The following is a 94,613-nucleotide window of genomic DNA, read 5'->3' on the forward strand; positions in this document are numbered from 1 at the left end:
CTGGGCGAGACCTTCGTGCCGGTGCGCGTGCGCCTGACGCTGGCCCTGCTGCTGGCGCTAATCCTGCTTCCCGTCGTGGGCTCGACCGTGCCGGTGATCCCCGGCGATATGAGCGGCGTCGGCTTCGCGGTGATCAAGGAGACCGCCATCGGCCTGATCATCGGCGCGATCCTGCGGTTCTTCATGTCCTCCCTGGCCGCGGCCGGCGAGATCATCTCGATCCAGACCACCCTGGGGTTCGCCCAGACCGCCAACCCGACCCAGGCGGCCCCGTCCACGACGATCGGCACCTTCCTGGGCCTGCTGGGCCTGGTGCTGATCATGAGCACCAATCTGCACCACATGTTCCTGTCGGCGATCGTGCGCTCCTACACGATCTTCCCGTTCACGCGGACGATCCCGGTGGCCGACGCCAACACCCTGGCGATCCAGACGGTGTCGAAGTCCTTCGCGCTCGGGCTACAGCTCGCCGCGCCGGTGGTGGCCTTCTCGCTGATCTTCAACGTCGCGGTCGGGCTGGTCGGGCGCGTCATGCCGCAGTTCCAGATCTTCTTCGTGGCCTCGCCGCTGATGGTCCTGCTGGGCCTGTCGATCTTCGCCACGAGCCTGGGGTTGATGGGGATGGTGTGGCTCGACCACTACCGCGACCTGATCGCGATGTTCGGCTAGTCCCATGAGCGACGCGCCATGAGCGACACGAACGACGCCACCTCGAAAACAGAAGAGCCGACACCGCGCAAACTCCAGCAGGCGCGCGAGCGCGGCGAGGTGGTCAAGACGCCGGACCTGCCCACCATGGCCTCGCTGGCCGCGGCGGCGACCGTCGTGGCCCTGGGCGGCGGCTATCTCTCGCGCAACCTGGTGACCGCGCTGACGCCCTTCCTGGCCTCGCCGGACGCCATGAGTCTTGAGGGCCACGGCGGGATGCAGATCATGCGCGCCGCGCTGATGGCGGCGGTCCCGGCGGTCGGCGCGGTGATCCTGGCGGCCTGCGCCGCCGGCGTCGCCGGAAATCTCGTCCAGACCGGTTTCGTGTTCAGCCCTGAGCGATTGGCCTTCGACCCGCAGAAGTTCTCGCCGGTGGCGGGCTTCAAGCGGATCTTCGGCATCGACGGCTTCGTGCAGTTCCTGAAGTCGCTGCTGAAGGTCTTTCTGACCGGGCTCCTGGCCTGGTGGGTGCTCAACCCGCACCTGAAGGAGATGGAGAACCTGGCCAGCGTGGACCCGATCGCCATGCTGGGCTTCGCCGCCGACATCCTGCGCCGGCTCGTCTTCGCGGTGGCGGTGTTCCTGACGGTGGTCGCCGGCGGCGACTGGTTCTGGCAACGCCAGCGGTTCATGAACAAGATGAAGATGACCAAGGAGGAGCTGAAGGAGGACTTCAAGCAGTCCGAAGGCGACCCTCACATCAAGGCCAAGCAGAGGCAGATGCGTAACGCGCGCGCCAAGCGCCGGATGATGGCCGAGGTGGCCAAGGCCACGGTGGTGGTCATGAACCCGACCCACTACGCCGTGGCGCTGAAGTACGACGCCAGCGAGACGCCCGCGCCGATGTGCGTCGCCAAGGGCCTGGACAGCCTGGCCCTGAAGATCAGGGAGATCGCCGAGGCCGCCGGCGTGCCGGTGATCGAGGACCCGCCCCTGGCCCGCGCCCTCTATGCCGCGGTAGACATCGACGAGATCATCCCGCCGGCCCACTATGAGGCCGTCGCCAAGATCATCGGCTTCATCCTGAGCGCCGGGCGCAAGGTGGCCGCGCGGTCGCTGCGCGGCGGCGGCCTGTAACGCGACCCTGCCTGTGAGAGAATGCACGTGACCGATTCGCTGGGCGCCATCGCCCGAGGCCCCTCGCGGGCTCAGCAGGAGGCGCCGTCGCTGGCCATGGCCGAGCCGCAGGTCCGCAAAGGCCGCAAGGGCTGGTTCGAGCCGTTGACCGTCGCCGCCGTGGTCTTCTTCCTCATGGCCGTGGCCTTCGCCGCGGCGCCGGCGATGAATGCAGGCCCCACGACGCTCGCGGGCCTGCTGCTGCTGATCGGCCTGGCCGGCGTGGCCTGCCTGGGCCTCTTCGTGCTGCGCGGTCCAGCCGACGCGCCCGCCGAGGCCGAACCGGGCGCCGAGCAACTGGTCGACGCGCTCAGCGAGCCTGCGGCCATCGCGGCTCCGGACGGCCGGGTCCACGCCGCCAACGCCGCCTGGAAGTCCATCATCGGCACGGCGACCCGGCTGCCCAAGTCCGGGGCCTCGGCCTCCAGCCTGTTCGCGGCGCTCACCGCCGCACGGCGGGGCGAGACCGCCCAGGCCGCGATCAAGGCCGGGGGCGCGGAGCATTCGGCCCTGGTCTCGCCGCTCGGCGCGCGGCGCTTCCTGGTGCGCCTGAACGGGCCCGGCGCCGGCGCGCTCGCCCTGCCGTCCGCGGCGCTCGAGGTGCTGGCCGCCTTCTCCGGCGCAGCCCCGCCGCCGCCCAGGGTGCTGGACGCCTTCGCCGCCGCCTCGCCGTTCGGCGCGGCCCTGCTGGAGGGCGACGACCCGTTCGAGGCGCTGATCGTGGAGGCCAATCCGGCGCTCAAGGCCGTGGCCGGCGGCGGCGAGAAGGGCCAGGCCTTCGGCGAGCTCATCGACCCCGCCAGCCGGGCCGACGCCGCCCTGAAGCTCAGCGCCGGCCAGGGCTCCGGCGCCCCGCTCGAGGTACGCCTGGCGTACGACCCGGCGCGGATCGCCCACCTGTACCTGTCCAAGAACAACGGCGGCTTCGTCGCCTACCTGGTCGACGTCTCCGAGCAGAAGCAGATCGAGCTGCAGCTCGCCCAGAGCCAGAAGATGCAGGCCATCGGCCAGCTCGCCGGGGGCGTGGCCCACGACTTCAACAACCTCCTGACCGCCATCTTCATGCAGCTCGACGTGCTGGCCACGCGCCACCCCGTGGGCGATCCCTCCTACGAGGGCCTGAACGAGATCAAGCAGACCTCGACGCGGGCGGCCGACCTGGTGCGCAAGCTGCTGGCCTTTTCGCGCAAGCAGACCGTGCAGCGCGAGATCCTCGACCTGGGCGAACTGATCAGCGAGTTCGAGGTGCTGCTGCGCCGGGTGCTCTACGAGGACGTCAAGCTGACCACCGACTACGGCCGCAACCTGCCGCAGGTGCGCGCCGACCGAAGCCAACTGGAAACCGCGGTGATGAACCTGGCGGTCAACGCCCGCGACAGCGTCCGCGCCCACGGCGGCGGCTCGGTCAAGATCCGCACGGCCCGCGTGACCCAGGAAGAGGCCCAGGCGATGGGCTATCCGAACGCCCAGGGCGACCAGGCGCTGATCGAGGTCAGCGACGACGGCCCGGGCATCCCGCCGGCGGTGATGGACAAGATCTTCGATCCCTTCTTCACCACCAAGCCGGTGGGCGAGGGGACCGGCCTGGGTCTGGCCACCGTCTACGGCATCGTCAAGCAGTCGGACGGCTGGATCGCGGTGGACTCCAAGCCGGGCGAGGGCGCGGCCTTCCGCATCTTCCTGCCGGTGCACGTGCCGGTGGCGGGCGTCGCGCCGCCGCCCGTCGCCCAGGCCCCCAAGCGGCCGGTGGCGCGCGACCTTTCCGGCGCGGGCCGGATCCTGTTCGTCGAGGACGAGGACGCCGTGCGCGGGGTGGCCGCCAAGCTCCTGCGCGCCCGCGGCTACGAGGTGATCGAGGCCGCCAGCGGCGAGGAGGCCCTGGAGCTGGCCGAGGCCCATGCCGGGACCATCGACCTGATGATCTCCGACGTGGTGATGCCCGGCATGCAGGGCCCGGACCTGTTGAAACAGGCGCGCGGCTACCTGGGCGCGGCGCCGGTGATGTTCATCTCCGGCTATGCGGAGAGCGAGTTCTCGGATCTGCTTGAGGGCGAGGCCAATGTCTCGTTCCTGCCCAAGCCGATCGACATCAAGACCCTGGCCGAGCGGGTGAAACAGGAGCTGCAGAAGGCGGCCTGACGGCCGAGCTTGCCTTCCGGGGGCGGGGCCGCCAAACATCGGTCGACCCTTCCGCCAGTCCGAAAGCCCGCCGTGCCGCCTGTCGATCCACAAGTCCCCGAGCCCCAGACGACGCTGACCGCCGCCCAGGTGTGGGATCGTGCCGTGGCCGCCCACAACGCGGGCCGGCTGCAGGAGGCCGAGCGCTACTATTCAGCCCTGCAGACCTCGATACCGACCACGGTCACGGCGGTGAATCTGGGCCTCCTGCTAGAGGACGGCCGGCGCTGGGCGGAGGCCGAGGCCGCCTACCGCGACGCGCTCCGGCTCGATCCCGCCGATCCGCCTGCGCAGCGCCAGCTCGCCTTCCTGCTGCTGCGCCTGGGCCGTTACGCCGAGGCCTGGCCCTACTACGAAGCCCGCATGGTCAAGCCGGGCCACAACCGCAAGCCGCCCCTGAGCTTCCCGGAGTGGCAGGGCCAGGCGGTGGGCAGCCTGCTGATCTGGCACGAGCAGGGCCTGGGCGATCAGATCCAGTACGCCCGCTACGTCGGCCCGCTCCGGGCGCGCGGGATCAGGGTGACGCTGATGTGCCATCCGGCGTTGAAGCGGCTGTTCGCGTCGCTGGATTGCGAGGTCATCGCCGCCGAGGGACCGGTCCAGATCCCGACCCACGACGCCTGGGTGCTCTCGGCCTCCCTGCCGTGGCGGATGGGCACGACGCTCGAGACCATTCCGCCGGCGCCCTACCTCACCGGCCGCGAGGGCGGGTCGGGCGTGGGCCTGATCACCCGCGGCGCGCCGAGCCACCCGGACGACCACAACCGCTCGATGTCCGAGGAGGCCTCCGCCGGCCTGGCCGCCCTGCCGGGCGTGAGGCGGCTGGAACGCGAGGCCACCGGCGCGCGCGACATGGAGGAGACCGCCGAGATCGTCCGCGGCCTGGAGCGGGTGATCACCGTCGACACCGCCGTGGCGCACCTGGCCGGCGCCATGGGCAAGCCCTGCTGGCTGATGCTGCCCTACAAGGGCGACTGGCGCTGGCTGACCGATCGCACCGACAGCCCCTGGTATCCTTCGATGCGGATCTTCCGCCAGCCGGCGCCCGGCGACTGGGCGAGCGTGGTGGCGGAGGTGCGCGCGGCGGTGGGGCAGGCGGCGTGACCTCGGCGGGCGCCTCGGCCCAGTCTGCTGCCGACTGGCCGGCGCTCGCCTATGACGACTGGGCCGACACCGCGGCCACCCTGCACATGTGGACCCAGGTCGTGGGCAAGGTGCGGATGGCCATGACTCCGCCGGTGAACCACTGGTGGCACGTGCCGCTCTACGTCAGCGCCCGTGGGCTCACCACCTCGCCGATCCCGCTGGACGGCCGCACCTTCGAGATCGTCTTCGACTTCCTGGACCAGCGCCTGCGGCTGGCCTGCAGCGATGGCCACGAGGAGAGCTTCGCCCTGGCGCCGATGACGGTGGCGGCCTTCTACCGCCAGGTGATGGACGCGCTGGAGCGCCTGGGCGCGCGGCCGCGGATCTGGACGACGCCCTGCGAGGTGGAAAACCCGATCCCCTTCGAGGCGGACGAGACGCACCATGCCTATGACGGCGCGGCCGCCCAGCGGTTCTGGCGGGTGCTGGTCCAGGCCGACCGAACGATGAAGGCGTTCCGGGCCCGCTTCCTCGGCAAGGCGAGCCCGGTGCACTTCTTCTGGGGCAGCTTCGACCTGGCGGAGACCCGCTTCTCCGGCCGCCGCGCGCCGCCGCACCCGGGCTCGCCGCTGGCGCCGGCCTCGGTCAGCGTCGAGGCCTATTCCCACGAGGAATCGAGCTGCGGCTTCTGGCCGGGCGCGCCGGGCGTGGCGCCCATGTTCTACGCCTACGCCTATCCCGAGCCGGCCGGTTTCAAGGACGCCCCGGTCCGCCCGGCCGCGGCCCACTGGGACACGGGCCTCGGCGAGTTCGTGCTGGCCTACGACGCCGTGCGGACCGCCGCCGATCCGGACGCGGCGCTGATGGACTTCTTCCAGTCGACCTATGAGGCGGCCGCCGACCTGGCCCACTGGCCGCGCGCCGAGTTGGAGCGATCATGAGCGAGCCCATCCCCGTCAAGCCGCGCCTGCCGCTTTCCGCCTGGATCGCCCTGGCCGCCGGGGCGACGGCGGTCGGGGCGCTCGCCGTGGGCGCGGTCTCCATCGGGGCGGTGGCGATCGGGGCGCTGACCGCGGGCAAGGTGCGGATCAAGCGGCTGGAGATCGACGAGCTCCACGTCCGCCGCATCGTCCGGCTCGGCGACGACGGGCGGGAAGACTCCTAAGCGCGGCCAGGGCCGCTGACGGGCGAAGAGCCCGTCGCCGCATTCGCCCCGTTGCCGACCTTCGGCGATTGCGATTTGATCGCTCGCGGCAAGGCGGGGGAAAGAGAAATGCCACGACGAGGTCACGAGCTGCGCATCGCGTGCGCGGCCCTTTTTGCAACCCTCGGCCTGTCCTGCGCCGCCATGGCGGAGCCGACCAAACCTCTTACGCCGGACTCCGCGGTCACCGACTATTGCGCCGCTTGGAGCGTCGGCGATCGGGGGGCTCGCGATCGCCTGCTCACGCGGGTCTGGGCGGCGGACGGAGTCTACAGCGACCCTGAGCCGACCCTCGCGAAGGGCCGCGCAGCGCTTAGCGACGTCATAGCCAATTTCCAGCGTCACTATCCGGGCGCGCACTTCCGGCGCAGCGCGCCGCAGATGCACCACCGGGCGATGCGGGTGACATGGCTTCTGCTCGCGCCCGACGGGTCGCAGGTGACCCATGGGGTGGACATCTACGACATGGCCCGCGATGGCCGCATCCAACGCATCGTCGGGTTCTTCGGCGAGCCCCCGTCGGTCACGCCCCCTTTCCCGGCCAAGGCTTCGGCGGGGGCGCAGGGTGGGGCCGCCCAGCTCGTCGGAACCTGGCGCCTGGTTTCGGCGACCGAGCGCATGAAGGATGGAACAGAGCGGCCCGATCCCAATGTGGGTGCGCTGGGCCGGGGCTATATCGTCTACACCGCAACGGGCCAGGTCTGCGCGATGTTGGGCGACAGCCAGCGGTCGCGTTGGGCGGTCGCCGACCAGCCGTCCGCGGCGGAGGCCAGCGCCATTCCCGAAAAGCTGGTCGCCTACTGCGGCGCCTATTCGGTCGATGAGGCTGGAGGCTTTGTGGTCCACCACGTCGAGATCGATCTTTCCCCGAATCGCACCGGAATCGACCGCAAGCGCTTCTTCACGATAACCGGAGACCGCCTCGTCCTGAGCGCCGCGCCCCCTCTGCCAGATGGGGTTCAAGCTTTGACCATCACCTGGGAACGTGTCCGTTGAGTGGAACACCGCGCCCCCGGTCACCCAAGCTCGATCCAGAGCTAAGCGGTCCGGCTGAGTGAAGGGCGCCCGCGGATCTGGAATGCGGCTCGCCGCCCTTACACCGCAAACCTGAACGCTGCGCCGTCGCGGACGACGTGGCCGGCGGTGGGCGCGGGGAAGTGGGTGCCGATCACCAGGACCGGCTGGTCGGCCCATTCGGCGAAGAGGCGCGCGCGGGTGCGCACGGCGGCCTCCTTGTCGTCGTCGCCGAACACCCAGTCGGGGTGCGCCATCTGGCAGGGGTGATGGAGCATGTCGCCGGTGATCGCCGCCCGCTCGCCCTCGGACTCGATCATCACGCTGACATGGCCCGGCGTATGACCGATGGAAGGCGTGAGCCGGATCTCCGGCGAGATCACGTGGTCCAGCTCCACCAGATCGACGAGGCCGGCGTCGAAGATCGGCGTGACGCTATCGCCCATCATCGCCTGCTGCTCTTCGTCGTCGTGGACGCTCCAGAACTCGTACTCGCGCCGACCGATGAGGTAGCGCGCCTTCGGGAAGGTCGGCGTCCACTTGCCGTTCTCGAGCATGGTGTTCCAGCCGACGTGGTCGACGTGCAGATGCGTGCACACCACGACGTCGACGGCGTCGCGCGACCAGCCCGCCTCGCCGAGATGCTGCAGGAACGGCGTCGCCAGGGGCTCGCCCCCGGTGATCTCGCGCGGCCGGTCGTTGCCGATGCAGGTGTCGACGACCAGCTTCAGCCCCGGCGCCTCGACCAGCAGCGCGTGGATGCTGAGCTTCAGGATGGCGTCGTCCTCGCTGACGAAGTGCGGATAGAGCCACGGCGACTTGCGCAGCGCCTCAGGCGTGGCCTGCGGCATGAATTTGGCCGGCACCGGCAAATCCATCTCGACGATGCGGGTGATCTTCACCCGGCCCACCTGCCAGCTCAGCATCGCGCTCACGCCCCCCCGCTGAATGTTTGACCCGACGGACGTTAGAGGCCCGCGGCTCAGGTTTCCATCCGGAAGGCGCCGGCGCCCGCCAAGTTTCACCCGCTTCGCCTCAGCCGCCGCTGGCCGACCCCGGCGAACACCTGCGCCGGACCCTAGGCGCCGTAGGGCGTCAGGTCGATGCCCGGATAGCGCAGGGCCACGTCGCTGAGGGTCTGGTCATTCCAGTAGGGGTCACCCGCCGGCGGCCAGCCGAAGAGGTCGCGCTGGCGGGGCGTCATGTTCACCATCGCCTCCTTCCAACCCGGATTGAGGGTCCGGTCCGGCCAGGCGAGCTTGCCTTGCCAGCGCCAGCCGCGCGGCTTGAAATCCACCGGCATGACGAACCGCGAGCGGCCGGGCGCCTTGAAGTTCGAGCCGCGGTGGAAGACGTCGGTCTTGTAGATCAGGATCGAACCGGCCGGCCCGGTCACCGCCACCTCGTCGTCGAAGAAGTCGCCCATCTGCGTCTGGGTGATCCCCAACGGGATATGGCGGGTCTTCTCCAGCGGCACGGCCTTGGTCGGCCCGTCCAGCTCGGTGACGTCCGACAGCAGGATGAAGCAGGTCATCTGCGGCATCGACTGGTCGGCGCGCGGCACGACGATGGTGTGGTTCTCGTAGTCGCGGTGGTGATGCTGGTCGTAATCGATGGCGCCTGAGTACTTCGCCCAGAGTTCGATCTTGTAGCAGTCGATCTCGGTGGTCTGGAGGAACCGCTCGGCCGCGTCGATCAGGTCCGGATAGACCGGGACCCGGTTCAGCCCCCAGGACGGGTAGGGGAAGAAGCGCAGGCCCGCGAACTGGCTGCGGGCGAATTTCGGATGGGCGTCGGGATCGGCGAAATAGGCTTCCGGGCGCGGGTAGATCTCCCACAGGGCGTCCTGCGCGGCGTTCAGGGTGTCCTTGTCCAGGAAGCCCTCGACCACGGTGAAGCCCCGGTCGAAGACCTCCGCCAAGTTCTCGTCGGGAATCCTCATGGCGCGAGTGAACCGCCGCGCGCCGCGCCGCGCAACCGGCTTGCCTCCGGCCCCCAGCCGCGCGAGCCTTGGGCCATTAGAACCAAAGGCATTTGGAGGACGCGTCATGAGTGAGCCCAGGATCAACCCCAATGGCCCGCTGAAGGGCCGAAACGCCCTGGTCACCGGCGCCAGCCGCGGCATCGGCGAGGCGATCGCGGCGCGCTTCGCCATGGAGGGCGCCAACGTCGTGGTCTCCGCCCGCACCGCCGAGGACGGCGAAAGCCGGCTGCCGGGCACGCTCCACGAAACCGTCGACCGCATCAGGCGGGCCGGCGGGAACGCCACCTTCATCAAGGCCGACCTCGCCCAGGCCGCCGAGCGCGAGCGGCTGATCGAGGAGGCCGTGGCGGCCTATGGCCCGATCGACATCCTCGTGAACAACGCGGCGATCACCTACTTCATGCCGGTCGCCGATTTCCCCGAAAAGCGCTTCAAGCTGATGATGGAGGTGCAGGTCTATGCGCCCTTCCACCTGAGCCAGCTCGTCCTGCCGTCGATGCGCGAACGCAAGCAGGGCTGGATCGTCAACATCTCCTCCGGCGCGGGCCTGCACCCGAAGCTGCCGTACACGCGGCGCGGCGGCGGCACGGTCTATGGCATGTGCAAGGCCGCGCTGGAGCGCTTCACCACCGGCCTGGCGTCGGAGGTCTATGACGACAACATCGCCGTGAACGTGGTCTCCCCGGGCCTGGTCGACACCCCCGGCGTCGCGGTCCACGGCCTGATCAACGAGGCCACCAAGGACCGGGTGCAGCCGATCAAGTATATCGCCGAGGCGGTCTACCGCCTGGCCTCGGGCGACCCGAAGACCCTGACCGGCACGATCAACTACGCCGAGCCGTTCCTCAAGGAGCAGAAGGTCGAACCCGCGGAACTGGTCTGAGCCGGAAAGCTGATGCGCCATGATTGAGCAGACGATCGACATCCCCACCAAGCACGGGGCGACCACCACCTTCATCGTCCATCCGGAGCGGGACGGGCCGCATCCGGTGGTGCTGTTCTTCATGGACGCGCCGGCGATCCGCGAGGAGTTGCGGGACATGGCCCGGCGCATCGCCGCGGCCGGCTATTATGTGATGCTGCCCAACCTCTACTATCGCAAAGGGGTGCTGGAGCTGAAGGACCTGCCGCCGCTGCCCGAGGCCGAGGCGCGGGCGCGGATGTTCGACCTGATGGGCTCTATCAGCATCCCGCTGATCATGGACGACGGGGACGCCCTCCTGGACTACGCCGACCGCGACCCGGCGGCCAGCCACGGCAAGATCGCCACCCTCGGCTACTGCATGAGCGGCCAGTACGCGATCAACTTCGCCGCACGCTATCCGGACCGGGTGGCGGCCGCGGCCTCGATCTACGGCGTGCAATTGGTCACCGACCAGGCCGACAGCCCGCACCTGGCCGCACAGAAGGCCAAGGGCGAACTCTATTTCGCCTGCGCCGAGCACGACAGCTATGCGCCGATGGAGATGGTCCAGACCCTGGACCAGACGGTGAAGTCCAAGAACCTCAACGCCGAGGTGGAGCTCTACGAGGGCGTCCACCACGGCTTCGCCTTCCCCCAGCGGGGCGCGGTGTTCGACAAGGCCGCTGCCGAGCGCCACTGGGAGCGGCTGTTCTCCCTGTGGAAGCGGCGCCTCAGCTAGGTTTTATGTTTCCTGGCCGACATATGATGAACCTCGGCTGAGCGGCGGCGTTCAGGGCGGGCTCAGACCGCGAGCGCTATTTGTGGTCGTGGATAAGGAGTCCAATCATGAGACGTCTGCTCACCGGCGCGCTTGCGCTCGCCCTTCTCACCGGCACGGCCGCCATGGCCCAGCCCGACCGCGGCGCCTACGATCAACAGCGCGGCGACCAGCAGCGCAGCGATCAGCAGCGCGGCGACCAACAGCACGGCTATCAGCAGCCCGCCGATCAGCGGGGCGGGGGCCGCTACGGCCAGGGCCAGAACGGCGACGGCCACGGCCAGGACCAGCGTCACTGGGCCCGCGGCCAACGCATGCCCTCGACCTACTATCGCGACAGCAGCCGCTATGTGGACTACCGCGCCTATCACCTGAGCGCGCCGCGCCGCGGCTATCGCTGGGTGCGGACCGACGACAACAACTACGCGATGGTCGCGATTGCGACGGGCCTGATCGCCTCGATCGTGGCCGCCAACCACTAGCTGCGACCGCCGCAGCTCAAGTCCCTCCGCCGCTCGCGTGGCGGGGGGATTTTGCTATGCGCGCGGCGCCTGGGCCACGATCGGCGGGACCCAGCCGGGCTCCAGCGATTTCGCCGGGTGCGAGGCGGTCACCATGCCCATGAAGGTGGGCCAGAGCTCGTAGCCCAGCAGGGCCTGGGCGCGGGGCGACATGGCGCGGACGATCTCCTTGGGCACGGAGAGGAAGAAGTTCTCCTGCGGCCGGGCCCAGCCGGCGCAGTACTGGTTGGTGAAGGCCAGGCGCGGCTTGTCGGTGGTGTTGGCCCCGCCGCGGTGCAGCAGCTTGCCGGGGAAGACGAAGGCCGCGCCGGCGGCGATCTCCATGGGGACCAGGTATTTCTCCAGCCCGCCAGGCTCGGCGCGGCGGCGGGCGATGTCGTCCTCGCTCCAGAGGTGGCTGCCGGGGATCACTTCGGTCGCGCCGTTGGCGGCGGTGAAGGCGTCGATGGCTCCGATCACCGAATAGCCTACCGCGGGGCTCGAGCGGGGCTGGCGGTAGAAGCCGTCGTCGGTGTGGATGCCCTGCGCCGTCTCACCGGGCATCAGGTTGATGGCGTGGGTCGCCGAGAGCAGGAAGGCGCCCTCCAGGAAGCGGCTGAGCAGGGCCATGAGCCGCGGCTCGGTGGCCAGGTCCTCGAACACCTTGGCGCGCGCGACCAGGGTGTAGACCCGCTCGGTCTCGAAGCCCTCGAAGTCGTTGCGGCCGCGGTGGCTGCCGAGGAAGGGCGCCAGGCGGGCGCGGAATTCGGCGATCGCGTCGGCGTCCATGAAGTCGGCGATGACGGTGAAGCCCTGCTCGCGGATCTCAGCCGCGTGGGTGTCGGCGTCGAAACTGGCGGTCGGTTTGTCCATGCACAGGGCCTCCCACGCCTATTGTACCACGCCCTTTTCCAGCCGGTGGAGCACGCCGCGCGCCGCCGCCACGCCGGTGGCGAAGCTCGCCTGCAGCAGGTAGCCGCCGGTCGGGGCCTCCCAGTCCAGCATTTCGCCGGCCACGAAGACGCCGGGCCGCGCGGTGAGCATCAGGTCCTGGTCCACGGCCTGGAAGGCGACGCCGCCGGCGGTGGAGATGGCGCGCTCGACGGGCCTCATGCCGGTCAGGGTCAGGGGCGCGCCCTTTATCGCCTGGGCCAGGGCCGCTGGGTCGGAGGGTAGGTCCTTGCCGTGCGCCTCGCGCAGGATGTTGGTCTCCAGCGGGGTCAGGTGGAGCGCCTTGCGCAGGCGGTTGGCGGCGCTCTGGTGGGCGGGCTGCTGCGCCAGCTTGGCCGCCAGCGCCTCGGCCCGGGCGTCCGGCCGCAAGTCGATCCAGAGCTTCGCCGAGCCCTGGGCCTCGATGGCGTCGCGCAGGGCGGCCGAGAGCGCATAGACCGCGCCGCCCTCCAGCCCATGGCGGGTGACCATCGCCTCGCCGCGCACCCGCACCCGACCGAAGGTCAGCGCGACGCCCTTGAGCGGCTCCCCGGCGAAGCGGTCGCGGACCATGTCGCTCCAGGCCACGTCGAAGCCGGCGTTGGCGGGCTTCAGCGGGCTCACGGCCACGCCCGCCTGCGCCAGGACGCCCGCCCAGTCGCCGGTCGAGCCCAGCTTCGGCCAGCTCGCGCCGCCCAGGGCCAGGATCGCGGCGTCGGGCTTCACGGCGGCCTCGCCGCCCGGCGTCCGGAAGCGCAAGGCGCCGTCGGCGTCCCAGCCGGTCCAGTCGTGGCGCGGGCGAATCTCGACGCCCAGGCCCCGCAGCCGCGCGAGCCAGGCCCGCAGCAGGGGTGACGCCTTCAACGCCTTCGGAAACATGCGCCCCGAGGACCCCACGAAGGTCTCCTGGCCCAGGGCCTCGGCCCAGTCGATCAGCGCCCGCGGCGGAAAAGCCTCGACCAGCGGGCCCAGCCGCCCGGCCGCCTCGCCATAGCGGGCCAGGAAGGCCTCGAGCGGCTCGGAATGGGTGAGGTTCAGCCCGCCGCGCCCGGCCATCAGGAACTTGCGCCCCACCGAGGCCATGCGGTCGTAGACGGTGACCGCGCAGCCGCCCTCGGCCAGCACCTGCGCCGCCATCAGGCCGGCGGGCCCGGCCCCGATGACGGCGACGGCGCTCATCGGCTAAGTACCGGCCATGGCGAGCAGGGCGGCGAGGCCCACGGTCATGCCATGCACGCTCTCCGGCTTGGCCACGTCGATCCATTCGTCCAGGGCGTGGGCGCGGCCGCCGGTCCCGCCGGAGCCGATCGTCACGGCTGGGATACCCAGGCTGATCGGGATGTTGGAGTCCGTGGAGCTGGCGCCCAGTTCGGGCGTGTAGCCCAGCGCGCGCACCGCCGCGGCGGTGGTCCTGACGATGGGCGCGTCCTGGCTGGTCGCCCCGGTGGGCCGCTCGCCGATCAGCTTGGGCGTCACGGTGACCTTGCCGAAGCGGGTGTCGCGGGCGGCGTTCTCGTGGGCCTCGGCCTCTTTCAGGATGGCCAGGAAGCGGGCGTCGAGCTTGGCCAGTTCCTCCTTGCTCTCCGAGCGCATGTCGACCTCCAGGGTCACGTCGGCGGGGATCGAGTTGACGCTGACGCCGCCGCTCACGACGCTGGCCGAATAGGTGGTCTTGGGCTGGGTCGGGACCTTGATCTCGTAGAGCTGGTCGACGGCGCGGCCCATGGCGGCCATCGGGTTGACGATGCCGAAGGCGCCGAAGCTGTGGCCGCCCGGCCCGTGGAAGGCCACGCGGTAGCGACGCGAGCCCACCGCGCCATAGGTCACCCGGGCGGCCTCCAGCCCGTCCATGGAGAAGAACGCCTTGATGCGGTCCTTGTACTTCCCCTTGCCGAACAGGTAGCGCATGCCGCGCAGGTCGCCGGGGCCTTCCTCGCCCACGTCGCCGACGAAGAGGATGTCGGTCTTGGTCTGGATCTTGGCCGCGTCCAGGGCGCGGATGTAGGCCAGCACGACGGCCAGGCTGCGGCTGTCGTCGCCGACGCCCGGCGCGTTGAGCCGGGTCCCCTCGCGGCGGACCTTCACGTTGGTCCCTTCCGGGAAGACGGTGTCCTGGTGGGCGGCCAGCACCACCACCGGGCCGCCGGCGGGGCCGGTCCCGCGGCGCAGGCCCATGACATTGCCCTCCGGGTCCATCTCCACGTCGCTCAGGCCCTCGGCCTTGAGCATGGCCATGAAGGCCTTGCCCTTGGCGGCTTCCTTGAAGGGCGGGGCGGCGATCTCGGTCAGGGTGACGATGTCGGCGACCGTGCGGTCATGCTCGCGGTCGAGGGTCGCGGCCGCCGTCTTGAACGCCGGGCTGGCGACGATCTTCTGGACGGCGGCGTCCGCCGGGTCCGGCTTGGGCGCGGCGGCGGCGAGGCCAAGGGCGGCGATGGCGCAGAAAGCGATGGTTGCGGAACGAGCGGCAGGCATGGAACGGCGGACCCCCAGACAATGGAGGGTCCGGCATAGCCCACCGGCCGCGGCGCCGCAGCCTGGATTTTTCCGCCGGCCCGCGCTCAGCGGCAGGCCGCGGCCGCCAAGCGCGCGGGGCGTCCGCCGCTCAGGTCCTCGCCGGTGGGCGCCGGCACGCTCGCCTGGCCGGTCATTCCGGTCCACAGGGCCTGGTTGAACCGCGGCGTGTCGAGATGGTCCTCGACCTCGAAGTTCAGGCCCGCCATGGCGTTCGCCCAGTACTGGGCGCTGCGCAGGGGCCGGCAGAGGCCCAGGTCGCCGGCGTCGGCGGTCTTGCCGGGCAGGGGGAGGTCGGTGGTGCGCAGCGCCGCGGGGACTTCGGCGCGATAGCTCCACGTGGCCTGCTTGAGGTCGAACAGCTCGGTCATCGGCCGCGCCAGGGCGTCGTTCATGGCCATCGGCTTCAGGTCCAGCACCGCCTCGATGGTGCGCACGAAATTCACCGTCGTGTAGGGCTGCGACAGCACCGCGTGCTGGCGCACATAGGGGCCGGCCATCAGGGCCAGGGTGCGCCGCGAACTGACGTGGTCGGGCCCGTCCTGGGCGTCGTCCTCGATGACGAAGACCAGGGTGTCCTTGGCGAACCGGCTCTCCGCCAGGGCCTGCACGACCAGCCCCACCGCATAGTCGTTGTCGGCGAGTTCGGTCTCGACCGTGTCGACGCGGTCCACGCCCTTGCCGAAATTGCCGGTGTGGTCGTGGGGCAGGCGCAGCAGGGTCAGGTTGGGCAGGGTTCCCTTGGCCTCATAGCCGCGGAACTCCCGCTTCCACTCCTGCACGCGCCAGTAGTCCGGGAACCCCTGGTCGAAGCCGCGGAAGTAGACGTCGGAGAGCTTCGCCAGCTCCGGCTTGGTGGCGATGAACACCGGCAGCCGCTTGGCGTAGGGATCGCGCTCGGCCGGAATGCGGTCGACGGCCTCGGCGTCATAGCGCGAGAGGTCGCCGTAGAAGCCGTAGTTGCGGACGCTGAGGCCTTTGCGCAACGCGGCGTTCCAGACGTAGCCCTGGCCTTCCTGGCCCTCCGGACCGTCCGGCGCGGCGACGTCGGCGGAGCCCGGCAGGACGTCCTCGTCGTCGGGAGTCGCCGCCTTGGCCGCCTTGCGCGCCTTGGGATCGGCGATGCCGACGTTGACGTTGCGGTTCTCGCCTTCCTGGTCGTACTGCAGCCCGCGCTTGGCGTAGTTCACCGGCGCCTCGCGCTCGGTGAAGTCGGTGGTCCGCGCCGCCGTGGTCCAGTTCCAGCCGGTGTTGGAGCTCTCGCCGGAGGCGAACAGGCGGTCCAGCGTCACGAACTGGCGCGCGATCGCGTGCTGGTTGGGGGTCATGGCGCGCGGGAAGATCGCCAGCTTCGGATCGCCGTCCCCGACCTCGAGATCGCCCAGGATCTGGTCGTAGGTGCGGTTCTCCTTGACGATGAAGATGACGTGCTTGATGCGCGCCCGCACCGCGGCCATCAGCGCCGCATCCTGGGCGGCGGCGGGGTCGGGCGCGAAGCCGACATTGACCGCCACCTGATGGGTCAGCCGCTTCAGCTCGGCGCCGTCCGGCGCGGGCAGGGCCAGGAACCCGGCCTTCTCAAGCTGCCAGCCATAGGTGTTGGTGGCCCGGCAGGCGGCCGAGTCCTTGGGGTCGATGCTGAGCGTGTTGCGGCACCAGCCCGGATTGGGGCCCGGATCGGACTTGCCGTTGACCACGTAGAGCCGCCCGCCGGCCGCGGCGACGCCGGTGGGATACCAGCCTGTGGGGATCAGGCCGGCGACCCGCGAGGCGGCCTTGCCGGCGCCCAGGGTGACCACGGCCACGGCGTTCTCGCCGCCGTTCGAGACGTAGAGCCGGCGGCCGTCGGGCGACAGGGCGAGCGCGTTGCTGTTGGCGCCGCCCTCGAAGCGCTTGCCGGCCATCAGGGCGGCGGTGGCCACGGTGGGCGTGCGCGACAGGATCCGGCCGCTGGCCGGGTCGATGGCGGCGACGCCGTCGGTGTTGCCGAGGGCTGCGTAGAGCCGCCGCCCGCCGGGCGCGGCGAGCAGGGCGTTCGGCTGGCCGGTGGTGCGGATGCGCCGCGTGACGGTCAGCTCGGAGCCGCGGACCGCGAGGCCCACGATCTCGCGGTCCCGCTCGGCGGTGACGAAGGCCTGGCGCGGCCCGGTCCAGGCGATGGCGCGCGGGAAGCCGCCGCCCGGCTGGCCGTGGCGGGCGGGATCGTTCTTGCCGGGGCGCAGATCGCGCTCGGTCACGACCTGGCCGCCGGCGAGGTCGATCAGGCTGACCGAATCGTTCTGCAGGTTGGCGGCCAGCAGGAAGCGGCCGTCCGGGCTGACGGCGATGCCGGCGGCCTCGGGCTTCACCTTCACCCCCAGCCCGGCCGCGTGGCCCAGGGGGAAGCTGCGGGCGGGCCGATACCCCTGGGCGCCGGCCTGGTACTCCAGCACCGCGTCGTCGACGCCGGCGGAAACGTAGAACCGCTCGCCCGACGGCGCCCAGGCGATGCCGAGGAAGGTGTTGGGGATCTGCAGCACCTGGCGCTTCACCGGCGCAGCGCCCGAGACGTCGAAGACGAAGACGTACTCGTTGCTGAGCGCCGGGACCTGCTTGCCGTCGGCCCCGGCGTTGCGGTTGTAGCCGCTGGTGAGGATCAGCAGGGTGCGCCGGTCGGGGGACAGGGCGACGGCGGAGGCCTGGCCCGCGGTGAAGGCGGGCAGGCCCGGCAGGTCGGGGTTCAGGCTCTGGAACAGGGCGCCCTGCGCCGCCTGCGGCGTCAGATGCTGGCCGGTCGGCAGGATGCCGCCGGGCGCGGCGTCGACCAGATGGGCGGTGAGTCCGGCGAACAGCCCGACGGCGAGGGAGAGCAGGGGACGCTTAGTCATTCTCAGGCGACCCTGGCCGGGATAGATGACATCTGTGAGACGCATGGTCGGGGAGGCCTCCAGGAAATTCGTTTGGCGGCGCCGGCGGCTTGCCGTCCCGCCGCGACCGACCTTAAGCCTGACTGTAACAAAGATAACCGGGAGTCGAGCCCTTGCTGAGCCGCCGCCAAGCCCTCCTTTGCGCGGGCGCCACCCTGGGAGTCGCGGCCGGCGCCCGCGCCCAGCCCGTCGGCGCCGCGGCGCAGTTGACCAAGGCGCTGGACGACCTGTTCGCCCAGGCCCTGGCGGAGAGCCCGGAGCTCTCGACCGAACTCGGCCTCGACACCGGCGGCAAGCCTCCGAAGTTCAAACTGCACGACGCCTCGATCGCCGAGCTGGACCGCGCGCGCCGCGAGACCGCCGAGAACCTGGTCCGCTTCCGCGCCATCGACCGCAAGGCGCTGACCGGCATGGCGGCGGTGAACTACGACTGCGTGGTCTACGAGCTGGAGACCACCGACAGGGCCAACAGGCGCTTCGTCTACGGCCACGAAGGCGCGGGCTCGCCCTATGTGCTGAGCCAGTTGAACGGGGCCTACGCCAGCGCGCCGGACTTCCTGGACAGCCAGCACACCATTGAGGTCCGCGCCGACTGCGAGGCCTATGTCTCGCGCCTGGGGGAACTGGCCCGGGTGATGGACCAGGAGTGCGAGCGCGTGCGCCGCGACGTGGGCCTGGGCGTGATCCCGCCGGACTTCGCGCTGGCCCAGGCGCTGAACCAGATGAAGGTGCTGCACGCGCCCGCGGCCAACTCGACCCTGGTCAACTCCCTGGCCGACCGGGCCAGGGCCAAGGGCATCGACGGCGACTGGCGGGCCCAGGCGACAGCCGTCTACGAGACCAAGGTGCTGCCCGCGCTGGAGCGCCAGATGGCCCTGCTGCAGAGCCTGCAGCCCAAGGCCGTGCACGACGCCGGCGTCTGGCGCCTGCCGGACGGCGAGGCCTACTACGCCGCGGCCCTCCAGGCGCGGACCACCACCACCATGACCCCGGCCGAGGTGCACAAGACGGGCCTCGACGTGACCCGCGAGCTCTCGGCCCGCGCCGAGGTGCTGTTCACGAAGATCGGCATGACCAAGGGCACGGTCGGCGAGCGCTACGCCGCGCTCTACAAGGATCCGAAGTTCCTCTATCCGAACACCGACGCCGGCAAGGCCAAGGAGATCGCCGACCTCAACCAGCTTGTCCAGCGGATGCAGGCCCGCCTTCCGGAATACTTCGGGGTCCTGCCGAAGACCCCACTGGAGATCCGCCGCATCCCTGCCAGCACCGAGGCCGGCGCCTCGACCCACTACACCAGCGGCAGCCTCGACGGGACGCGGCCGGGGATCTACTGGCTGAACCTGCGCGACACCGGCGAGGCGCCCTTCTGGGATATGCCGACGACCACCTTCCACGAAGGCATCCCCGGCCACCACCTGCAGATCACGCTCGCCCAGCAGGCCGAGCTGCCGCTGATCCGCAAGGTCCAGGGCTTCGGGGCCTACATCGAGGGCTGGGCGCTCTATTCCGAGCAGTTGGCGCAGGAGATGGGCTTCTACAAAGACGAGCCCGCCTGGGAGCTGGGCTATATCCACGACGCCCTGCTGCGGTCGGGCCGGCTGGTGGTCGACACCGGCATCCACGCGATGCGCTGGAGTCGCGAGAAGGCGGTGGCGACGCTGAGCGGGATCGAGGGCGATCCGCCCGCCTATTCCGGCCAGGAGATCGAGCGCTACGCCTGCAATCCGGGCCAGGCGTGCAGCTACATGGTGGGCAAGATCACCATCCTGCGGCTGCGCGACAAGGCCAAGGCGGCCCTGGGCCCGCGCTTCGACATCCGCTCGTTCCACGACACCCTGCTGGCGGCCGGCTCCATGCCGCTGACCGTGCTCGGCAATGTGGTCGACGGCTACATCGCCACGCATAGGGCCTAATCCAGAACTTCAGTATTGTCTCTCGGGGGATTGAAAAAATGAACCAATTCGACCGTCGCGGCTTCCTTGCCAGTTCGGCGGGCGCGGCCTTGCTGACCGCCGCGCCCGCCCTGGCCCAGGGCGGGTCCGAGGACGCCAAGCTGCGGGCCATGCTCGACCGGATGTTCGAGGCGCAGGTGGACGAAAGTCCGCGGCGGGCCACCTCGCTCGGCCTCGACAAGGGCAAGCGCGCGGCCCTGAAATCGCAGCTCGACGACAACTCGCTCGAAGCCCGCGCCCAGCGCCTGGAGCGCACCCGCGCCCGGATGAAGGAGCTGCTCACCGTCGACCGGACGAAGCTCTCGCCGGCCTCGAAGGTCGATTACGACGTGGTGCTCTACGGCCAGGAACAGTCGGTCCGCAACGGCGACAAGTGGAAGTTCGGCGACACCGGCGGCAACTTCCGGCCCTACGTCATCAGCCAGCAGTCGGGCGCCTACCAGGAGATCCCGGACTTCCTCGACAGCGCCCACAAGGTGGCCGACACCGACGACGCCGAGGCCTATCTGTCGCGCCTCAGCGCCTTCGCGCGGGTCATGGATCAGGATCTGGACCGCCAGCGGCACGACGTGGCCCTCGGCGCGATCCCGCCCACCTTCGTCTGCGACCTCTCGATCGGCCAGATGAAGGCGCTGCGCGACCAGCCGGCCGGCAAGACCATCCTGGTCGCTTCCATCGTCCGGAAGGCCAAGGCCGCCAACCTCGCCGGCGACTGGGACGGCCGCGCGACCAAGATCGTCGAGGGCGAGGTGTTCCCCGCGCTCGACCGCCAGATCGCCGCCATGACCGCGCTCAAGGCCCGGACCAAGGGCGACACCGGCGCCTGGGCGCTTCCCAACGGCCAAGCCTACTACGCCGACGCGGTGAAGGCCTCGACCACCACCGACTACACGCCCGAACAGGTCCACCAGCTCGGCCGTGACCAGGTGGCGGAGATCGGCGGGCGGCTGGACGCGATCCTGAAGAAGCAGGGCCTGACCCAGGGCACGGTGGGGGCGCGGCTGGTGGCGCTGAACAACCGCCCCGACCAGGTGTTCGCCAACACCGACGACGGCCGCGCCCAGATCCTGAAGCTGCTCAACGAGCACATCGTCGAGGTCTACAAGCGGCTGCCGGGCGCCTTCCGCACCCTGCCGAAGGCCAAGGTCGAGGTGCGCCGCGTGCCGGTGTTCATCCAGGACGGCGCGGCCAACGGCTACTACAATTCCGCGTCCCTCGACGGCTCGCGGCCGGCGGCCTTCTACATCAACCTGAAAGAGACCTCGGACTGGCCGAAGTACAATCTCTGGACGCTCGCGCACCACGAGACCATTCCCGGCCACCATCTGCAGATCGCCCTGTCGCAGGAATCCACCCAGATCCCGATCATCCGGCGCACCGGCGGCGGCTTCTCGGCCTTCACCGAGGGCTGGGCGCTCTACGCCGAGCAGCTTGCGCAGGAGCTGGGCGCCAACGACTTCGATCCCCTGGGCGAGGCGGGCTATCTGCAGTCGCTGCTGTTCCGCGCCGCGCGCCTGGTCACCGACACCGGCATCCACGCCAAGCGGTGGACCCGCGAGCAGGCGACCCAGTACATGGTCGACACCATCGGCAACACCAAGACCCGCGCCCAGCGCGAGGTGGAGCGCTACTTCGCCGGCCCCGGCCAGGCCAACAGCTACAAGGTGGGCCACACGGTCTGGGTGAAGGTGCGCGACGAGGCCAAGGCCAAGCTGGGCCCGAAGTTCGACCTGAAGGCCTACCACGATGCGGTGCTGCTCTCCGGGGCCATGCCGCTGACCGTGTTGCAGCGCCACGTGTCGGAGTGGATCGCCACCCAGGCCTAACCGGCTAGAACCAGCCGGCCGCCTTCAGCCTGGCGGCGTAGGTGCGGCTCACCGGGGCGGTGAGCCCGCCGGCCAGGCGCATTTCGCCGCGGCCGCGTCGCCAGCGCACGCCTTCGATGGCGTCGGCCGCCGCCCACCAGGAGCGGTGCACCTGGAACCCCGGCGCTCCGGCCAGGTCGGCGAGGGCGTCGGCGAAGCGCAGGGTGATCAACTCGTCGCCGGCGTCGGTGTGGACCCGCAGGTAGTGGTCGTCGGCCTCGACGGCGATCAGCCGGGCCTCTCGCCGCCGGGCCGAGAGGCGCTGGCGGAAGGCCGTGTCGCCGCCGGGCCGCGGCGCAGGGGCGGCGTCGCCCGGCTCGGGCCGCCGCGCGATGAGCTGGCGCACGCCCATCACGGCGGCGCTGATCATCAGCACCTGCCAGGCGAGATCGGTGAACAGCCGGGAACCCGAGGACGGGCCGAACGCCCAGCGGGACGCGAACCAGACCAGCACACACACGCCCGGCGTCATGACGACCGAGGAAAAGGCCCAGCGCAGCCAGGGGTTGGCGAAGCGCCGGCCACCCGCCTCGTCGACCGCCACGCCGATCACTCCGCCGCCGACGATCACGCCGGGCCAATAGAGGAAGCGCACCAGCGGGTGGGCGGTGATGCTCCCGAACGGGCCAAGCGCGGCCAGGAAAAGGCCGGCCGCGACCATCAGGATCGCGTCCCGCGCCAGGGATTTCCGGTCGGCGAAGGCGGGAATCGGTCGAGTCACGGGGCGATCTTGCCATGCGTGGCGCAAGGCGCCGTCCCCGTTCGCGCAGAAAGGGCGCCGTTCGCGGTGACCTCGCCGGCTCCGCCTCGCGCCTCGCGCAGAAATTGCGCCGTTTGCGAGGTCGCGTCTCCCGCACGCCGGCCAGCCATGGCATTTCCAAGCCAAGCAATCGGAGGTTCCCGTGAATCCTTACGTTTCCAAAGGCTTGTGGTGGCTGGTCGCGGTGTCCAGCGTGTTGATCGCGCTGGTGTCCTACCGCTATTTCGTCCCGGCGATCCCGGTGCCGTCGAACCTCGCCGCCAACCTGATGGCGCGGCCCTGGCTCGTGGTCCACGCGGGTCTCGCCGCGACCGCGCTCATCACCGGGCCCTGGCAGTTCATCCCGCGTCTTCGCGCCCGCCGGCCCCGCGTTCACCGGATCCTGGGCCGGGTCTATGTCTTCTGCTGCCTCGTCGGTGGCGGCGCGGGCCTGCTGCTGGCCAGCGGAACCTCGGCGGGCCCGATCGCCCGCGCCGGCTTCGGCCTGCTGGCGATCGTCTGGATCGGCATCAACGCCAACGCTTTCCGGCTGGCGCTGGCCGGCCGCTACGCCGAGCACCGCGAATGGATGATCCGCTCCTTCGTGCTCACCTTCGGCGCGGTGACGTTGCGGATCTACCTGCCGGCCGCCCAGGCCATGGGAATCGAGTTCATGACGGCCTACCGCGCCATTTCCTGGCTGGCGTGGGTTCCCAACCTGCTCCTCGCGGAGTTGTATCTGCGCTGGCCTGCGGGCCGCCGCCCGGCGACCGCAGCCGCGTGAGCGGTCGAGCCCACTGACATGATGCTGTCAGCAGGCCCCGCGCAGGGTGCATCCGGGACGGCCGACCTGGCCGAAGGACGAGGAGCGAGACGATGTCCAAAGACCTGATCTTCTATACGAACCCGCAGTCGCGCGGCCGGATCGTGCGCTGGATGCTGGAGGAGGTCGGCGCGCCCTATCGCACCGAGGTCCTGGGCTATGCGGACTCGATGAAGGCGGCGGCCTATCTGGCGATCAACCCGATGGGCAAGGTGCCGGCGATCAAGCACGGCGACACGGTGGTGACCGAGGGCGCGGCGATCTGCGCCTATCTGGCCGACGCCTTCCCCGAGGCGGGACTGGCGCCACCGCCGGCCGAACGGGGCGACTACTATCGCTGGCTGTTCTTCGCCGCCGGGCCGCTGGAGCAGGCCTGGACCTACAAGAGCTTCGGCTTCGAGCCGAACGGCGACCAGCGCCGTCAGGCCGGGTTCGGCTGCCTGGAGGACGTGATCAACGCCCTCGATGGCGCGCTGAAGGACAGCGACTACCTGGCCGGCGGCCGGTTCAGCGCGGCGGACGTGTTCACCGCCGCGGGCCTCGGCTTCGGGATGCAGTTCGGCCTGCTGCCGAAGCTGCCGTCCTTCGAGCGCTACGTCGGCAAGCATTCCTCGCGGCCCGCGGCGATCCGCGCGCGTGAGATCGACGACGGCCTGATCGCCGCCGCCCAGGCCCAGCCGCAGCCGGCCTAGGCCTTCGGCTCGATCAGGTCCCAGCGGTTGCCGTAGAGGTCCTCGAAGACCGCGACCGCGCCGTAGGGCTCGTATCGCGGCGGCTCGAGGAAGCGGACGCCGGCCGCGCTCATCCGGGCGTGGTCGGCGGCGAAGTCGTCGGTCTCCAGAAACAGGAACACGCGTCCGGCCGCCTGATCGCCGACCCGCGCGGTCTGGGCCTCGCCCGCCGCCCTGGCCAGCAGGAGGCCCGCGCCGCCGCCGGCCGGGCGCACGACCACCCAGCGCTTGCCGGCGCCCTGGTCGGTGTCGGCGGCCAGCTCGAAGCCGACCTTGCCGACATAGAAGGCGATGGCCTCGTCGTAGTCGCGGACCAGGAGGGCGGTGAGGGTCTGTCGAAGCGGCATGGCGAGGTCCTAGAGGCTGGCGGCGATAGCGCGGATCAGGTCGCGCATCCAGGCCATGGCCGGTTCGGCCAGCCGTTCCCGCAGGTACAGGAGGCTGACATCCACCGACGGGCTTTCGTAGGGCGGGTCGATCAGCTTCACCCGGCCGCCCTGGGCCGACAGCAGGGCCAGGCGGCGGGGGATCAGCGTCGCCATGTCGGTGCGGCTGGCGACGGCCAGGGCGGTGTAGGTGTCGGGCACCGAGACGCCCACCCGGCGCGTCAGGCCGCGCGACGCCAGCGCCGCCTCGAAAGCGCCGGCGTCCTCCCAGCTCGCCCGGCTGACGAAGGCGCGGCGCTCGCCGCCGTCCTCGAGCAGGCCGGGCAGGCTGCGCGCGATCACCACATGGGGCACGGAGACGAGTGTCCGAAGATCGATGCGTTCGCCCTGGAACAGGGGATGGGCGGTGCGCACCACCCAGACCAGCTCTTCGGTCAGGATGGTCTCGCGGGCGAAGCGTTCGGGGGCGGCGAGCACGCTTCCGACCATGAAGTCCAGGCGCCGGGCGTCCATGCGCTCCAGGACGTCGTTGGCCAGCTCGGCGATCAGCAGCTCGCAGTGGGGCGCGACCTCGGCGAGGCGGCCGGCCAGGGGCGGGGCGAGGATGGCGCCGGCATAGGCCCCGGCGACCACGGCGAAGCGCCGCTCGCTGGTGGCGGGGTCGAAGTCGGAGGGCGCCAGGGCGGCCTGGAGCTGGTTCAGGGCCGCGTGCACCTGCGGCCCCATCTCCACGGCCCGCGGCGTTGGCTGCATGCCGGCGGGACCCCGGATGAACAGTTCGTCGTTCAACATGTAGCGCAGGCGATTCAGCGCATGGCTCACGGCCGACTGGGTGAGGCCGAGCCGGGCGCCGGTGCGCGTCACGCTTCGCTCCTCCAGCAGGACGTCCAGGACGCGCAGCAGGTTGAGGTCGAGGCTCATGGGCCGGATATTATGAACAGTGCTCATATCTCGCGTGACAACATATCATTTGGATCATCGGGCGAGCAGTCCTATTTCAGGTTTCGACGGGAATCGCAGGCGCGGCCAGGGAAGGCCAGCGTCCGATGTCCCTTTGCGTCATTTCCGAGTGAAAAGGGGCTCGCGTGAGCGAACCTGAAGTCATCCCGCTTCGCGGCAACGCCGATGTCGATCCCAAGGCCAAGCCCAGCTTCATGCAACGCTGGCGCTGGCCGCTGATCATCGGCGGGCCGCTGCTGATCGCCGCGATCGTGATCTATTTCGTCGTCACCGGCGGCAAGACCCAGACCACCGACGACGCCTATGTGCAGATCGCCAAGGCGCCGGTCGCCCCGTCGATCGCCGGGCGGGTGACCGACATCTACGTCCATGAGAACGAGTTCGTGAAGCGCGGCCAGTTGCTGTTCCGGCTCGACACCCGCGACATGCAGGCCAGCGCCGAGGCCGCCGCCGCCCAGGTGGCCAACGCCGCGCTGCAGGTGGGCGCGCTGCGCGCCAGCTATCAGCAGCAGCAGGCGATGGTGCAGGCCGCCAAGGACCAGCTCGCCTATGCGGTCACCGAGGCCGCGCGGACCAAGAACCTGGCCAACGCCGGCGTCGACTCCCAGGCCCAGGTCGACCAGGCGGCCCACGCCGTGCTGGCCGCCCGCCAGCAACTCGCCTCGGCCCAGCAGCAGGCGGCCCAGGTGCTGGCCAACCTCGCCGGCAATCCGAACCTCGCGCCGCAAGCCTCGCCGGCGGTCATGCAGGCCCAGGCCCAGCTCGACCGGGCCAAGCTGAACGTCGCCTACGGCACGGTGGTCGCGCCCGCCGACGGCATCGTGACCCGCGTCGACCAGATGCCGGTGGGCACCTATCTGAACGCCTCGCAGACCGGCTTCTGGCTGCTGTCCGGCGAGCCGTGGATCGAGGCCAACTTCAAGGAAGACCAGCTCGCCCACATGAAGGTCGGCCAGCCGGTGGAGATCAAGATCGACGCCTATCCCGAAGGGCTGAAGGGCCATGTGGCCAGCTTCTCGCCCGGCACCGGCCAGGCCTTCTCGGCGCTCCCGGCCCAGAACGCCACCGGCAACTGGGTGAAGGTCGTCCAGCGCCTGCCGGTCAGGATCGCCTTCGACAAGCCGCCGCCGGACATGGCGGGCCGCGCGGGCCTTTCCGCCAAGGTGACCGTCGACGTCCGCGCGCCCGGCGCCCGCTAGGGCCTGACGGCCATGGTCACCCAGCACGACGCCAAGAACCGCCTGCCGATCACCGTCTCGATCATGCTGGCGACGGTGATGAACTCGCTCGACACGACGATCGCCAACGTAGCCCTGCCGCACATGCAGGGTTCGGTGTCGGCAAGCCCCGAGCAGATCACCTGGGTGCTGACCTCCTACATCGTGGCTGCGGCGATCATGACGCCGCTCAGCGGCTGGTTGGCCGACCGGATCGGCCGCAAGCGGATGTTCCTGATCTCGATCGGCGGCTTCACCGCGGCCTCCATGCTCTGCGGCATCGCCACCAGCCTGCCGGAGATCGTGCTGTTCCGCCTGTTGCAGGGCGTGTTCGGCGCGGCCCTGATCCCCTTGTCCCAGGCGGTGCTGCTGGACATCAACCCGCCGGAGAAGCACGGCCAGGCCATGGCCATCTGGGGCGCCGGGGCGATCCTGGGCCCGATCCTCGGCCCGGCCCTGGGGGGCTATTTCACCGAGGACTTCTCCTGGCGCTGGTGCTTCTACATCAACCTGCCGATCGGCATCCTGGCCTTCCTGGGCGTGCTGTTCTTCATCTCGGGCGACCGCCTGCGGGCCGCCAAGAAGTTCGACTTCCTGGGCTTCGGCATGCTGACCCTGTTCATCGCGGCCTTCCAGCTCGTGCTGGACCGCGGGCCCAGCCAGGACTGGTTCCACTCGAGCGAGATCTGGACCGAGACGATCCTGGCCGTGGTCGGGCTGTGGGTGTTCGTGATCCACACCATCACCACCTCGCATCCGTTCTTCGACAAGGCGCTGATCCGCGACCGCAATTTCGTGACGGCCAGCGTCTTCGGCTTCTTCGTCGGCATCCTGCTGTTCTCCACCATGGCGCTGCTGCCGCCGATGATGCAGACGCTGCTGGGCTACCCCGTGCTGACCTCCGGCCTGGTCAGCATGCCGCGCGGGGTCGGGTCGTTCGTGGCGATGTTCTTCGTGGGCCGCCTGATCGGCAAGGTGGACACCCGCCTGATCCTGATGACCGGCCTTCTGATTAGCTGCGTCTCCCTGTGGCAGATGATGAACTTCGACCTGTCGATGGGGGTGTGGCCCTTCGTCGTCTCGGGGATCATCCAGGGCCTGGGCGTCGGCCTGCTGTTCGTGCCGCTATCGACGCTCGCCTTCGCCACCGTGCCGCCGCACCTGCGGCCCGAGGGGTCGAGCGTCTACACCCTGGTCCGCAACCTGGGCTCCAGCGTGGGCATCTCGATCATGAACGCCCTGGTGGTGGCCAACACCCAGACCATGCACGCAAGCCTGGCCGCCAAGGTCGTGCCTTCCGACGCCATGGTCCGCGCGACCCTGCCCAGCGCCTTCAACCCCGCCACCACGGCGGGGATCACCGCCCTCAACGGCGAAGTCACCCGGCAGGCGTCGATGGTCGCCTATGTCGACGACTTCCGCCTCATGTTCATCATCACCATCGCCTGCATGCCCATGCTGCTGCTTATGCGCAAACCGCGGCCTGTCGGCGGGGAGCCCCTGCATGCCGTCGTCGACTAAGCCCCTGACCCTGCTCGCCGTGTCGGCCTCGGCGCTCGCGCTGGCGGCCTGCACGACCGTGGGCCCGAACTTCAAGGCGCCGGCCGGCCCGTCCGGACCTGCGGCGAGCGGCTACGCCATGGCCGGCGACGCCGCGCCCTCCGGCGTGCGCCTCAGCCCCGACGCCCGGGTCGCGGGGCCGTGGTGGCAAGCCTTCGGTTCGCCGGAGCTGGACGCCGCCATCCGCCAGGGCCTGGCCGGCAGCCCCACCGTGGCCGAGGCCCGCGCCAACCTGGAGAAGGCCCAGGCCCAGGCCGCCGCGGTGCGCGGCGCCCAGCTTCCGCAGGTCGACGCCAACGCGAGCGCCCAGCGCGAGCGGATCAACCTGGCGGCCTTCGGCTTCTCGGGCTTCCCCGGCCAGCCGGCGATCCACAGCCCGACCATCAACCTCTACCAGGTAGGCGGATCGGTCAGCTACGACCTGGACGTCTTCGGGGGCCGCAAGCGCGCCACCGAAAAGGCGGTGGCCCAGGCCGAGGCCGCGGCCCGCCAGGCCGACGCGGCCTATCTCTCGCTCAGCGGCAACATGGCCATGCAGGCCATGAAGATCGCCAGCCTGCGCGGCCAGATGGCGGCCACCAAGGAGATCATCGCCGACGACCAGCGCGTCATCGACATGGTCCGCAAGGCCGAGGCGGCCGGCGGCGAAGCGCACGCGGCCCTGTCGAGCGGCGTGGCGCAGCTCGCCGAGGACCAGGCCCTGCTGCCGCCGCTGCAGCGCGACCTGGACGCCGCGCGCCACCAGATGGCGCTGCTGGCCGGCAAGTCGCCCGCCGAATGGACCGCGCCTGACTTCGACTTCGCAAGGATCACCGCGCCGGGCGAGGCGCCCGTCAGCCTGCCCTCGCAGTTGGTGCGCAACCGCCCCGACATCCTGCAGGCCGAGGCCGATCTGCACGCCGCCACCGCCGCCGTCGGGGTGGCGGTCGCCAACCAGTATCCGGACATCCGGCTCTCGGCCATGCTGACCCAGGAGGCGATCAAGCCGGGCAACCTGTTCAGGGCCGACGCCGCGGCGTGGGACATCCTGGGCGGCGTGACCGCGCCGATCTTCCACGGTGGGACGCTGAAGGCCGAGCGCAAGGCCGCCGAGGCCGACGCCCGCGTCGCGCTCGCCCGCTACGAGCAGACCGTGCTGAAGGCCTTCGTGGAGGTGTCCGACGTGCTCTCCAACCTGGGCAGCGACCAGCAGGCCATCGCCTCTCTGGAACTGGCCAACCAGGCGGCCGAGTCAGCCGCCCGCGACGCGCAGAGCGCCCTGCGCCTCGGCGGCGGGCCGATGGTCGACGTGGTCCAGGCTCAGCGGACCCTGAGCCGCGCGCGCCGGGCCCTGGTGGAGGCGCAGGGCCGCCGCTACGGCGACCTGGTGCAGCTCTACGCCGCGACGGCGGCGGACTGGCGGGCGGCCGATACGGCCGCCGCGCCGCCCGCCAAGGGCGGCTAGCCGGCCGCCATCGCGTCGCGGTGGGCCTTGCCGTGGGTCTCGGCCAGCAGGAACACCGAAACCAGCGACACGATGCAGAGCACCGCCATGTAGCCGGAGATGGCCATCGAGGTGGCGTACTTGGCGAACAGCGCCGTGGCGATGATCGGCGCAAAACCGCCGCCGAAGATCGCGCCGATCTGATAGCCCAGGGAGGCGCCGGAATAGCGGAACTCGGTGTCGAACAGCTCGGCCATCAGGGCGGCCTGCGGGCCATACATGCAGTTGTTGAAGATCGAACCCACGGCGATCGCCAGCAGCATCATCGGGAATTCGCCGGTCTCGATCAGCTTGAAGAACACCAGCGACCACAGGCCCATCGCCACCGCGCCGCTCATGAACACCGAGCGCCGCCCGACCCTGTCGGACAGGGAGGCCATCAGCGGCAGGAAGGGCGCCGAGATCAGGGCGCCCAGCACGACCGCCCACAGGATCACCGGCCGAGCCACGTGCGGCCCGTGGTGCGGGTCGGTGGCGTAGGCCAGGGCATAGTTGATCATCAGGTAGAAGGTGCCGTTGGCCGCGACGAAGGCGCCGGCCGCCAGCAGGATCTCCTTGGGGTGTCTGGCGATCACCTTGAGGATCGGCGAGCCTTTGGCGGCGCGCAGCTGCGCCTTGGCCTTGTCCAGGCTGACGCCCTTTTCGGCGGCCAGCGTCTTGGCGGCCGCCTCCTGCTGCCGGGCCTCGAGCGCCTGCAGCGCCTGGTACTCGGCGGTGTCTTCCAGCTTGAGCTGGACATAGAGGCCCAGCGCCACCAGCACGATGGAGAGCAGGAACGGAACGCGCCAGCCCCAGGTGAGGAAGTTTTCCGGCGCGACCTGCTTGTCGATCACGATGAAGATCAGGTTCGCCAGCACGACCCCGGCGGGCACGCCCATCTGGGCGAAGCTGCCGTAGAACCCACGCTGCTTGGGCGGGGCGTTTTCGAAGGCCAGCAGCATGGCCCCGCCCCATTGGCCTCCGACCGCCAGGCCCTGCACGAAGCGCAGCGCGATCAGCAGCAGCGGCGCCATGATTCCGGCCGTCGCATAGGACGGCAGAAGTCCCACCGCCGTGGTGGCCAGACCCATCATCAGGAGCGCGGTGACCAGCGCCTTCTTGCGTCCCACCAGGTCGCCGAAATGGCCGAAAACGATCCCGCCCACCGGCCGGGCGATGAAGCCGACGGCAAAGGTGGAAAACGCGGCCAGTTGGGCCACCGCCGGCGGCAGGCTGGCGGCGAAGAACAGCTTCGGGAACACCAGCGCCGCGGCGGTGCCGTAGATGAAGAAGTCGTACCACTCGATGCTGGAGGCCGCGAGGGACGTGAAGGCCACCTTGGCCACGTTGATCTTCACCGGCGGCGCGGCGGCTGCGGTCATGGTGCTCTCCCCGGGTTACTGGCGCGCAGAGTCGCCCCGCGCTTGGCGGAGAGGTACATCACCGCGGCGCTGCGGGCGAGCCTCTAAGCTCGCCCGCCTACAGGCCGGCTCCTAAGCCCGCGCGCCGGCCCCCTGGCTGGCCTCGGCCGCCAGCCGGCCCGAGAGTTCGGCCATGTGGTCGAAGTCGGCCTCGAAGGCGCCCAGTCCCTGGGTCAGGCCGCGCAGTTCGGCGATCAGGCCCTGGCGCTCGGACTGCGGCAGATAGGCCTCGATCCGCTCCCAGCCGCGCCAGTCCTCGCGCGGGCTCAGGCCGAGGATCTGGCCGCGCCGGGCGGTGAGCGCGGAGGTCACGTTCGAGGCGCTGGGCGACGGCGAATAGACCGTCAGCTTCTCGATCGGCTCCAGCAGGATCGAGCCGCAGTTGGGCAGGCCCTCGTCCATCGCCAGCCGTCCGGCCATGCGGAACGCCATCTCGGACGAATCGACGCTGTGGGTCTGGCCGTCCACCAGGGTCACTTCCAGGTCGGTGACCGGGAAGCCGAGCTGGCCCTTCTCCAGGCCGTCGCGCACGCCCTGCTCGACGGCGGGGATCCACTGCTTGGGCACCGCGCCGCCCACCACGCGCTGGCTGAAGACGAAGCCCGAGCCGCGGGGCAGGGGCCGGATCTCCACCGTCACGTCGGCGAACTGGCCGTGGCCGCCGGACTGCTTCTTGTGCCGCGAGCGCTGGGTCGTTCCCCGTTGGATGGTCTCGCGATAGGGCGTCTTCGGCTGCTCGGTGTCGATCTCCACCCCGAAGCGGCGCTTCAGGCGTTCCAGCGCCAGGCGGACATGGCCCTCGCCCTGTCCGGCCAGCAGCACCTGGCGCGACTCCGCGTCGTGGGTCAGCCGCAGCCCGGGGTCCTCCTCGATCAGCTTGCCGAGCGCGCCGGACAGGCGGACGTCGTCCTTGTGGTTCTTGGCCGACAGCGCCACGGCGAACAGCGGCCGGCGCGGCGAGGCGGCCGCGGCCACCCCCTGCGGACGCCCGGTGGTCGACAGGATCTGTCCGGCCTGCGCGGCCTCGACCTTACCGATGGCGCAGACCTCGCCGACCGGGGCCGAGGTGATCTTCGGAATCGCCGCGCCCTGGACGGCGAAGAGGCCGCCCGCCCGGCGCCGCTCCCCGTCCGGCAGCACGAACTCGGCGCCGTCCGCCAGGGGTTTGCCGAACACCCGGGCGTAGGCGAGCTTGCCGGACTGGCCGGCGTAGGCGGCCTTCAGCACATAGGCGCCGGCCTCGATGCCGATGCGGCGCGCGGCCCGGTCGGGCAGGGGCGTCTCGTGGCGCAGCGCCTTCAGCAGCCGGCGCACGCCGAAGCCGTTCTGCGCCGAGCCGAAGAACACCGGCACGATCAGCCCGTCGTTCATCTCCCGCACCAGGTCGGCGAACACCGCGTCGCGGCTGGGGGTCACGTCGGAAAGCAGTTGTTCGAGGAGCTCGTCGTCGAAGTCGGCGATCTGCTCCAGCATGTGGAACCGCGCCTCGGCCTCGGCGTCGCGCAGGTCGCCGGGAATCTCCACCTGGGTCGAGGGCTCATTGGGCCGGTAGACGAAGGCGCGCTCCAGCGCCAGGTCGATGAAGCCGGAGACCTTCTCGCCGTCCCAGGTCGGAATCTGGCGCGCCACCAGCGGCGCCGAGCTCACCGGGGCCAGGGCGGCCAGGAGGTCGGCCAGCGAGCCCCTGGCCTGGTCCATCTTGTTGATGAAGAGGGCGTGCGGCACGCCCAGCCGCTCCAGCTCGCGCAGCGTCGGCTGCAACAGGGCGGCCTTGGCCGGTTCCGGCTCAGCCACCACGACCGCCAGGTCCACCGCCGGCAGGGCCGCGTCGAGGTCGGCGCAGAACTCCAGGGACCCGGGGCAGTCGACGACCGAATAGCGGTCGCCCATGAACTCGAAGCCGGCGAGGTTCAGCTCCACCGAATGGCCGCGCGCGCGCGCCTCGGGACTTGAATCGCCGACCATCTCGCCGCCGGCGCGTCGGTCGACGGCGCCCGTCACCTGCAAGAGGGCTTCCATGAGGGTGGTCTTGCCGGCGCTTGTGGGGCCCACGAGCGCCAAGGCGCGCACGGACCCCGCTGACTGGATTGGCATGGTCGTCTCCCAACACCGTAGGCGCCAGGGACGCGGGTGTCTGGGATGGCCGCATCCATGGCGCGGTTTTGGAGCGGTCGCGGACCGTTGCAGGGGCTCGCGCCGCCCTGACGAAAAAAGCCTACGCCCCGATTTTGGCCGGAGTCAGATCACGAAACGGTGCGCGCGGCGTCGCCGCTCAGAGGCCTGCCGTCTTCACGGCATGGGCGACCGGGTGGAAGGCGTTGGCGGCCTTGATCAACAGGCCCACGCCCGAGATGCCCAGGAGGATGAAGGTCACCCGGCGGAAGTTCACGTCGGACAGCCCCTTGTAGAGCCGCACGCCCAGCAGGGTGCAGGGCAGGACCACCGGGACGGTGATCGCCACCAGCAGCCAGTAGGTGGGCCCGAAGGTCTCCGGCTTCTGCAGGGCGAGCAGGGAAATGGACAGGAGCTGCAGCACGAAGATGTAGGGCTGGACGATGGCCCGGGCCTCGCGCTTGGGCACGTGGCGCAGGCCGTTCCAGACCACGACCGCGGCGCCGGGGAAGGCGGTGAAGCCGCCGATGACGCCACCCGACATGCCGACCAGCGACGAGGCCAGCCAGCCGCCGCTCACCGTCTTGTGCGCTCCGTGCGGCCGGGCCAGCGAATAGACGGCGTAGATCACCAGGAAGCCGCCGAACACCAGCATCAGGTCGGTGGTGGGCAGGGAGCTGAGGATGGCGAGGCCGACCGGGACGCCGATCAGGCCGCCCAGCAGATAGGGCGCCGGGCCGTTCGGCCACCAATGCTTGATCGGCGCCATGTCCGCCTTGAGTTGGCGCAGGGACATGATCTGGTTCGCCGCCGACAGGGTCATCAGCAACGGCACGCCGAGCTTGGGCGGCAGGAAGATCAGGCACAGGGCCCCGATCGCGGAAAACCCGAAACCGGAGAGGCCGCTCATCAGAGCCGATGCGGCGAGGATCGCCACCAGCAGGGCGATGGTGAGCGGGGAGAAGCCAGCCAGCAACAAACAGCCACCTCGAGGTTTACTGAGGCCCGGCGCGACCGTCGGACCAGCGTTCCCGCGGCGTCCGGTGTCGGCGACGCGGCCCGACCCGTCATACGCGGCCCCGATCCGGCGTCATCGACGGTTCCCGCAACGACCTGTGAACAGACCGGCGTTCGACCGCTCTCGCTCAATTTCTGGTCAGTGAGGCAGGCCGGCGCCTTCTGGGCGGCGCCGCGCGCTAGGGGTGTGGAGGACTCATCGCGCCGCGCCAGCCGGCGAGGGCCGGCCCCAGCGCCGCCTTCAGCGGATCGAGCCAGACTTCGTAGGCCCGCCACTGTTCGAGGCCGTCGCGGAAGATCGGCCGGCGCACCTGTTCGGAGCTCACCGTCCGCACCGCGCGGCCGTTCTCGTGGAAGCGCAGGCAGGCCGCCTCGAACGGCAGCCCGCAATAGGCCAGCAGGCTTCGGACCTGCGCCTCGGTGTCCTGCACGAGGTCCTCGTAGATCACCCGATGCACCCGGCCCGGCAACACGGCGTCGACGTGGTCCATCCAGACCACGTAGTCGCGGTAATAGAGCCCGATGTCGCCGAGGTCGTAGGAGAACGACTGGCCCTGGGCGAAGTGCTGCTTGAAGGCCGAGAATCCCGAGCCCAGGGGATGGCGCCGCGCGTCGATGATCCGGGCGTGCGGCAGCATCAGTTGGATCAGGCCCACGTGCTGGAAATTGTTGGGCATCTTGTCGATGAAGAAGGCCCTGCCCTGCCTGCGGTGAACCCGGGTCGTTTCGATGTAGCGCTCGCCGAGCGCCGCCAGGGCCGCCGCGTCCAGGCGGGCCAGGGCTTCCGGATAGCTCGCTCCGAAGCCGCGGGCGATGATGCCCAGGTCCGGCAGCTCCATGGTGCCCTCGACCTGGGAATGGCTGGCCAGGATCTGCTCCACCAGGGTCGAGCCGGAGCGCGGCAGGCCGACGATGAAGATCGGCGCGCGGCTGGGCGAGCCGGCGCCGGCGCGCTCGGCGAAGAAGTCCGCCGTGAACAGCCTCTCCGCGCGATGCAGCACCGCAGTGGTCTCGGCCGCGTCATAGGGCGTCTCGGCGCGGCGCAGGGCGGCGCCCTTCGCATAGTGCTCGAAGGCGGCGGGGTGTTCGCCGCGGTCCTCCAGGGCCTTGCCGAGCGCATAGTGCAGGTGCAGCCGGTCGTCGGCGCTGAGGTCCGCGCGGCGCAGGGCGGCCAGCATCGCGGCCTCGTCGGCCGGCCCCAGGGCCGCCACCTTGAGGTTCGCCAGACTCCAGTAGGCGTCGCCGAGCCCCGGCGCGAGCTCCAGGCTCCGCTTGTAGGCGGCCACCGCATCCTCGCGCCGGCCCACCGCGCGCAGGGTGTGGCCGAAGTTGAGCCACAGGCGCGGCTGGCGCGGATAGTCGGCCACCAGGCCCTCGTAGATGGCGATCACCCGGGCGTCCTCGCCGACCAGGGCCAGGCAGGCGGCCAAGAGGTTCAGATAGGCCGGGTCCTGCGGCGCCGCGGCCATGAGGCGCTCCACCTCGACCAGCGCCTGGCTCGCCTTCTGCTGGCGGAACAGCGCGTCGGCGTAGCCGAACCGGGCGCCGTCGTGGCTCGGGTCCAGGTCCAGGGCGCGGGCGAACAGGATCTCGGCGTCGCCGTAACGGGCCTGCTGCAGATAGACTTCCGCCAGCATCCGCGTCGCCGCCGCGTCGTCCAGGTGACGGGTCAGATGGGCGCGAAGCAGGGTCTCGGCCTCGGCGACGCGGCCGGCGAACAGGGCCTCGGCGGCGCCCTTCAGCGCCGGATCGGTGACCGCGGCGCGGCGATGCTCGGCGTAGGCGGCGTCGGCCTCGGCGACCTCTCCGGCCTTGAACCTCAGGTCGCCCAGGGCCCGCCAGGCTTCGGCCAGGTCGCGGTTCAGGCTGACCGCGTTGCGCAGGGCCTGGGCGCCCGCCGCGGCCTCCCCCAGATCCGCCAGGGTGAGGCCCAACTCGTACTGGGTGTTCGCCGCGCGCGGATAGGCCTTGGCCAGGGGGGCCAGCACCGCGCGCGCGCCGGCGGCATCGCCCAGCCGGCGGCGCGCCGACCCCAGGATCAGGAGCGCCCTGGGGTCGCGGGGGGCGCGCCGCAGGATGGCCTCGGCGTCCCGCCGCGCCTGGGCGGGGTCGGACGCCAGCAGGGCCGCCGCTCGCGCGATGATGGCCGCGGGCGAGGTGTCAGCCATGCCCGTCTCGTCGCCGTCTCAACCCTGCCTCCGGCTGGCCGCTCCGTGGAAGGTGAATGTCACCCCGAGCCTAGTAGTAGCCGCCGTTGGCGTCGCAGAGCGAGAAGTTCATGGTCCCGTCCAGGATGCCGCTGCCGTCGGCGTCGAGGCGGCGGACCCGCCCCGACGCCGGAGGCCCGACGCGGCCGTCAGAAGCTCAAGGTGACCCTGCCGTAGTAGTAGCCGCCGTTGATGCCGTAGGGCGAGAAGGTCATGGGGGCGTTCCAGACGTTGCCGCCGGTCGCCGGCCTGTTCGGCGTCACCAGGTTGGGGACGTTCGGCGGCTTCTTGTCGAACAGGTTGTTGGCGCCGACCTCCAGCTTGATCGACTCGGTGATCTTGTAGGCCACCGTGAGGTCGGTGATGGCCGCGACCGGGATCTGCAGGTTGGTGAAGACGTTGGCCGTCGAGACCAGCTCCGAGGACTTGCCGTAGACCGCCTCGCGCAGGTTCACGCTCCACTTGCCGAGCGTCCAGTAGGCGTTGCCGACCAGCTTGTCCTTCGGCGTCGCGGTCGTCAGCCCGGTGAGCGCGCTGGACGACAGCAGGGAGGTCTGGGTGATCACGCTCGGCGCCGCGGAAAGGTCCTGCACCGGCAGCGGGAGCTGCTTGGTGATCGTGGTCTCGTTGTGATTGTAGCCGAGGGTCCAGTCGACGTGGCCGTAGTCGGCGAAGTCCGACGCATAGGTGAGGGTCGCCTCCAGGCCGCGGGTGCGGGTGTCCACGGCGTTGGTGAACACCGAGATGCCGGCATAGGAGATGCCGGAGTCCAGGGTGTTGCCGTGCGCCGTGATGGCGTTCAGCACCGCCTGGGAGATGACCACGTTCTTGCCGCCCGAAACGATCGAGCCGTAGATGAAGCCGGTCGTCTGGATGCGGTTGCGGATGTCGATCTGGTAGGCGTCGATCGTGATCTGCATGCCGTCCATCGGGTGGACGACGAAGCCGATGCTGTAGTTGGTCGACTTCTCGGGCTTCAGCGGCGAGAAGCCGGCGATCACCGCGGACGGCGAGTTGGCCGGAAGCTGCACCGTCGCCGACGACGGCGAGACGTTGGTGCCCGAATAGAACTCCTCCTGCAGCGTCGGCGCGCGGAAGCCGTTGGAGATGGTGCCGCGCACCGCGAACATCGGGTTGAAGTCGTAGCGGCCGGTCAGCTTTCCGACTGTCGCCTCGCCGAAGTCGCTGTAGTGCGAATAGCGCCCGGCGACGTCGATGTGCAGGTTCTCGATGGGATCCGCCGCCAGGTCGACATAGCCCGCGTAGTCGTTGCGCGAATGGGCGCCGGCGTTGGAAGGGTCGTAGCCGGTGAACGACTGGGCGCCGGCCCCGAAGTAGGACGAGGGCTCTCCGGCGACGATGGTGAACTTGTCGCGGCGCGTCTCGCCGCCGAAGGCGAAGACCAGGGGCTTGGCCAGGCCCACGTCGAAGCTCTTCACCACGTCGAGGTTGGTGGTCCATTCGCTGAACCGGAAGGTGCCGTCATAGAAGTCGCGTTGCGGGACGATCGGCGTGGCCGAGACCGCCGCCAGGACCGGGAAGAGCTGCGCGTTGGCCGAGTGCTTGGTGTAGATGTCGTCGTTGTCCTGGCCGTAGGTCGTCGACAGGTCCCAGGCCCAGCCGTCGAACTCGCCCTTGATCCCGCCGGTGAAGGCGAAGTCGTCCTCGGCCAGGGACTCGGTCGGATTGAAGCCGACGGGCAGGGGGTAGTACTTCACGCCGGTCGAGGTCGTGCCGCTGATCTTCGAGGGCACGCGATAGTTCTCGTAGGAGTCGGCGTTGCGGTGGCTATAGCTGCCGTCGCTGTAGAGGGTGATCCCGTCGGCGATCTCGTAGCCGGCGTTGTAGAAGAAGTTGTAGATGTTGTAGTGCGCGTCGCCGTTGATCAGGTTGACGCGGGGCTGGCCGGGAAAGTTGGCCACGCCGGCGTCGACGGCGCTCAGCGTCGGCAGGATCTTGCCGTTGATGTCGAAGAGGCGCCGGTCCGCGCCGCCGGTGGCGCTGAAGTCGTGGTAGCGCTCCTCCAGCGTGAAGTTCACGAAGCCCTTGTCGCCCAGCTTCATGCCGTTGTTGAACGACCAGGCGCCCGACTTGCCGTCGCCCTTGTAGTACTCGCCGCCGGTGACGTTGGCCGAGCCGCCGCTGTCGGCGCTCTTCAGGATGATGTTGACCACGCCGGCGACGGCGTCCGAGCCGTACTGCGCCGCGGCGCCGTCCTGCAGGACCTCGATGTGGTCGATGGCGCCCACCGGGATCAGGCCGAGGTCGGCGGTAGCGGAGCCGGAATAGGGGCTGCCGCCCAGCACCGCGAGGTTGGAGGTGGCGTGGCGGCGCTTGCCGTTGACCAGCACCAGGGTGTCGTTGGGGCTGAGGCCGCGCAGAGCGGCGGACAGCGTCAGGTTGGCGGCGTCGCCGCCGAAGGCCTGGGCGTTGAACGAGGGCAGGTTCTGCGCCATCGCCTGGATCAGGTCGGGCTGGGCCACCTGCTTCAGGGCCGTCGCGCCCAGCACCTGGATCGGCGCGGGGCTGTCGGCCGCCTTCATGCCGGTGGCGCGCGTGCCGGTGACGATCAGCTCGTCCAGCGAATGGCCGCCGTCGCCGGCGGCGGCTGCGTCCGCGGCCATCGCGGCTGTCGCGCCCAGCGCCGACAGCGCGACGATGCTCGCGCCTACGAATAGTTTGTTCATGTCAGGACCCCCGATTTGTTGTTGGGCCCGACCGAACGCTTCCCCTGCCGTCGTTCTTATTTGTCCCTGAGAGTGCCGGGGGTCGGGTCCAAGTCCATCTGGACTCGTGGGATTTGGCGGGGCGCGGCCGAAAACGCGCCCTTCCGCCGCAAACCGGCGATCTCGGCGCCTGCAAATATTACAGCTCCGAGACAGAACCGGGTTCGACGGAGTCTATTTTTCAGGCGCCGCCCAAGTGAAACGCGCGCGTCAGCTTGTCGTGGCGGCTATTTTGACAGTCATGCCCAAATAAAACTCGCTGCATGACGTCCCGACGCGGTGCGATGACTTGGCGAGGGCAGTGGTCGCGCCGAGGGCTCAGGCGTCGGCGATCAGCGCGCGGATGGAGCGCAGCTCGTCCAGGGCGCCGGGCCGGCCGGCGCGCGCGAAGGCCACCAGCTCCTCGACAGCGCGCAGGGTGCGCGACTTGGTCGAGGGCCGGCCGCCGCGGCTGCGGTTGAGCCGCAGGGCGCGCTGCTTGAGCACCTCGGTGAGCCGGGTCTCGTCGAGCCAGGCGGCCAGCTCGCTGCGCAGCGCCCAGTCGGCGGCCTCGGCGCGGCCCGCGATGCGGCGCACGGCGCCGCTCTCATGGGCGAATTCGATCAGGGCGCGGGCTTCGGAGACGCAGCGTTTGAGGGTCGTGGGCGGGACGGGCCGGCCGCTGGTGATCTCGGCCGTGGCCGCTTCCAGAAAGGCGACGGACCCGGCCGGTTCGCTCAGTTCCAGGAAAAGCGCCAGCTCGGCGATGTCCTTGGCGAAGCTGCGTCCGTGCGCGGCGACCTTGTTGAACTCGCCGGACCGTTCCGCCGGGGACTGCGATTTATCCATGCTGCCGCCGCTACAGTTTCAGGAGCTGTCCAGACGTTACGCCCGCGGGGGTATAGGGTCCATATAAGTCCGCTGAAAAATGCAGCGGAATCGGCGACTTCCGGGCGCCTGGCGGTCAGAATTCGGGCGCGTTCGGGTAGGCCTCCAGGATGGGCCCCAGATCGCGCATCAAAGGCCCCAGCCACGGCTCGAATCGCCGCCAGTGATCGGTCGCCTCGGTGAAGATCGGGCGGCGGACCTGCTCGGAGCTGGCGGTGCGCACGGCGCGGTCGTTTTCATGGAACTTCAGGCAACCGTCCTCGAACGGCAGGCCGCAATAGGCGAGCAGGCTTCGCACCTGCGCCGGCGGATCGGCGACCATCTGCTCGTAGATCACCCGGTGGACGGCCCCGGACAGGACCGCGTCGAAGTGGGCCATCAGCTCCACATAGTCGCGGTAATAGCGCGCCAGGTCGGAGAGGCTGTAGCTGAACGGCTGGCCCATCGCGAAGTGCTGCTTGAAGGCCGAGAAGCAGCAGGCCACGGGATGGCGCCGGGCGTCGACGATCTTCGCGTTCGGCAGCATCAGCCTGATCAGGCCGATGTGGGCGAAGTTGTTGGGCATCTTGTCGACGAAGAAAGGCGCGTCCGTCTTGCGGTGCGCGGCGGCCCGCTGCAGATATTCCTCGCCCAGGGCCCGAAACTCGCCGGGCGAAAGCGCCGCCAGGATGTCCGGGTAGACGCCCTCGGACGGCTTTGCGGCGGGGCCGCCCAGGCGGGCGGCGAGGATCTCCACGTCGGGCAGTTCCTGGGTGCCCTCGACCTGGCTGTGGCTGGCCAGGATCTGCTCGATCAGGGTCGAGCCCGAGCGGGGCAGGCCGACGATGAAGATGGGATCGGGCCGCGGGCTGCCGCCGCCGACGCGCGCGGCGAAGAAGCTGGCGCTCAGCAACGCCTTGCAGCGCGCCACGTGGATGGTCGTCTCGTCGGGGTCGTAGGGCAGGGCGGCGCGGCGCAGGGCGTTGGCCGCGGCGTAGTGCTCGAAGGCCTGGGCGTCCTCGCCCGCCGCCTCGCGCGCCGCGCCCAGGGCGAACTGCAGATGGAAGCGGTCCTCGTCTCCGAGCTCCGCCCGTTCGAGCTCGGCCGCCATCCGGGCGATGTCGCCGGGCGTCAAGGCGACGGTCTTGAGGTTCGCCAGGCTCCACCACGCCTCGCCCAGGCCAGGGCGCAGGCGGATCGCCTCGCGGTAGGCCGCGACGGCCTCGTCCCGCCGGCCCAGGGTCTTGAGGACATGGCCGTAGGCCATCCAGGTCAGCGCCAGGTCCGGATGGGCGTCGAGCACCGCGCGGTAGGCCAGGGCGGCCGCCCGATCCTCGCCGACCCGCGTGCGGGCCGCGGCGCCCAGTTGCCGATAGACCGCATGGCCGGGGTCGCCCTGAAGCAGGCGGTCAGCCTCGGCGATGGCCTGCATGGCCTTGCCCTGCTGGTGCAGGACCACGGCGTAGGCGTAACGGGCCTCGGTGAAGCCGGGGGCGCGGCCCAGCGCCCGGGCGAGCAGGGCCTCGGCGTCATGCGGCCGGCCCGTGCGCGCCGCCAGCTCCGCAAAGAGCCACAGCGCCCGGACGTCGTCCGGCCGGCGCGCGAGAACCGCGCTCGTCAGGCGATGGCAGTCGGCCGCGCGACCCTCGCAAAGCGCGTCCGCCGCGGCGATCAGTTCCGGGTCGGCCACCGAGGCGCGGATCTGGCGGGCATAGGCCTGGTCGGCGGCGTCGACATCGCCGGCCAGCCGCAGCCGGTCGCCGAGCGCGCCCCAGCCCTTCGCGTCGCCGGGCTCGACGGCCGGCGCGGCCGTCACTGCGGCTCGTATCCGAAGCGCTCCACCCAGGGCCTGAGCTTGGGCAGGGCCGGAGCCATCTGCTGGCGGTAGCGCCGCCACTGGCCGACGCCCTCGGCGCTGAGGCCGCCGGCCAACTGGGCGCCCGAGGGGGTGGCGATCCCGCGATCCTGGGTGCGGGCGGAAAACGCCCGCAGGGCGTCGGTCCAGCCCAGGCCGAGGAACTCGCAGGCCGATCCCACGACGCCGTCGAAATCGGCGATCAGCGCTTCGTGCCGCACCACGTGGGTCCGCGCGCCGATGGCCGGCTGCATGCGCTCGGCGATCTGCATGGCCGCGTCGTAATAGCCGGCGGCGCCGGGCAGGGTCAGGAGCTGATAGGCCGAGCCGCTCATGACGAACCGGCGCCGGTAGCAGCTCAGCACCACGTCGCGCGGGTCGCGCCGGGCGAACAGGATCTTGGCCTGCGGGAACAGCCGCGCGATCAGCGGCAGCTTCAGGGTGTTCAGCGGGTGCTTGTCGACGAACAGCTTGCCCTCGACGCGGGCGCCTTCCTCGTGGACGCGGGCCCAGTAGGCCTCGCGGAGAGGACGAAGCTCGGCCTCCGTCGCCGCGGCCAGGCGGTCGAGGTCCTGCGGCGTGGCCAGGAAGGCGCGCATGGCGGCCGACAGGGTCTCGCGCTCCTCCAGGGCCTCGACGTCGGGGTGGCTGGCCAACACCTGCTCGAGCAGGGTCGTCCCCGAGCGTGGGAACCCCATGAGGAAGACGTGGCCCGCCGCGCCGGGCGCGGGCTCGCCCGCCGCGGTCCAGGCCTGCGGGTCGATGGCGTCCAGCCGACCGATGATCCCCTGGGCGAACTCCAGGGCGCTGGGCGGGGTCCCGTAGGAATTCGCATAGGTGCGCCACAGGCCCATGTTGCAGGCGGCGTAGGCGCTGAACGCCTCCGGCACGCGATCCCGGGCGTCCAGCACATCGCCGAGCAGGCCCTGGGCGAAGGCCAGTTGCTGCGCCGTCAGCCGGGGGTCGGCGATCAGGGCTTCAAGGCGGGCCTGGGCGGAGGCCGCGTCGTCTTCGGCGAGTTCGGCGGCGGCCACGACGAGGACCGCGTCCGGATAGCCCGGCTGGGCGGCCAGCACCTTGGCCGCCATGGCGCGCGCCTCGGCGTGGGCGCCTCGGCGGCTCGTCAGGTTGGCGAGGCCCGCGAGGCCCCCGAGGTTCTCGGGCTGCAGCTCAAGCGATCGCAGGAAGGCGGCCTGGGCTTCCTTCAGGCGGCCCAGGCTTTCGAGGCAGCCGCCGCGCGCACTGTGGGCGCCGGCGAAGGTCGGGGCGATCCGGACCGCCTCGTCGAACTGCGCCAGGGCCTCGGCGTCGCGCTCCAGGCGTCGCAGGCAAAGGCCGAGCGCGTTGCGCGCGCCGGGGTCGGCGGGCGCGAGCGTGACGGCGCGCTGCAGAAGGCTCACCGCGTCTTCGAACCGCGCCTCGCCCTCGAGCTTCAGGGCGGCCAGGTTCAGGACGGCCGGATGATCCAGGCCGGTGGCGAGGGCGCGCTCGGCCAGCCGCCCGGCGCGATCGAAGTCCCGGGCCTGCACGGCCGCGCCGATCTCGGCCAGCGCCGCTTTGTCGGCCGCGGCGTCCCGGGCCGTGGGCGCCGGCGCGCCCATCTTCAGGCTGATCGGGCCGGTCTTCCAACTGGTCAACGCCACGTCCTCGACTGCCGCACAACCCGGCCTGATTACCCGATGGCGCAGGCGCCGGCGAGCGGGACAAAAGAAAGGGCGGCGGATTGCGCCGCCGCCCTTCCGATCCGAAGTGGTCGACCGCTTTAGAAGTCGGCGGTCAGGCCCACGAAGAAGTACCGGCCGAGCGCGTCGTAGACCTGCGGGTAGGTGCCGCCGTTGCAGGCGCCCACAGGGCAGTTCGAGGCGCCGATGATCGGCGGATCCTTGTCGAGCACGTTGTTCACGCCGACCCGGAAGTTCAGGTTGTTGTGAACCGTGAAGTTGGCCGTCAGGTCGAGGTAGCTCCGCGACGCGAGCGCCCGGTCGGTCTGGTACTGCAGGCCGGGGTTGTTCAGTTGCGGGTCGCTCGAATAGGCGTCCAGCTTCACGCCGCTGTAGTAGCGCCATTGGGCCGACAGGCTGAGGGACTTGAACCAGTCGCCGTAGGAGTAGGGCGTGGTCCAGGTGACGCGCAACTTGTGGCGCCACACGGGGGCCGGGCCTTCGCCGTTCGGGCCGGCGCAGACCGTGCCGTACAGGCCCTTGCAGTCGTAGGACGGGCCGCCCGGCAGGGGCTGGGTCTTCAGGCTGTCCAGCCAGGTGCCGACCATGGAGGCCGAGATCGAGCCGTTGTCGCCGAGGCCCAGGTTCGACAGGTCCGTCCGGTAGGAGACGTTCAGGTCGATGCCGGTGGTCTGCAGCGAACCGGTGTTGAGCGTCGTGTCCTGGATGAAGCCGGTCGGGTCGAGCCAAAGCGAGTTGTTGCCCGGCTCGCGGTGCACCAGGTTACAGAAGAACTGGTTCTGCGTGGTGAGGCACTGGTTGATGATCAGGTTGGCGCCGAGGCCGGCGATGAACTGGTCGACCTTGATGTTGAAGTAGTCGACCGAGACGTTCAGGCCCGGGATGAACTTCGGCTGGAAGACGACGCCCGCGGTGTAGGTGTCGCTGGTTTCCGGCTTCAGGTTCGGGTTGCCGCCGGTCTGGCCGTTGTACTGGTTGGCCGGGTTCTTCTCGATCGCCAGGACCTGGGCCGTTGTCAGGTGGAACACGCTGGCGCAGGTGGCGACCAGCGGGTTGCCTGCCGTCAGGCCGGCGCAGGGGTCCTGGGTGCCGTCCAGGGCGACGTTCTGCGGCGCGAACAGGTCGATCACGTTCGGGGCGCGGACGGCGCGGTTGTAGCCGGCGCGGAAGCGCAGGCCGTCGATCACTTCCCACTCGCCGGACACCTTGTAGGTGTTGGTGTTGCCGACCGAGGAATAGTCCGAGAAGCGGTAGCCGAGCTCCAGCGCGATGTCCTTGGCGAAGGGCATGTCGCTGACCAGGGGCACGCGGGCTTCGCCGAACAGTTCGTAGACGTCGAAGCCGCCGTTCACCGGAGGCGCGGCGGCGCCGTTGCCGTTCACCAGGCCGTTCGCCGACAGGAAGTCCGACGTCGAGTCCAGGTGCTCGCGGCGGTACTCGGCGCCGAGGGCGACGCCGACACCGTCATTGGCCCAGGCGCTCTTGATCCCGTAGTCGCCGAGCTTGCCGGTGAAGGCCAGGCTGACGACCCGCTCATTGGTGTTGCCGACGGCGAAGCTCGTGGCGTCGAGGAACTTCAGCGCCGCGGGCGAGATGAATTGAGCGGTGAAGAGGTTCAGCGGCACGCAACCGGCGTCCGCGCCGGGGGCGCACTGCGGCCCGGTCGGGGTGTTGACGACCCGCAGCGCCTGCTGGATCCGGCTGCTGTTGAGGTTGCCCGTCTGCTCCTGCGAGAGCTGGACGGAGCCGTATTGCATGTAGCCGTCGTAGGTCCAGCTCTTGCCCAGGTCGCCCCGCAGGCCGATCACGATCCGATAGTCGGTGTGCCGGAAGTCGGTCTGGCGGCCGCCGGCTTCGGCGGGCTGCAGGCGCCGGGCGACCGTGCCGGTGAACTGCCCCGTCGGATTGGCGGCGCAGGACGCCCCGGTGGTCGACGGCAGCAGGCTGGCTTCCTGGGTGCTCAGCAGCGGGTTGGCGCAGTTGATCGAGAAGGTGCCGGCGAAGATGCCGCCGGCCGCGATCTGGGCGGTCGAGCGGTCGTCCATGAACATGGTGTCCATGTAGGCCTCGGCCCAGGGCGCGATCTCGTAGTGGGCGAAGGCGCCCAGCGAGTAGCGTTCGTCGGGCCGCACGAAGTAGTTCTGCGGGCCGAAGTTGAACACGTCGGCGCTGGTGCGCGGCCGGAAGGTGTTGAAGGTGGTCGGGTCGACGATGAAGCTGCCGGCCCGCGCCGGGTAGGCGGTGCCGGAGCCGCCGCAGCCGAACTGGGCGAAGGTCGAGCCGGAGTTCAGGGTGCAGGAGCTGAAGTCGCGCTCGCCCTCCAGGATCGGGTTGTTCTGGCGGTAGGCCGCGTAGGCGGTGACGTTGCCCTTGCCGTCCGGCGCGTTGACGCCGAGGATCATGGTGACTGTTGAGCCTTCGCCGTCGGTGATGTTGTGCGCCGGCAAGGCGTACTGCGCGGGGTTGCTGGCATGCGCCGCGGCGGTTCGCACGACGGCCTGGATGGCACTCTCGTGGTTGTCGTGCTGATAGCCCGAGTACTGGGCGTCGATCCGCACGCCCTCGAAGTTCTTCAGCATGATGAAGTTGACGACGCCGGCCACGGCGTCGGCGCCGTAGGTGGCCGAGGCGCCGCCGGTCAGCACGTCCACCCGCTCCACCAGGGCGGCGGGCACGAAGTTCAGGTCGGCGGCCGGGACCACCGGGTCGCCCGGCATCAGGCGGCGGTTGTCGATCAGCACCAGGGTCCGGCTCGAGCCCAGGCCGCGCAGGTCGACGGTGGCCGTGCCGGACGAGCCGTTGGAGATCGAGGAGCCCTGGCCGGCGAAGACCTGCGGCAGGGAGTTGGTGATGTCTTCGATCCGGGTGATGCCCTGGGCCTTGATGTCGGCGTTGCCGACCGTGGTCACGGGCGCGATGGACGTCAGGTTCGGCGACGGGATGCGCGTGCCGGTCACGACGATTTCGGAGACTTCGCCGCCGCTGGTTTCAGCCGCTGCGGCGGCGGCTTGCGTGGCCAGGCCCAAGGCGGCCACCCCGCAAATCATCGATGAGGCCAGCAGGCGCTCGCGGGTGTTGCGAATTTTCAAGATCTACATCCTCCAGCGGTCGGCCGGTTACGGCGGCGCCGCTCCCCAAGGGATTGACAACCCAGGGCCTGTTTCAGCCCCGATTAAGCCGTAGTTAGTTTCGACTTGCAGCGGGGGTCAACGCGGATTGCGAAGTTGTCGGGAATCCGAAACCCAATATGTCGCATAATGGCCACATAAGAACGCCTTAGAGGCAGGAACGCCCTTAAACGTCCGTATGAATTGGGCGAGCGCGTTGCTGGAAAAGGGCGGGCGAGGTCGCTGATCCAAGATCGGATGCTCCGGGATCCCCGGTTACAACCGTAACAACACCCTTGTGTATACTGGTCGACGCGAGGGAAATATTATAATGTAAAAATTCTGTAATAAAGTACAGAACGGCGATATGTAACCATTGTTGCCACTTTAATACTCCGGGCACACGAATTGCCGGCAGGCGGCAAAGATTTGCCGTCGCCTCGACACTGCGAGGGGCGTCCCAGACTCGATCTATGATTGAAGAACGACGGTCTCGGACATCGCCGGACCTGCGGCGAGCCGCCGCAGTGCGCCGAATATCTTAACCGTCTTGATGTGACGTCAGATCGGGGCGCAGGCGCCCTCCAGCCACGTCCTGACCGGCTCCGGAATCCGCGGCCCGATCTCGGCCAGCACCCGGGCGTGATAGGCGTCGAGCTGGCCGGCTTCCTCGTCGCTCAGCATCGCCTTGGCCACCAGGCGGCGGTCGATCGGCGCAAGCGTCAGGGTCTCGAACCCCAGCATCGGCCGCTCGCCGCCGGGGATCGCCGCCGGCTCGGTGACGAACTGCAGGGTCTCGATGCGGATGCCGTAGGCGCCTTCCTTGTAGTAGCCCGGCTCGTTGGAGACGATCATCCCCGGCCGCAGGGCCACCATGTTCGGCAGCTTGGCGATCCGCTGCGGGCCCTCGTGGACGCCCAGGTACGAACCGACCCCGTGGCCGGTGCCGTGGTCGTAGTCCAGGCCATGGGCCCAGAGCGCCATGCGGGCGAGCGCGTCGAGCGCCGAGCCGGTGGTGCCGGCCGGGAAGCGCACGCGGGCCAGGGCCAGGTGGCCCTTCAGGACCAGGGTGAAGCGCTCGCACATCTCCGCCGAGGGTTCGCCGATCGCCACCGTGCGGGTGACGTCCGTGGTGCCGTCCAGGTACTGCGCGCCGGAGTCGATCAGCAGCAGCGAGCCCTTCTCGGCGCGCTTGTTGAGCCGCCGGGTGGGCCGGTAGTGGACGATGGCGCCGTTGGAGGCCGCCCCGGCGATGGTGTCGAAGGACAGGTCCTTCAGCGCCCCGGTCTCCTCGCGGAAGGCCTCGAGCTTCGAGACCGCCTCGATCTCGTCCGGCGGGTTGACCTGACCCTCTGTGGCCAACCAGTGCAGGAAGCGGGTCAGGGCCGCCCCGTCGCGGACATGGGCGCGTTTGGTCCCGGCGATCTCCACGGCGTTCTTGCAGGCCCGCGGCAGGACGCAAGGGTCCTCGCCGCGCTGCACGGCGGCGCCGGCCGCGCCCAGCGCCTCGAAGTACCAGGACGAGGACTGGGCCGGGTCGACCAGCACCTGCTTGCCCTTCAGCTCGGCCAGGGCCTGCGGCAGGTCGGAGGGCGTTTCCAGCCGCACCTCGTTGCCGAGCCAGACGGGCAGGTCCGGGGTCACCTTGGCGGGATCCAGGAACAGCCGAGCCGAGCCGTCGGCGTTGAGGATCGCCTGGCCGATCGGCAGGGGCGAGCGGATGACGTCGCCGCCGCGGACGTTGAACAGCCAGGCGATGGACGACGGCGCGGTGATCACCGCCGCGTCCGCCCCGCGCGCGGCGAGCCCCTCGCCCAGCCGGTGGCGCTTGGAGGCTGAATCTTCGCCGGCGTACTCCAGCGGATGCGGCGCGACCGGAGCGGCGGGCTGCGGCGGGCGCGCCTGGCCCCAGGCGGTGTCCAGCGGGTTCGGAGACACCGGGCGCAGCACCGCGCCGGCCTTGGCGACGGCGGCCTTGAGGCGGTCGAGCGCGTCGGGGCTGTGCAGGCGCGGATCGTAGCCGATCACCTGGCCCTTGGCGATGGCGGCTTCCAGGTAGGCGGGCACGCCACCCTCGACCAGGTCGCGGATCTCGAACGTCGCCGGGTCGACCTGGTCGCGCACCTGCAGGGTGTAGCGCCCGTCGACGAAGATCGCGGCCTTGTCCTTCAGGATCACCGCCGCGCCGGCTGAACCGGTGAAGCCGGTGGCCCAGGCCAGCCGGTCGTTGGCGGCGGGCAGGTATTCGTTCTGGTGCTCGTCCTCGTGCGGGGCGACGAAGCCGTCCAGGCCCAGCTCGGCCATGGCCTTGCGGATCAGGGGCACGTGACGGGGCCCGAACGAGCGGTCGGTGGCTTCATCGAAGGTCTGGCGCATGGCCGGGGATGTAATCCTTCCGGCACCCCGGGGCCAAGGGGCAGGCTTGCCCGAGAACCTCGTTCGGGGTTGTTGGCGGCGGGAGGCGAGCATGACCGACGACCCCGAGCCCTGGTTTCCGCTGACGACCGAGCGGTTGTTGCTGCGCGAATTCCGCGAGGGCGATTTCGACGATGTCCACGCCTACGCGTCCCTGCCGGAGGTCTGCCGCTTCATGGAGTGGGGACCGAACACGCCCGAACTGTCCGTGGCGTTCATGGACCGGAAATGGGCCGAACAGGCGCAGTGGCCGCGCGAGGCGGTGAATCTCGCCATCGAACATCTGGCCGACGGCCGGGTGATCGGCTCGATCCGCCTTACCGTCAGCGACCCGGCCAACCAGACCGGCGAGTTCGGATACACCCTGCATAGCGGCTATTGGCGCCGCGGCTACGCCACGGAGGCGAGCCGCGCGGTGATCGAGGCGGGCTTCAGGACGCTTGGCCTCCGCCGCCTCTGGGCCGACTGCGATCCCGAAAATGTCGGATCCTGGGGTGTCATGGAAAAGCTCGGCATGCGCCGCGAAGCGCATCACCGCGGCAACAAGCTGATCAAGGGCGAGTGGCGCGACAGCTACGTCTACGCGATCCTGGCCGAAGAGTGGATTTCACCCGGGTAAAATTGACAGCATCCGGCTTCGGGCGTAGACGGCGGCCATGGACAAGCCGAACCGCCGCCAGGCCGTGCGGGACTACAAGGAGCGCAAGGTCGCCCTCGGGATCTTCGCCGTGCGCTGCGCGGCGACCGGCGAGGCGTGGGTGGGCGTCTCCCGCGACCTGGCTCAGCAGCAGAACCGAGTGTGGTTCGGCCTGAAGACCGGCGGCCACCCAAACCGGGCGCTGCAGGCGGCGTGGGCGCAGCACGGCGAGGCGGCGTTCAGCTTCGAGGTGCTGGAGGCCGCCCAGGCCGAAGACCTCGGCGAATACGAGCGCGCGAACATGCTGAAGGCGCGCGAAGCCCACTGGCGGGCCGAACTCGCGGCGGCGAAGATCTCCGGCTGAGGCTTGGCCTCAGGGCCCCGATGAAACCGGAACGGCCGGGGCGGTCTGGGCCACGGCGTCGGCGCCGCTCGCCGCAGTCTGGGCGGCCGCCTCGGTGGTCTGGGCGCGGCCGGCCGCAGCGGCCTGGGCGGCCCTGGCGAGGGTGAGCTGGCGGCCATAGGCGGCGTCGTCGACCTGCGCCTCGGCGACGCCCTGGTCGTGGGCCGCCTGCAGCTTCTCGGGCGATGGGCGGACGGTGCGCAGCATCGCCAGCGCGCCCGCCACCGCAACGACGGCCACCACGGCGGCGACCCACCAGTTCGCCGTCTTGCGCGCCGCCTCGGCCTTCGCCGGCGCGACGTCGGGATCGCGCTCCAAAGGATCGCGGGGGTCTGACATCGCGGAAGGAACGCGCCCGGCGACGCCCAGTTCCGGCTCAGCTTCGGCGCAGCACCAGGGTCGCCCAGGCGTCGCGGCGCAGCCGCCGCTCGAGCCGGAAGCCCTTCGAGGCGTAGGCCGCGAACACCCGCCGCTCCTGGGTGCGGAGCAGGCCGGACAGGATCGCCACGCCGCCGGGCTTCAGCGCGTGCTTGATGTCCTGCGACAGGGCGACCAGCGGCGGGGCCAGGATGTTGGCGAACACCAGGTCGTAGGGCGCCGGCGCCCGCACGCGCGCATCGTTCAGCCCGCTGGCGTGGACGAACCGGGCCCGGGCGCGGTTGAGCTTGGCGTTCTCGTTGGCGATGCGCACCGACGGCGCGTCGATGTCGGTGCCGAGGACGGTCTTGGATCCGGTCCGCGCCGCGGCGATCGCCAGCACGCCCGTGCCGCAGCCGACGTCGAGCACGCGCCGGAACCGCCGCCGCTTGAGGAGCTGGTCGAAGGCCGACAGGCAGCCCTCCGTCGTGCCGTGATGGCCGGTGCCGAAGGCCGCGCCCGCCTCGATCCGAAGGCCCACGGCGCTCGCCGGCACGAGGCCCTTGTCATGGGCGCCGTAGACGAAGAACCGGCCCGCCCGCACCGGCGGCAGGCCGGATAGCGCCATTGCCAGCCAGTCGGCGTCGGCCAGCTTTTCGGTGACCACGCGCAGCCCGGCGAAGCGCGCCAGCACCGTGGCCAGCCCGGCCTGCTCCTCGGGCGTGGTCGGGAAGGCGTCGATGCGCCAGACGTCGCGGTCCTCGTCCTCCTCCAGGATGGAATAGGTGAGGGTCTCGGTGGCGGGGTCGGCGTCGATGGCGAGCGCGGCGGCCTCGGCCTCGGCGCGCGGGCCCTTGGCGACAGTCTGGACGGCGTCGGCGGTCATCCGCCGCCTCTAGCGGGCGGCGGCGCGAAAGGCGAGGGGGATCAGCGACCGCCGGCCGGCGGATCCTCGCTGGCCTCGGCCACAGGCGGAATCTCGATCACCGTGGGATGGGCGCCGCCCATGGACGGGTAGTCGTGGCTTGGCGGCGGCGGCCCTTGATAGACCACCCGCGCCAGGACCGCCGGCGGCTCGGCGGGCGGCGCAGGTTCAGGCTCAGGCGCGGCTTCGCGCGGGGCGAAGACCGCCGCCTTCTCGTCCGGCGCGGTCATGGCCTTCTTCCAGTCCGTCCCCAGCACGTAGTCCGGCGGATTGCCGTGATAGGCGGCCAGCATCACGCTCGACTCGCCCGGATCGAACGGGCCGGTGGAGTGGCCGTCCCACGCCGTGAACATCTGCGGGCCGGCGGGGCGGCTGTCGTCGCGATCGAGATGGGGCTGCATCGCGCCGCCCAGCAGCACCCCGGCGGTGAGGGCGACGGCGGCGCCGGACAGGAAGACGGTGAGGTCGGTTCGCGTCATGATGGGTCTCCGGGCCCTTACAGCGCGCGGAGACCGCATTGGTTCAGGGCCAAGCTGGCGCCGGTCGAGGAGGCGAGGCGATGAGCAAACGAAAGCCGCCGGCCGAGGAACCGAAGGCGGCGACGGCCGCCGACGAACCGGCCATCCTGGCGCGCCTGGACTCCGGCCCCGGCTGGGGCATGCTCCTGGCGGCGGGCGGCCTGGCCGTGGTCGCGGGCGTGGGCGTGCTGGTGTTCCGCGGCTTCAGGCGGCGGGAGACTTAGGCGGTCAGGCCTTCGAGGTCTTCCGGCCCGTCTCCCACAACGTCGTCATGGCCGGGCTTGTCCCGGCCATCCATAGACACCGAACCCACCTGGATCGCGAGGGCGATCGCCCCGCCAACCACAGACTCAGGCGCGTATGGATGGCCGGGACAAGCCCGGCCATGACGGGTTTTTCAGAGAGAGGGTTCGGGAGGTTGCAGGTGGGACAACGGTCCATGTTCGCGGAGCAGGCCAGGAAACAGGTCGTCCCAGTTCGGGTTCTCCTGCTCGATCAAATTGATCTTCCACGCCCGCGGATACTTCTTCAGCGATTTCTCGCGTTGGATCGCTGGGATGATGCTCTCGAACATCTCGAACCAGACCAGGCGCTTGACGCCGTAGCGCGAGGTGAAGCCCGGGCGAAGGCTCTCACGGTGCTCCACAACGCGGTGGAGGAAGCGGCCCGACACGCCAATGTAGATCGTCCCATGGTGGCCGCTCGCCATCATGTAGACGGCCGTCGTCGAGTGGATCAGTTCCGGCAAGGGCTCACGCCTTGTCGACAAAGCTGTCGATGACCTTCTTCTCGCCGGCCTTCTCGAAGGCGACGGTGAGCTTGTTGCCCTCGACGGCGGTGACAGCGCCGTAGCCGAACTTCTGGTGGAAGACGCGGTCGCCGCGCTTGTGGTCGCTGGCCGCGCTCTCGGCGGAGGTGGCGACCAGGCGGCCCTCGCCCTCGATCACCTGCTGGCGGCCGGGGTGGCTGCCCTTGTAGCCGGCGGTCTGGGCGCGCCGCCAGCCGGGGCTGGAATAGCCGGCGCCGAAGGCCGGGGTCTCGTCCCAGCGGCTGCCGTGCTGCTGCATGCCGGGGCCGCCGCCGTAGTAGCCGGTCTCCGACGAGGCCTCGACGTTGGCCAGGGGCAGTTCGTCCACGAAACGCGAGGGGAGCTGGCTGGTCCAGCGGCCGTAGACCTGGCGGTTGGCGGCGAAGGAGATGCGCGCCTCCTCGCGGGCCCGGGTGATGCCGACATAGGCCAGGCGGCGTTCCTCCTCAAGGCCCTTCTCGCCCTTCTCGTCCATGCTGCGCTGGGAGGGGAAGACCCCTTCCTCCCAGCCGGGCAGGAAGACCAGCGGGAACTCCAGCCCCTTGGCGGAGTGCAGGGTCATGATCTGCACCGCGTCGGCCTGCGGGCCGCGGTCGAGGTCCATGACCAGAGAGACGTGCTCCAGATAGGCCTCGAGCGTCTCGAAATTGCCCATCGACTGGACCAGCTCCTTCAGGTTCTCCAGCCGGGTCTGGGCGGTGGGACTCTTGTCGAGGCGCAGCACGTCGGTATAGCCGCTCTCCTCCAGCACCGCCTCCATCAGGCGCGGGTGGGCGGTGCGTTCGGCCTCGGCCCGCCAGCGGTCGAGGTCGCGCAGGAAGCTTGCAAGCGAAGTCCGGGTGCGCGCCGCCAGCTCGTCGGTCAGCACAAGCTGCCGGGCGGCGACCACCGCCGGCACGCCGCCCAGGCGGGCCACCTGCAGCAGCTTCTGGACCGTCGTGTCGCCGATGCCGCGCTTGGGCACGTTGACGATGCGCTCGAAGGCCAGGTCGTCGTCGGGCGACTGGATCAGCCGCAGGTAGGCGTGGGCGTCGCGGATCTCCGCCCGCTCGAAGAAGCGCGGGCCGCCCACCACCGTGTAGGGGATCTGCAACAGGACGAACCGCTCTTCGAAGGCCCGCATCTGGAAGGAGGCGCGGACCAGGATGGCTAGGTCGCGGTAGCGGCGCGGGTTGCGATCGGTGGAGCCCTTGTGGGCCCGCTCGATCTCGTCGGCGATCAGCCGGCTCTCGGCCTCGCCGTCCCAGACGCCGCGCACCACGACCTTTTCGCCGCCTTCGGCTTCAGTCCACAGGGTCTTGCCCAGCCGGCTCTTGTTGGCGGCGATCAGGCCCGAGGCCGCCGCCAGGATGTGGCTGGTGGAGCGGTAGTTGCGCTCCAGCCGGATCACCTTGGCGCCCGGGAAGTCGCGCTCGAAGCGCAGGATGTTGTCCACCTCGGCGCCCCGCCAGCCGTAGATCGACTGGTCGTCGTCGCCCACGCAGCAGACGTTCTGCCGTTTCTGGCCCAGCAGGCGCAGCCACAGATACTGGGCGACGTTGGTGTCCTGGTACTCGTCGACCAGCAGGTAGCGGAACCGGTCGTGGAATTCGGCCAGCACGTCCGGCTGGGTCGTGAAGATCGTCAGGTTGTGCAGCAGGAGGTCGCCGAAGTCGCAGGCGTTCAGGACCTTCAGCCGCTCCTGGTACTGTCGATAGAGCGTCTGGCCCTTGCCGTTGGCGAACTGGCCGCTTTCGGCGGGCGGAACCTGGTCCGGGCGCCAGCCGCGGTTCTTCCAGTGGTCGATGAGGCCCGCCAGCATCTTGGCCGGCCAGCGCTTGGAGTCGACGTTCTCGGCCTCAAGCACCTGCTTCAGCAGCCGCTCGCCGTCGTCCTGGTCGATGATCGTGTAGTTGGACTTCAGCCCGACCAGCTCCGCGTGGCGGCGCAGGATCTGGGCGGCCACCGAGTGGAAGGTGCCCAGCCAGCGCAGCCCCTCGGCCTGCGGGCCGATGATGTGGGTGATCCGCTCGCGCATCTCGCGCGCGGCCTTGTTGGTGAAGGTGACCGCCAGGATCTCCCAGGGCCGCGCCTTGCCCGTCGCCAGGATGTGCGCCAGCCGCGTGGTCAGCACGCGGGTCTTGCCCGTGCCCGCGCCCGCCAGCACCAGCACCGGCCCCTCGGTCGCTTCCACGGCGGCCCGCTGTTCGGGATTCAGGCCGTCGAGATAGTCCGCCGGCCGCGCATCGGCGCGCGCCAGGTCGCTGACACGCGGGGCCGGTGGCTCGAAGGGAGAGTCGGGGGAAGACATCGGAACATATGTAGCACGCGCGCCCGCCGACTTAAGCCCGAAGAGCTTGCGCCTGATGCGCCGCGCCGCTCAGCGCGGGCGCGCCTGGCCGCGTCCTTGGGCGTAGGCCAGGGCCGCCAGACGGCAGGCCGAGGCGAGGGAACGGCCGGCGCGGGCGTCGTCGATGCGGCCGACCAGGGCGGCGAGACTCGCGCCTTCGGCCTGGGCCATGGCCTCCAGCACCGCCCAGAACTCCGGCTCCAGCGCGATCGAGGTGGCGTGGCCGGAGAGCTGGACGGAGCGCTTTCTTAAGGTCGCCATGGCAGGGATACATCGGCCGCTTCGGGGGCAGGCGCAAATCTCCCCGAGAAAGTTGACGGAGGCGTCATCTTTCCGCTTGCATTAAGTTGACGGGGGCGTCATCTTTGCGTCGTCAGCCTGAGTGAGGATATGCCCATGGCCATGGTCGACACCGCCGAGCGTCCCGTCTTCCGCGCCGCCGCGCCCAAGATGCAGTGGGGCCACGCCCTGCGCTCGCTGCGCCGCCTGCTGAACGACAAGGAAGACACCACCGCGGTGTTCGAGATCATGCGGGCGCTGAACGGCGTCTCGACGGCCAAGGGCTATCTGAAGCTGCTGGAGACCCGCGAGGGCGGCCGCATCGCCTATGAGCGGCGGGAGTTCGCCGAGCGGCTGATGGATGACGCCTGGCTCGACGCGATGCCGCAGGGCAGCGTCGGCGCCGCCTACCGCAGCTTCATCCGCGCCGAACAGCTTTCCGCCGACGGCCTGGCCGAGATCAGCCGCCAGGGCGCATCGCACGTGGACGAACAGCATCCCTACGCCTGGATGGGCCGGCGCACCCGCGACGTGCACGACATCTGGCACATCCTTTCCGGCTATCACCGCGACGGCCTGGGCGAGGCCTGCCTGGTGGCCTTTTCCTACGCCCAGACCAGGGGCCTCGGCTGGGCGCTGATCGGCCTGGGCGCGGCGTCGCGCGCCCGCAAGGCCAAGGCCTACCCCTATGTGAAGGCGATCTGGCAGGGCTATCGCCGCGGCAAGGCCGCCAAGTGGCTGTTGGGCGAGGACTACGAGGCGCTGATGGCCGAACCGCTGGAGGCCGCCCGCCGCCGCCTGGGCATCACCCCGCCCACGATCTACGACGCGATCCCCGTCGAGGCGCGGGATCAATCGCTGCCCAAGGCCGCGTAGCCCGCAACACCGCACGTTCCGACCATCGCCGGGGCGAGCGGAATCAGGAGTCCTAGTCCTCGCGCTTTTTCGCTTCCAGCTCGCGGCGGATGCGCTCGGCTTCCAACTGCGAGGCCAGCTTCGTCGGCTTGGCGAGGCCGAACAGGCCGCGGTTCTGCGCGGCCTTGGCCTTGGCGTCCGCCTTGGCGCGCGCCTTGCGCGCCTTGTTGAGATTGATCGGCTCGACCATCCACGAAACTTCCCACGGTCTGCCGGGTTTCCCAAGCCTCAACCGCTTAGGAGACGCAAGATGATTCAAGCTTCCCAGATCCGCGAACACATGGACGTGGTGGGCTCCGACGGCGGCCACGTCGGTCGGGTCGACAAGGTGATGGGCGACGAGATCGAACTGACCAAGCTCGACATCGCCGCGGGCCTCAAGCACCACATGATCCCCTTGAGCTGGGTGGAGATGGTCGACGACGACACTCTGCGCCTCAACATGACCAAGGACGCCGCCAAGGCCGCCTGGCGCACCAAGCACTGAAGGTTCGGCGCTAGCCGAAGCCATCGGGCCCATGCCACCTTAGCGGCGGCATGGGCGACGCCGTCGCCCGACCTGTGATCCGGAGTGGCGGTGAAGCCTTCGATCCTGCTCGCGGCCGCGTTGGCGGCGGCCGCCCTGGCCGTCCCTGCGCTGTCGGTTCGCGCGGCCAAGCCCGTGGTCTGCGCCCAGTGCGTGAAAGCCAACATGCAGCGCCTGGCCGGCGACGAGCTCCGTGGCCGCGGCTGCGGCACCGAGGACGAGCATGTCGCCGCCCGTTTCGTCGCCGAGACCCTGAAACGCTATGGTGTCGCGCCGGGCGCCGGGGTCGACAGCTATCTGCAGGCCGTCCAGCTCTCGACCCCGACCGCCGCCGCGACGCCGGCCCTCCGCTTCAGCGCCGGCGCCGCTCAGGTCGACCTGGCCCAGGGCCGCGACATGGTCGCGCTCGAGCCGCCGCCCGCCCTGGAGGCGCCGTTCGTGCGGCTGACCGACGCCCACGTCGCCCCGGAGGCGGTGGCGGGCAAGATCGTCGTCTACGACAGCTCGATCTATGACGCCCCCGGCGTCCAGGGCCTTCTGCGGGCCGGGGCCGCGGCGGTGCTGACGCCGGCCAGCGACGTGATCGAGGCCCACTGGACGGAGCTCGCGGGCCGGCCGCCGGGACGCACCCAGATCGCGGGCGTGGAACGGCGCGCTCCGCGGCGGACCGGCGTCACCATCTTCGCCAAGCCCGAGGCCCTCGCCGCCCTGCGCGGGCTGCCGGAGGGCCAGGCGCGGCTGGACGCGCCCCAGGGGCCGCCCCGCGAGCGGACCACCTATGCGGTGACCGGCGTCCTGCACGGCTGGGCGCCGGACGCCGACCGGCATGCGGTGCTGCTGAGCGCGCACTACGACCACCTGGGCGTCCGCGACGGCGTGATCTTCCACGGCGCCAACGACGACGCTTCGGGCACGGCGGCGGTGCTGGAATTCGCCCGCATCCTGGGCTCCGGCGCCAAGCATCGGCGGACCGTCTATTTCTCGCTGTTCGGTTGCGAGGAGGAGGGCGGGCTGGCGGCCCAGGCCTTCCTGGCCCATCCGCCCATGGAGATCGGCGACCTGGCGGCCAACCTCGAGTTCGAGATGATCGGCGTCGACGATCCGAAGCACCCGGGCTTCCTGATGCTGACCGGCTGGGAACGGTCGAACCTGGGGCCGACGCTGGCGGCGCACGGCGCGCGCATCGGGCCCGATCCCTATCCGGAGCAGAACTTCTTCTCCCGCTCGGACAACTACCAGCTCGCCCTGCGCGGCGTAGTCGCCCAGACCATCAGCGCCTGGCCGATCCCGCCGACCTACCACGCCGCCAGCGACGACCTGGCCCACGTCGACCTGAACCTGATGGACCAGGTGATCGGCTCGCTGGTCGCGCCCGTCGCCTGGCTGCTGGACTCCGACTTCCAGCCGGCCTGGACTCCCGGCCAGAAGCCCTGAGGCCTACTTCACCGCTGCGCAGAACCGCTGGATGCGCGAGCAGGCGTCTTCCAGCGCCGCGTTGGAGGTCGCGTAGCTGATCCGGAAGTGCGGCGAGAGGCCGAAGGCCGCCCCGAACACCACCGAAACGCCCTCGGTCTCCAGCAGTTCGACGGCGAAGTCCTCGTCGCTGGCGATCGTCTTGCCCGACGGGGCGGCCTTGCCGATCAGCTCGGCCACCGACGGATAGACGTAGAAGGCGCCTTCCGGCGTCGGGCAGCGGATGCCGCGCGCCTGGTTCAGCATCGAGACCACCAGGTCGCGGCGTTCCTCGAACAGCTTGGCGTTGGCGGGGATGAAGTCCTGCGGCCCGTTCAGCGCCTCGACCGCCGCCCACTGCGAGATCGACGAGGGGTTGGAGGTCGTCTGGCTCATCACCTTGGCCATCAGCTTGATCAGCGGCTCGGGACCGGCCGCATAGCCGATCCGCCAGCCGGTCATGGCGTAGGCCTTGGAGACCCCGTTCATGGTCAGGGTGCGCTCGTAGAGCGCGGGCTCCACCTGGGCGATGGTGGTGAACTGGAAGCCGCCGTAGACGAGGTGCTCGTACATGTCGTCGGTCAGGATCCAGACGTGCGGGTGGCGCAGCAGCACCTCGGCGAGCGCCTTCAGCTCGGCCCGGGTGTAGGCCGCCCCCGACGGGTTGGAGGGCGAGTTCAGCAGCAGCCAGCGCGTCTTGGGCGTGATCGCCGCCTCCAGCGCCTCGGCCGAGAGCTTGAAGCCGGTCTCGGCCCGGGTCGGCGCGGCCTTGGGCTGGCCGCCGGCCAGCATCACGATATCCCAGTAGCTGACCCAATAGGGCGTCGGGATCACCACCTCGTCGCCGGGGTTGAGCGTGGCGATCATGGCGTTCCAGATCACCGGCTTGCCGCCCGGCGAGACGTTCACCTGGGAGGGCTTGTAGGTCAGGCCGTTCTCGCGGGCGAACTTGCCGCAGATGGCTTCCTTCAGCTCCGGGATGCCGTCGACGGTGGTGTACTTGGTCTTGCCCTCGCGGATCGCCTTGATGGCCGCTTCCTTGATGTTGTCGGGCGTGTCGAAGTCCGGCTCGCCGGCGGCCAGCGAAATGATGTCGCGCCCGGCCGCCTTCAGCTCGCGCCCTTTCTGGTCGGCCGCCAGGGTGGCGGACGGCTTCACGCGCGACAGGGCGGTGGATTCAAGCGACATGGCGGGCAAGGCTCCCGGGGGTTCGAGATGACGGAACGGCCGTCGCTTTAACCTAAGCCGCCCGTCCGGTGAACCCGACTCACCCCACGATGTTGGAAGCGTCGATGTCGGTGAGGTTCCGGCCGAGGAGCTCGATGGCCCCCAGGTGTTCGGGGCCCCTGGGCGGGAGCACATCGCCAAAGATGACGACATCCGACCCCACCTGGATGGCCACCACGTGGTTGGGCGATGGCGCGCCGACCAGATTCAGCGCCGCGGCGAACGTCGGAGCCGCAATTTCCTGATAGTTGATCTGACTGGGCAAGAGACCGGTGACGCTGATCCGGTCTTCGTGGGACCAGTCCGACACTTGCGCGATTTGCCCATCAGCCGGGGCCGACGGCGCGCCCGAGTTGAGGAACGCGAAGGTGACGACAAAGACGTCGGCTCCGCTGCCGCCCGTCAGGAACATCTGCCCGTTATATCCTCCCTCCAGAGTGTCGTTGCCGGCTCCGCCGTCGAGGTGGACGCCAGCGCCTCCGCTCAGAAGGTCATCGCCGTCGCCGCCGGAGATCGAGTTGGCGCCCGTACCGCCGCCGATCGTATCGTTACCGGACCCGCCATCGACGGAGGAGCCGCTTCCGTTGAGCAACTGAATGTCGTCGTCGCCGTCCTCCCCAAAGATCGTCTTGCCGCCGCCGAGTTCAGCAAAAATGCTGTCGTCGCCGCTACCGCCGTGGATGGTTTCGGCAAGTGTTGAATCGCTCGAAATCGTGTCGTTGCCGGTCCCACCGTCCACGAAATTGCGGCCGTCGCTGATGACGATCCCGTCGTTTCCGTCGCCTCCGGAAAATGTGTCGCCAGAGGTCGCGTTAGGACCAATCAGCACGTCGTTGCCGGCGCCGCCGTCCAGCGAGCTTCCTCCAGCGCCAATGCCCTTCAGATAGTCATTGCCATCTTCGCCGAAGAGCTGGCCGTGGCCAGTCAGGCTGTCGTTGCCAAGGTTCCCATCGAGATATCCGGCGCCCGCATTGGCGCCGACGATCGTGTCGTCGCCCTGCCCGCCAAGCACGGTGTCCCGCAAGCCACCGCTTTGGAAGGAGTCGTCGCCCCTGTTCCCTTGCAGGAAGTCGTCGTGAGCGCCCGAGGTCGTTATGATCGTGTCATTGCCCTGGCCGCCGTAGATGGTGGCCTGACCGCCGGACTGCAGCGAGTCGTCGCCTTGATTTCCCTGAAGAAGCCCTCCGTGGGCGCCGAGGGCCATCGCGTCGTTGCCGCCTCCGCCAAATGCAGCGCTTGGTGGAATTTGATCGCCGAACTGCACTCCGTCGCGCTCGGGCGCGCCAACCCACAGCGCCGAATTGTCGGATTGGAACGAGAAGAACGAGCCCGTCGCGGAGACCGAAACATTGAATTCCGCACTGTGTGTCCCCACCGCGATCTCGATGTCACCGTTGCCGAGATAGGTGACGGTTGACTGGACCGCGGTCCCTGTCCCGAAGACAAGCCTGTCGTTCGGCGTGAAGGTCAGAGCCTGCAACGCCGTCATGGTTTCGAAGGTGAAGACCGTCATTTCGCCCCCGGCGCCGCGCGACGCGTCCACGGCGGGGAACGCGCGCAACTGTTGCGAGCACTTAGCCCTGCGTGATGACGCCTGCCAAGCGCCCGTCGACCTCAGATCAGGTTGTGGCTCGGGTCGAAGTCACTGAGCGAGCGGCCGACCAGGTCGATGACGCTGGTGGGCCCTCCGGAGCCGCCGGCGAAGATGATGACGTCGGATCCCACCTGCACGCCCACGAAGCTGAAGTGGTTCTGGGTTGTGAGGGTCGTCGCCCTGGCGACGGCGGTGGCGTAGTCCGGCGCCGTGGTCGAGATGAAATCGGACGGATTGGGGGTGTAGCCCTGGAAGCTCAGCTTGTCGTCGGTGCTGGACCAGTCGGTGATTTGGGGCACCGTGCCTGGCGTGGTCGTGCCTGCGACCAGGATGAACTTGTCCGAGCCGGCGCCGCCGGTGATCACGTCGGGCCCGCCGGAGCCGGTGATGGTGTCGTCTCCAGCGCCTGCGTTGATGACGTAATGGCTGGAATGCAGCGCGGAGATCAGATCATCGCCCGCGCCGCTGATGATCGTGCCCGTTCCTCCGCTGGCGGTGATGGTGTTGTTGCCCTCGCCCCCCTCCAGCAGCTGGCTTTGACCGCCCGAGTCAGAGAGCCTGTCGTTGCCATTGCCGCCCGTGAGCGTGTCCTGGGCCTGGCCGCCCTCGATCGTGTCGTTACCCTCTCCCCCGTCCATGCTCGCACCGCTCGCAGCGCCGATGACGTTGGAGCTCAGCACATCATCGCCGTTGCCGCCGAGAATCGTGTCGAAGCCGCCCGGCGTGCCCGTGCCTGTGAGCGTGTCATTGCCGTCTTCCCCCAAGAGCTGGCCGCTGCCGGTGATCTGGTCGTTGCCCAGGTTGCCGTCGAGGATCCCGCTTCCACCACGAATGACATCGTTGCCCTGGCCGCCCAGGATCGTGTCGTGCGTTCCGCCTTGCAGGAAGTCGTCGCCCTTGTTGCCTTGCAGGAAGTCGTCGTGGCCATTCGCGGTGAGGAAGTCGTCGCCCTGGCCGCCATAGAGGGTCGCGGAGCCGCCGAGCGCGGTGATCTGGTCATTCCCTTGGTTTCCCTGCGCGACGCCGCCACCCGCGCCCAACGTGAAGCTATCGTCGCCGCCGCCGCCGAACAGCGCCGCGGAATTGCTGTCTTGTTGAAGGTTCCTGAGGTTGGCGTTGGAGTCACCGACGTAGAGGTGGCTGCCGTCCGAGAAGTTGAAGTAGCCCGACTGGGAAGCCACCGCCAGCGAGCCCGAAAACTCGACGCTCAGGGCTCCGACCGATACCGTGATGTCGCCGTTCCCATCGTAGGTGACCGTGGCTTGAATGGCCGTGCCGTGGGTGAAAGAAAGCGTATCGCTGGAGCTAAACGCGAGGGCCTGCGACGGCGTCAGGTTCTCGAAGATAAAGGCCGCCATCGGTCCCCCCGGACGCTAAGCGATGCGTTCGCCGGCGGGAACGCATCGCAACTCTTGCGCGAGCTTAGCCGTGCGCCGCTATACATTCCAGGGGTGCGGAACAAGCATGCTCACGTGACGCACGTTCCTCCCCAAGGCCAAGCTTGACCCTGCCGAGGTTCTCGGCGACCTCAAGGCCCTGATGCGCCGCCTCTTCCAAGTCCTGTCGAACATGGACGCCCAGGCGTGGCGGACGCTGGTGGTGTCGTTCCTGCTGCTGGGCGGCGTGGGCCTGGTGTTCGTGTTCGGCGCCCAGCTCCTGGGGTTCAACGGGGCGGCGACCGTGCAGGCCTGGATGAAGGCCGCCTCCGGTCCCTGGTCGCTGCCGGTGGCGGTGCTGGCCTTCGCGGGGCTCGCCTTCGTGGGCGTGCCGCAGATCATGCTGATCGCCGCGGCAGTGGTGGCGTTCGGCCCGCAGGCGGGCTGCCTCTATAGCTGGATCGGCACCATGGCCTCTTCGCTGGTGGGCTTCTACCTGGGCCGCGCGGCCGGGGCGAAGGCGCTGGAGCGGTTCTCAGGCCCCGGCGTGGCGCGCTTCATGGGCCTGCTGGCCCGGAACGGCGTCTTCGCCAGCTTCATCGTGCGGCTGGTGCCTTCGGCGCCCTTCATCGTGGTCAACATGGCGGCGGGCGTGACGCCCATGCGGGTGGTCGACTTCACGCTCGGGACCGCGATCGGCATCGTGCCGAAGATCGTGCTCACCGCCTTCGCCGGCCATTCGATCTTCCGGGTGCTGCGCGGCGAGATCGGCAAGGACGCGCTCTGGCTCGCGGTCATAGCCGCGGCCTGGGTGGGGATCGGACTGGCGGCGCGGGCATGGCTGCGCCGGCGAGAGAAGGAGGCCGTTTGATGCTGAAGCTGTTCCACGCCTGGGGCTCCTGCTCCCTGGCCTCGGCGATCGCGCTGGAGGAGGCCGGCGCCCCGCACGAGCTGGTCATCATGGACACCAAGGCCGGCGACCAGCGGAAGCCGGACTACCTCGCCATCAATCCCAAGGCCCGGGTGCCGGCGCTGGCGACCGACCGGGGCGTGCTGACCGAGACGCCGGCGATCCTCGCCTGGATCGCCCAGGCCTGGCCGGCGGCGCAGCTCGCGCCCCTGGACGACCCCTTCGCCTTCGCCAAGGCCCAGGCCTTCAACAGCTACCTCTGCTCTACGGTGCATGTGGCGCACGCCCACAAGCATCGCGGCTACCGCTGGACGGACGACGCGGCGGCCCAGGCGGCGATGACCAAGGACGTGCCGAAGAACGAGATCGCCTGCTTCCGCCTGATCGAGGACGAGATGTTCGAGGGCCCCTGGGTGCTGGGCGAGGCCTTCTCGATCTGCGACGCCTATCTCTTCACCCTGTTCGGCTGGCTCCCAGGCGACGGCGTGGACACCGCCCAGTTCGAGCGCCTCGCCGACCACAGCCGCCGCGTCGCCGAACGGCCCGCCGTGCGCAAGGTTCTTGCCCTGCAAGCGGCCTAGCACCCCATTCGACGCAAGATGCTTGCGCCGCGAAGGCCGTTTCGGTAGACGCATCGGCCATGCGCACGCGCTCCGCCAGCCTGCTTCTTCTCGACCTGGGGCTTAGCCGCCCCTGGGCGCCTCTCTAGGCTGCGCGTCTTCGCGGCCGGGCGTCTCAGGGGATTTCCCGCGCCCGACCCCAGCAAACTCCCGCGAAGAGGCCTTTGAAATGACCGCCCCCGTATCCGAATCCGCTCCCGCCCCGCGCTCAGAGCGCGACCGGGTCGTCGTCTTCGACACCACCATGCGCGACGGCGAGCAGTCGCCGGGCGCGTCCATGTCGCTGGAAGAGAAGATCGAGCTTTCCAAGATCCTTGAGGAAATGCGCGTCGACGTGATCGAGGCGGGCTTCCCCATCGCCTCCAACGGCGACTTCGAGGCCGTGCGCCAGATCGCCGAGCTGGTGACCGAAAGCACCGTCTGCGGCCTGGCGCGCGCGGGCATGGCCGACATCGACCGCTGCGCCGAGGCGATCCGCAAGGCCAAGCGCGGCCGCATCCACACCTTCCTGTCCACCAGCCCCAGCCACCGCGACCACATCCTGCATGCCTCGCAGGAGGACATCCTGGAGATGATCACCAAGTCGGTGAGCCATGCGCGCAACCTGTGCGGCGACGTGGAGTGGTCGGCCCAGGACGCCACCCGCACCGAACAGGACTTCCTGCGCCGCTGCGTCGAGGCCGCCATCAAGGCCGGCGCCGGCACGATCAACCTGCCCGACACCGTGGGCTACAGCTACCCCACGGAATACGCCGAGATGTTCCGCGACATCCTGGAGAACGTCGACGGCGCCGACAGGATCGTGCTCTCGACCCACTGCCACAACGACCTGGGCCTGGCGGTCGCCAACTCGCTGGCCGGCGTCCAGGGCGGCGCGCGGCAGGTGGAGGTGGCGATCAACGGCATCGGCGAGCGGGCCGGCAACGCGGCGCTCGAAGAGATCGTCATGGCCCTGAAGGTGCGCGGCGACCAGTTGCCGTTCTTCACCGGCGTCGAGACCCAGCACATCACCCGCGCCAGCCGATATGTCTCCGCGATCACCGGCTTCCCGGTGCAGTTCAACAAGGCCATCGTCGGCAAGAACGCCTTCGCCCACGAGAGCGGCATCCACCAGGACGGGATGCTGAAGGACCGCGGCACCTACGAGATCATGAGCCCCGAGACGGTGGGGCAGGGCGCCTCGAACCTGGTGATGGGCAAGCACGCCGGGCGCGCGGGCTTCCGCGAAAAGCTGCGGACGCTCGGCTATGAGCTCGGCCAGAACGCGCTGAACGAGGCCTTCCAGCGCTTCAAGGATCTGGCCGACAAGAAGAAGCACGTCTTCGACGACGACATCGTGGCCCTGGTCGACGACGCCCTGGCGTCAGGCGCCGACCGGATCCAGGTGAAGAACCTGCGGGTCATCGCCGGCACCGAGGGCCCGCAGGAGGCCTTCCTGACGGTGACCATCGAGGGCGAGGAGAAGTCCGCCAACGCCACCGGCGACGGCCCGGTCGACGCGGTGTTCAACGCCATCCACAAGGTCGCCCCGCACGACGCGATCCTGCGCCTCTTCCAGGTGCACGCGGTCACCGAGGGCACCGACGCCCAGGCGCAGGTCTCCGTCCGCCTCGAGGAGGATGGCCGGATCGCCACCGGCCAGGCGGCGGACACGGACACGCTCACGGCCTCGGCCAAGGCCTATGTCAACGCGCTCAACAACCTCACGGCGCGCAAGGAAAAGACCGACCCCGGGGCGATCGCGTCAGGGTTCTGAGGCGCTTTCCCTCCCCTCATGGGGAGGGCGGCGAGCGCAGCGAGACGGGTGGGGAAGTCGCGTTCAAGCGCGAGCGCCGCATTCCGGCCCGCACTTCCCCACCCTGGCCGCTCCGCGGCCTGTCCCTCCCCGAAACGGGGAGGGGAAGTGAGTTGAAATGCTCTGGATCCTTCTCACCGCCGCGGCGGCGCCGCTGCAGGTGGCGCGCAATGCGCTGCAGCGGGGACTGGTGGGCGACGCCGGGCCCTGGGGCGCGACCCTGGTGCGGTTCCTGTTCGGCCTGCCGTTCTCGCTCCTGCTGTTCGGAGTCGTGGCCGCCCTGACGCCGGGTGCGGCGCCGGACCCGACGCCGCGGTTCCTGATCGCTGTGGCGGTCGGCGCCGTCAGCCAGGTCGGGGCGACCGCGGCCCTGCTGATGGCCATGCGGACCTCCGGCTTCGCGGTGGCGACCTTCATGCAGCAGTCGTCGCTGCCGCTGGGCGCCCTGATCGGCTACTTCGTGTTCGGCGATCGGCTGAGCGTCGTGCAATGGGCGGGCTTGGCCACGACCACAGCGGCGCTGCTGGCGCTGTCCTGGCCCGGCCGGGAGCGGGCGACCGGCGCGGCGGCGGGATCGCTCTACGGCCTGGCCTCGGGCCTGGCCTTCGCCGTGGCGCTGAACGGCTACCGCCAGGCGGGGCTGGCGCTCGAGCCGGCGCATCCGGTCTATTCGGCGACGGCGGCGCTGTGCCTGGCGCAGGCGCTTCAGTCCCTGGTGATGGTGGTGCTGCTGGCCGCGGTCCGGCCCGGCGCCTTGCGCGCGGTCGGCGCCTCCTGGCGGGTCTCGCTGGGCGCCGGGTTCTTCGGCACGGCGGCCTCGGCCTTCTGGTTCTCCGCCCTGGCGCTGGCGCCGGCGGGCCAGGTGCGCGCGGTGGGCGTCATCGAAGGCCCGATCGCCGCCGCCGCCGGCCGCCCGCTCTTCAAGGAGCGGCTTTCCCCGCGCCAGTTGGCCGGCGGGGCGCTGGCCGCGATGGGGGTCGTGGCGACCGCGCTCGGCTAAGGCGCGCGTGACAGGCCGCCATTCGATGCTAGGCTCGTTCGGCAGTTCGATCGCATAACGAGGCGACGTGACATCCCAACCCCTGCTCAACGCGGCGCTGTCCCTGCGCCGGGGCGAAGGCTCCCGCGTCGGGCCGGACCGCATCGCCCTGCTCGAAGCCCTGGGCGAACTCGGCTCGATCCGCGCGGCCGCCGAGCGCGTCGGCCTCAGCTACCGCGGCGCCTGGGACGCGGTGCAGGCGCTGAACAACCTCTTCGAGGCGCCGCTGGTCGCCACCCAGGCGGGCGGCCGGCAAGGCGGGACGGCCGAGCTGACGGCCGCCGGCCGCGCCCTGATCGGCGCCTTCCATCGGGTCGAGGCGGAACTGGCGCAGGTCACGGCCCGGCTCGACCGGGGCCTTGCCGGCGCCGAGGATCTCGGCCGCCTTTTCTGGAGTCTTGGCATGCAGACCAGCGCCCGCAACGCCCTTCGGGGGATCGTCACCGCCATCGCCGATGGGGCGGTCAACGCCGAGGTCACCCTGCAGGTGGCCGGCGAGGTGGAGATCGTCGCCGTCGTCACCCGCGACAGCGTCGCGGCCCTGCGCCTGGCGGTCGGCAAGCCGGTCATCGCCCTCATCAAGTCGAGCTTCGTGGTCCTGGCCAAGGGCGAGGGCCTGGTGACCTCGGCCCGCAACCAGATCAAGGGCGTGGTCGCCTCGCGCACCGACGGGGCGGTCTCCAGCGAGATCACCCTGACCATCGCCGACGGCAAGACGCTCACTGCCAGCATCACCCGCGAAAGCGCCGAGGCCATGGGCCTGGCGGAGGGCGAGGCGGTCACGGCGCTGGTCAAGGCGCCGCATGTGATCCTGGCCGTGGAGTAGACGCATGAAACGCGCGGTTCTCATCGCCCTCGCCGCGGCCCTGGCGGCCGGTCCCGCCGCGGCCCAGACCCTGAGCCTTGCCGGCGAGACCGGGCAGACCGCGACGGTGACGGCCGCCCAACTGGCCGCCCTGCCGCATATCCACGTCCAGGTCATGCAGCACGGCCAGCCCCACGCTTACGACGGCGTGCTGCTGAGCGACCTCCTGGCCAAGGTGGGCGCGCCGCACGGCGAGGGCATCAAGGGCCGCGAACTCGCCACCGTGGTGCGCCTCAGCGCCAAGGACGGCTATCAGGTCGTCGTCAGCCTCGCGGAGACCGACGCGGTCACCCGTGCGGCGAAGATGATCGTCGCCGACCGCGAGGCCGGCGCGCCGCTGAAGCCCGAGGAGGGTCCGTTCCGCCTGGTCGTCGAGGACGATCTGCGGCCCGCCCGCTCCGCGCGCCAGTTGGAGAGGATCGAGGTCCTGAACCTCTCGACCCTGACAAAGGCCAAGGCCAAGCCGTAACCGGCGAGCCTCGGCGCGCGGCGCTAGGGCGCACGCTGCTCTTTATGCCTTGAATTCGACCAGAGGGCAGGGCAGGGAACGCCAAGTCATCCGGTAATTCGTAACGACTCGACGCTAGATTGAGCGTACGCGGTGTCGTTTCGGACCGTCGGCAACGCCATCCCTTCTCAGCCCCCAGTCTCCAGGGCCCTCCATGATCTCTTCGCTCTTCGGCGCCATTTCCAACGACATCGCCATCGATCTCGGCACCGCCAACACCCTGATCTACATGAAGGGCAAGGGCATCGTGCTGAACGAACCCTCGGTGGTCGCGCTTCGCAACGTCGGCGGCCGCAAGGTCGTCCACGCCGTCGGCATCGAGGCCAAGCAGATGCTGGGCCGCACGCCGGGCCACATGGAAGCCATCCGTCCCATGCGCGACGGGGTCATCGCCGACTTCGAAGTCGCCGAGGAGATGATCAAGTACTTCATCCGCAAGGTTCACAACCGCAAGGGCTTCGTGAACCCCAAGGTGATCGTCTGCGTGCCGTCGGGCGCGACCGCGGTGGAACGCCGCGCGATCAACGACTCCTGCCTCAACGCCGGCGGCCGACGCGTGGGCCTCATCGACGAGCCGATGGCCGCGGCGATTGGCGCCGGCCTGCCGATCCACGAGCCCACCGGCTCGATGGTGGTCGACATCGGCGGCGGCACCACCGAGGTGGCCGTGCTTTCGCTCTCCGGCATCGTCTATTCGCGCTCGGTCCGCGTCGGCGGCGACAAGATGGACGAGGCGATCATCTCCTACATGCGGCGCAACCATAACCTCCTGATCGGCGAGACCACGGCCGAGCGGATCAAGAAGGAGATCGGCACCGCCCGCGCGCCGGCCGACGGCGAGGGCCTGTCCATCGAGGTCAAGGGCCGCGACCTGATGCAGGGCGTGCCGCGCGAGGTCCGCATCAGCGAAAAGCAGGCGTCCGACGCCCTGTCCGAGCCCGTCGGCCAGATCGTCGACGCGGTGAAGATGGCGCTGGAAGCCACGCCGCCGGAACTCGCCTCCGACATCGCCGACAAGGGCATCATGCTGACGGGCGGCGGCGCCTTGCTGCGCGGCCTGGACGCCGAGATCCGCGACCACACCGGCCTGCCGGTGACGGTGGCCGATGACCCGCTCTCCTGCGTCGCCCTGGGGTGCGGCAAGGTGCTCGAACATCCGAAATGGATGAAGGGCGTCCTCGAATCCACGCTAGCCTAAACGCGGCTTGAGTCGCTGCGCTGGTGCGGGCGCGGGGGCGCCGCTGGAACGAGGCCTTGAGTGTCCTTAAGGGACAATCCGCTCGGTGAACTGAAGGTCCCGCTGACCTGGGCGGCGGCCATAGCCCTCATCGTGGCCGTCGTGGCGGCGACCGCCATCCTGCTGTCCGACCGCCGCGAGACCTTCAAGGCCGAGGCCTACGGCGTCTCGCGCAAGGCCAGCGACACGGTGCTGGCGCCGGTGGGGGACTTCCTGGCGACGCCGGGCCGCTGGATCGGCGGAGGCTTCGACACGGTGCGCGACTACTTCGGCGCCGCCTCGGAAAACGCCGACCTGAAGACCGAGCTCAAGGAAATGCGCCAGTGGCGCGACGTCGCTATCGCGCTGCGCGACGAGAACGCCCGCTACCGGACCCTGCTGGGCCTGAAGACCGACCCGCCGATCCCCATGGTCGCCGCCCGCGTGGTCACCGATAGCCACGGGCCTTTCGCCGACACCCGCCTGGCCAACGCCGGGCGCGAACGCGGGGTGAAGGTGGGCAATCCGGTGATGAGCGAGAACGGCCTGGTCGGCCGGGTGATCGGGGTGACGGACGGGGCCAGCCGGGTCCTGCTGCTCACCGACATCGCCTCGCGCACGCCGGTGATGATCGACCGCACCAATGCGCGGGCCATCCTGACCGGAGACGGCGGCCCCAATCCGCGGCTCGACTACCTGCGTGGCCGCGACCCGATCCGCGAGGGCGACCGGCTGCTGACCTCCGGCGACGGCGGCGTGGTGCCGCGCGGCCTGCCGGTGGGCACGGCGGTGCGCGGGCTGGACGGCCGCTGGCGCGTCGTGCTGGCCTCCGACCGCGCGCCTATCGACTTCGTCCGCATCCTGCTCTTCGAGGACTTCACCCAGGTGGTGAACCTGAAGCAGCTCAGCCAGGCGCCGACCCCGCCGCCCACGCCCGGTCCCGGCATGCCCAAGCTGCCCGGGACGGAGCCTGCCGACGCCGCATCCGCGCCATCGCCGGCCGGCGCGCCGGTCAAGCCGCCGGCGGGCGCCGCCGCCCCGGTCGTCGCCAAGTCGGCCGCGCCGCAGTCGAAACCCTCGGCCGACAAGAAACCACCCGATGGGCCCAAGGCCGGAGCGCCGAAAGCGGCGAGCGCGAAGCCCGACGCCACGCCGCCGGCGGTCAAGTCCGGCGCCAAGACCCCGGCGACCAAGGCCGACGGCGCGGCGAAGCCGCCCGCCAGGCCGAAGCCGAAAACCCCGCCTGCCGCCGGAGGCGACGGATGAGCGCCGCCCGGGGGTTGCAGCCGTGGCGCTGGCTGGGCGTGCCCATGCTGCAGGCGGTCGTCGCGACCATCCTGTTCGGCATCCCGCTGCGCGCCTTCGGCTGGCAATTGCCGCAGCCGATCTTTCCCATGGCCCTGGCCTTCGCGTGGGCGGTGATCCGGCCTTCGATCCTGGCGCCCTTCGCGATCCTGATCCTCGGCCTGCTGCTAGATGTCTACTGGGGTGGACCGCTGGGCCTGTGGGCGCTGTGCCTGTTGATCGCCTACGGCGTCGCGCTTTCGGGACGCAGCATGATGGCGGGGCAGAGCCAGGCGATCCTCTGGGCCTGGTACGGCCTGACCACAGCGACGGCCATGGTGGCGGGCTACCTCTTCGTCATGCTGGATTCGCGATCTTCGCCCGGCATCGTCCCAATGCTCTGGCAATTCGTCGCCACAATCGTGCTCTATCCCTTTGCGCAGCGGCTCATCGACCTCTTCGAGGACGCCGACGTGAGATTCCGGTAGGGGCGCCGGCGATGTCCGAGCCATCTATTTTCTTCGCCGAGGTCAACGAACGGCAGGGGGTCTTCCACCGCCGAGCCTTTCTGCTGGGCGGCATCGCGGGTCTGGGCCTCGTCGCTCTGGGTGCGCGGCTCGCCCACCTGCAACTGATCGAGACCGAGCGCTACACCAAGCTGTCGGCCAGCAACCAGTTCAACTTCCGCCTGACGCCGCCGCCGCGCGGCCTGATCGTCGACCGCAATGGCGTGGTGCTGGCCTCCAACCGCCCGAACTTCCGGCTGATGGTGGCCAAGGACAAGGGCATCGACCCCGCGCAGACCCTGAAAACGCTGGCCGAGTTCGTGCCGATGGACGACGGGCGCCAGGCAAGGCTGCTGCGCGAGATCTCCAATGCGCCGCGCAAGTCGCCGGTGCAGATCATGGAGGACATGAGCTGGGAGCAGTTCAGCGCGATCAACATCCGCGCGCCCGAGCTGCCCGGGGTCACCGCCGACATGGGCGAGGTGCGGGTCTATCCCTACGGCGGGGCCTTCGCCCACGTGATCGGCTACGTGGCCAAGGTCAACAAGTCCGACCTCAGCGACACCGGGCCCAACGCCGACCCGATCCTTTTGAACCCCGGCTTCCGCATCGGCCGCCAGGGGGTGGAGCAGGCCTTCGACCTGGCCCTGCGCGGCAAGCCCGGCGCCCAGAAGGTCGAGGTCGACGCCAACGGCCACGAAGTGGCCACCGACCCCGCCGGCGACATCAAGGCGATCCCTGGCAAGGAGATCGTGCTGACCCTGGACGCGGACATCCAGAACCGGGCGATGGAGGTGTTCGGCGAGCAGTCCGGCGCGGCGGTGATGATGGACTGCCGCACGGGCGACATCCTGTGCATGTATTCCGGGCCCACTTTCGATGCGAACAAGTTCGTCCGTGGCCTGACCGGGATCGAGTACAAGGAGCTGGCCCAGTACGATCACAAACCGCTGTTCAACAAGGCCTTGACCGCCACCTACCCGCCGGGCTCGACCTTCAAGACGATGGTCGCCCTGGCCTGCCTGGAGAACGGCTACGATCCGGCCACCGTGCACGTCTGCAACAAGGCCTGGGCCTGGGGCGGCCGGGTCTGGCATTGCGACAAGGCGCACGGCTCCCTGGACCTGAAAGGCGGCATCGCCCAGTCCTGCGACATCTATTTCTACCAAGCGGCGCTGACGGTCGGGCCGGACAAGATCGCGGCGGTGGCGCGCAAGTTCGGCCTGGGCGAGATCTTCGACATCGGCATTCCGGGGCAGAAGCCGGGTCTTGTCCCCGACACCGCCTACAAGCGCCGGACGTTCAAGAAGGACCCGGTCTGGCACCCCGGCGAGACGCCCAGCATGGGGATCGGCCAGGGCTACACCCACCTCAATCCGCTGCAGCTCTGCGTGCAGGCGTCGCGCCTGGCCAATGGGCGCAAGGCGCTGCATCCACGGCTGGTGAAGTCCATCGGCGGCGTGGAGCAGCCCTCCGGCGCGGCCTTCGGCGACCTGCCGTTCGACGCCGCCCATATCGACTTCGTGCGCGGCGCGATGGCGGCGGTCACCATCTCGGGCACGGGAGCCGGTCTGAGCGACATGGGCCTGGGCGACATCAAGATGGCCGGCAAGTCGGGTACGGCCCAGGCGTTCAACTACACCGCCGGCCACGGCGGACAGAAGGGCGCAACCGGTGAGTGGAAGAATCGCGACCACGCCTGGTTCATCGCCTACGCGCCGGTGGACGAGCCGCGGTATGCGATGAGCGTGCTCGTCGAGCACGGCGGATTCGGCGCCAGCACCAGCGGGCCGCTGGCCCGAGAACTGCTCCGGGTCGCCTTGCTCAAGGATCCTGAGATCCGAGCGCGGGTCGAGAAACCGCTGCCGATACCAGAAGTTCAGGCCCCCGCGACCGACCCCGACGTCGTCGATCCCCCGACCCCGGCCGCCGCCGCCGTCCAGGCCGCGCAGCAGCAGCCCACATGACCGTCTCGGCCCTTACACGCCCCGGCGAGCGCGACCGGCTGGTCAACAAGTTCGGCGAGATCGACTGGATCTTCTGCCTGACCATCACCCTGATCGCCTGCGCAGGCGCAGTCATGCTGTTCTCCATCGCGGGCTCCTCGTGGAAGCCCTGGGCGGCCGCCCACCTGGCGCGCTACGCCCTGTTCTTCGCGATCATGATCGTCCTGAGCCTGATCGACCTGCGGGTGTGGTTCGCGCTGGCCTATCCGATCTACGGCGTGGGCTTCATGCTGCTGATCGCCGTGATGGTCGTGGGCCACCATGCGCTCGGCGCCCAGCGGTGGCTGCAGGCCGGGCCGATCACCATCCAGCCGTCCGAGATCATGAAGATCGGCCTGGTGCTGGCCCTGGCGCGCTTCTACCACGGCCTGTCGGGCAAGAGCGCCCAGCTCTCCTGGTGGCTGCTGGTCCCGGCGCTGCTGATCGTCGCGCCCGTGGCCCTGGTGGCCAAGCAGCCGGATCTCGGCACGGCGATCCTGATGCTGCTCACCGGGGCCATCGTGGTGATCCTGGCGGGGCTCTCCTGGCGGCTGATCGCCGTGGGCCTGCTCGGCGTGGCCGCGCTGGCCCCGCCGGTGATCATGTTCGGCCTGCACGGCTACCAGAAGCAGCGCCTGACCACCTTCCTCGATCCGCAGGCCGACCCGTCGGGCGCCGGCTACCACAACCTGCAATCCGCCATCGCCATCGGCTCCGGCGGCCTGCTCGGCAAGGGCTATGGCCTGGGGTCGCAGAGCCAGCTCAACTTCCTGCCGGAGAAGCAGACGGACTTCATCTTCGCCACCCTGGCCGAGGAGTTCGGCTTCGTGGGCTGCGCCTCGATCCTGGTGCTGTATGCCGCCGTGATCTTCATGGCCCTGAGGACCGCCTACCTGAGCCACAGCCACTTCGGCCGGCTGGCGGCGGCCGGGGTGACAGCGACTTTCGCCCTCTATGTGCTGATCAACGGCTCGATGGTCATGGGCCTGGCGCCGGTGGTGGGCGTGCCCATGCCGCTGCTCTCCTACGGCGGCACCGTCATGCTGACCGTCATGGTGGGCTTCGGCCTGGTGATGGCCGTGCGCGTCCACCGCTATTCCGAAGTCACCAGCGGCAAGGGCTCGCTCCTCTAGCGAGTCCTCGCCGTCCGGGATCTTCCTACTGCTTGGCGAGCGTCCCGCGGATCTCGCCGGCCTTGTTCGCCGCCGTGTGGACGTTGAAGTACACCTTGCCGGCGTTGAGGTCGGCGATCTGGGCGTCCGTCAGGGTGGCGACGCCCTTGATCGGGCTGGGCGACACAGTGGCGGGGACGATCGGCGGGCCGTCGCCGCCCGGGGCTGCGGCGTCATGGAAGTGGGCCGCCATGGCCGGGCCGGTCAGGTCCTTGTAGTTGACGGTATAGGTCAGGGTCTTGCCGTCGAGCATGGCGACGACGTCGCCGCTGCCCTTGACGCCGGCGGGCCCGGCCAGCTTGGCGGTATAGTGGGCCATCTGGGCCGAAGCCGCGCTGGCGACCATCAGGCTCATGGCCGCGACCGCGGCGAACAACGTATGACGCATCGGATGTTTCTCCTCCGTCTCCGGGCTGGTCCCGGACCGGGCGGCAGGTTGCGCGCGCTCGAGGCTGGGCGCAACCGGACTTCGACGCCCATCGGCCTAGAGGGAAAGCGCCTGGTCGGTGGCCCGGACCAGGGCGTCGACGATGCCCGGTTCGGTGGAGGCGTGGCCGGCGTCCCAGACCACCTCGAAGCGCGCCTGCGGCCAGGCGCCCTTCAGTTTCCAGGCGGCTTCCATCGGGGTCACCACGTCGAAGCGGCCCTGCACGATCCAGCCGGGAATGTCCTTCAGCTTGGCCGCGTTGTTCAGGATCCAGTCTTCTTCCGGGAAGAAGCCGTGATTGGCGAAGAAGTGGCACTCGATGCGCGCGAAGGCGATGGCGAAGTCGATCTCGTTGAACTTCGAGGGGCGCGCCTCCGGCCCGCGGATCGAGATGGTGTCGCCCTCCCACTGGCTCCAGGCGGCCGCGGCCTCGGCCTGCACGCGCCGGTCGGGGTGGGTGAGGCGCTTGTGGTAGGCGCCGATCATGTCGCCGCGCTCGGCTGCCGGGATCGGGGCGCAGAACCGCGCCCAGGCGTCCGGGAACAGCATGCAGGCCCCGTCCTGGTAGAACCAGGCGAGCTCGCGGTCGGTGAGCAGGAAGACCCCGCGCAGCACCAGGCTCTCCACCCGCTCGGGGTGCCGGATGGCGTAGGCCAGCGCCAGGGTCGAGCCCCAGGAGCCGCCGAACACGCACCACTTCTCGACGCCCAGGTGTTCCCGCAGCCGCTCGATGTCGGCGATCAGGCTCCAGGTGGTGTTGTCCTCGAGGCTGGCGTTGGGCCGGCTCTTGCCGCAGCCGCGCTGGTCGAACAGCGCCATGCGCCATTTCGCCGGATCGAAGAACCGGCGCATGGTCGGATTGATCGCGCCGCCCGGGCCGCCGTGCAGGATCACGCAGGGCTTGCCGTTCGGGGCGCCGCATTCCTCGTAGTAGATCTCGTGGACCCCGTCGGTGGGCAGCCAGCCGGTGGCGAAGGGCTCGTTGTCGACGAACAGACCCCGCCGGTTCGAGGCGGCCGAGACGGCGGGCGGCGGGGTGCTGCGTTCCATATCCGGCAATCTACTTCGGGAAGCGCGGTTCCAGCCAGTGAAGGATGAGACGTTCGCCGCGTGCGGCCTTTGCCGCCCACCTTTGCGGCAGATCGGCCTGGGCCGGAACGGGGGAAGACTTGGGAGCCAAAGACGCTAAGAAGGCCCCATGACGGCGACGCTTCCTCCCGAGCGCACCCCCTGGGGCCTGGTGGTCCTGCTGGGGGCGCTGACCGCCATGGGCCCGCTGGCCATCGACATGTACCTGCCGAGCCTGCCCTCGATCGGGGTAGGGCTGCGCGCCTCGCCCGGCGAGACCCAGGCGACGGTGTCCGCCTTCCTGGCGGGCATGGCGATCGGCCAGCTCTTCTATGGGCCGGCCTCGGACCGCCTGGGCCGCCGCCCGCCGGTGCTGTTCGGGGCCGCGGTCTATATCGCCGCTTCGGTCGCCTGTGGGTTCGCCGTCTCGCCCGCCATGCTGATCGGGGCGCGGTTCGTGCAGGCGCTGGGCGCCTGCGCCGGCGCGGTGGTGGCGCGCGCGGTGGTCCGCGACCGGTTCACCCACACCGAGACCGCGCGGATGCTGAGCCTGATGATGCTGATCATGGGCCTGGCCCCGATCCTGGCCCCGCTGCTGGGCGGCGCCTTGCTGGGCCTGGGCGGCTGGCGGCTCAACTTCTGGTTCATGGCGAGCTTCGGGGTCGCCGTGGGCCTGGCCGGGTTCTTCCGCCTGAAGGAAAGCCGCTCGGAGGAGACGACCGCCCACGCCGCCACCGAGACGCCCGTGCAGGCCTATCTGGCCCTGATGCGCGAGCCCAGGCTTGTGGGCTACGCGCTCGCCGGATCCCTGAACGGGGCGACGCTCTTCACCTATATCGCCGCCTCTCCGGACCTGCTGATCAAGACCTACGGCATTCCCGCCTCGGCCTTCGGCTGGGTGTTCGGCCTCAACGCCGTGGGGATCATCGGCTCGAACCAGGTGAACCGCTTCCTGCTGCGGCGGCGCACCCCCGACCAGGTGCTGGCCAAGGCGAGCCTGGTGGCGGTGGGCTTCTCGGTGCTGCTGATGATCGCCGCGGTCACCGGGATCGGCGAGCGGTGGAGCGTGCTTCCGCTGCTCTTCCTGCTGCTCTCCAGCTACGGATTCATGCAGGGCAACACCATGGCCGGCGCCCTCAACGTCGACCCGCGCAGGGCCGGCGCCATCTCGGCGATGATGGGGGCGGTCTCGTTCGGCGCCGGCGCGGTGGCCTCGGCGGCCGCCGGCGTGCTGCACGACGGCACGCCGCGGCCCATGGCGGTGGTGATGCTGGCGGCGCTGGTGGGCTCCGTGCTCTGCCTGCGCCTGCTGGCGCTGCCGAAGAAGGCGGCCAAGCTCCCGGCCTAGATGGGATCCACCCCGCGCGCGGCCCAGGCCAGGACCGCCCAGCCGGCCAGGAACGATAGGCCGCCGATCGGCGTCACCGCGCCCACCCAGCGGGGCGCGCCGAAGGCCAGGGCGTAGAGCGAGCCGGAGAACAGCACCACGCCGCTCAGGAAGAAGGCCGGGGCGAACCGCGCCCGCCGCGCGCCCACCTGCATGAAAGTCGCGCAGGCGAAGGTGGCCATGGTGTGCATGAAGCCGTACATGGCCCCGGTCCTGAGCAGCTCCTGCGCCCGGGGATCGCCTTCCATGCCGTGGGCGGCGAAGGCCCCGACCGCCACGGCGACAAAGCCGCCCGCCGCCGCCAGGGTCATCCAGTTCCGGCGACTCCAGAGGCCCATCAACCCCAGACCTGCGGTCGACGGGCCTTCCAAGGCGCTTCCTTCTCAAGCTGCGCCGCCAGGCGGAAGAGGGTCGCCTCGTCGGCGTATTTAGCGGTGAACATCATGCCGATCGGCAGGCCGTTGGCGTCCGTCTCCAGCGGCAGGGAAAGCGACGGCTGCCCGGAGTAGTTGAACGGCGGCGTGAACGGGAAGGCGCGGCCCTGGCGGCGGCTGACCTCCCGCGGCTCCAGGTTCACCGGATCGATGAAGCCGATCTCCGGCACGGGCGTGCCGAGCACGGGGCAGAGGTAGATATCGACGTCCTCGAAGAAGGCCAGGGTCGCCCGGTTCAGCATCCGGGTTTCCTGCAGCGAGCGCATGACGTCGGCGCCGGTCTGCCGCCGGCCGGCCTTCAGCGAGGCCCAGGTCAGCGGCTCCAGTTCGTCGGCCTCCGGCTCGCGCCCCACCCGCTCGATCAGCCGGGCCATTCCGGCGGCGAAGTTGGCCGCGGCGGCCGGCCCGCGCGAGGCGTAGAGGGCGCGGTAGTCGATGCCCAGCCCCCTCTCGATCACCTCGTGGCCGAGGCCTTTCAGCAGGGCGGCGGTGCGCTCCAGCGCGGCCTGGATCTCCGGATCGATCGGCCGCCCGGACGGAGTCTCCGAGGACCAGGCGATGCGCAGCCTGCCGGGGCTCGCCTCCACCTCCTCCAGATAGGGGCGGGCCTTGGGCGGGGACGGGTAGGGCGAGCCGGGCTCCGGATGGTCGGTCGCGTCCAGCATGGCGGCGCTGTCGCGGACCGTGCGGCTGACCACGTGGTCGACCACGTTGCCCAGGGCGTAGTCGTAGCCGTCCGGGAGGTTCGGCACCCGGTCGCGGGTGACCTTAAGCCCCACCAGGCCGCAGCAGGCGGCGGGGATGCGGATCGAGCCCAGGCCGTCGGAGGCGTGCGCCAGGGGCACGATGCCCGCCGCCACGGCGGAGGCCGCGCCGCCGGACGAGCCGCCGGCGATGTGGTTGGGATTGAAGGGGTTGCGGCACGGGCCCAGCGCAGCGCTCTCGGTGGTCCCGGTAATGCCGTACTCCGGCGTGTTGGTCTTGCCGACCAGGACGACGCCCGAGGCGCGATAGCGCCGCGTCAGGCCGCAGTCCTCGTCGTCGATCAGGCCTTTGGCGAACCTGCTGCCGAAGCTGCGAGGCCAGCCGGCGACCGGCAGGGGCAGGTCCTTGATCAGGAACGGCACGCCCTTGAACGGCCCGTCCGGCAGGTCTCCCCTGGCCCAGGCGCGGGCGTCGTCATAGCCCTTGTAGACCACCGCGTTCAGCACCGGATTGTGCCGCTCGATCCGCTCGATGGCGGCTTCCACCAACTCCAGCGGCGTCACGGCCCGCTTGGCGACCAGCTCCGCCAGGCCCAGGCCGTCATAGTCCGAATAGTCGGGCATCTCCATGCGCCTACCTCGCGCCGCCGGCGGTCAGGAAGGCCAGCTTGGGGACCGGCTGCAGGGTGGGCGACTGGCGCTTCAACTCGCCGAAGGCGCCCTCGGCGGCGTCGAGCGCGGCCTCGATGTCGGCCTCGGTCATGGCCGCGCAGAGGAACATGTTGTGCCAGGGGTGCGCATAGACCCCGCGCTCCAGCATGGCGCTGGAGAAGCAGAAGCCCTTGCGCAGGTCCGGATCGTCGTCGAACAGGAACAGCGGCATGGTGGCCGGCCCCGTCTGGCGGAACGAGAACCCCGCCGCCGAGGCGCGCTCGGCCAAGCCGCTGCGCAGGCGCTCGCCAAGCGCGGTGATGCGCTCGAGGTAGTCGGTCTCCCTGACCAGGCCCAGGGTCTCCAGCGCCGCGGCCATGGGCGCGGCCTGGAACCAGAAGGAGCCGGTGACGAAGATCGAGGCGGCGGCCTTGCGGGCCTTGTCGGCGCCCAACAGGGCCGACAGCCCGTGGCCGTTGGCGATGCACTTGCCCCAGGTGGAAAGGTCCGGCTGCACCCCGATCTTCGACCAGGAGCAGTCGCGCGCCAGGCGCAGGCCCGCGCGCACGTCGTCGACGATCAGCAGCGCGCCGGTCCGGTCGCAGAGCTCGCGGGCGCGGCGCGCATAGGCCGGGTCCGGCTCGGCCTGGTCGATGAAGGCGTCGTGCTTGAACGGTGCGGCGAAGATGCAGGCGAGGTCGTCGCCGGCCTGGGCCACGGCCGCCTCCAGGCTGGCCACGTCGTTGTAGTCGCAGAGGATCTGGTAGGCGCGGTCGGTGTCCAGCGTGCCGGTCGGGCGCGGCACGCACCAGGGGGCCGCGCCGTGATAGGCGCCCTTGGCGCGCACCACGGTTTTGCGCCGGGTGTGGGCGCGGGCGGCGGTGAGCGCCATGGTGGTGGCGTCCGTGCCGTTCTTGCAGAACATCGCCCAGTCGGCGTGGCTGACCATGGCCACCATGGCCTCGGCCAGTTCGACCATCAGGGCGGTGGGCCCCGTCAGCGTATCGCCCAGGCCAAGCTGGCGCACGAAGGCCGCGTCGATCTGCGGGTTCGCATAACCGAAGAGGTTCGGGCCGTAGGCGCACATCAGGTCCAGGTAGCGGCGGCCGTCGACGTCCCAGATGTGGGCGCCTTCGCCGCGCTCGAAGAACTGCGGATAGTCGTCGGGCAGGAGCGCCGTGGACTGGTGGCCGTACATGCCGCCGGGGATTACGGCCTCGGCTCGGTCTCGCAGCTCCCGGTCGCGGCTGTTGCTGAGGGGCATGGGCGTCTCCCTGATCGACGATCAGACATTACGCGCCGGCGCGGCGGCGTCCACCTAGACCAGGAGCGGAAGCGATCCCGGATGGCCGACTCCGTGTAAGGGCGGGTGACCATGCCGCTCACCGTGCGCCTTGGCCTCGTCTACGGGGCGATCTTCATCGGCACCGGGGTGAGTTCGCCCTACCTGCCGGTCTGGTTCGCCCACCACGGCCTGAACGGCGGGCGGATCGGGCTGATCCTGTCGCTGCCGATGCTGGCGCGGGCCTTCACCGCCCCGCTGCTGGCGGTCTGGGCGGACAGCTTCCGGCTGCGGCGCACGGCGCTGGTGCTGCTGTCGGCGGGCGTGACGGCCGCCTATGCGGCGATGGTCCTGCCGCTGGGGTTCGCCGGCTGGGCGGTGGTCTGGTTCGCCGCGTCATCGATGTTCACGACGCTCTCGCCGCTGGCCGACGTGATCGTGCTGCGGCGCGCGCGGGTCGACGGCTTCAACTTCGGCTGGCCGCGCGGCATCGGCTCGGCGGCCTTCATCGTCGGCAATGTCGGCATGGGCGCGATCCTGACCCGGGGCTCGCCGGAGCTGGTGCTGGTCTGGATGGTCGCCGCGGCGGGGCTCAGCGCCTTGGCGGCCCGCTTCCTGCTGCCGCCCGATCCTGTGCGCGAGGAGGGCCACGCCGGCGACCTGTCCGACCGCCTGGCGGGCCTCTCCGGCCTGCTGCGCGACCCGGTGTTCATGACCGCGGTGGTGTCGGCCGGCCTGATCCAGTCGGCCCACGCCTTCTACTACGCCTTCTCGACCCTGGCCTGGAAACGGCAGGGGATTCCCGAGAACCTGACCGGCGTGCTGTGGGCGGTCGGCGTCTCGGCCGAGATTGTCTTCATGTGGTTCCTGGAGCCCTGGCGGCGGCGGATGGGGCCGCGCCACCTGCTGACCCTGGGCGCGGCCGCGGCGATCGTGCGCTGGAGCGCGCTGGCGCTCTCGCCGCCGCTCTGGATGCTGTTTCCGCTGCAGGCGTTGCACGCGCTGAGCTACGCAGCGACCTTCTTCGCCTCGCTGCTCCTGGTGGAAAGGCTGTCGACGCCGCGCAACGCCTCGGCCGCCCAGGCGCTGAACTCGGCGCTCTCCGGCGGGGTGCTGTCGGGCCTGGCGACCATGGCGTCCGGGCCGCTGTTCGACCGGTTCGGCGCCAGGGGCTACCTCTTGATGGCGGCCATGTGCGCTGTGGGCCTCGTGGGCGCGCTCCGCCTCCACGGCCTGCGCCGCCTCGATCCCGCCTGACGCGCCGGACTCTGTCGCGGCTGGCTTGAGTGACGTCCGCCGGGACGGACCAGGTCTAAGGGCGGGCGACGAGGTAGTAGGAGTAGTCCCGACGGAGCGCCGAAGGGTGGTCAAGCTCGGTGTCGTAGGGGGCTTCCTGCACGTCGCTGAAACCCGCCGCCAGGAGCGCCTTGGACAGGTTCTCCGGATCCCAGACATATTTGTGAGTGTAGAACTCGTAGACCGAGCGGCTCACCAGGTCGGCGTAGTTCCGGGCGTAGTCCGGCATGTGATCGAGGATCTTGTGGGTCGAGACGGCGGTTTCCAAGAACGGCTGGTCGTCATCGACATAGGCGCGGAACGTGCCCTTGAAGTCCGGCATCTGGAACCGGGCCACGCCGTCGTCGCGCAGGGCGGCCCGGCACTGGCGCATGAGGTTCATGCCCTCTTCGTGGCGCAGGTGCTCGAAGAAATGGCTCGAGAAAAACATGTCGACCGAGCGGTCTTCCAGCTCGGGCAAGCCCTGGCGCAGGTCGTAGTTCAGAAAGCTTCTGCCCGCGTTGTAGCCGGGGGCCGCTCCGGGTTGAAAATCGATGTTGAGCCAGCCGGGGCGGATGTCCGGACCGCAACCCAGATGAACCCGCCGCTTGAGGTCCGGCGCCATCGCGGCCGCGGCGTCGCGGCCGGCGGAGTTGATCACGAAGCCCGGCGCCTCGTAGAGCGCGGCGCGCAGGGTGTCGGGCATGTTGGCGAACAGAGCCGCGCAGTAGCCGGTGAGGTCGTTGTGCAGTTGGGCGTACTCCGGGTCCAGGCTGAGGGTGACCTGGCCCGCGGCGGCGGTGAGGGTCCCGACGGGCACCCGGTTCAGCAAAAGGCGAAGCTGACCCTGCTCGGGATCCATCGCCAACCAGACCTTGACCGGTTCGTCGGACATCGGCTCGCATTTCCTTTCGGGCGCAAAGAGGCGCCTGCGCTTGCGAGATTCCCATGAGTCGGCCGGGGCTAGCAGGCCCCGACGCGCCTGGGCGCCGCGGCAGGGGCGTCGCTCTTTGTCGAGAGCCGTTCTTGTCGGGTAAGGTTAATTCAACGTAAGCGGGGACGGCTTTTTGGGCCCGGCGAAGACGCGGGAGCGACGATGGCGATCGGCCTGTTCGGATGCGTTTGCGGCCAGTTTCACAGCCCGGCGTCGGGCATGGGCATGGCCGGCGAAGGCCGGGTGAAGGCGCCCGTGCCCTTCTACGTGATCGAGCATCCGGATGGAGTGGCCCTGTTCGACTGCGGCCTGCCCACCGCCATGGCCGATCCGGAAGACTCCTATCTGCGCCAACTCCGCAGCCAGGACCTGGACGTGACGTTCGGTCCCCAAGACACCGTCACGAGCCATCTGGAGCGGCTCGACATCGACCCGGCGCGGGTGCGCTACGTCGTCCTTTCGCACCTGCACTTCGACCATGCCGGCGGCCTGCACCAGGTCCCCAACGCGACCCTGGTCGTGCAACGGCGCGAATGGGAAGCGGGCTTCGACCGGGACCTGTCCCGCCGCTACTTCCTGCCGACGCGGTTTTTCGACCTGGGCCACCCGGTGAAGCTGGTCGACGGCGAGCACGACCTGTTCGGCGACGGCCGGGTCGTCTGCATCCCGAGCTTCGGGCACACCCCGGGCCACCAGTCCGTGCGGATCCGCAGCGCGCTCGGCGACCACATCCTGGTGGCCGACGCCTGCTACAACGCCGAGGTGGCGCAGGCTCGTCGCTTCCCCGACTACTCCGACCCTGCGGCCATGAACGCCTCGCTCGACCGCCTGTTGGCCCTGCGCGAGGCGCAGACGGTGATGGTCTTCGGCCACGACCCCGGCCAGTGGGGCGAGGCGCCCATATTGCCGGCCGCGCGCGCCTGACCCAGCGACAGGCTTGCGTCCGTCGCCACGGGGTCAAAGATGTCGCCCGCCGGAGGCCGTCATGCGTGCGCTGAGTGTCCAAGCCCCCTGGGGGCTCGAGGAGATCAAGCTGGTCGAGGCCCCCGATCCCGCGCCCGGGCCGGGCGAGGTGCTGGTGCGCATGCGCGCGGCCTCGCTCAACTACCGCGACCTCCTGATGGCGCAGGGCGTCTACACCCGTGCGCCTCAGGCCGCGGCGATCACCCCCTTCTCCGACGGCTGCGGGATCGTCGAGGCGGTGGGGCCAGGCGTGACGCGGGTCCAGCCCGGCGACCGCGTCGCCACCATGTTCTTCCAGAACTGGATCTCCGGCCCGCCGACCCAGGCCAAGCTGATGTCCTCCCTGGGTTCGCCGATCCCGGGGGTCGGGCGCGAGCTGGGGGTGTTCAGCCAGGACGGCGTCTCGAAGGTCCCGGAATTCCTCACCGACCAGCAGGTGGCCACCCTGCCGTGCGCGGCGCTCACCGCCTGGCGCGCGCTGTTCGAGGACGCGGCCTTGAGGCCCGGTGACACGGTAGTGCTGCAGGGCACGGGCGGGGTCTCGATCTTCGGCCTGCAGTTCGCCCATGCCGCGGGCCTGCGGACCCTGATCACCTCCTCGTCAGACGAGAAGCTGGCCCGCGCCAAGGCGCTGGGCGCCGACCACCTGGCCAACTACCGGACCGATCCGGAGTGGTCGCAGGCCGTGCGCGCGGCCACCGGCGGCGTCGGCGCGGACCTGATCATCGAAGTGGGCGGCGGCGGCACCATCGAGCAGAGCGTGCGCGCCATCCGGATCGGCGGTCACATCGCCGTCGTTGGCGTGGTGGCGGGCCCAGGCGGGGGATTCAACACCGCCGCCCTGATCGGCAATTCGGCCAGGCTGCAGGGCCTGTCGGTCGGCTCGCGCGACATGTTCGAGGCCATGTGCCGTCTGATCGAGCTGCATCGCATCCAGCCCGTCGTCGACAAGGTGTTTCCGTGGACGGAGGCCAAGGCCGCCCTCGCCGCCATGCAGGCCGGCGAGCACTTCGGGAAGATCGTGCTGGAATTCTGATCCGGGCGCAGGCTTGCCTTAGGCCTGAGGGAGGACGCCGCGAAGCGGGCCCAATTGAGTGCATTCGAAGGGCCGACGAGCTACATCGAGTTCCATGACAGGCGTCGTTCAATCCTCGTCCGGCAAGACGGAAAAAGCCGTGAGCGGGGCCGCCGCCTTGGCGGGTGTCGCGGCCGTAACGGCGTGGGCGTCGTGCTGCGTACTGCCGATGGCGTTGGCCGCTGCCGGGCTGGCCGGGCTTGGCGGTGGGGTCATGATTTTTGCCGCAGGTCTACGGACGCCCATAACGTTGATCGGCCTTGCGGTCTTGGCGACAGGTTGGGCCTTGTGGCTTCGCAGTCGTCGGCGGTGCGCGGCGGGCCTCTGCTCGGAGCCTCCGAGCCGAGCGGCCCTGACGATGCTGATCGTCGGAAGTACGCTTTTCGCACTTGCCTTCGCATGGGCGCCAATCATCGAACCGCTCGCCCTTAAGGGACTTCGCCCATGGCTGACCTAGCCGAAAAGCCCGTCATCCTGTTCTCGACCCTGACCTGCCCGGAGTGCGGGGCCGCGACCTGTGAGAAGATGCCGGAAGACGCCTGTCAGTACTTCTTTGATTGCCCGAGTTGCGCGGTGGTCCTGAAGCCGAAGCCGGGCGATTGCTGCGTCTTCTGTTCGTACGGCGACGTTGCCTGCCCTCCGATCCAACAGGGCAAGGGTTGCTGCGGCTGACGAGCGGGCTGCGAATTCGCAAGCCACGCCGCAGGAGCCGTCCCGCCTGACGCAAAAGGGGAGAGTCGAAACTCCGCAGAGAGCGGCTCTGAAATCATTGTGCCGCGCCCTGCGCGCCGAGTGGGACGACAGGGACGAGCCGATCGTCGAGATCGCTGCGCCGGAGGATTCCGCGGAGAGGATTTCTGGATATCGGCCGCCGCCGCTGAGTGCGGTGGAGTCTATGATCCATTTTGGGACACCGTCTTAAGAGAAGATGTAAGTAAAGATTTGGAAACCATCCAGATCTGGTAAATACAAGATTCATTATATCCTTTGACTACAGTTTAAGCTCACTCTGCGTAAGTCTCCCCTGCGTCCGGGAGATGATAATGACCATCGGTACTGTCGATGCGGCCTTTCCGGCCGGGACGAACATGGATCAGATCGAGGTCGGGCTGATCGGCGTCGGCGTCAACAGCGCCGAGACCGCGTCCGGCTTCACGGTGACGGTCGGATCCGAGCAACTGGTCTTCGGCGGCGCCGGCCTTACCTACGACGGCGCAGGCGTGCTTACCGGCGGTACGGTCACCTCGATCCAGGACCTCTTCCAGGGCGCGGTGAACTTCAACCTGAGCGGCTTTTCGATCTCCGCGGCCTCGCTGGCGAACTGGGCGGCGGTGGACGACAACAACTCGCTGATGAGCGCCCTGTTCTCGGGCGCCGACACCCTGACCGGCGGTCCGCAGGACGACCTCCTGCGGTCCTATGCGGGCAACGACTCGCTCTCCGGCGGCGCCGGAAACGACACCCTGGACGGCGGGGCCGGGAACGACACGATCGATGGCGGTCCGGGCCACGACGTCATCACCACCGGCGGCGGCGCGGACGTGATCCTCATCGGCAAGGGCCAGTCCGCCGTGTCGGCGGCCGGCGCGGACGTGATCACCGACTGGTCCTCGACGGACACCTTGACCTTCGCCCACGGCCCCGTCGGGGCCTCGGACTACGTGGAGACGACGGCCGCGGACTTCACCACCGCGGCGACCACGGCCAACGGGCTGATCGCCGCCGGCACGGCCAATGTGGTCGTGGTCGCGGTGGGCGCGGACGTGGTGGTCTTCGCCGACAGCGGCAACGACAACGGCGTCGCCGACGACGCGGTGATCCTCCAGGGGCGCAGCCTCGCCGACATCAGCATCAACAACTTCACCCTGTCGTCGCCGCCGACGGTCGGGGGCGGGCCGCCGGTCACCGGAACGACGCCCACGCCCACCCCGACCCCGCCGCCGGCCCCGACCGGCGGTACGGCCGGCGCGCCGTCCGTGACCGTCGGCACCGCGGGCGACGACTTCATCAACGCCACGCCCTCGGCGAGCGAGGTCCACGCGGGCGCGGGCAACGACACGATCATCGGCACGACGGTTCCCGACTACCTGCGCGGCGACGACGGCGACGACCTGATCCAGGGCGGCCCCGCCTTCGACGACATCAACGGCAACAAGGGCAACGATACCATCGACGGGGGCTCGGGCGGCAGCGACTGGCTGGTCGGCGGCCAGGGCGATGACATGATCACCGCCCACCACAGCGACAACCTGATCTACGGCAATCTCGGCAACGACACCCTGATCGGCGGCGACGGGCACGACATCATGCGCGGCGGTCAGGGCGACGACAGCATCGTCGGCGGCTCGGGCAACGACTTCATTTCCGGCGACCGCGGCAACGACACCGAAAGCGGCGGCCTGGGGGCTGACACCTTCCACTTCTCCCAGGACGCCGGCATCGACAAGGTCCTGGACTACAACTACGCCCAGGGCGACCGGGTTATGCTCGACCCCGGCACCACCTTTACCGTGAGCCAGGTGGGCGCCGACACGATCATCGACACAGGCGGCGGCAACGAGATGATCCTGGTGGGCGTCCAGTTGTCCACCCTGCCCAAGGACTGGATATTCGGCTTCTGACGCCCTGCGCCGGCCGGCGCGGCCGGCCGACTGACCCAGATTGAACCACTGTCCCGGGCCGAAACGCCCCTGCCGCCGCCGCCCCTAGGGGCGGCGGCGACTCCATGTCTGGCCCTGCCATTGCAGCCGGGGTGACCGAGTGTCCGAAAATGGGCGCTGGGGAGCCGCGACATGTCCTTGCCGACCGAGACCGTCAGCCTTGCCGGCAGCGGCCTTGTCTTCCAGAACTGGTACGGGGCCGGCGTCACCGACGCCTATCGCAGCGCCATCCTGACCGCCGAGAATGATTTCCAGAGCCACTTCACCAATTCGGTGACGGTGGTGATGAGCTTCGATCTGCAGTCGATGAGCGCCAGCTTCAGCGCCCGCAACGATTTCAACCTCGTCCACGTCAGCTACGGCTCCTACGTCGCCGCCCTGACCGCCCACGCGACGACCGCCGACGATTTCACCGCGATCGCCGGCCTGCCGGCTGCCGATCCGTCGCACGGACAGGGCTTCGACCTGTCGGCCCCGGAAGCCCGCGTCCTGGGCCTGGCCCAGCCGACCAACAGCATCGACGACGCCGTGGTCCTGAGCGCCAACGCAGGGTTCACCTTCGGGGCGGACGCCGTGGCCGCCATCGAGCACGAGATGTCCGAAGGGGTCTTCGGCCGCCTGAGCAGCCTGGGCGTCGGCGGCGCGCCCTTCGAGCCCATGGACCTGTTCCGGTTCAACGCCGCGGGCGTTCGCGACTACACCGGCGGCGCCGACGGCCAGGCGACCTTCTTCGGCATCGACGCGGCCCACGTCACCGGTTTCCAGTTCCACAACTCGATCAACGCCGCGGGCGTCAATGACGGCTTCGACCTCGGCGACTGGGACCACGCGGTCGGCGACGCCTTCGGCGCGGCGGGCGCGAACGTGGCGGGCGCGATGTCGTCCGCCGACCTGCAGTCCCTCGACGTGATCGGCTGGACCCCCGCGAGCGCCGCCTCGTCGGCGGGCAGCCCCGCGGGCTCGGCGGCCCCTGCCGCCGCCGGCGGCGCCGTCATCTTCGCCACCGCGGCCTCGACCCAGGTCCAGGGCGGCGCCGGAGACGACACGATCACCGGCGCTTCGGTGGCCGACTATCTGCGCGGCGGCGACGGCGACGACTCGATCCAGGGCGGGGCGGCCTTCGACGACATCAACGGCAACAAGGGCAACGACACGATCGACGGCGGCTCGGGCGGCAATGACTGGCTGGTCGGCGGCCAGGGCGACGACCTGATCATCGCCCACCACGGCCAAAACCTGCTCTACGGCAATCTCGGCAACGACACCCTGATCGGCGGCGATGGGGGCGAAATCCTGCGCGGCGGCCAGGGCGACGACTCGATCGCCGGCGGCTCGGGCAACGACTTCATCTCCGGAGACCGCGGCAACGACACGGAAAGCGGCGGGGCCGGCGCGGACACCTTCCATTTCTCCCAGGACGCGGGCGTCGACAAGGTGCTGGACTTCAACTACGCCCAGGGCGACCGGGTGATGCTCGATCCCGGCACGACCTACACCCTGAGCCAGGTGGGCGCCGACACGGTCATCGACACCGGCGGCGGCAACGAGATGATCCTGGTGGGCGTGAAACTGTCCGCCTTGCCCTCAGACTGGATCTTCGGCGCCTGACGCCTAGCGCTCCAGCCAGGCGAAGATCTGTTCGGCGGCTTCCGCGGCGGTGAGGCGCGTCGTGTCGATGCGGATCTCGGGGTGCTCCGGGGCCTCGTAAGGGCTGTCGACGCCGGTGAAGTTCTTGAGCTGGCCGGCGCGCGCCTTGGCGTAGAGCCCCTTGACGTCGCGCTTCTCCGCCTCGGCGATCGGGGTGTCGACGAAGACCTCGACGAACTCGCCCTCGGCCATCAGCTCGCGCGCCATCCGCCGCTCGGCGCGGAACGGCGAGATGAAGCTGACCAGCACGATCAGGCCGGCGTCGACCATCAGCTTGGCGACCTCGGCCACCCGGCGGATGTTCTCGACGCGGTCCTCCTCGGTGAAGCCCAGGTCCTTGTTGAGGCCGTGACGCACGTTGTCGCCGTCCAGCAGGTAGGTGCGGCGGCCCTCCGCGGCGAGGCGCTTTTCCACCAGGTTGGCGATGGTCGACTTCCCGGCGCCGGAAAGCCCGGTCAGCCAGACGACCCGCGCCGTCTGGCCCATGGCGGCCGAGCGCGCGGCCTTGTCCACGTCCATCGCCTGCCAGTGGATGTTCTGGCTGCGGCGCAGGGCGAAGTGCAGCAGGCCCGCGCCGACCGTGCGGTTGGAGATCCGGTCGATCAGGATGAAGCCGCCCAGGTCGCGGTTCTCGGCGTAGGGGTCGAAGGCGATGGGGGCGTCCAGCGCCAGGTTGCAGACCCCGATCTCGTTCAGCTCGAGCCTCCGCGCGGCGAGCTGCTCCAGGGTGTTGACGTTGACCTTGTACTTGGGCTCGGCGACCTGGGCCGAGACTGTGCGGGACCCGAGCTTCAGCAGGTAGGGCCGGCCCGGCAGCATCGCCTCCTCGTCGAACCAGACGATGGTGGCCTCGAACTGGTCGGCCACGGCCGGCGGGCTGGCGGCCGCGGCCAGGACGTCGCCCCGGGAGATGTCGATCTCGTCGGCCAGCGTCAGGGTGACCGACTGGCCGGCGACGGCCTCGGGCAGGTCGCCGCCGAGGGTGACGATGCGCGCCACGGTGCTTTCGCGACCGGAGGGCAGGGCCTTGAGCCGGTCGCCCGGCCGCACGACGCCGGAGGCGATCAGACCGGAGAAGCCGCGGAAGTCGAGGTTGGGGCGATTCACCCACTGCACCGGCATTCGGAACGGCTTGCCGCGGAGGTCGTCCTCCACCGGCGCGTCCTCCAGCCAGCGCAGCAGCGGCGGCCCGGAATACCAGGGGGTGTTGGCGCTGGGTTCGGTGACGTTGTCGCCCTTCAGCGCCGACATCGGGATGGCGGTGAAGGCGGCGATCCCGATCTGCTCGGCGAAGCCGCGGTAGTCGGCGACGATCTCGTCGAAACGGCCCTGGCTCCAGTCCACCAGGTCCATCTTGTTGATCGCCAGCACGACGTGGCGGATGCCGAGCAGGCTGACGAGATAGCTGTGCCGCCGGGTCTGGGTGAGCACGCCCTTGCGCGCGTCGATCAGGATGACGGCGGCGTCGGCGGTGGAGGCGCCGGTGACCATGTTGCGGGTGTACTGCTCGTGGCCGGGCGTGTCGGCGACGATGAACTTGCGCCGGTCGGTGGAGAAGAAGCGGTAGGCGACGTCGATGGTGATGCCCTGTTCGCGCTCGGCGGCCAGGCCGTCGACCAGAAGGGCGAAGTCGATCTCCCCGCCTTGGGTGCCGACCTTTTTGGAGTCAGCCTCGAGGGCCGCCAACTGGTCCTCGAAGATCATCTTGGAGTCGTAGAGCAGGCGCCCGATCAGGGTCGACTTGCCGTCGTCCACCGAACCGCAGGTGAGGAACCGCAGCAGGCTCTTGTGCTGGTGGGCGTCGAGGTAGGCCTCGATGTCCTCGGCGATCAGCGTCGACTGGTGGGCCATCCTACCTGCCCCGCGAAGTGGCGGGAGGAGGACCATCGGCCGAAGAGCCGATGGTGGAGGGGGCGAGCCCCATACACTGAGTCATTGGCGCCAAATCGTGTCGCCGAGCTTGAGGCTTGCCCCCTCCACCACGCCCTCTGCGGGGCGCGGTCCCCCGCCCGCCGCTGCGCGGGGGAGTCAGGGGTGAAGCGATCGGGCCCATCAGAAGTACCCCTCCTGCTTCTTCTTCTCCATGGAGGCGGCCTGGTCGTGGTCGATGACCCGGCCCTGGCGCTCGCTGGTGGTGGCCAGCAGCATCTCTTGGATGATCTCGGGCAGGGTGGCGGCCGTGCTCTCGATGGCGCCGGTCAGCGGATAGTCGCCCTGGGTGCGGAAGCGGATCGAGCGCATCTGCGGGACCTCGCCGGGCTTGAGCCGCATCCGCTCGTCGTCGACCATGATCAGGTTGCCGTCACGTTCCACCACCGGGCGCTCGGCGGCGAAGTAGAGGGGCACGATCGGGATGTCTTCCAGGTAGATGTATTGCCAGATGTCGAGCTCGGTCCAATTGGAGATCGGGAAGGCCCGGAAATTCTCCCCGGGTCCTTTGCGGGTGTTGTAGAGCCGCCAGAGCTCCGGCCGCTGGATCTTCGGGTCCCAGTGGTGCTGGGCGGAGCGGAACGACAGGATGCGTTCCTTGGCGCGCGACTTCTCCTCGTCGCGCCGGCCGCCGCCGAAGGCCGCGTCGAAGCCGTATTTGTCGATGGCCTGTTTCAGCCCTTCCGTCTTCCAGAGGTCGGTGTGCAGGCTTCCGTGGTCGAAGGGGTTGATGCCGCGCGCCAGCGCCTCGGGGTTCTGGTGGACGATCAGCTCCATGCCGCTCTCGCGGGCCATCCGCTCGCGCATCTCGTACATGGCGCGGAACTTCCAGGTCGTGTCGACATGCAGCAGCGGGAAGGGCGGTTTGGCCGGATAGAAGGCCTTCATCGCCAGCCGCAGCATCACCGCGGAATCCTTGCCGATGGAATAGAGCATCACCGGACGCTCGCACTCGGCGACCACCTCGCGGAAGATATGGATGCTCTCGGCCTCCAGGCGCTGCAAATGGGTGAGCATGGGGGCGGGCGGCGCGCTCCTGGCGGCTACGGGGTCGGGCGCGGCGCGAGCGTCCATCAGCGGACCTTACAACAACTGCGAAAATCCGCTCAGCGCGGCGCAGGCCTTGCGGTGCGGGTGACTTAGAGAGCGGCGCAGGCCGCGGCAAGCCGACGCGACCCCAGGAAATCTATGGGCAGGCGCAGCGCACGTGGCCGCGCCCTACGCCGCCCGGATGGTCGCCGAGGTGATCGGCCGGGCTTCGGCGATGATCGCCTGCAGCTCCGCGCAGAACCGGCGCCCCGCCGCGGTTAGGTGAATGGTCTTTCCGCGGGGCGACTGGGCGATCTTGATCAGGCCCAGTTCCGGCGACAGCACCCCCTCGGCCTCGGGCTCGAGGAAGGCGCGAATCGTGCGCGACGCCGTGGCCAGGTAGAATCCGGTGACCTGGGCCAGGTCGAGGATCGTCAGGCCCTCGTTCTCGCAGACGTAGAGGAAGGCGATCATGTTGCCGATGGTGATGCCGGGATAGATGTCCCGGAACAGCTCCAGGGCTTCGAGCAGGGCGTTACGGTGTCTCACGGCGGCGCTCCGCGTAGGGTTGGATCATGCCGCTCCGGCGCAGTTTTTCCGAGCGCTTCACCGGGGTCAGTCGAGGACCCCGGCGCTCGCGAATGGTCATGGACGCCTGCGGGTAGTCGATCTGCAGGGCGTCGAGGTGGAGTTGGAAGGCGCCTTGGTGAGCGGCGGCCTCAATGAAGTCGGCGGCTTCGATCTCGACCGAAATGTCGATCCGCAATTTCAACGTCATGGCCGTCCCCGGCATTGCGCCCCCGAGCGCTGACGGAACTCCACTGTGTCGGGCGTGCAAGCTAGTTTGTCTGTAACATGACACGTATGCAATAAAATATTATTCGGCTTTTATATGTGGTATCTCCACCGTAACTGGAAATATAACCAAGGCCAGTTTGTGTGCTTTCGGTGACGCTGCCGAGAGGAACGCAAGGACATAGTCGATCACAACTAGACCTCTAGTCCGCCCACGATAGTTTGCGCCGATCTGCGCAAGTGGTTTGCGCGATTTTTTATTGGGGCGTTCGGCGGCCGAAACGGCGCGCCGAAATGCAGAGGGGCTGACCACGTGAGATCGACTCGAATCCGCACCTATTTGATGGCGACCACTCTTCTGAGCGGGTTGGCTGCGATGGCGACCGCGACGTCCGCCTATGCCGCGGCCGCCGACGCCAACGGCGACGTCTCCGAAATCGTGGTGACCGGCACGCGCATCCCGTCGCCGAACCTGACCTCCATCGCCCCGATCACCACGGTGGGCAACGCCGACATCAAGGCCCAGGGCGTCACCCGGATCGAAGACATCACCAACTCCCTGCCGCAGGTCTTCGCCGGCCAGGGCTCCTCGATCACCAACGGCTCGAACGGCACCGCCACGGTCAATCTCCGCGGTCTGGGTTCGTCGCGCACCCTGGTGCTGATCGACGGCCGCCGCTCGCAGCCGACCCCCGCCGACCTGAACTTCATCCCGGCCGCCCTGGTGGAACGGGTGGACGTGCTGACCGGCGGCGCCTCGGCGACCTACGGCGCCGACGCCGTCTCGGGCGTCGTCAACTTCGTGATGCTGAAGAACTTCGAGGGCGTGCGGGTCGACGCCCAGTACTCGGGCTACCAGCACGACAACAACAACTCGACCGGCCAGGCGGCCCTGACCGCCGCGGCCAAGACCGCCATCATCCCCTCGCAGTACGCCATCCCGGGCAGCACCTTCGGCGGCGAAGGCTCCGAAGCGACGCTGATCATCGGCGTCAACGCGCCGGACGGCAAAGGCAACGTCACCGCCTACGCCTCCTATCGCCAGAACAACCCGATCCTGGAAGCCGCCCGCGACTTCAGCGCCTGTACGCTGGCGTCCAACGCCTCGGGCTTCGCCTGCTCGGGTTCGGGCACGGCCTATCCGGCCCGCGTCGGCAGCTTCCTGGTCGACCCGAACACCTTCAACACCTTCCGGCCGCGCACCAGCGCCGACGTGTTCAACTTCGGCCCGGCCAACTTCTTCGTGCGGCCTGACGAGCGCTACTCGCTGGGCGCCTTCGCCCACTATGAGATCGCGCCCTGGGCCACGGCGTACATGGACACCATGTTCATGGACGACAACTCCACGGCCCAGATCGCCTCGGGCGGCATCTTCGCCGGCACCTTCAGCGTCAACTGCGCCAACCCGTTCCTGACCGCCCAGGAAAAGGGCCTGCTGGTCCCGACCGCGGCCACCGGCGGCGGCACCTGCGCCACCAACCCGAACGGCATCTTCACCGGCACCATCTCGCGCCGCCTGCTGCCGGCCGAGCAGACCGGCCGCCTCACCCAGTACCGCCACAACGACTACCGCATCGTGCTCGGCCTGAAGGGCGACCTGGGCAAGAGCTGGTCGTACGATGGCTACATGCAGTACGGCTCGGTGCAGGTGAACAACCGCCAGTCGGGCAACTTCGACACCGCGCGCATCAACCAGTCGCTGAACGCCGTCGCCGGGCCCAACGGCACGGTGATCTGCAACCCGGCCGCCAACCCCGACCCGGGCTGCGTGCCGATGAACATCTTCTCCTCGTCGCTGATCTCGCCGCAGGCGATCAACTTCCTGTCGATCAACAGCTTCACCAGCTCCAACACGACCGAGCGGGTGGTCAGCCTGGCCTTCACCGGCAAGCTCGGCGACTACGGGATCAAGAGCGCCTGGGCCAATGACGGTGTCGGCGTCGCGCTGGGCGCCGAGTACCGCCGCGAGCACCTCGACAGCGTCGCCGACTTCCTGGCCAACAACGGCCTGGTGAACGGCAACGGCGGCGCGGCCCCGCCGGTCAGCGGCAGCTTCGACGTCTACGAACTGTTCGGCGAAGCCCGCGTGCCGCTGATCAACGACATGCCCTTCGCCAAGGACGTCTCGCTGGAGCTGGGCTACCGCTTCTCGGACTATTCCTCGGTCGGCAACACCAACACCTACAAGGTGGCCGGCGA

General features: G+C 69.7%; 80 protein-coding genes and 1 pseudogene. 42 read left to right on the forward strand and 39 right to left on the reverse strand.

Annotated elements, in window-relative coordinates; all coding sequences use genetic code 11:
* The 7 genes from fliR to VNW53_RS01260 form a co-directional block, all read left to right on the forward strand.
* Positions 1-669: flagellar biosynthetic protein FliR (gene fliR / locus VNW53_RS01230; protein ID WP_325553060.1), on the forward strand; the 669-nt coding region annotated here is incomplete at its 5' end.
* Between the two features lie 18 nt (positions 670-687).
* Positions 688-1,785 carry a flagellar biosynthesis protein FlhB gene (gene flhB, locus VNW53_RS01235; RefSeq protein ID WP_325553061.1) on the forward strand — a complete coding sequence of 366 codons (1,098 nt, stop codon included), beginning with the start codon at positions 688-690 and terminating at the stop codon, positions 1,783-1,785.
* A gap of 96 nt (positions 1,786-1,881) precedes the next feature.
* Positions 1,882-3,963, forward strand: coding sequence for a cell cycle histidine kinase CckA (cckA, locus tag VNW53_RS01240; RefSeq protein WP_325553173.1), 2,082 nt, complete (start codon positions 1,882-1,884; stop codon positions 3,961-3,963).
* 144 nt (positions 3,964-4,107) lie between these two features.
* Positions 4,108-5,106, forward strand: a complete 999-nt coding sequence (locus tag VNW53_RS01245; RefSeq protein WP_325553062.1) for a tetratricopeptide repeat-containing glycosyltransferase family protein — start codon at positions 4,108-4,110, stop codon at positions 5,104-5,106.
* Positions 5,103-6,029: a DUF5996 family protein gene (locus VNW53_RS01250; protein ID WP_325553063.1), complete on the forward strand. Its 927-nt coding sequence runs from the start codon at positions 5,103-5,105 to the stop codon at positions 6,027-6,029. Before VNW53_RS01245 ends, VNW53_RS01250 begins: the two co-directional genes overlap by 4 nt.
* Positions 6,026-6,253 carry a hypothetical protein gene (locus VNW53_RS01255; protein WP_325553064.1) on the forward strand — a complete coding sequence of 76 codons (228 nt, stop codon included), beginning with the start codon at positions 6,026-6,028 and terminating at the stop codon, positions 6,251-6,253. Before VNW53_RS01250 ends, VNW53_RS01255 begins: the two co-directional genes overlap by 4 nt.
* A 51-nt stretch (positions 6,254-6,304) precedes the next feature.
* Positions 6,305-7,288 carry a lipocalin-like domain-containing protein gene (locus VNW53_RS01260; protein ID WP_325553065.1) on the forward strand — a complete coding sequence of 328 codons (984 nt, stop codon included), beginning with the start codon at positions 6,305-6,307 and terminating at the stop codon, positions 7,286-7,288.
* A 98-nt stretch (positions 7,289-7,386) separates the two neighbouring features.
* On the opposite strand, the gene VNW53_RS01265 is transcribed toward VNW53_RS01260, so the two are convergent.
* Positions 7,387-8,232 carry an MBL fold metallo-hydrolase gene (locus VNW53_RS01265; RefSeq protein ID WP_325553175.1) on the reverse strand — a complete coding sequence of 282 codons (846 nt, stop codon included), beginning with the start codon at positions 8,230-8,232 and terminating at the stop codon, positions 7,387-7,389.
* A 152-nt stretch (positions 8,233-8,384) separates the two neighbouring features.
* Positions 8,385-9,248: a phytanoyl-CoA dioxygenase family protein gene (locus tag VNW53_RS01270; protein WP_325553066.1), complete on the reverse strand. Its 864-nt coding sequence runs from the start codon at positions 9,246-9,248 to the stop codon at positions 8,385-8,387.
* A 106-nt stretch (positions 9,249-9,354) separates the two neighbouring features.
* Between VNW53_RS01270 and VNW53_RS01275 the strand changes: the two genes are divergently transcribed.
* The 3 genes from VNW53_RS01275 (at position 9,355) to VNW53_RS01285 (ending at position 11,454) form a co-directional block, all read left to right on the forward strand.
* The gene (locus VNW53_RS01275; protein WP_325553068.1) at positions 9,355-10,173 is read left to right on the forward strand and encodes an SDR family NAD(P)-dependent oxidoreductase; all 819 of its coding nucleotides are present in this window, start codon (positions 9,355-9,357) and stop codon (positions 10,171-10,173) included.
* A 19-nt stretch (positions 10,174-10,192) separates the two neighbouring features.
* Entirely contained in the window at positions 10,193-10,933 is a 741-nt protein-coding gene (locus tag VNW53_RS01280; protein ID WP_325553069.1) for a dienelactone hydrolase family protein, read from the forward strand.
* 107 nt (positions 10,934-11,040) lie between these two features.
* Positions 11,041-11,454, forward strand: a complete 414-nt coding sequence (locus tag VNW53_RS01285) for an RcnB family protein (RefSeq protein ID WP_325553070.1) — start codon at positions 11,041-11,043, stop codon at positions 11,452-11,454.
* Positions 11,455-11,508: 54 nt separating this feature from the next.
* Here VNW53_RS01285 and VNW53_RS01290 read toward each other — a convergent pair whose 3' ends face one another.
* The 4 genes from VNW53_RS01290 to VNW53_RS01305 form a co-directional block, all read right to left on the reverse strand.
* Positions 11,509-12,345: a phytanoyl-CoA dioxygenase family protein gene (locus tag VNW53_RS01290; protein ID WP_325553071.1), complete on the reverse strand. Its 837-nt coding sequence runs from the start codon at positions 12,343-12,345 to the stop codon at positions 11,509-11,511.
* 18 nt (positions 12,346-12,363) lie between these two features.
* Complete coding sequence (locus VNW53_RS01295; RefSeq protein ID WP_325553072.1) at positions 12,364-13,581, reverse strand: TIGR03862 family flavoprotein; 1,218 nt, start codon at positions 13,579-13,581, stop codon at positions 12,364-12,366.
* Positions 13,582-13,584: 3 nt separating this feature from the next.
* The gene (locus VNW53_RS01300) at positions 13,585-14,877 is read right to left on the reverse strand and encodes a M20/M25/M40 family metallo-hydrolase (RefSeq protein ID WP_325553073.1); all 1,293 of its coding nucleotides are present in this window, start codon (positions 14,875-14,877) and stop codon (positions 13,585-13,587) included.
* Positions 14,878-14,963: 86 nt separating this feature from the next.
* The gene (locus VNW53_RS01305; protein ID WP_325553074.1) at positions 14,964-17,783 is read right to left on the reverse strand and encodes a hypothetical protein; all 2,820 of its coding nucleotides are present in this window, start codon (positions 17,781-17,783) and stop codon (positions 14,964-14,966) included.
* Positions 17,784-17,935: 152 nt separating this feature from the next.
* On the opposite strand from VNW53_RS01305, the gene VNW53_RS01310 reads away from it, so the two are divergent.
* Together VNW53_RS01310 and VNW53_RS01315 are read left to right on the forward strand one after the other, a co-directional pair.
* A complete protein-coding gene (locus tag VNW53_RS01310; protein WP_325553075.1) occupies positions 17,936-19,738 on the forward strand; it encodes a DUF885 domain-containing protein in 1,803 nt (600 codons plus the stop codon).
* 38 nt (positions 19,739-19,776) lie between these two features.
* Positions 19,777-21,603 (forward strand): DUF885 domain-containing protein, encoded by a 1,827-nt coding sequence (locus VNW53_RS01315; RefSeq protein WP_325553076.1) that lies wholly within the window; start codon positions 19,777-19,779, stop codon positions 21,601-21,603.
* Between the two features lie 4 nt (positions 21,604-21,607).
* Here VNW53_RS01315 and VNW53_RS01320 read toward each other — a convergent pair whose 3' ends face one another.
* On the reverse strand, positions 21,608-22,363 hold the full coding sequence (locus tag VNW53_RS01320) for a LytTR family DNA-binding domain-containing protein (protein ID WP_325553077.1): 756 nt from the start codon (positions 22,361-22,363) through the stop codon (positions 21,608-21,610).
* Between the two features lie 181 nt (positions 22,364-22,544).
* On the opposite strand from VNW53_RS01320, the gene VNW53_RS01325 reads away from it, so the two are divergent.
* The gene (locus VNW53_RS01325; RefSeq protein WP_325553079.1) at positions 22,545-23,165 is read left to right on the forward strand and encodes a DUF2306 domain-containing protein; all 621 of its coding nucleotides are present in this window, start codon (positions 22,545-22,547) and stop codon (positions 23,163-23,165) included.
* Positions 23,166-23,257: 92 nt separating this feature from the next.
* Entirely contained in the window at positions 23,258-23,896 is a 639-nt protein-coding gene (locus VNW53_RS01330) for a glutathione S-transferase family protein (protein ID WP_325553080.1), read from the forward strand.
* On the opposite strand, the gene VNW53_RS01335 is transcribed toward VNW53_RS01330, so the two are convergent.
* Together VNW53_RS01335 and VNW53_RS01340 are read right to left on the reverse strand one after the other, a co-directional pair.
* Complete coding sequence (locus tag VNW53_RS01335; protein WP_325553082.1) at positions 23,893-24,282, reverse strand: VOC family protein; 390 nt, start codon at positions 24,280-24,282, stop codon at positions 23,893-23,895. The genes VNW53_RS01330 and VNW53_RS01335 overlap by 4 nt on opposite strands.
* A 9-nt stretch (positions 24,283-24,291) precedes the next feature.
* Positions 24,292-25,242, reverse strand: coding sequence for a LysR family transcriptional regulator (locus VNW53_RS01340; RefSeq protein ID WP_325553083.1), 951 nt, complete (start codon positions 25,240-25,242; stop codon positions 24,292-24,294).
* 164 nt (positions 25,243-25,406) lie between these two features.
* Here VNW53_RS01340 and VNW53_RS01345 point away from each other — a divergent pair, with 164 nt between their 5' ends.
* From VNW53_RS01345 to VNW53_RS01355, 3 genes are read left to right on the forward strand one after another with little or no spacing between them, the layout of a single operon-like run.
* Positions 25,407-26,480, forward strand: a complete 1,074-nt coding sequence (locus VNW53_RS01345) for an HlyD family secretion protein (protein WP_325553084.1) — start codon at positions 25,407-25,409, stop codon at positions 26,478-26,480.
* 12 nt (positions 26,481-26,492) lie between these two features.
* The gene (locus VNW53_RS01350; RefSeq protein ID WP_325553085.1) at positions 26,493-28,019 is read left to right on the forward strand and encodes an MDR family MFS transporter; all 1,527 of its coding nucleotides are present in this window, start codon (positions 26,493-26,495) and stop codon (positions 28,017-28,019) included.
* Positions 28,003-29,502 carry an efflux transporter outer membrane subunit gene (locus tag VNW53_RS01355; RefSeq protein ID WP_325553086.1) on the forward strand — a complete coding sequence of 500 codons (1,500 nt, stop codon included), beginning with the start codon at positions 28,003-28,005 and terminating at the stop codon, positions 29,500-29,502. Before VNW53_RS01350 ends, VNW53_RS01355 begins: the two co-directional genes overlap by 17 nt.
* Here the strand turns inward: VNW53_RS01355 and VNW53_RS01360 are convergent.
* The 10 genes from VNW53_RS01360 to VNW53_RS01405 form a co-directional block, all read right to left on the reverse strand.
* Entirely contained in the window at positions 29,499-30,902 is a 1,404-nt protein-coding gene (locus tag VNW53_RS01360) for an MFS transporter (RefSeq protein WP_325553088.1), read from the reverse strand. The two genes, VNW53_RS01355 and VNW53_RS01360, sit on opposite strands and share 4 nt — an antisense overlap.
* 111 nt (positions 30,903-31,013) lie before the next feature.
* Positions 31,014-33,035, reverse strand: coding sequence for an elongation factor G (locus tag VNW53_RS01365; protein WP_325553090.1), 2,022 nt, complete (start codon positions 33,033-33,035; stop codon positions 31,014-31,016).
* A 178-nt stretch (positions 33,036-33,213) separates the two neighbouring features.
* Entirely contained in the window at positions 33,214-34,032 is an 819-nt protein-coding gene (locus VNW53_RS01370) for a sulfite exporter TauE/SafE family protein (RefSeq protein ID WP_325553092.1), read from the reverse strand.
* Between the two features lie 217 nt (positions 34,033-34,249).
* Entirely contained in the window at positions 34,250-36,238 is a 1,989-nt protein-coding gene (locus tag VNW53_RS01375; protein ID WP_325553093.1) for a tetratricopeptide repeat-containing sulfotransferase family protein, read from the reverse strand.
* 188 nt (positions 36,239-36,426) lie between these two features.
* Positions 36,427-38,964: a TonB-dependent receptor gene (locus VNW53_RS01380; RefSeq protein ID WP_325553094.1), complete on the reverse strand. Its 2,538-nt coding sequence runs from the start codon at positions 38,962-38,964 to the stop codon at positions 36,427-36,429.
* A 357-nt stretch (positions 38,965-39,321) separates the two neighbouring features.
* Complete coding sequence (locus tag VNW53_RS01385; RefSeq protein ID WP_325553096.1) at positions 39,322-39,831, reverse strand: hypothetical protein; 510 nt, start codon at positions 39,829-39,831, stop codon at positions 39,322-39,324.
* A gap of 115 nt (positions 39,832-39,946) precedes the next feature.
* Positions 39,947-41,665 (reverse strand): tetratricopeptide repeat-containing sulfotransferase family protein, encoded by a 1,719-nt coding sequence (locus VNW53_RS01390; RefSeq protein ID WP_325553098.1) that lies wholly within the window; start codon positions 41,663-41,665, stop codon positions 39,947-39,949.
* Positions 41,662-43,341 (reverse strand): tetratricopeptide repeat-containing sulfotransferase family protein, encoded by a 1,680-nt coding sequence (locus tag VNW53_RS01395; protein ID WP_325553100.1) that lies wholly within the window; start codon positions 43,339-43,341, stop codon positions 41,662-41,664. Before VNW53_RS01395 ends, VNW53_RS01390 begins: the two co-directional genes overlap by 4 nt.
* Positions 43,342-43,466: 125 nt before the next feature.
* Entirely contained in the window at positions 43,467-46,475 is a 3,009-nt protein-coding gene (locus VNW53_RS01400) for a TonB-dependent receptor plug domain-containing protein (RefSeq protein ID WP_325553102.1), read from the reverse strand.
* A 579-nt stretch (positions 46,476-47,054) separates the two neighbouring features.
* Entirely contained in the window at positions 47,055-48,869 is a 1,815-nt protein-coding gene (locus VNW53_RS01405) for an aminopeptidase P family protein (RefSeq protein WP_325553104.1), read from the reverse strand.
* Positions 48,870-48,960: 91 nt separating this feature from the next.
* Here VNW53_RS01405 and VNW53_RS01410 point away from each other — a divergent pair, with 91 nt between their 5' ends.
* Complete coding sequence (locus tag VNW53_RS01410) at positions 48,961-49,527, forward strand: GNAT family N-acetyltransferase (RefSeq protein ID WP_325553106.1); 567 nt, start codon at positions 48,961-48,963, stop codon at positions 49,525-49,527.
* Positions 49,528-49,564: 37 nt separating this feature from the next.
* Positions 49,565-49,909 (forward strand): GIY-YIG nuclease family protein, encoded by a 345-nt coding sequence (locus VNW53_RS01415; protein WP_325553108.1) that lies wholly within the window; start codon positions 49,565-49,567, stop codon positions 49,907-49,909.
* Positions 49,910-49,918: 9 nt separating this feature from the next.
* Here the strand turns inward: VNW53_RS01415 and VNW53_RS01420 are convergent, their stop codons facing one another.
* Genes VNW53_RS01420 through VNW53_RS01430 form a run of 3 tightly spaced genes read right to left on the reverse strand, consistent with a single transcriptional unit; the run spans position 49,919 to position 51,709 of the window.
* A complete protein-coding gene (locus VNW53_RS01420; RefSeq protein WP_325553111.1) occupies positions 49,919-50,287 on the reverse strand; it encodes a hypothetical protein in 369 nt (122 codons plus the stop codon).
* Positions 50,288-50,324: 37 nt separating this feature from the next.
* Complete coding sequence (locus tag VNW53_RS01425; RefSeq protein ID WP_325553113.1) at positions 50,325-51,191, reverse strand: 50S ribosomal protein L11 methyltransferase; 867 nt, start codon at positions 51,189-51,191, stop codon at positions 50,325-50,327.
* Between the two features lie 41 nt (positions 51,192-51,232).
* Positions 51,233-51,709: a hypothetical protein gene (locus VNW53_RS01430; RefSeq protein WP_325553114.1), complete on the reverse strand. Its 477-nt coding sequence runs from the start codon at positions 51,707-51,709 to the stop codon at positions 51,233-51,235.
* An 80-nt stretch (positions 51,710-51,789) separates the two neighbouring features.
* Between VNW53_RS01430 and VNW53_RS01435 the strand changes: the two genes are divergently transcribed.
* A complete protein-coding gene (locus VNW53_RS01435) occupies positions 51,790-51,972 on the forward strand; it encodes a hypothetical protein (RefSeq protein WP_325553116.1) in 183 nt (60 codons plus the stop codon).
* A 173-nt stretch (positions 51,973-52,145) separates the two neighbouring features.
* Here VNW53_RS01435 and VNW53_RS01440 read toward each other — a convergent pair whose 3' ends face one another.
* From VNW53_RS01440 to VNW53_RS01450, 3 genes are all read right to left on the reverse strand, one after another.
* The gene (locus VNW53_RS01440) at positions 52,146-52,496 is read right to left on the reverse strand and encodes a GIY-YIG nuclease family protein (protein ID WP_325553117.1); all 351 of its coding nucleotides are present in this window, start codon (positions 52,494-52,496) and stop codon (positions 52,146-52,148) included.
* 4 nt (positions 52,497-52,500) lie between these two features.
* Positions 52,501-54,846 carry an ATP-dependent helicase gene (locus tag VNW53_RS01445; RefSeq protein ID WP_325553119.1) on the reverse strand — a complete coding sequence of 782 codons (2,346 nt, stop codon included), beginning with the start codon at positions 54,844-54,846 and terminating at the stop codon, positions 52,501-52,503.
* A gap of 69 nt (positions 54,847-54,915) precedes the next feature.
* Positions 54,916-55,146, reverse strand: a complete 231-nt coding sequence (locus tag VNW53_RS01450) for a ribbon-helix-helix domain-containing protein (RefSeq protein ID WP_325553121.1) — start codon at positions 55,144-55,146, stop codon at positions 54,916-54,918.
* Positions 55,147-55,281: 135 nt separating this feature from the next.
* Here VNW53_RS01450 and VNW53_RS01455 point away from each other — a divergent pair, with 135 nt between their 5' ends.
* Entirely contained in the window at positions 55,282-56,040 is a 759-nt protein-coding gene (locus tag VNW53_RS01455) for a Coq4 family protein (protein ID WP_325553123.1), read from the forward strand.
* A gap of 52 nt (positions 56,041-56,092) precedes the next feature.
* Here the strand turns inward: VNW53_RS01455 and VNW53_RS01460 are convergent, their stop codons facing one another.
* On the reverse strand, positions 56,093-56,269 hold the full coding sequence (locus VNW53_RS01460; protein ID WP_325553124.1) for a DUF4169 family protein: 177 nt from the start codon (positions 56,267-56,269) through the stop codon (positions 56,093-56,095).
* A 60-nt stretch (positions 56,270-56,329) separates the two neighbouring features.
* On the opposite strand from VNW53_RS01460, the gene VNW53_RS01465 reads away from it, so the two are divergent.
* A complete protein-coding gene (locus tag VNW53_RS01465; protein WP_325553127.1) occupies positions 56,330-56,566 on the forward strand; it encodes a DUF2171 domain-containing protein in 237 nt (78 codons plus the stop codon).
* Between the two features lie 90 nt (positions 56,567-56,656).
* Positions 56,657-58,039 (forward strand): M28 family metallopeptidase, encoded by a 1,383-nt coding sequence (locus VNW53_RS01470; protein WP_325553128.1) that lies wholly within the window; start codon positions 56,657-56,659, stop codon positions 58,037-58,039.
* A gap of 3 nt (positions 58,040-58,042) precedes the next feature.
* Here VNW53_RS01470 and VNW53_RS01475 read toward each other — a convergent pair whose 3' ends face one another.
* The 3 genes from VNW53_RS01475 to VNW53_RS01485 all read right to left on the reverse strand — a co-directional run bounded on the left by VNW53_RS01475 (position 58,043) and on the right by VNW53_RS01485 (position 62,236).
* Positions 58,043-59,245, reverse strand: a complete 1,203-nt coding sequence (locus VNW53_RS01475) for a pyridoxal phosphate-dependent aminotransferase (protein WP_325553129.1) — start codon at positions 59,243-59,245, stop codon at positions 58,043-58,045.
* A 79-nt stretch (positions 59,246-59,324) separates the two neighbouring features.
* Positions 59,325-60,797 carry a calcium-binding protein gene (locus tag VNW53_RS01480; protein ID WP_325553131.1) on the reverse strand — a complete coding sequence of 491 codons (1,473 nt, stop codon included), beginning with the start codon at positions 60,795-60,797 and terminating at the stop codon, positions 59,325-59,327.
* 101 nt (positions 60,798-60,898) lie between these two features.
* Positions 60,899-62,236, reverse strand: coding sequence for a calcium-binding protein (locus VNW53_RS01485; RefSeq protein WP_325553132.1), 1,338 nt, complete (start codon positions 62,234-62,236; stop codon positions 60,899-60,901).
* Positions 62,237-62,414: 178 nt separating this feature from the next.
* On the opposite strand from VNW53_RS01485, the gene VNW53_RS01490 reads away from it, so the two are divergent.
* The 11 genes and pseudogenes from VNW53_RS01490 to rodA all read left to right on the forward strand — a co-directional run bounded on the left by VNW53_RS01490 (position 62,415) and on the right by rodA (position 74,115).
* The gene (locus VNW53_RS01490; RefSeq protein ID WP_325553177.1) at positions 62,415-63,125 is read left to right on the forward strand and encodes a TVP38/TMEM64 family protein; all 711 of its coding nucleotides are present in this window, start codon (positions 62,415-62,417) and stop codon (positions 63,123-63,125) included.
* A complete protein-coding gene (locus VNW53_RS01495; RefSeq protein ID WP_325553133.1) occupies positions 63,125-63,745 on the forward strand; it encodes a glutathione S-transferase family protein in 621 nt (206 codons plus the stop codon). The genes VNW53_RS01490 and VNW53_RS01495 overlap by 1 nt, the downstream gene beginning before the upstream one ends.
* A gap of 208 nt (positions 63,746-63,953) precedes the next feature.
* The gene (locus VNW53_RS01500) at positions 63,954-65,540 is read left to right on the forward strand and encodes a 2-isopropylmalate synthase (protein ID WP_325553135.1); all 1,587 of its coding nucleotides are present in this window, start codon (positions 63,954-63,956) and stop codon (positions 65,538-65,540) included.
* 157 nt (positions 65,541-65,697) lie between these two features.
* The gene (locus tag VNW53_RS01505; RefSeq protein WP_325553137.1) at positions 65,698-66,579 is read left to right on the forward strand and encodes a DMT family transporter; all 882 of its coding nucleotides are present in this window, start codon (positions 65,698-65,700) and stop codon (positions 66,577-66,579) included.
* A gap of 67 nt (positions 66,580-66,646) precedes the next feature.
* On the forward strand, positions 66,647-67,444 hold the full coding sequence (locus tag VNW53_RS01510) for a TOBE domain-containing protein (RefSeq protein WP_325553138.1): 798 nt from the start codon (positions 66,647-66,649) through the stop codon (positions 67,442-67,444).
* 4 nt (positions 67,445-67,448) lie between these two features.
* A complete protein-coding gene (locus tag VNW53_RS01515; RefSeq protein ID WP_325553140.1) occupies positions 67,449-67,952 on the forward strand; it encodes a molybdopterin-dependent oxidoreductase in 504 nt (167 codons plus the stop codon).
* Positions 67,953-68,145: 193 nt separating this feature from the next.
* Complete coding sequence (locus VNW53_RS01520; RefSeq protein WP_012522835.1) at positions 68,146-69,189, forward strand: rod shape-determining protein; 1,044 nt, start codon at positions 68,146-68,148, stop codon at positions 69,187-69,189.
* Between the two features lie 60 nt (positions 69,190-69,249).
* Positions 69,250-70,332, forward strand: a pseudogene (gene mreC, locus VNW53_RS01525) (rod shape-determining protein MreC); the annotation flags it as partial.
* 137 nt (positions 70,333-70,469) lie between these two features.
* Positions 70,470-70,979, forward strand: coding sequence for a hypothetical protein (locus VNW53_RS01530; protein WP_325553143.1), 510 nt, complete (start codon positions 70,470-70,472; stop codon positions 70,977-70,979).
* A gap of 11 nt (positions 70,980-70,990) precedes the next feature.
* Positions 70,991-72,964 (forward strand): penicillin-binding protein 2, encoded by a 1,974-nt coding sequence (gene mrdA / locus VNW53_RS01535; protein WP_325553144.1) that lies wholly within the window; start codon positions 70,991-70,993, stop codon positions 72,962-72,964.
* Positions 72,961-74,115 carry a rod shape-determining protein RodA gene (gene rodA / locus VNW53_RS01540; protein WP_325553146.1) on the forward strand — a complete coding sequence of 385 codons (1,155 nt, stop codon included), beginning with the start codon at positions 72,961-72,963 and terminating at the stop codon, positions 74,113-74,115. The genes mrdA and rodA overlap by 4 nt, the downstream gene beginning before the upstream one ends.
* 25 nt (positions 74,116-74,140) lie before the next feature.
* Here rodA and VNW53_RS01545 read toward each other — a convergent pair whose 3' ends face one another.
* Together VNW53_RS01545 and pip are read right to left on the reverse strand one after the other, a co-directional pair.
* Positions 74,141-74,542 carry a CHRD domain-containing protein gene (locus VNW53_RS01545; RefSeq protein WP_325553148.1) on the reverse strand — a complete coding sequence of 134 codons (402 nt, stop codon included), beginning with the start codon at positions 74,540-74,542 and terminating at the stop codon, positions 74,141-74,143.
* Between the two features lie 96 nt (positions 74,543-74,638).
* A complete protein-coding gene (pip, locus tag VNW53_RS01550; protein WP_325553150.1) occupies positions 74,639-75,631 on the reverse strand; it encodes a prolyl aminopeptidase in 993 nt (330 codons plus the stop codon).
* Between the two features lie 148 nt (positions 75,632-75,779).
* On the opposite strand from pip, the gene VNW53_RS01555 reads away from it, so the two are divergent.
* Positions 75,780-76,997, forward strand: a complete 1,218-nt coding sequence (locus VNW53_RS01555; RefSeq protein WP_325553151.1) for a multidrug effflux MFS transporter — start codon at positions 75,780-75,782, stop codon at positions 76,995-76,997.
* On the opposite strand, the gene VNW53_RS01560 is transcribed toward VNW53_RS01555, so the two are convergent.
* From VNW53_RS01560 to VNW53_RS01570, 3 genes are read right to left on the reverse strand one after another with little or no spacing between them, the layout of a single operon-like run.
* Positions 76,994-77,374 carry a DUF423 domain-containing protein gene (locus tag VNW53_RS01560; RefSeq protein WP_325553152.1) on the reverse strand — a complete coding sequence of 127 codons (381 nt, stop codon included), beginning with the start codon at positions 77,372-77,374 and terminating at the stop codon, positions 76,994-76,996. The two genes, VNW53_RS01555 and VNW53_RS01560, sit on opposite strands and share 4 nt — an antisense overlap.
* Complete coding sequence (locus VNW53_RS01565; protein WP_325553154.1) at positions 77,374-78,798, reverse strand: amidase; 1,425 nt, start codon at positions 78,796-78,798, stop codon at positions 77,374-77,376. The genes VNW53_RS01560 and VNW53_RS01565 overlap by 1 nt, the downstream gene beginning before the upstream one ends.
* A gap of 10 nt (positions 78,799-78,808) precedes the next feature.
* Positions 78,809-80,089 (reverse strand): aminotransferase class III-fold pyridoxal phosphate-dependent enzyme, encoded by a 1,281-nt coding sequence (locus VNW53_RS01570; protein ID WP_325553156.1) that lies wholly within the window; start codon positions 80,087-80,089, stop codon positions 78,809-78,811.
* A 111-nt stretch (positions 80,090-80,200) separates the two neighbouring features.
* On the opposite strand from VNW53_RS01570, the gene VNW53_RS01575 reads away from it, so the two are divergent.
* On the forward strand, positions 80,201-81,364 hold the full coding sequence (locus VNW53_RS01575) for an MFS transporter (RefSeq protein ID WP_325553157.1): 1,164 nt from the start codon (positions 80,201-80,203) through the stop codon (positions 81,362-81,364).
* Positions 81,365-81,419: 55 nt separating this feature from the next.
* Here the strand turns inward: VNW53_RS01575 and VNW53_RS01580 are convergent, their stop codons facing one another.
* Positions 81,420-82,277, reverse strand: a complete 858-nt coding sequence (locus VNW53_RS01580) for a hypothetical protein (RefSeq protein ID WP_325553158.1) — start codon at positions 82,275-82,277, stop codon at positions 81,420-81,422.
* Between the two features lie 201 nt (positions 82,278-82,478).
* Between VNW53_RS01580 and VNW53_RS01585 the strand changes: the two genes are divergently transcribed.
* The 5 genes from VNW53_RS01585 (at position 82,479) to VNW53_RS01605 (ending at position 88,622) form a co-directional block, all read left to right on the forward strand.
* Complete coding sequence (locus VNW53_RS01585; protein ID WP_325553160.1) at positions 82,479-83,240, forward strand: N-acyl homoserine lactonase family protein; 762 nt, start codon at positions 82,479-82,481, stop codon at positions 83,238-83,240.
* A 61-nt stretch (positions 83,241-83,301) separates the two neighbouring features.
* Positions 83,302-84,315 carry an NAD(P)-dependent alcohol dehydrogenase gene (locus VNW53_RS01590; protein WP_325553162.1) on the forward strand — a complete coding sequence of 338 codons (1,014 nt, stop codon included), beginning with the start codon at positions 83,302-83,304 and terminating at the stop codon, positions 84,313-84,315.
* Positions 84,316-84,798: 483 nt separating this feature from the next.
* Positions 84,799-85,026: a GDCCVxC domain-containing (seleno)protein gene (locus VNW53_RS01595; protein WP_325553163.1), complete on the forward strand. Its 228-nt coding sequence runs from the start codon at positions 84,799-84,801 to the stop codon at positions 85,024-85,026.
* Between the two features lie 371 nt (positions 85,027-85,397).
* The gene (locus tag VNW53_RS01600) at positions 85,398-86,975 is read left to right on the forward strand and encodes a calcium-binding protein (protein WP_325553164.1); all 1,578 of its coding nucleotides are present in this window, start codon (positions 85,398-85,400) and stop codon (positions 86,973-86,975) included.
* A gap of 171 nt (positions 86,976-87,146) precedes the next feature.
* The gene (locus VNW53_RS01605; protein WP_325553165.1) at positions 87,147-88,622 is read left to right on the forward strand and encodes an NF038122 family metalloprotease; all 1,476 of its coding nucleotides are present in this window, start codon (positions 87,147-87,149) and stop codon (positions 88,620-88,622) included.
* 3 nt (positions 88,623-88,625) lie between these two features.
* Here VNW53_RS01605 and cysN read toward each other — a convergent pair whose 3' ends face one another.
* The 4 genes from cysN to VNW53_RS01625 all read right to left on the reverse strand — a co-directional run bounded on the left by cysN (position 88,626) and on the right by VNW53_RS01625 (position 92,397).
* Positions 88,626-90,512, reverse strand: a complete 1,887-nt coding sequence (gene cysN, locus VNW53_RS01610; protein WP_325553166.1) for a sulfate adenylyltransferase subunit CysN — start codon at positions 90,510-90,512, stop codon at positions 88,626-88,628.
* A gap of 201 nt (positions 90,513-90,713) precedes the next feature.
* Complete coding sequence (gene cysD, locus VNW53_RS01615; protein ID WP_325553167.1) at positions 90,714-91,664, reverse strand: sulfate adenylyltransferase subunit CysD; 951 nt, start codon at positions 91,662-91,664, stop codon at positions 90,714-90,716.
* 144 nt (positions 91,665-91,808) lie between these two features.
* Positions 91,809-92,168, reverse strand: a complete 360-nt coding sequence (locus VNW53_RS01620) for a MarR family transcriptional regulator (protein WP_325553169.1) — start codon at positions 92,166-92,168, stop codon at positions 91,809-91,811.
* Entirely contained in the window at positions 92,155-92,397 is a 243-nt protein-coding gene (locus VNW53_RS01625; RefSeq protein WP_325553171.1) for a hypothetical protein, read from the reverse strand. The genes VNW53_RS01620 and VNW53_RS01625 overlap by 14 nt, the downstream gene beginning before the upstream one ends.
* Before the next feature lie 393 nt (positions 92,398-92,790).
* Between VNW53_RS01625 and VNW53_RS01630 the strand changes: the two genes are divergently transcribed.
* A partial coding sequence (locus VNW53_RS01630) for a TonB-dependent receptor plug domain-containing protein (protein ID WP_325553172.1) occupies positions 92,791-94,613 on the forward strand: 1,823 nt, incomplete at its 3' end.

The organism is Phenylobacterium sp., assembly GCF_035569475.1.
GTDB lineage: Bacteria > Pseudomonadota > Alphaproteobacteria > Caulobacterales > Caulobacteraceae > Phenylobacterium.

Coding starts and splice junctions, on each gene's coding strand:
- VNW53_RS01360 (WP_325553088.1), bottom strand. CDS start 30,902: ATGACCGCAGCCGCCGCGCCGCCGGTGAAGATCAACGTGGCCAAGGTG.
- VNW53_RS01280 (WP_325553069.1), top strand. CDS start 10,193: ATGATTGAGCAGACGATCGACATCCCCACCAAGCACGGGGCGACCACC.
- cysN (WP_325553166.1), bottom strand. CDS start 90,512: ATGGCCCACCAGTCGACGCTGATCGCCGAGGACATCGAGGCCTACCTC.
- VNW53_RS01255 (WP_325553064.1), top strand. CDS start 6,026: ATGAGCGAGCCCATCCCCGTCAAGCCGCGCCTGCCGCTTTCCGCCTGG.
- VNW53_RS01265 (WP_325553175.1), bottom strand. CDS start 8,232: ATGCTGAGCTGGCAGGTGGGCCGGGTGAAGATCACCCGCATCGTCGAG.
- VNW53_RS01485 (WP_325553132.1), bottom strand. CDS start 62,236: ATGGCGGCCTTTATCTTCGAGAACCTGACGCCGTCGCAGGCCCTCGCG.
- VNW53_RS01555 (WP_325553151.1), top strand. CDS start 75,780: ATGACGGCGACGCTTCCTCCCGAGCGCACCCCCTGGGGCCTGGTGGTC.
- VNW53_RS01355 (WP_325553086.1), top strand. CDS start 28,003: ATGCCGTCGTCGACTAAGCCCCTGACCCTGCTCGCCGTGTCGGCCTCG.
- pip (WP_325553150.1), bottom strand. CDS start 75,631: ATGGAACGCAGCACCCCGCCGCCCGCCGTCTCGGCCGCCTCGAACCGG.
- VNW53_RS01305 (WP_325553074.1), bottom strand. CDS start 17,783: ATGACTAAGCGTCCCCTGCTCTCCCTCGCCGTCGGGCTGTTCGCCGGA.
- VNW53_RS01405 (WP_325553104.1), bottom strand. CDS start 48,869: ATGCGCCAGACCTTCGATGAAGCCACCGACCGCTCGTTCGGGCCCCGT.
- VNW53_RS01330 (WP_325553080.1), top strand. CDS start 23,258: ATGTCCAAAGACCTGATCTTCTATACGAACCCGCAGTCGCGCGGCCGG.
- VNW53_RS01445 (WP_325553119.1), bottom strand. CDS start 54,846: ATGTCTTCCCCCGACTCTCCCTTCGAGCCACCGGCCCCGCGTGTCAGC.
- VNW53_RS01570 (WP_325553156.1), bottom strand. CDS start 80,089: ATGCCCCTCAGCAACAGCCGCGACCGGGAGCTGCGAGACCGAGCCGAG.
- VNW53_RS01590 (WP_325553162.1), top strand. CDS start 83,302: ATGCGTGCGCTGAGTGTCCAAGCCCCCTGGGGGCTCGAGGAGATCAAG.
- VNW53_RS01380 (WP_325553094.1), bottom strand. CDS start 38,964: ATGAACAAACTATTCGTAGGCGCGAGCATCGTCGCGCTGTCGGCGCTG.
- mrdA (WP_325553144.1), top strand. CDS start 70,991: ATGTCCGAGCCATCTATTTTCTTCGCCGAGGTCAACGAACGGCAGGGG.
- VNW53_RS01315 (WP_325553076.1), top strand. CDS start 19,777: ATGAACCAATTCGACCGTCGCGGCTTCCTTGCCAGTTCGGCGGGCGCG.
- VNW53_RS01425 (WP_325553113.1), bottom strand. CDS start 51,191: ATGACCGCCGACGCCGTCCAGACTGTCGCCAAGGGCCCGCGCGCCGAG.
- VNW53_RS01420 (WP_325553111.1), bottom strand. CDS start 50,287: ATGTCAGACCCCCGCGATCCTTTGGAGCGCGATCCCGACGTCGCGCCG.
- VNW53_RS01375 (WP_325553093.1), bottom strand. CDS start 36,238: ATGGCTGACACCTCGCCCGCGGCCATCATCGCGCGAGCGGCGGCCCTG.
- VNW53_RS01575 (WP_325553157.1), top strand. CDS start 80,201: ATGCCGCTCACCGTGCGCCTTGGCCTCGTCTACGGGGCGATCTTCATC.
- VNW53_RS01300 (WP_325553073.1), bottom strand. CDS start 14,877: ATGCCTGCCGCTCGTTCCGCAACCATCGCTTTCTGCGCCATCGCCGCC.
- VNW53_RS01450 (WP_325553121.1), bottom strand. CDS start 55,146: ATGGCGACCTTAAGAAAGCGCTCCGTCCAGCTCTCCGGCCACGCCACC.
- cysD (WP_325553167.1), bottom strand. CDS start 91,664: ATGGACGCTCGCGCCGCGCCCGACCCCGTAGCCGCCAGGAGCGCGCCG.
- VNW53_RS01365 (WP_325553090.1), bottom strand. CDS start 33,035: ATGCCAATCCAGTCAGCGGGGTCCGTGCGCGCCTTGGCGCTCGTGGGC.
- VNW53_RS01295 (WP_325553072.1), bottom strand. CDS start 13,581: ATGAGCGCCGTCGCCGTCATCGGGGCCGGGCCCGCCGGCCTGATGGCG.
- VNW53_RS01430 (WP_325553114.1), bottom strand. CDS start 51,709: ATGACGCGAACCGACCTCACCGTCTTCCTGTCCGGCGCCGCCGTCGCC.
- VNW53_RS01290 (WP_325553071.1), bottom strand. CDS start 12,345: ATGGACAAACCGACCGCCAGTTTCGACGCCGACACCCACGCGGCTGAG.
- VNW53_RS01415 (WP_325553108.1), top strand. CDS start 49,565: ATGGACAAGCCGAACCGCCGCCAGGCCGTGCGGGACTACAAGGAGCGC.
- VNW53_RS01455 (WP_325553123.1), top strand. CDS start 55,282: ATGGCCATGGTCGACACCGCCGAGCGTCCCGTCTTCCGCGCCGCCGCG.
- VNW53_RS01350 (WP_325553085.1), top strand. CDS start 26,493: ATGGTCACCCAGCACGACGCCAAGAACCGCCTGCCGATCACCGTCTCG.
- VNW53_RS01605 (WP_325553165.1), top strand. CDS start 87,147: ATGTCCTTGCCGACCGAGACCGTCAGCCTTGCCGGCAGCGGCCTTGTC.
- VNW53_RS01530 (WP_325553143.1), top strand. CDS start 70,470: ATGAGCGCCGCCCGGGGGTTGCAGCCGTGGCGCTGGCTGGGCGTGCCC.
- VNW53_RS01585 (WP_325553160.1), top strand. CDS start 82,479: ATGGCGATCGGCCTGTTCGGATGCGTTTGCGGCCAGTTTCACAGCCCG.
- VNW53_RS01600 (WP_325553164.1), top strand. CDS start 85,398: ATGACCATCGGTACTGTCGATGCGGCCTTTCCGGCCGGGACGAACATG.
- VNW53_RS01475 (WP_325553129.1), bottom strand. CDS start 59,245: ATGTCGCTTGAATCCACCGCCCTGTCGCGCGTGAAGCCGTCCGCCACC.
- VNW53_RS01500 (WP_325553135.1), top strand. CDS start 63,954: ATGACCGCCCCCGTATCCGAATCCGCTCCCGCCCCGCGCTCAGAGCGC.
- VNW53_RS01560 (WP_325553152.1), bottom strand. CDS start 77,374: ATGGGCCTCTGGAGTCGCCGGAACTGGATGACCCTGGCGGCGGCGGGC.
- VNW53_RS01580 (WP_325553158.1), bottom strand. CDS start 82,277: ATGTCCGACGAACCGGTCAAGGTCTGGTTGGCGATGGATCCCGAGCAG.
- VNW53_RS01335 (WP_325553082.1), bottom strand. CDS start 24,282: ATGCCGCTTCGACAGACCCTCACCGCCCTCCTGGTCCGCGACTACGAC.
- VNW53_RS01515 (WP_325553140.1), top strand. CDS start 67,449: ATGAAACGCGCGGTTCTCATCGCCCTCGCCGCGGCCCTGGCGGCCGGT.
- VNW53_RS01495 (WP_325553133.1), top strand. CDS start 63,125: ATGCTGAAGCTGTTCCACGCCTGGGGCTCCTGCTCCCTGGCCTCGGCG.
- VNW53_RS01595 (WP_325553163.1), top strand. CDS start 84,799: ATGGCTGACCTAGCCGAAAAGCCCGTCATCCTGTTCTCGACCCTGACC.
- VNW53_RS01625 (WP_325553171.1), bottom strand. CDS start 92,397: ATGACGTTGAAATTGCGGATCGACATTTCGGTCGAGATCGAAGCCGCC.
- VNW53_RS01340 (WP_325553083.1), bottom strand. CDS start 25,242: ATGAGCCTCGACCTCAACCTGCTGCGCGTCCTGGACGTCCTGCTGGAG.
- VNW53_RS01505 (WP_325553137.1), top strand. CDS start 65,698: ATGCTCTGGATCCTTCTCACCGCCGCGGCGGCGCCGCTGCAGGTGGCG.
- flhB (WP_325553061.1), top strand. CDS start 688: ATGAGCGACACGAACGACGCCACCTCGAAAACAGAAGAGCCGACACCG.
- VNW53_RS01480 (WP_325553131.1), bottom strand. CDS start 60,797: ATGACGGTCTTCACCTTCGAAACCATGACGGCGTTGCAGGCTCTGACC.
- rodA (WP_325553146.1), top strand. CDS start 72,961: ATGACCGTCTCGGCCCTTACACGCCCCGGCGAGCGCGACCGGCTGGTC.
- VNW53_RS01270 (WP_325553066.1), bottom strand. CDS start 9,248: ATGAGGATTCCCGACGAGAACTTGGCGGAGGTCTTCGACCGGGGCTTC.
- VNW53_RS01435 (WP_325553116.1), top strand. CDS start 51,790: ATGAGCAAACGAAAGCCGCCGGCCGAGGAACCGAAGGCGGCGACGGCC.
- VNW53_RS01565 (WP_325553154.1), bottom strand. CDS start 78,798: ATGCCCGACTATTCGGACTATGACGGCCTGGGCCTGGCGGAGCTGGTC.
- VNW53_RS01465 (WP_325553127.1), top strand. CDS start 56,330: ATGATTCAAGCTTCCCAGATCCGCGAACACATGGACGTGGTGGGCTCC.
- VNW53_RS01385 (WP_325553096.1), bottom strand. CDS start 39,831: ATGGATAAATCGCAGTCCCCGGCGGAACGGTCCGGCGAGTTCAACAAG.
- cckA (WP_325553173.1), top strand. CDS start 1,882: ATGGCCGAGCCGCAGGTCCGCAAAGGCCGCAAGGGCTGGTTCGAGCCG.
- VNW53_RS01460 (WP_325553124.1), bottom strand. CDS start 56,269: ATGGTCGAGCCGATCAATCTCAACAAGGCGCGCAAGGCGCGCGCCAAG.
- VNW53_RS01285 (WP_325553070.1), top strand. CDS start 11,041: ATGAGACGTCTGCTCACCGGCGCGCTTGCGCTCGCCCTTCTCACCGGC.
- VNW53_RS01275 (WP_325553068.1), top strand. CDS start 9,355: ATGAGTGAGCCCAGGATCAACCCCAATGGCCCGCTGAAGGGCCGAAAC.
- VNW53_RS01410 (WP_325553106.1), top strand. CDS start 48,961: ATGACCGACGACCCCGAGCCCTGGTTTCCGCTGACGACCGAGCGGTTG.
- VNW53_RS01545 (WP_325553148.1), bottom strand. CDS start 74,542: ATGCGTCATACGTTGTTCGCCGCGGTCGCGGCCATGAGCCTGATGGTC.
- VNW53_RS01520 (WP_012522835.1), top strand. CDS start 68,146: ATGATCTCTTCGCTCTTCGGCGCCATTTCCAACGACATCGCCATCGAT.